The organism is Rahnella sp. BCC 1045, assembly GCF_019049615.1.
Taxonomy (GTDB): domain Bacteria; phylum Pseudomonadota; class Gammaproteobacteria; order Enterobacterales; family Enterobacteriaceae; genus Rahnella; species Rahnella contaminans.
The window spans coordinates 1-115,343 of sequence record NZ_JAFMOZ010000142.1 but is presented as its reverse complement, the minus strand read 5'-3'; the positions used below and the strand labels follow the sequence as shown (position 1 = coordinate 115,343).

General features: G+C 53.7%; 87 protein-coding genes, 2 tRNA genes, 5 pseudogenes and 1 riboswitch (1 of these 95 running past the window's edge). Of the genes and pseudogenes, 45 read left to right on the top strand and 49 right to left on the bottom strand.

Going from position 1 to position 115,343, the window contains the following annotated elements:
- On the bottom strand, positions 1 to 123 hold the 5' portion of the coding sequence (locus J1782_RS22815) for an alpha/beta hydrolase-fold protein (protein ID WP_217153952.1). 882 nt of this gene lie to the left of the window's left edge; the window shows 123 of its 1,005 coding nt (coding positions 1–123); the start codon lies at positions 121 to 123; its stop codon lies beyond the left edge, outside the window.
- A 168-nt stretch (positions 124 to 291) separates the two neighbouring features.
- On the opposite strand from J1782_RS22815, the gene queD reads away from it, so the two are divergent.
- Positions 292 to 651, top strand: coding sequence for a 6-carboxytetrahydropterin synthase QueD (queD, locus tag J1782_RS22810; RefSeq protein WP_120134241.1), 360 nt, complete (start codon positions 292 to 294; stop codon positions 649 to 651).
- An 18-nt stretch (positions 652 to 669) separates the two neighbouring features.
- Here the strand turns inward: queD and queE are convergent, their stop codons facing one another.
- From queE to rlmD, 6 genes are all read right to left on the bottom strand, one after another.
- Positions 670 to 1,341, bottom strand: a complete 672-nt coding sequence (queE, locus tag J1782_RS22805) for a 7-carboxy-7-deazaguanine synthase QueE (RefSeq protein WP_152324075.1) — start codon at positions 1,339 to 1,341, stop codon at positions 670 to 672.
- Between the two features lie 165 nt (positions 1,342 to 1,506).
- Positions 1,507 to 2,811 (bottom strand): phosphopyruvate hydratase, encoded by a 1,305-nt coding sequence (gene eno, locus J1782_RS22800; protein ID WP_101078452.1) that lies wholly within the window; start codon positions 2,809 to 2,811, stop codon positions 1,507 to 1,509.
- A gap of 75 nt (positions 2,812 to 2,886) precedes the next feature.
- Complete coding sequence (gene pyrG / locus J1782_RS22795; protein ID WP_152324024.1) at positions 2,887 to 4,524, bottom strand: glutamine hydrolyzing CTP synthase; 1,638 nt, start codon at positions 4,522 to 4,524, stop codon at positions 2,887 to 2,889.
- A gap of 349 nt (positions 4,525 to 4,873) precedes the next feature.
- Positions 4,874 to 5,677 (bottom strand): nucleoside triphosphate pyrophosphohydrolase, encoded by an 804-nt coding sequence (mazG, locus tag J1782_RS22790; RefSeq protein ID WP_217153951.1) that lies wholly within the window; start codon positions 5,675 to 5,677, stop codon positions 4,874 to 4,876.
- Between the two features lie 80 nt (positions 5,678 to 5,757).
- Positions 5,758 to 7,995, bottom strand: a complete 2,238-nt coding sequence (gene relA, locus J1782_RS22785; RefSeq protein WP_165061511.1) for a GTP diphosphokinase — start codon at positions 7,993 to 7,995, stop codon at positions 5,758 to 5,760.
- Between the two features lie 9 nt (positions 7,996 to 8,004).
- Entirely contained in the window at positions 8,005 to 9,375 is a 1,371-nt protein-coding gene (gene rlmD, locus J1782_RS22780; RefSeq protein ID WP_165061509.1) for a 23S rRNA (uracil(1939)-C(5))-methyltransferase RlmD, read from the bottom strand.
- Between the two features lie 63 nt (positions 9,376 to 9,438).
- Between rlmD and barA the strand changes: the two genes are divergently transcribed.
- Positions 9,439 to 12,189: a two-component sensor histidine kinase BarA gene (gene barA / locus J1782_RS22775; protein ID WP_217153950.1), complete on the top strand. Its 2,751-nt coding sequence runs from the start codon at positions 9,439 to 9,441 to the stop codon at positions 12,187 to 12,189.
- A 58-nt stretch (positions 12,190 to 12,247) separates the two neighbouring features.
- Here the strand turns inward: barA and J1782_RS22770 are convergent, their stop codons facing one another.
- From J1782_RS22770 to garL, 4 genes are all read right to left on the bottom strand, one after another.
- Positions 12,248 to 13,555, bottom strand: a complete 1,308-nt coding sequence (locus J1782_RS22770; protein ID WP_217153949.1) for an amino acid deaminase — start codon at positions 13,553 to 13,555, stop codon at positions 12,248 to 12,250.
- 117 nt (positions 13,556 to 13,672) lie between these two features.
- The gene (locus tag J1782_RS22765; protein ID WP_152324030.1) at positions 13,673 to 14,812 is read right to left on the bottom strand and encodes a glycerate kinase; all 1,140 of its coding nucleotides are present in this window, start codon (positions 14,810 to 14,812) and stop codon (positions 13,673 to 13,675) included.
- Positions 14,813 to 14,932: 120 nt separating this feature from the next.
- Positions 14,933 to 15,871, bottom strand: a complete 939-nt coding sequence (gene garR, locus J1782_RS22760; RefSeq protein ID WP_259231107.1) for a 2-hydroxy-3-oxopropionate reductase — start codon at positions 15,869 to 15,871, stop codon at positions 14,933 to 14,935.
- Positions 15,855 to 16,625 (bottom strand): 2-dehydro-3-deoxyglucarate aldolase, encoded by a 771-nt coding sequence (garL, locus tag J1782_RS22755; RefSeq protein ID WP_217153947.1) that lies wholly within the window; start codon positions 16,623 to 16,625, stop codon positions 15,855 to 15,857. Before garL ends, garR begins: the two co-directional genes overlap by 17 nt.
- 652 nt (positions 16,626 to 17,277) lie before the next feature.
- Between garL and garD the strand changes: the two genes are divergently transcribed.
- The gene (gene garD / locus J1782_RS22750; RefSeq protein WP_152324033.1) at positions 17,278 to 18,849 is read left to right on the top strand and encodes a galactarate dehydratase; all 1,572 of its coding nucleotides are present in this window, start codon (positions 17,278 to 17,280) and stop codon (positions 18,847 to 18,849) included.
- Between the two features lie 76 nt (positions 18,850 to 18,925).
- Here the strand turns inward: garD and exbD are convergent, their stop codons facing one another.
- The gene (gene exbD, locus J1782_RS22745) at positions 18,926 to 19,357 is read right to left on the bottom strand and encodes a TonB system transport protein ExbD (RefSeq protein WP_152324034.1); all 432 of its coding nucleotides are present in this window, start codon (positions 19,355 to 19,357) and stop codon (positions 18,926 to 18,928) included.
- A gap of 9 nt (positions 19,358 to 19,366) precedes the next feature.
- Positions 19,367 to 20,293, bottom strand: coding sequence for a tol-pal system-associated acyl-CoA thioesterase (exbB, locus tag J1782_RS22740; protein WP_206739003.1), 927 nt, complete (start codon positions 20,291 to 20,293; stop codon positions 19,367 to 19,369).
- A 520-nt stretch (positions 20,294 to 20,813) separates the two neighbouring features.
- Between exbB and J1782_RS22735 the strand changes: the two genes are divergently transcribed.
- From J1782_RS22735 to J1782_RS22715, 5 genes are all read left to right on the top strand, one after another.
- Positions 20,814 to 21,791 carry a TRAP transporter substrate-binding protein gene (locus J1782_RS22735; RefSeq protein WP_165061501.1) on the top strand — a complete coding sequence of 326 codons (978 nt, stop codon included), beginning with the start codon at positions 20,814 to 20,816 and terminating at the stop codon, positions 21,789 to 21,791.
- A 57-nt stretch (positions 21,792 to 21,848) separates the two neighbouring features.
- The gene (locus tag J1782_RS22730) at positions 21,849 to 22,361 is read left to right on the top strand and encodes a TRAP transporter small permease (RefSeq protein ID WP_217153946.1); all 513 of its coding nucleotides are present in this window, start codon (positions 21,849 to 21,851) and stop codon (positions 22,359 to 22,361) included.
- 12 nt (positions 22,362 to 22,373) lie between these two features.
- Positions 22,374 to 23,666 carry a TRAP transporter large permease gene (locus J1782_RS22725; RefSeq protein WP_208952049.1) on the top strand — a complete coding sequence of 431 codons (1,293 nt, stop codon included), beginning with the start codon at positions 22,374 to 22,376 and terminating at the stop codon, positions 23,664 to 23,666.
- A gap of 176 nt (positions 23,667 to 23,842) precedes the next feature.
- Positions 23,843 to 25,036: a cystathionine beta-lyase gene (gene metC, locus J1782_RS22720; protein ID WP_217153945.1), complete on the top strand. Its 1,194-nt coding sequence runs from the start codon at positions 23,843 to 23,845 to the stop codon at positions 25,034 to 25,036.
- A 215-nt stretch (positions 25,037 to 25,251) separates the two neighbouring features.
- Entirely contained in the window at positions 25,252 to 25,911 is a 660-nt protein-coding gene (locus J1782_RS22715; protein ID WP_101078434.1) for a DedA family protein, read from the top strand.
- 9 nt (positions 25,912 to 25,920) lie between these two features.
- Here J1782_RS22715 and J1782_RS22710 read toward each other — a convergent pair whose 3' ends face one another.
- Positions 25,921 to 26,856 (bottom strand): AraC family transcriptional regulator, encoded by a 936-nt coding sequence (locus tag J1782_RS22710; RefSeq protein ID WP_152324040.1) that lies wholly within the window; start codon positions 26,854 to 26,856, stop codon positions 25,921 to 25,923.
- 294 nt (positions 26,857 to 27,150) lie between these two features.
- Here J1782_RS22710 and J1782_RS22705 point away from each other — a divergent pair, with 294 nt between their 5' ends.
- The gene (locus tag J1782_RS22705) at positions 27,151 to 28,191 is read left to right on the top strand and encodes an NAD(P)-dependent alcohol dehydrogenase (RefSeq protein ID WP_152324041.1); all 1,041 of its coding nucleotides are present in this window, start codon (positions 27,151 to 27,153) and stop codon (positions 28,189 to 28,191) included.
- Between the two features lie 135 nt (positions 28,192 to 28,326).
- A complete protein-coding gene (gene dkgA, locus J1782_RS22700) occupies positions 28,327 to 29,151 on the top strand; it encodes a 2,5-didehydrogluconate reductase DkgA (protein WP_152324042.1) in 825 nt (274 codons plus the stop codon).
- Positions 29,152 to 29,220: 69 nt separating this feature from the next.
- On the opposite strand, the gene ftsP is transcribed toward dkgA, so the two are convergent.
- From ftsP to parC, 3 genes are all read right to left on the bottom strand, one after another.
- Complete coding sequence (ftsP, locus tag J1782_RS22695) at positions 29,221 to 30,636, bottom strand: cell division protein FtsP (RefSeq protein ID WP_152324043.1); 1,416 nt, start codon at positions 30,634 to 30,636, stop codon at positions 29,221 to 29,223.
- A 145-nt stretch (positions 30,637 to 30,781) separates the two neighbouring features.
- Positions 30,782 to 31,519, bottom strand: coding sequence for a 1-acylglycerol-3-phosphate O-acyltransferase (locus tag J1782_RS22690; RefSeq protein ID WP_165061495.1), 738 nt, complete (start codon positions 31,517 to 31,519; stop codon positions 30,782 to 30,784).
- A gap of 218 nt (positions 31,520 to 31,737) precedes the next feature.
- Positions 31,738 to 34,011, bottom strand: coding sequence for a DNA topoisomerase IV subunit A (gene parC / locus J1782_RS22685; RefSeq protein WP_217153944.1), 2,274 nt, complete (start codon positions 34,009 to 34,011; stop codon positions 31,738 to 31,740).
- Positions 34,012 to 34,335: 324 nt separating this feature from the next.
- Between parC and J1782_RS22680 the strand changes: the two genes are divergently transcribed.
- Both J1782_RS22680 and J1782_RS22675 read left to right on the top strand, forming a co-directional pair.
- Positions 34,336 to 34,923: an NAD(P)H-dependent oxidoreductase gene (locus tag J1782_RS22680; protein ID WP_152324046.1), complete on the top strand. Its 588-nt coding sequence runs from the start codon at positions 34,336 to 34,338 to the stop codon at positions 34,921 to 34,923.
- Between the two features lie 30 nt (positions 34,924 to 34,953).
- Entirely contained in the window at positions 34,954 to 35,259 is a 306-nt protein-coding gene (locus J1782_RS22675; protein WP_152324047.1) for a putative quinol monooxygenase, read from the top strand.
- A 77-nt stretch (positions 35,260 to 35,336) separates the two neighbouring features.
- Here the strand turns inward: J1782_RS22675 and parE are convergent, their stop codons facing one another.
- From parE to nudF, 5 genes are all read right to left on the bottom strand, one after another.
- On the bottom strand, positions 35,337 to 37,232 hold the full coding sequence (gene parE / locus J1782_RS22670; RefSeq protein WP_152324048.1) for a DNA topoisomerase IV subunit B: 1,896 nt from the start codon (positions 37,230 to 37,232) through the stop codon (positions 35,337 to 35,339).
- Between the two features lie 115 nt (positions 37,233 to 37,347).
- Positions 37,348 to 37,929, bottom strand: coding sequence for an esterase YqiA (gene yqiA, locus J1782_RS22665; RefSeq protein WP_152324049.1), 582 nt, complete (start codon positions 37,927 to 37,929; stop codon positions 37,348 to 37,350).
- The gene (gene cpdA / locus J1782_RS22660; RefSeq protein WP_165061493.1) at positions 37,926 to 38,756 is read right to left on the bottom strand and encodes a 3',5'-cyclic-AMP phosphodiesterase; all 831 of its coding nucleotides are present in this window, start codon (positions 38,754 to 38,756) and stop codon (positions 37,926 to 37,928) included. The genes yqiA and cpdA overlap by 4 nt, the downstream gene beginning before the upstream one ends.
- A gap of 27 nt (positions 38,757 to 38,783) precedes the next feature.
- A complete protein-coding gene (locus J1782_RS22655; RefSeq protein ID WP_095923552.1) occupies positions 38,784 to 39,209 on the bottom strand; it encodes a DUF1249 family protein in 426 nt (141 codons plus the stop codon).
- The gene (gene nudF / locus J1782_RS22650) at positions 39,206 to 39,841 is read right to left on the bottom strand and encodes an ADP-ribose diphosphatase (RefSeq protein WP_217153943.1); all 636 of its coding nucleotides are present in this window, start codon (positions 39,839 to 39,841) and stop codon (positions 39,206 to 39,208) included. Before nudF ends, J1782_RS22655 begins: the two co-directional genes overlap by 4 nt.
- A gap of 231 nt (positions 39,842 to 40,072) precedes the next feature.
- On the opposite strand from nudF, the gene tolC reads away from it, so the two are divergent.
- From tolC to J1782_RS22635, 3 genes are all read left to right on the top strand, one after another.
- Complete coding sequence (tolC, locus tag J1782_RS22645) at positions 40,073 to 41,560, top strand: outer membrane channel protein TolC (protein ID WP_165061491.1); 1,488 nt, start codon at positions 40,073 to 40,075, stop codon at positions 41,558 to 41,560.
- Between the two features lie 190 nt (positions 41,561 to 41,750).
- Positions 41,751 to 42,419, top strand: coding sequence for a DUF1190 family protein (locus J1782_RS22640; protein WP_165061489.1), 669 nt, complete (start codon positions 41,751 to 41,753; stop codon positions 42,417 to 42,419).
- 8 nt (positions 42,420 to 42,427) lie between these two features.
- Positions 42,428 to 43,588 (top strand): glutathionylspermidine synthase family protein, encoded by a 1,161-nt coding sequence (locus tag J1782_RS22635; protein WP_165061486.1) that lies wholly within the window; start codon positions 42,428 to 42,430, stop codon positions 43,586 to 43,588.
- A 53-nt stretch (positions 43,589 to 43,641) separates the two neighbouring features.
- Here J1782_RS22635 and ygiD read toward each other — a convergent pair whose 3' ends face one another.
- The gene (gene ygiD, locus J1782_RS22630; RefSeq protein ID WP_165061626.1) at positions 43,642 to 44,430 is read right to left on the bottom strand and encodes a 4,5-DOPA dioxygenase extradiol; all 789 of its coding nucleotides are present in this window, start codon (positions 44,428 to 44,430) and stop codon (positions 43,642 to 43,644) included.
- A gap of 239 nt (positions 44,431 to 44,669) precedes the next feature.
- Positions 44,670 to 45,323, bottom strand: a complete 654-nt coding sequence (gene ribB, locus J1782_RS22625; RefSeq protein WP_152324055.1) for a 3,4-dihydroxy-2-butanone-4-phosphate synthase — start codon at positions 45,321 to 45,323, stop codon at positions 44,670 to 44,672.
- A gap of 134 nt (positions 45,324 to 45,457) precedes the next feature.
- A riboswitch (FMN riboswitch) is annotated at positions 45,458 to 45,635 on the bottom strand.
- Between the two features lie 132 nt (positions 45,636 to 45,767).
- On the opposite strand from ribB, the gene J1782_RS22620 reads away from it, so the two are divergent.
- A complete protein-coding gene (locus J1782_RS22620) occupies positions 45,768 to 46,040 on the top strand; it encodes an accessory factor UbiK family protein (RefSeq protein ID WP_152324056.1) in 273 nt (90 codons plus the stop codon).
- A gap of 76 nt (positions 46,041 to 46,116) precedes the next feature.
- Here the strand turns inward: J1782_RS22620 and yjeH are convergent, their stop codons facing one another.
- The 4 genes from yjeH to J1782_RS22600 all read right to left on the bottom strand — a co-directional run bounded on the left by yjeH (position 46,117) and on the right by J1782_RS22600 (position 53,186).
- Complete coding sequence (gene yjeH / locus J1782_RS22615; RefSeq protein WP_217153942.1) at positions 46,117 to 47,367, bottom strand: L-methionine/branched-chain amino acid transporter; 1,251 nt, start codon at positions 47,365 to 47,367, stop codon at positions 46,117 to 46,119.
- A gap of 103 nt (positions 47,368 to 47,470) precedes the next feature.
- Positions 47,471 to 48,898: a bifunctional D-glycero-beta-D-manno-heptose-7-phosphate kinase/D-glycero-beta-D-manno-heptose 1-phosphate adenylyltransferase HldE gene (hldE, locus tag J1782_RS22610; RefSeq protein ID WP_152324058.1), complete on the bottom strand. Its 1,428-nt coding sequence runs from the start codon at positions 48,896 to 48,898 to the stop codon at positions 47,471 to 47,473.
- 85 nt (positions 48,899 to 48,983) lie between these two features.
- Positions 48,984 to 51,821, bottom strand: a complete 2,838-nt coding sequence (gene glnE / locus J1782_RS22605; RefSeq protein ID WP_217153941.1) for a bifunctional [glutamate--ammonia ligase]-adenylyl-L-tyrosine phosphorylase/[glutamate--ammonia-ligase] adenylyltransferase — start codon at positions 51,819 to 51,821, stop codon at positions 48,984 to 48,986.
- Positions 51,822 to 51,878: 57 nt separating this feature from the next.
- Positions 51,879 to 53,186: an inorganic triphosphatase gene (locus tag J1782_RS22600; protein ID WP_217153940.1), complete on the bottom strand. Its 1,308-nt coding sequence runs from the start codon at positions 53,184 to 53,186 to the stop codon at positions 51,879 to 51,881.
- 307 nt (positions 53,187 to 53,493) lie between these two features.
- Here J1782_RS22600 and J1782_RS22595 point away from each other — a divergent pair, with 307 nt between their 5' ends.
- Complete coding sequence (locus J1782_RS22595) at positions 53,494 to 54,114, top strand: TIGR04211 family SH3 domain-containing protein (RefSeq protein WP_152324061.1); 621 nt, start codon at positions 53,494 to 53,496, stop codon at positions 54,112 to 54,114.
- A 170-nt stretch (positions 54,115 to 54,284) separates the two neighbouring features.
- Positions 54,285 to 55,520, top strand: a complete 1,236-nt coding sequence (locus J1782_RS22590) for a multifunctional CCA addition/repair protein (RefSeq protein WP_217153939.1) — start codon at positions 54,285 to 54,287, stop codon at positions 55,518 to 55,520.
- A gap of 76 nt (positions 55,521 to 55,596) precedes the next feature.
- Here the strand turns inward: J1782_RS22590 and bacA are convergent, their stop codons facing one another.
- On the bottom strand, positions 55,597 to 56,421 hold the full coding sequence (gene bacA, locus J1782_RS22585) for an undecaprenyl-diphosphate phosphatase (RefSeq protein WP_152324077.1): 825 nt from the start codon (positions 56,419 to 56,421) through the stop codon (positions 55,597 to 55,599).
- Between the two features lie 185 nt (positions 56,422 to 56,606).
- Positions 56,607 to 56,963, bottom strand: a complete 357-nt coding sequence (gene folB / locus J1782_RS22580) for a bifunctional dihydroneopterin aldolase/7,8-dihydroneopterin epimerase (protein ID WP_152324063.1) — start codon at positions 56,961 to 56,963, stop codon at positions 56,607 to 56,609.
- Between the two features lie 107 nt (positions 56,964 to 57,070).
- On the opposite strand from folB, the gene plsY reads away from it, so the two are divergent.
- A complete protein-coding gene (plsY, locus tag J1782_RS22575) occupies positions 57,071 to 57,700 on the top strand; it encodes a glycerol-3-phosphate 1-O-acyltransferase PlsY (RefSeq protein ID WP_152324064.1) in 630 nt (209 codons plus the stop codon).
- A 175-nt stretch (positions 57,701 to 57,875) separates the two neighbouring features.
- Here plsY and tsaD read toward each other — a convergent pair whose 3' ends face one another.
- Entirely contained in the window at positions 57,876 to 58,889 is a 1,014-nt protein-coding gene (tsaD, locus tag J1782_RS22570; RefSeq protein WP_217153938.1) for a tRNA (adenosine(37)-N6)-threonylcarbamoyltransferase complex transferase subunit TsaD, read from the bottom strand.
- A 315-nt stretch (positions 58,890 to 59,204) separates the two neighbouring features.
- On the opposite strand from tsaD, the gene rpsU reads away from it, so the two are divergent.
- From rpsU to rpoD, 3 genes are all read left to right on the top strand, one after another.
- The gene (rpsU, locus tag J1782_RS22565; RefSeq protein WP_001144069.1) at positions 59,205 to 59,420 is read left to right on the top strand and encodes a 30S ribosomal protein S21; all 216 of its coding nucleotides are present in this window, start codon (positions 59,205 to 59,207) and stop codon (positions 59,418 to 59,420) included.
- A 135-nt stretch (positions 59,421 to 59,555) separates the two neighbouring features.
- Positions 59,556 to 61,304, top strand: coding sequence for a DNA primase (gene dnaG, locus J1782_RS22560; RefSeq protein ID WP_152324066.1), 1,749 nt, complete (start codon positions 59,556 to 59,558; stop codon positions 61,302 to 61,304).
- A 192-nt stretch (positions 61,305 to 61,496) separates the two neighbouring features.
- Positions 61,497 to 63,335: an RNA polymerase sigma factor RpoD gene (gene rpoD / locus J1782_RS22555; RefSeq protein ID WP_095923569.1), complete on the top strand. Its 1,839-nt coding sequence runs from the start codon at positions 61,497 to 61,499 to the stop codon at positions 63,333 to 63,335.
- A gap of 83 nt (positions 63,336 to 63,418) precedes the next feature.
- Here the strand turns inward: rpoD and mug are convergent, their stop codons facing one another.
- Positions 63,419 to 63,916, bottom strand: a complete 498-nt coding sequence (gene mug, locus J1782_RS22550; protein ID WP_152324067.1) for a G/U mismatch-specific DNA glycosylase — start codon at positions 63,914 to 63,916, stop codon at positions 63,419 to 63,421.
- 142 nt (positions 63,917 to 64,058) lie between these two features.
- On the opposite strand from mug, the gene J1782_RS22545 reads away from it, so the two are divergent.
- Positions 64,059 to 64,135, top strand: a tRNA-Ile gene (locus J1782_RS22545).
- A gap of 148 nt (positions 64,136 to 64,283) precedes the next feature.
- Here the strand turns inward: J1782_RS22545 and J1782_RS22540 are convergent.
- The 3 genes and pseudogenes from J1782_RS22540 to tssD form a co-directional block, all read right to left on the bottom strand.
- Positions 64,284 to 64,802: a hypothetical protein gene (locus J1782_RS22540; protein WP_217153937.1), complete on the bottom strand. Its 519-nt coding sequence runs from the start codon at positions 64,800 to 64,802 to the stop codon at positions 64,284 to 64,286.
- Positions 64,799 to 65,179, bottom strand: coding sequence for a tlde1 domain-containing protein (locus J1782_RS22535; RefSeq protein WP_217153936.1), 381 nt, complete (start codon positions 65,177 to 65,179; stop codon positions 64,799 to 64,801). Before J1782_RS22535 ends, J1782_RS22540 begins: the two co-directional genes overlap by 4 nt.
- Before the next feature lies 1 nt (position 65,180).
- Positions 65,181 to 65,671, bottom strand: a pseudogene (gene tssD, locus J1782_RS22530) (type VI secretion system tube protein TssD).
- 277 nt (positions 65,672 to 65,948) lie between these two features.
- On the opposite strand from tssD, the gene fepB reads away from it, so the two are divergent.
- The 4 genes from fepB to J1782_RS22510 are packed head-to-tail and all read left to right on the top strand — an operon-like array spanning position 65,949 to position 69,794.
- Positions 65,949 to 66,917: a Fe2+-enterobactin ABC transporter substrate-binding protein gene (gene fepB / locus J1782_RS22525; protein ID WP_217153975.1), complete on the top strand. Its 969-nt coding sequence runs from the start codon at positions 65,949 to 65,951 to the stop codon at positions 66,915 to 66,917.
- Between the two features lie 11 nt (positions 66,918 to 66,928).
- On the top strand, positions 66,929 to 67,963 hold the full coding sequence (fepD, locus tag J1782_RS22520; protein WP_256443926.1) for a Fe(3+)-siderophore ABC transporter permease: 1,035 nt from the start codon (positions 66,929 to 66,931) through the stop codon (positions 67,961 to 67,963).
- A 2-nt stretch (positions 67,964 to 67,965) separates the two neighbouring features.
- Positions 67,966 to 68,994: an iron-enterobactin ABC transporter permease gene (gene fepG / locus J1782_RS22515; RefSeq protein WP_217153934.1), complete on the top strand. Its 1,029-nt coding sequence runs from the start codon at positions 67,966 to 67,968 to the stop codon at positions 68,992 to 68,994.
- Positions 68,991 to 69,794, top strand: coding sequence for an ATP-binding cassette domain-containing protein (locus J1782_RS22510; protein WP_217153933.1), 804 nt, complete (start codon positions 68,991 to 68,993; stop codon positions 69,792 to 69,794). Before fepG ends, J1782_RS22510 begins: the two co-directional genes overlap by 4 nt.
- Here the strand turns inward: J1782_RS22510 and fes are convergent.
- Positions 69,783 to 71,114: an enterochelin esterase gene (gene fes, locus J1782_RS22505; RefSeq protein ID WP_371819819.1), complete on the bottom strand. Its 1,332-nt coding sequence runs from the start codon at positions 71,112 to 71,114 to the stop codon at positions 69,783 to 69,785. The genes J1782_RS22510 and fes overlap by 12 nt on opposite strands.
- Before the next feature lie 233 nt (positions 71,115 to 71,347).
- On the opposite strand from fes, the gene J1782_RS22500 reads away from it, so the two are divergent.
- Positions 71,348 to 73,618, top strand: coding sequence for a TonB-dependent siderophore receptor (locus tag J1782_RS22500; protein WP_217153932.1), 2,271 nt, complete (start codon positions 71,348 to 71,350; stop codon positions 73,616 to 73,618).
- Between the two features lie 70 nt (positions 73,619 to 73,688).
- On the opposite strand, the gene gdhA is transcribed toward J1782_RS22500, so the two are convergent.
- From gdhA to malK, 8 genes are all read right to left on the bottom strand, one after another.
- A complete protein-coding gene (gdhA, locus tag J1782_RS22495; RefSeq protein ID WP_217153931.1) occupies positions 73,689 to 75,032 on the bottom strand; it encodes an NADP-specific glutamate dehydrogenase in 1,344 nt (447 codons plus the stop codon).
- Between the two features lie 114 nt (positions 75,033 to 75,146).
- Positions 75,147 to 75,632, bottom strand: coding sequence for a methylated-DNA--[protein]-cysteine S-methyltransferase (locus J1782_RS22490; protein ID WP_152327266.1), 486 nt, complete (start codon positions 75,630 to 75,632; stop codon positions 75,147 to 75,149).
- 175 nt (positions 75,633 to 75,807) lie between these two features.
- The gene (locus J1782_RS22485; RefSeq protein ID WP_217153930.1) at positions 75,808 to 76,506 is read right to left on the bottom strand and encodes a phosphatase PAP2 family protein; all 699 of its coding nucleotides are present in this window, start codon (positions 76,504 to 76,506) and stop codon (positions 75,808 to 75,810) included.
- 68 nt (positions 76,507 to 76,574) lie between these two features.
- On the bottom strand, positions 76,575 to 77,012 hold the full coding sequence (locus J1782_RS22480) for a DUF2000 domain-containing protein (protein WP_152327268.1): 438 nt from the start codon (positions 77,010 to 77,012) through the stop codon (positions 76,575 to 76,577).
- A 51-nt stretch (positions 77,013 to 77,063) separates the two neighbouring features.
- Positions 77,064 to 77,903 carry an AraC family transcriptional regulator gene (locus J1782_RS22475; RefSeq protein ID WP_152327269.1) on the bottom strand — a complete coding sequence of 280 codons (840 nt, stop codon included), beginning with the start codon at positions 77,901 to 77,903 and terminating at the stop codon, positions 77,064 to 77,066.
- A gap of 222 nt (positions 77,904 to 78,125) precedes the next feature.
- Positions 78,126 to 79,022: a maltose operon protein MalM gene (gene malM, locus J1782_RS22470; RefSeq protein ID WP_208950979.1), complete on the bottom strand. Its 897-nt coding sequence runs from the start codon at positions 79,020 to 79,022 to the stop codon at positions 78,126 to 78,128.
- Positions 79,023 to 79,248: 226 nt separating this feature from the next.
- Positions 79,249 to 80,547 carry a maltoporin gene (locus tag J1782_RS22465; RefSeq protein WP_165061444.1) on the bottom strand — a complete coding sequence of 433 codons (1,299 nt, stop codon included), beginning with the start codon at positions 80,545 to 80,547 and terminating at the stop codon, positions 79,249 to 79,251.
- A gap of 26 nt (positions 80,548 to 80,573) precedes the next feature.
- Entirely contained in the window at positions 80,574 to 81,683 is a 1,110-nt protein-coding gene (malK, locus tag J1782_RS22460) for a maltose/maltodextrin ABC transporter ATP-binding protein MalK (RefSeq protein ID WP_120133221.1), read from the bottom strand.
- A 376-nt stretch (positions 81,684 to 82,059) separates the two neighbouring features.
- Here malK and malE point away from each other — a divergent pair, with 376 nt between their 5' ends.
- The 3 genes from malE to malG all read left to right on the top strand — a co-directional run bounded on the left by malE (position 82,060) and on the right by malG (position 85,778).
- A complete protein-coding gene (gene malE / locus J1782_RS22455; protein ID WP_165061442.1) occupies positions 82,060 to 83,259 on the top strand; it encodes a maltose/maltodextrin ABC transporter substrate-binding protein MalE in 1,200 nt (399 codons plus the stop codon).
- 70 nt (positions 83,260 to 83,329) lie between these two features.
- Positions 83,330 to 84,874 carry a maltose ABC transporter permease MalF gene (gene malF, locus J1782_RS22450; RefSeq protein ID WP_165061439.1) on the top strand — a complete coding sequence of 515 codons (1,545 nt, stop codon included), beginning with the start codon at positions 83,330 to 83,332 and terminating at the stop codon, positions 84,872 to 84,874.
- A 13-nt stretch (positions 84,875 to 84,887) separates the two neighbouring features.
- Complete coding sequence (gene malG, locus J1782_RS22445; protein ID WP_165061437.1) at positions 84,888 to 85,778, top strand: maltose ABC transporter permease MalG; 891 nt, start codon at positions 84,888 to 84,890, stop codon at positions 85,776 to 85,778.
- 95 nt (positions 85,779 to 85,873) lie between these two features.
- On the opposite strand, the pseudogene J1782_RS22440 reads toward malG, so the two are convergent.
- Positions 85,874 to 86,146: pseudogene (locus J1782_RS22440) on the bottom strand (alpha/beta hydrolase fold domain-containing protein); the annotation flags it as partial.
- Between the two features lie 351 nt (positions 86,147 to 86,497).
- Between J1782_RS22440 and J1782_RS22435 the strand changes: the two are divergent.
- The 6 genes and pseudogenes from J1782_RS22435 (at position 86,498) to J1782_RS22415 (ending at position 101,213) form a co-directional block, all read left to right on the top strand.
- Positions 86,498 to 88,153, top strand: coding sequence for a ShlB/FhaC/HecB family hemolysin secretion/activation protein (locus J1782_RS22435; protein WP_217153973.1), 1,656 nt, complete (start codon positions 86,498 to 86,500; stop codon positions 88,151 to 88,153).
- 9 nt (positions 88,154 to 88,162) lie between these two features.
- Complete coding sequence (locus J1782_RS22430) at positions 88,163 to 88,708, top strand: toxin-activating lysine-acyltransferase (protein ID WP_217153929.1); 546 nt, start codon at positions 88,163 to 88,165, stop codon at positions 88,706 to 88,708.
- Positions 88,705 to 97,680 carry a hemagglutinin repeat-containing protein gene (locus J1782_RS22425; protein WP_217153928.1) on the top strand — a complete coding sequence of 2,992 codons (8,976 nt, stop codon included), beginning with the start codon at positions 88,705 to 88,707 and terminating at the stop codon, positions 97,678 to 97,680. Before J1782_RS22430 ends, J1782_RS22425 begins: the two co-directional genes overlap by 4 nt.
- Positions 97,681 to 98,058: 378 nt before the next feature.
- Positions 98,059 to 98,760, top strand: a pseudogene (locus J1782_RS26585) (VENN motif pre-toxin domain-containing protein); the annotation flags it as partial.
- A gap of 1,106 nt (positions 98,761 to 99,866) precedes the next feature.
- Positions 99,867 to 100,076 (top strand): annotated as a pseudogene (locus J1782_RS26580) (type VI secretion system baseplate subunit TssG); the annotation flags it as partial.
- Between the two features lie 45 nt (positions 100,077 to 100,121).
- Positions 100,122 to 101,213 (top strand): VENN motif pre-toxin domain-containing protein, encoded by a 1,092-nt coding sequence (locus J1782_RS22415; protein WP_371819818.1) that lies wholly within the window; start codon positions 100,122 to 100,124, stop codon positions 101,211 to 101,213.
- Here J1782_RS22415 and J1782_RS22410 read toward each other — a convergent pair.
- Positions 101,171 to 101,557 (bottom strand): annotated as a pseudogene (locus J1782_RS22410) (Arm DNA-binding domain-containing protein); the annotation flags it as partial. The gene J1782_RS22415 and the pseudogene J1782_RS22410 sit on opposite strands and share 43 nt — an antisense overlap.
- Positions 101,558 to 101,755: 198 nt before the next feature.
- Positions 101,756 to 101,840 (bottom strand) — tRNA-Leu (locus tag J1782_RS22405).
- Between the two features lie 219 nt (positions 101,841 to 102,059).
- Here J1782_RS22405 and ampH point away from each other — a divergent pair.
- On the top strand, positions 102,060 to 103,199 hold the full coding sequence (ampH, locus tag J1782_RS22400; protein WP_152327278.1) for a D-alanyl-D-alanine-carboxypeptidase/endopeptidase AmpH: 1,140 nt from the start codon (positions 102,060 to 102,062) through the stop codon (positions 103,197 to 103,199).
- 78 nt (positions 103,200 to 103,277) lie between these two features.
- Here the strand turns inward: ampH and lptG are convergent, their stop codons facing one another.
- Positions 103,278 to 104,348 (bottom strand): LPS export ABC transporter permease LptG, encoded by a 1,071-nt coding sequence (gene lptG / locus J1782_RS22395; protein WP_152327279.1) that lies wholly within the window; start codon positions 104,346 to 104,348, stop codon positions 103,278 to 103,280.
- On the bottom strand, positions 104,348 to 105,442 hold the full coding sequence (gene lptF, locus J1782_RS22390) for an LPS export ABC transporter permease LptF (RefSeq protein WP_152327280.1): 1,095 nt from the start codon (positions 105,440 to 105,442) through the stop codon (positions 104,348 to 104,350). The genes lptG and lptF overlap by 1 nt, the downstream gene beginning before the upstream one ends.
- 278 nt (positions 105,443 to 105,720) lie before the next feature.
- On the opposite strand from lptF, the gene pepA reads away from it, so the two are divergent.
- The 7 genes from pepA to J1782_RS22355 all read left to right on the top strand — a co-directional run bounded on the left by pepA (position 105,721) and on the right by J1782_RS22355 (position 115,302).
- Entirely contained in the window at positions 105,721 to 107,232 is a 1,512-nt protein-coding gene (gene pepA, locus J1782_RS22385; protein ID WP_101075029.1) for a leucyl aminopeptidase, read from the top strand.
- 119 nt (positions 107,233 to 107,351) lie between these two features.
- On the top strand, positions 107,352 to 107,837 hold the full coding sequence (locus tag J1782_RS22380) for a DNA polymerase III subunit chi (RefSeq protein ID WP_101075028.1): 486 nt from the start codon (positions 107,352 to 107,354) through the stop codon (positions 107,835 to 107,837).
- Positions 107,830 to 110,685, top strand: coding sequence for a valine--tRNA ligase (locus J1782_RS22375; protein ID WP_217153926.1), 2,856 nt, complete (start codon positions 107,830 to 107,832; stop codon positions 110,683 to 110,685). Before J1782_RS22380 ends, J1782_RS22375 begins: the two co-directional genes overlap by 8 nt.
- 162 nt (positions 110,686 to 110,847) lie before the next feature.
- Positions 110,848 to 111,351, top strand: coding sequence for a GNAT family N-acetyltransferase (locus J1782_RS22370; protein ID WP_165061398.1), 504 nt, complete (start codon positions 110,848 to 110,850; stop codon positions 111,349 to 111,351).
- Between the two features lie 36 nt (positions 111,352 to 111,387).
- A complete protein-coding gene (locus tag J1782_RS22365; protein WP_152327284.1) occupies positions 111,388 to 112,128 on the top strand; it encodes a MurR/RpiR family transcriptional regulator in 741 nt (246 codons plus the stop codon).
- Between the two features lie 147 nt (positions 112,129 to 112,275).
- Positions 112,276 to 113,808, top strand: coding sequence for a PTS transporter subunit EIIC (locus J1782_RS22360; protein WP_165061395.1), 1,533 nt, complete (start codon positions 112,276 to 112,278; stop codon positions 113,806 to 113,808).
- Between the two features lie 57 nt (positions 113,809 to 113,865).
- On the top strand, positions 113,866 to 115,302 hold the full coding sequence (locus J1782_RS22355; protein ID WP_217153925.1) for a 6-phospho-beta-glucosidase: 1,437 nt from the start codon (positions 113,866 to 113,868) through the stop codon (positions 115,300 to 115,302).
- The last annotated feature ends 41 nt before the right edge of the window (positions 115,303 to 115,343 follow it).

Here is a 115,343-nt window from a genome sequence, read left to right as displayed (position 1 = left end):
TGCCGCAGGCTGAACGGTTTTAGCCGCGGCGGGCGCGGCTTCCTGTGCGGGAGCCGTGGTTTCTGCCTGCACGCTGGCAGAGAACAACAGCGCCAGAACAGCGCAACGAAGCACAGTAATCATTCACTATCTCAACAGGTTAGTTTCTACCGGCTCACTGTAAGCCAGCAATGCGGGCGGAGTAAAGAGAGTAAAAGTCAGGATTTGGTGAAGAAAAGCGCAGTTAAGTCATGGCACGTAAGCCGGTATTCCGGTACTATGCCGCGTTTTTTCGAGCAACGAGACAGCCTCATGACCACCACATTATTTAAAGATTTTCAGTTCGAAGCCGCACACCATTTACCGCACGTCCCTGCCGGACACAAATGCGGCCGGTTGCATGGCCACTCTTTTACCGTTCGTATAGAAATCACCGGTGAAGTGGATCCGCACACAGGCTGGGTAATGGATTTCGCCGATCTGAAAGCTGCATTCAACCCGACGCTGGACCGCCTCGATCATTATAATCTGAATGATATTCCGGGCCTGGAAAACCCAACCAGCGAAGTGCTGGCGGAATGGATCTGGAATGAGATGAAGCCGAAGCTGCCTTTGCTTTCCGCCGTGCGCGTGAAAGAAACATGCACAGCGGGTTGCGTCTATAAAGGCTGATCCACCCGATATCGCTATTTAGGCGATATTTAAGTATTTATGGGTCTGCATCGACAGCCGCCAGTTCTTTGCAATGCAGGTCGCAATGCACAGTCTGGTGGCTTCTTCTTTTTGGCTGATAGGCTGCAACGCGATAATGCGTGATTTGCTGTCGGTCAGCGTTTCCAGCAATGCTTCCAGTGCGTCGATATCACGCTGACGCGCCACCGGATGTTTCACTTCATCAGCACGTTTCAGCGCCTGCGGCAGAATGTCGTACCCGCCACGCATATTCACTTTAGGTGAAACGGTGACCCAGGTATTCACTGAACAACGCACTTCATGCGTGCCGCTGGTTTCAATCTGACAACTGAAGCCGTTTTTCTCGAGCAAAGAGGTCAGCTCGGTCAGGTCATAAATGCACGGCTCGCCGCCGGTGATCACCACGTGACGGGCGGTGTAACCCTGTTGTGCGATGACGTCCAGCAACTGTTCTGACGTCGCGTTACCCCAGGCATCACTCTCTTCGGTTTTGACCAGAATGCGCTGCATATCGACTTCCCGATCGGCAATTTTATCCCAGGTGTGTTTGGTGTCGCACCAGCTGCAACCCACCGGGCAGCCTTGCAGGCGCACAAAAATCGCCGGCACGCCGGTAAAATAACCTTCCCCTTGCAGGGTTTCGAACATCTCATTAATCGGGTACTGCATCGTTTTCTCAGTCATCTCTAAAAAATCAGCGCGCATTATCACAGATAAGACGGGTGAGGCCAAACTTGTGCTGTAAATGAGTATGGCAGATTTGCCCGACACCATTTTTCAGGCATAAAAAAACCCGCCGGAGCGGGTTTTTAAGAAAGCGTTACAGGGCAGTAATTACTGACCTTTAACTTCTTTCAGACCGTTGAACGGAGCAGGAGTACCCTGTGCCGCCAGCGCTTCTTCGATACGGATCAGCTGGTTGTATTTAGCAACACGGTCAGAACGGCTCATAGAACCGGTTTTGATCTGGCCAGCAGCAGTACCGACCGCCAGGTCAGCGATGGTTGCATCTTCAGTTTCGCCTGAACGGTGAGAGATAACGGCAGTGTAGCCAGCATCTTTAGCCATTTTGATCGCAGCCAGAGTTTCGGTCAGTGAACCGATCTGGTTGAATTTGATCAGGATGGAGTTAACGATACCTTTGTCGATACCTTCTTTCAGGATCTTGGTGTTGGTTACGAACAGATCGTCACCCACCAGCTGGATTTTGTCGCCCAGAACTTTAGTCTGGTAAGCAAAGCCAGCCCAGTCAGATTCGTCCAGACCGTCTTCGATAGAAACGATTGGGTACTGTTTAGTCAGGTCTTCCAGGAAGTGAGTGAACTCTTCAGAAGTGAATGCTTTGTTGCCTTCGCCAGCCAGAACGTATTTGCCATCTTTGTAGAACTCAGATGCCGCACAGTCCATCGCCAGGGTGATGTCTTTGCCCAGTTCGTAGCCTGCTGCTTTAACCGCTTCAGCGATCACAGCCAGAGCTTCTGCGTTAGAACCCAGGTTTGGCGCGTAGCCACCTTCGTCACCAACAGCAGTACCCATGCCTTTAGATTTCAGAACTTTAGCCAGGGTGTGGAAAACTTCAGAACCCATACGGATGGCTTCTTTCAGCGTTTTCGCGCCAACAGGCTGAATCATGAACTCTTGAATATCAACGTTGTTATCAGCGTGTTCGCCGCCGTTGATGATGTTCATCATAGGCAGTGGCATAGAGTATTTGCCTGGGGTACCGTTCAGTTCTGCGATGTGAGCGTACAGTGGCAGACCTTTAGAAGCAGCAGCCGCTTTAGCAGCAGCCAGGGAAACAGCCAGAATCGCGTTAGCACCGAAGTTAGATTTGTTTTCGGTACCGTCCAGGTCGATCATGATTTTATCGATGTTAGCCTGGTCTTTTGCGTCTTTGCCCAATACAGCCTGAGCAATTGGACCGTTAACAGCAGCAACGGCTTTCAGAACGCCTTTGCCCAGGAAACGGGATTTGTCACCGTCACGCAGTTCCAGCGCTTCGCGGGAACCGGTAGAAGCACCTGATGGCGCAGCAGCCAGACCAACAAAACCACCTTCCAGATGAACTTCAGCTTCTACAGTCGGGTTACCACGTGAATCGATGATTTCGCGACCGATGACTTTAACGATTTTGGACATTAGGATTTCCTCAGTACAAGTTAACTAAAGCTTCAGACAAACGACGCATCTGCGACACGTCGTTTCCCCTGTATTTTATTTTACCTGACGCTTCTGATACTCACCGGCAGCCTTCACGAAGCCTGCAAACAACGGATGACCATCACGCGGCGTAGACGTAAATTCTGGATGGAACTGGCAAGCAACAAACCACGGATGGTTTGGCAGCTCGATAATTTCCACCAGTTGCTTATCGCCAGAGCGACCGGCTACGCGTAAACCTGCGGCTTCGATTTGTTTCAGCAGCATATTGTTCACTTCGTAACGGTGACGATGGCGTTCAACTATTGTCGGCTCGCCGTACATCTCGCGAACCAGGCTACCCTCGTTCAGGTGACATTGCTGACCACCTACACGCATGGTTCCGCCTAAATCACTGTCTTCGGAACGTACTTCGACGTTACCTTCTTCATCGCGCCATTCAGTGATGAGGGCGACTACCGGGAACTTACAGTCTGGCACAAATTCCGTTGAGTTGGCGTTATCCATACCCGCAACGTTACGGGCAAACTCAATCAACGCAACCTGCATACCCAGACAAATACCCAGATAAGGAATGTTGTTTTCACGCGCATAACGGGCTGTCGCGACTTTCCCTTCCACACCACGATAACCGAAGCCACCCGGGATTAGGATTGCGTCCAGGCCTTTCAGCACTTCGACGCCACGGGTTTCGACATCCTGTGAATCGATAAGTTTAATGTTCACGGTCAGGCGATTTTTCAGGCCACCGTGTTTGAGCGCTTCAATCACAGACTTATACGCGTCTGGCAGCTCAATGTACTTACCGACCATACCGATGGTGACTTCACCGCCCGGATTAGCTTCTTCGTAAACAACCTGTTCCCACTCGGACAGATTGGCTTCCGGCGCGTTGATGCTGAAACGTTTACAAATATAGTCGTCCAGACCCTGAGATTTCAATAGGGCCGGGATTTTATAAATGGAATCAACATCTTTAAGGGAGATAACCGCTTTTTCCGGCACGTTGCAGAACAGCGCAATTTTTGCACGTTCGTTGGCAGGAACAGCGCGGTCAGAACGGCAGATCAGCACGTCTGGCTGGATACCGATAGACAGCAGTTCTTTCACAGAATGCTGAGTCGGTTTTGTTTTCACTTCACCGGCAGCGGCCATGTACGGCACCAGGGTCAGGTGCATGTACAGCGTATGTTCACGGCCCACTTCAACCGCCATCTGACGAATCGCTTCCAGGAACGGCAGGGATTCGATATCACCGACAGTACCGCCAATTTCAACCAGCACGACATCGTGGCCTTCGCCGCCTTCAATGATGCGTTCTTTGATGTTGTTGGTGATGTGCGGGATAACCTGAATGGTCGCGCCGAGATAATCGCCGCGGCGCTCTTTGCGCAGCACGTCAGAATAGATACGGCCCGTGGTGAAGTTGTTGCGGCGAGTCATCTTGGTGCGGATGAAACGCTCGTAGTGACCCAGATCGAGATCGGTTTCAGCGCCATCTTCGGTAACGAAGACTTCGCCGTGTTGAGTCGGGCTCATCGTACCCGGATCCACGTTGATATACGGGTCCAGTTTCATGATGGTCACGTTGAGGCCACGGGCTTCGAGAATAGCCGCCAGAGAGGCTGCGGCAATGCCTTTACCCAGAGAGGATACGACCCCGCCGGTCACAAAAATATAATTAGTTGTCATGCTGAACCTGAGAGGTTAGGTTTAAAGATGATGGAGTAACCAAGACGGGAAAACAGTATACCGGAACCTTGTGTGCGCCACAAATAATCGTTTTGCTGTCCATCATCGTTTCCTTGCCGTCAGTTCAGAAGGGTTTTGCCTTTCAGCCCTTCCCTCTCAGTCTTTCAAAAACAAACAGTTAGCTGATAAAACATGCATTACTGTTCGCATAACTCACTAAAACATCTTAGATTTCAATTTGTTGGACTTTAATGCTCGCAGATCAGCGTTTTAGCCCCTGAATGACACTGAGCTTAACCGTTTCAGCATTGTCAGATCTTGTCGCCGATCAAAGTCGTATTCGCCGATCTCAGTCTTCCTGCTTTTTCACCTGCTGCCAGGCAGATTCCATCTGTTCTAGCGTGGCGTCTTCCATATTTAACCCTTTGCTGCGAATAATCTCCTCAACCTGCCGGAAACGACGCTCAAACTTGCGGTTAGCGGCCTGCAATGCATCTTCCGCTTTATGGCCGAGATGACGTGAAAGATTAACGGTCGCGAACAGCAGATCGCCAATCTCCTCACCCAGTTTTTCCTCGTCGATCACGGCCTGACGCGCTTCAAACATCACCTCGTCGATTTCTTCGTACACTTTGTCGAGCACCGGCCCGAGCGTCGTCCAGTCGAAGCCGACATTGGAACAGCGCTTCTGAATTTTGTGTGCTTTCATCAGCGCTGGCAGAGCAGACGGAATATCATCGAGCGCGGAATGCAGGGATTTTTCCGCCCGCTCCCGCGCCTTACGCGCTTCCCATTTTACCAGCACGTCTTTGCTGCTGGCCTCTTTCGACCAGGCCGCTTCAGTGCCAAAGATCTGCGGATGGCGGCGCTCTAATTTGTCTGAAATGGCGTTGCAGATATCGTCAAATTCAAACAATCCCTGCTCGCTGCCCATTTGCGCGTAGAACACCACCTGGAACAGCAGATCTCCCAGTTCGTCGCGCACATCGGCGTAATCTTTGCGGGCAATCGCGTCCAGCACTTCGTAGGTTTCTTCCAGCGTATATGGCGCGATAGTCTCGAATGTCTGCTCTTTATCCCAGGGGCAACCGGCTTGGGGGTCACGCAGAGTTTTCATGATGGTGAGCAAACGTTGCAAAGGAGTTTCAGTCATGGCGCCCGTCCGTTTTAAAATTTTTTCTGGCGGAATAAAAATAGAAAAGGCCCGACTGGCGGGCCTTGAGATAAAGATAATCAACTACCGTGCAGTCGCTTCGCTTCAATAACGTCAGGAAGCTGATTCAGTTTGGCAATCACGCGCCCCAGAACCTGAGGGTTGTAGATTTCGATATCCATATCGATGGTTGCCAGTTGCTGCTTGGTATCACTGCGGCTGGCTACGCCGAGCACGTTCACTTTTTCGTTGGCCAGAATAGTCGTGATATCACGCAGCAGCCCGCTGCGGTCGTTCGCGACCACACGCACCACCAGTGAATAGCCGCTGGAATAGCTTTCGCCCCACACGGCGTCTACCACGCGTTCCGGCGCATTCGAGCGCAAATCTTCCAGTTGATCACAATCGGCGCGGTGGATGGAAATCCCGCGCCCCTGCGTGATGTAGCCGACGATTTCATCGCCCGGAATTGGCTGGCAACAACGCGCAATGTGGTGCATCAGATTGCCCACGCCTTCGACCACGACGCGGCCATTATCTTTGGTACGCGTCGGTGGTGGCGTGGTTTTCTGCGTCAGCTGGCGCAGCGCTTCTTTATCCAGTTCTTCCGCGCTCGGCTTTTTCAGCTGCGATTGCAGGAAGTTAACCATCTGGTTGATGCGGATATCGCCGTTACCGATCGCGGCCAGAACCTCGTCGAGCGAGTTCACGTTGTAGCGCGGCAGCAGCAGTTTCTCGGCATCTTTGATGCTGATATCCAGCCGGTCCAGTTCATCGTCGAGGATTTGCTTGCCGGCGATAATGTTCTTATCGCGATCCTGCTTACGGAACCAGTTCTGGATTTTAGAACGCCCGCGGCTGGTAGTGACATAACCGAGGCTCGGATTCAGCCAGTCGCGGCTTGGGTTCGCATGCTTCTGGGTGATGATTTCAATCTGATCGCCCATCTGCAACTGATAGGTAAACGGCACGATACGCCCGCCGATTTTCGCCCCGATACACCGGTGACCGACATCACTGTGGATGTGGTACGCGAAGTCGAGCGGCGTGGAGCCCATCGGCAGATCGATAACATCGCCTTTTGGCGTAAACACGTAAACACGGTCGTCGAAGACCTGACTGCGCACTTCGTCGAGCATTTCGCCCGAATCGGCCATCTCTTCCTGCCACGCGATGAGTTTACGCAGCCAGGCAATTCGGCCTTCGTAGCCACCGCTGCGGCCACCGACCACGGCGGTACCTTCTTTGTATTTCCAGTGCGCGGCGACGCCCAGCTCGGCGTCTTCGTGCATCTGGCGGGTACGGATCTGCACTTCCAGCGTTTTACCGCGCGGCCCCAAAACAACGGTATGTATCGACTGATAACCGTTTGGTTTCGGGTTAGCGACGTAATCGTCAAACTCATCCGGCAGATGGCGGAAATGGGTGTGCACAATCCCTAACGCGGCATAGCAATCCTGCAAACGTTCCACCACGATACGCACGGCGCGCACGTCGAAGAGTTCATCGAAGGACAGGGATTTTTTCTGCATCTTGCGCCAGATGCTGTAGATATGTTTCGGGCGGCCATAAACATCAACTTTGATGCCCTCTTCCGCCATCGCATTTTTAACGGTCGAGACAAAATCGTCGATGTACTGCTCGCGGTCAATACGTCGCTCGTGCAGCAGTTTGGCAATGCGTTTGTATTCGTCGGGATGCAGATAGCGGAAGCAGAAATCTTCCAGCTCCCATTTGAGCTGGCCGATACCCAGGCGGTTCGCCAGCGGCGCATAGATATTGGTACATTCTTTTGCAGCCAGAACGCGCTCTTCTTCCGGCGCGTCTTTGACTTCACGCAGATGCGCAATACGTTCTGCGAGCTTGAGCACCACGCAGCGGAAATCTTCCACCATCGCCAGCAACATGCGGCGGACGTTATCCACCTGCTCGGAGCCCATCGAATCGTTTTGTGTGGCTTTCAGCTGGCGGATGGCGTCCATATCACGGACACCGTGAACCAAATCCGTGATGCCTTTGCCGAATTGCTGCGTGAGGGTTTCTTCGTCGATGATGCCGTCATCGACCAGCGGGAACAGCAGCGCGGCGCGCATACTGTCGTTATCCATGCTGAGGGTCGAGAGGATTTCAACCATTTCCAGACCGCGCCACAGCAGAAGTGACGCGTCAGGATGGCCCTGCGTTTGCTGTTCGCAGTAGCGCCAGGTTTCGGCTAAACGCTCACATGATTGCTGGCTGGACAGCCCTAAACTGTTGATCCAATCGTCGAGCGCAAACTCGCCAGCCGTATTCAGATGTGCACTTCTTACCGCAACCATACCCTCTCCCTACGTTTCTGATACAACGCCTGTATCAGACGGGTTGATAAACAGAGCCATCGATTCAAGGTGCCCGGTGTGCGGGAACATATCCAGCATACGAACCTGAGCTAAGCGATAACCCGCCTCCAACAAAATTTTACTGTCCCGGGCCAAAGTCGTGGGATTGCAGGACACGTACACCACGCGCCTCGGGGCAAGCTTAATAATCTGCGTCATTACGCCAGCAGCGCCGCCCCGGGCCGGATCCAGCAGGACTTTCGTGAAGCCTTGCGCCGCCCAGGGTTGCTTACTGACATCGTCTTCCAGATTTTCGTGAAAGAACGACACATTATCTAGTCCATTATTCCGGGCATTATCTTGCCCATTCGCCACCAGTGTAGCAACACCTTCGACGCCGACAACCTGCTTAGCTCTTTTTGCCAGCGGCAGGGTGAAATTTCCCATCCCGCAGAACAAATCCAGCACGCGATCTTCAGGTGTCAGTTCCAGCCACTGCAAGGCCTGTGCCACCATTTGCTGGTTAACCGCATCATTGACCTGAATAAAATCACGCGGACCAAATTTCAGATTCAAACCCTCAATCTGGTAATAAGGCGTCTCGCCGCATAAACGCTCCAGCGTATCACTGTCGGGCGCCAGGAAAATCGTCAGCTGATGTAGCGCGGCAAATGCTGTCAGACGCGCACGATCGGTTTCACTGAGCGGATCAAGATGACGCAGCACCAGCAGCGGACCATTATCCGCCAGCACCAGTTCCAGATGCCCGAGGCGTTTCGCCGCCGTCAGCGAGGAGAGGCATTTCTGCACCGGCACCAACAGTTGCTCCAGTTCAGGGCGCAGCACCGGGCATTTTGTGATGGCAACCAGATCGTTCGACCCTTCCTGACGAAATCCCATCACCAGCGGACCGTTCACGGTTCCGGCTTTACGTCCCGGTTTAACGCCGGCGATTTGTAATCCCAGACGCGCGCGACGGCGGTAGCCGTATTGCGGACCGGCAATCACCGGCTGTTCCTGCGCCTGCACGCCAGTTTCGCGGGAGATCAGGCGCAACAATGACGCCGCTTTACTGCGCTGTTGCAGCGCCTCGCTGGCGTGCTGCTGCTGACAGCCTCCGCACGTCGAATAATGCGGGCACTGCGGTTTTACGCGCTCGGCACTGGTATTCAGCAAACGTTTCAGACGCCCTTTGGCGTACTTGCTTTTATCTTCTGTTAAAGTGACTTCCGCCTGTTCGTCAGGCAGTAAACCACTGACAAATACCGCTTTGCCGTTGTGACGCGCAACACCCTGCCCGAAAGCATCAAGGTCGGTGGCGGTCACAGTTATCGTTTGCCGGGTCGTCACGCGGCGGTTCGGAGAGTAGAATTGAGCCATTATTGTCGATTGCACGCTGGTTTATTAAGCTTACTTTAGGTAATTCTCCCACATTGGAACCTCATGACCAAATATAGCCTTCGCGCACGGATGATGATCCTGATTCTGGCACCGACGTTAATGATCGGTTTGCTGCTCAGCACTTTCTTTGTGGTGCACCGCTACAACGAGTTGCAGAACCAGCTGACAGACGCCGGAGCTAGCATTATCGAACCTCTGGCGGTCGCGAGCGAATACGGCATGACGTTCCGCGAACGCGAACCGGTGAAGCGCCTGATCAGCCGCCTGCACCGCAATCACTCAGATATTGTCCGCAGCATCAGCGTTTTCGACGGCGACAACAAACTGTTCGCTACCTCCAACTCGCTGCGCGAAGGCAGCCCGTTACAGGTGAAAAGTGTCGACGATATTCCGCGCAGCCTGACCAAAGTTCGCGCCGGCGATATGTTAATCCTGCGCACGCCGATTCAGGCCGAAAACCACACGGAAACGGATGATGAAGCGTTCATGTTGTCTCAGGAACATATGCTAGGCTATATCGCCATTGAGCTGGATTTACGTTCCGTGCGCCTTGCGCAATATCAGGAAGCGTTCGTTTCCACCATGCTGCTGTTGCTGTGTCTGGGGATCGCCACCCTGTTTGCTTACCGCCTGATGCGCGACGTCACCGGCCCCATACGCAATATGGTCAATACGGTTGACCGTATCCGCCGCGGCCAGCTCGACAGCCGCGTGGAAGGCAATATGCCGGGCGAGCTGAGCATGCTGAAAAACGGCATCAACTCGATGGCGATGTCGCTGACGGCGTATCACGAAGAAGTGCAGCAGAACATCGATCAGGCCACGTCAGATTTGCGTGAAACGCTGGAGCAGATGGAAATCCAGAACGTCGAGCTGGATCTCGCGAAAAAACGTGCGCAGGAAGCCGCGCGTATTAAATCTGAATTCCTGGCCAATATGTCCCACGAGTTGCGTACGCCGCTGAACGGCGTGATTGGCTTCACCCGTCAGACGCTGAAAACACCGCTCTCGCCAACGCAGGCGGATTACCTGCAAACCATCGAGCGTTCCGCGAATCACCTGCTGACCATCATTAATGACGTCCTGGACTTCTCGAAGCTGGAAGCCGGCAAGCTGGTGCTCGAACATATTCCCTTCGCCCTGCGTGAAATGCTCGATGAAGTGGTGATCCTGCTCGCCCACACCGCGCATGATAAGGGGCTGGAGCTGACGCTGAACGTCCACAACAACGTGCCGGAAAACGTTCTCGGCGATCCGATGCGCATGCAGCAAGTGGTTACTAACCTGCTGGGAAATGCGATTAAATTCACCGAAAGCGGCAACATTGATATCAATGTTGAATTGCGCTCGCAGAATAATTTGCAAGTAGAACTGGAAGTGCAGATCCACGATACCGGCATCGGGATTTCCGAGCGCCAGCAGTCGCAGCTTTTCCAGGCCTTCCGTCAGGCAGATGCCAGCATTTCACGCCGTCACGGCGGCACCGGTCTGGGGCTGGTCATCACTCAGCGTCTGGTCAAAGAAATGGGCGGCGACATCAGCTTCTACAGCCAGATCAACCGCGGTTCGACGTTCTGGTTCCACGTCACGCTGGAACTCAATGAAAACCGCCACGTGACGCCGGTTTCCATGAGCGGCCTTGAAGGCAAACGTCTGGCCTACGTCGAAGCCAATCCGGCGGCGGCGAAAGCCACGATGGAAATCCTGCAAGCCACACCGCTGGATATCACCCACCGCACCACGCTGGCGGCGCTGCCGGATGCGTATTACGACATGATGCTGTGCAGCATTCCGGTCAAACCGGATCAGACGCTCTCCGATTACGACGGCAAACTGAAAAAAGTGCTGAGCATGACGCGCCACCTTCTGCTGGCGTTGCCGAGCCAGTTCCAGGTCGATGCCGAAGAACTGAAACGGCGCGGCGTGCAGGCTTGCCTGATCAAACCGATGTCCAGCATCCGCCTGCTACCTTTGTTGCTTAAAGAACAACAGACCTCGGTCAGGGTGATTAACAACGAAGAAGGCCGGACTTCGCGCCTGCCGCTGACCGCAATGGCGGTGGACGATAATCCGGCGAACCTCAAACTGATTGGCGCGTTGCTCGAAGAACTGGTGGAAACCACCGTGCTGTGCCACAGCGGTGAGGAAGCGATTGAAGTCGCGCGTCATACCGATCTGGATATTATTTTGATGGATATTCAGATGCCGGATATCGACGGTATCCGCGCCAGCGAAATCATTCACCAGATGGCGCGCCACGCGAATACGCCGGTCGTCGCGGTCACCGCGCACTCGCTGAGCGGCGAGCGCGAGCAACTGCTGAAACTCGGCATGGATGATTATCTGGCGAAACCCATCGACGAAAGCATGCTGAAAAATGTGCTGTCGCGTCATCATTCTCATCAGGCGCAGCTGAATTCGCCGTTACAAACCGAAGAAAAACTCGCGCCAATCAGTACGCTCGACTGGCAGCTGGCGCTGAGCCAGTCCGCCAATAAAGTCGCGCTGGCCCAGGATTTACTGCAAATGCTGGTGGAATTCCTGCCGCAGGTGGCCGAACGGGTGGAAGCCATCACGCGTAACGAGCCGGATAACGATATTCTGGCGCTTATCCATAAACTGCACGGCAGTTGCAGCTACAGCGGCGTGCCGCGCCTGAAACAGCTGTGTTTCTACATCGAACAACAACTACGTCAGGGCGTGAGCGTCGATGCGCTGGAGCCGGAATGGTTCGAGCTGCTCGACGAAATCGAAAATGTGAAACAGGCTGCGGTGGCATATTTGCCGAGGTAAAACCGCAAAATAAAACGCCCGATCATGCCGGGCGTTTTGGTTTCTGCAAATCAGCGCATCAGAACCAGGTTTTCACCGCGCCGGTGACATCCCATTGTTCATTAACCAGCAATAACTGACGCCATTTGTCGAACGTCAGGCACGGATGGCAGATATCAAACACCAGCATATCGCCGACTTTCAGATCCGCATTTTCCGGGATCGACATAAACGCATGTTGATCCATCATCGCGTAAACTTTCCAGTCCTCAGGCGCAGGCACCACCGTGGTGTAACCGGCCTGCGTGGCGCTGCGCGGACGGAAATGCCCGGCGGCTTTCGGATAACCGGCGTCATAACCCGCATCGCGCTTGCCTAAAGCGATAATCGCCCTGCCCGGTTCCGGCAAAGACTGCACTGCCGCCCAGACCTGCAACGCGGGTTGTAAACTGCTGTTCATCTCTCGCGCCACCGGATTGCTGGTTTGCATACGTTCCAGCGCCGCCTGATACGCACCAACGTCATGCGTCACGTAGCAACCCGAACGCAAAATGATATCCAGCGTATAACGCTTTTGCGCATCCAGATGCTGATCTTCCCGCGTCAGTTCTTCCGCCACTACGTCAAACCAGGCCGAACCGGCACCGGTTAAAATCACCGTGGGTTCAGCGAATTCCCCGGCCTGCGCCAGCACTTCGGTGCGTGCCAGAACATGACGCAGAAAAGTGCGGATCACCGCTTCGTCGTTGCTGACTCCTTCATAAAGTTCAACGCCCACCAGCGCCAGCGATTGCGGCCAGCGTTTCACGGCGGCGAGTACGTCGGCTTCCTGCTGATCTGTGCGGATCCCGGTGCGGCCACCCACAATCCCGTATTCAAACATGATCCGCAATCTGAGCTGCTGGCCGGCAAAATAGTGCCCGAGCGTTTCCACGTTTTCGGCTGAATCCACAATGCAGGTGAAATCAAAATCAGGATCTTCGCGCAGCAGTCCGGCGATCATCGCCATATTGCCTTTACCGACCAGCTGATTCGCCATAATCACTTTGCGGACGCCGTGCTGAAATGCCACGTTCACCTGCGGCGCGGTTGCCAGCGTGATGCCCCACGCGCCGTATTGCATTTGCAGCTGATACAGTTCAGGGCTCATGGTCGTTTTGCCGTGCGGTGCCAGTTTCAGCCGGTAGCGCTGGATAAATTCACGCATCCAGGAAAGGTTGTGTTCGATTCTCTCTTCAAGCAGAACGGCGACCGGCAGGCTGACGTCTTCACGGAGAATATTCCAGCCCTGCGCGCGGATATCGCCCGTCAGCGCACCGGCTTTCAGCGTTCCTAATCCTTTGGTTTGAGTTTCTACCGGCTGCTTCGAAAAATCAGTCTCTGACATGCGTGTTTTCTCATTGGCGAATGTCTCTAAAACCTAACGTAAAATCGCCGCAAATAAAATACAAAAACCGGCGCAGGCTGGGCCTGGACACCGGTTTTTTATACTGACCGTTTCAGCTCAGAGTTTTTGCGATAACTTAATGGTGGCGGCAATATTACGTGCCGACTTGCGCAGATTGTCTGCGGCATTTTTCAGAGCATCATCCAGCGTACAAATGCTGTAAAGCACACTGAAAACGGCGTCCAGTCCGTGGCTGTAAACGACATCCACATCTTTGGTCAGGCTGCCTGCGATACCAATGACAGGTTTGTTATAACGCTTGGCGACCCGCGCGACACCAATCGGCACTTTACCGTTGATGCTCTGGCTGTCGATGCGCCCTTCGCCGGTGATAACCAGCGTGGCGTCTTTCACCAGCGCATCAAGACCCAGCGCGTCCGTGACAATTTCAATACCCTGACGAAGTTCAGCATGGCAGAATCCGAACAACGCCGCACCCATTCCGCCTGCCGCGCCGGCACCCGGAACATGCTCAACGTCAATGCCCAGATCCTTTTTGATCACCCGCGCATAATGATGCAGATAGCCATCGAGCTGTTCGATCATTTCCGGCGTCGCGCCTTTTTGCGGCCCGAAGATCGCAGAAGCGCCGTCTTTTCCGGTCAGCGGATTGGTGACATCACAGGCCACTTCAAAGCGGCATTTTTTAATTCTGGGATCCAGTTCGCTGATGTCGATATGGTGCAGTTTCTCCAGCTCGCCACCACCCTGACCAATTTGCTTGCCTTCTTTGGTCAGCAGTTTTGCGCCCAGCGCCTGCATCATGCCTGCCCCGCCGTCATTTGTGGCGCTACCGCCGATGCCAATAATGCAATGTTTAACGCCATGGTCGAGCGCGGAATGGATCAGCTCGCCCGTACCGAAAGAGGTGGTTTTGAGGGGGTTGCGCTGCGCCGCAGGCACACTTTCCAGCCCGCTGGCGGCCGCCATCTCAATGAAAGCGATTTTCTCATCCCCGGAGAGCCCGAAGAAAGCCTCAAGTGGCGTGCCCAGCGGCCCGGTGACGGTCACCTTAACCACGCGGCCTCCGGTCGCCGCCACCATCGCTTCGACGGTGCCTTCACCACCGTCAGCAACCGGCAGTTTGACATACTCCGCCTCGGGGAAAATCTCACGGAAACCACTCTCGATGGCCTTTGCCACATCCAAAGCAGACAAACTTTCTTTGTATGAATCCGGTGCGATCACTATTTTCATAAAGTCATTACCTTCATAAACTGCACGCGCCGAAGTGGAAAAGCGTCCTGTCAGTTTTGCATCCTGCCTGAAGGGAAACGCGGCCTGTTTGACGATTTTAGGCCACGTTGCCACCACAGACTAACGGGTAACTTCAACCTTCGCTAAGGTTTCATAATAGCGTGCAATGGCGCTATGGTCAGATTGCCCGTGACCATCCGCTTTCAGTGCCTGCATCATTTCCATGACCAGCGAGGTCAGAGGCAGTTGCGCGCCGACGCCGTGAGAAGTGTCCAGCGCGTTGGCTAAATCTTTGATATGCAAATCGATACGGAATCCCGGTTTGAAGTTGCGATCCATCACCATCGGCGCTTTTGCTTCCAGAACCGTACTTCCCGCCAGACCGCCGCGAATCGCCTGGAAAACTAAATCAGGATCCACGCCCGCTTTGGTCGCCAGCACCAGCGCTTCGGACATCGCCGCAATGTTCAGCGCCACAATGACCTGATTCGCCAGTTTGGTGACGTTACCTGCGCCGATATCACCGGTATGCACCACGGAACCGGCCATGGATTTCATGATTTCATAGCATTTTTCGAAGACCGTTTTATCTCCGCCGACCATGACGGACATGGTGCCGTCGATGGCTTTCGGTTCGCCGCCGGAAACCGGCGCATCGAGCATCGCGATTTCTTTCGCGGCCAGCGCCTGGCTGATTTCACGGCTGGCCAGCGGCGCGATAGAACTCATGTCGATGAAAATCGTACCCGGACGCGCGCCTTCAATCAGGCCATTTTCGCCCAGCGCCACTTCTTTGACCTGCGGTGAATTCGGTAACATAGTGATGATGACGTCAGAGAGCGCAGCGACCGCTTTCGGTGTTTCCGCGGACGTTGCGCCCAGTTTCACCACTTCGCCGACCGCGTCCTGATTACGATCCATCACGACAACCTCATAACCTGCTTTCAGCAGGTTTTTGCTCATAGGTTTGCCCATGATGCCTAAACCAATAAAGCCAATTTTCATTCGGGTATCCTCTTTATATTGATGTGATGAGACCGGTTCACTGGGTAAAGCGATCGCACAGCGCCTGAGTACCGGCGCGGAAAACGCCTAAATCACTACCGACGGCAACAAAGGTTGCGCCCCAGTCCAGATAGCGACGTGCGTCCGCTTCAACCGGTGCCAGAATGCCGCTGGCCTTGCCGTGTGCTTTTGCACGTTCAAAAATGTGACGGATTGCCGCCTGAACTTCCAGGTGTCCGGCATTACCGAGATGTCCCATGGCCGCTGCCAGATCGCTCGGGCCGACAAAGATGCCGTCGATGCCGTCAACGGCCGCAATCGCATCAAGGTTGTCGACGCCTTGCTGACTTTCGATCTGCACCATAACCGCGATGTTGTCGTTAATGCTGGTGAAATAATCCGGCACGGTGCCGAACATATTGCTGCGATGAGAAACCGAAACGCCGCGGATCCCCGCTGGCGGATAACGGGTAGACGCCACGGCGCGTTCGGCCTGTTCCAGTGTTTCAACAAACGGGATCAGGAAGTTATAGAAACCAATATCCAGCAGGCGTTTGATGACGACCGGATCATTAAATTGCGGGCGCACAACCGGCGCACTGCGGCTGCCTTTCAGCGCCATCAGCTGCGGAACAAACGTCGTGACATCATTCGGCGCGTGTTCGCCATCAAGCAGCAGCCAGTCAAAACCCGCCACACCGAGCACTTCTGTGGAGATCGGATTGCACAGCGCTGACCAGCAGCCAATCAGGGTTTTCCCTTGCAATAAGTCCTGGCGGAACCGGTTTGGAATCATTTGATTACTCATCTCTAACCTCGTTATGGAGCGGGAGCCGGAGTGCCCGGAAAACCCGCCATCGCAATTTACTGTTCTCGAGTTTCAGACGCTTAGGTTCAGCAGCATCGGGCCGGAGCTGAACTCTCATGTTTCACATCACACTATTTATGCAGAATTTTTCGCAGGAAAAAATTCATTTTTGGAATACTGTTTTATTTTTCTATTTTCTATTATTTCCTGCGAAAAAAACTTATATAGAACCCGCGTTTCGTGCATTTATCCTTGCGTTAAATTAACCCACAGGGTGTTCCAAAATGCTTCCTGAGAGCCAATACAGTATAAAAAACAGGGCTCAAAATAACACTGTGCAATCGCACAAGAATGCACGATGTTATTGTGACTATTCTTTTGCATACACACATCAGCGTGGGAGGAGAATCACAGATTGTGAAAACCGGATATCCCTGCAAAACAAAGGGTGATATTCATCACATTTAATCTGTCACCTGCCCCACAGAATAACGCTCTGCGGGCAAAAAGCTGGTCAGTTGCACAATGAGCTTCCGGCATCAGTCCTTTATAATGAACTCCCTCTTCCGTACGGACAGCAAGAGTGTCAGCGTAACGTTCAGAGAATTACCTGAAGCCTTCTTTCAGGATATTTAATAAAGCGGAGACAGTTATGTCACGTAATAAAGATAAAGAACATGCTACCGAAGCGCTTTTTATAAAGGTTCATGAAAGCGATAACGTTGCTATTATTGTTAATGACAATGGTTTAAAAGCCGGCACCCGATTTTCTAACGGTCTGGAATTAATTGAGCATATCCCGCAAGGCCACAAAGTGGCTTTAACCCCTATTGCAAAAGGCGGCGATATAATTCGTTATGGTGAAGTCATTGGTTATGCCGTTCGGGATATCGCGCGAGGCGGCTGGATTGATGAATCCCTGGTAGAGCTGCCCGTTGCGCCGGAACTCAACAGCCTGCCGCTGGCGACACGTGTCCCGCAACCGTTGCCGCCGCTGGAAGGTTATACGTTCGAAGGTTATCGCAATGATGACGGCAGCGTAGGCACGAAGAACCTTCTGGGGATCACCACCAGCGTTCACTGCGTGGCGGGCGTAGTGGATTACGTGGTGAAAATCATCGAGCGTGATTTATTGCCAAAATTCCCCAATGTCGACGGCGTTGTTGCACTCAATCACCTTTACGGTTGTGGCGTGGCAATCAACGCGCCCGCGGCCATTGTGCCGATCCGTACTATCCACAATCTGGCGCTGAACCCGAATTTTGGCGGCGAAGTGATGGTCGTCGGGCTGGGTTGCGAGAAATTGCAGCCGGAACGTTTGCTGGAAGGTACGCCGGACGTGCAGGCGATTTCGCTCGATGACACCCACATCGTGCGTTTGCAGGATGAACAGCACGTCGGCTTCCAGTCGATGGTGGACGATATTCTCACCGTCGCGCAGTTCCATCTTCAGCGCCTGAACAGCCGCCAGCGCGAAACCTGCCCGGCGTCGGATCTGGTCGTCGGCACACAATGTGGCGGCAGTGACGCGTTCTCGGGCGTTACGGCGAACCCGGCAGTCGGCTTTGCATCGGACCTGCTGGTGCGCTGCGGCGCGACCGTGATGTTCTCCGAAGTCACCGAAGTCCGCGACGCCATCCATCTGCTGACACCGCGAGCGGCTGACGTGGATGTCGGGAAACGCCTGCTGGAAGAAATGGCCTGGTACGATAATTACCTGTCGATGGGCCAGACCGATCGCAGCGCCAACCCGTCGCCGGGCAACAAAAAAGGCGGTCTGGCGAACGTGGTCGAAAAAGCGCTCGGCTCGATTGCCAAATCCGGCACCAGTGCTATCTCGGAAGTTCTGTCACCCGGACAGCGTCCGACGAAAAAAGGTTTGATCTACGCCGCCACGCCTGCCAGCGATTTTGTCTGCGGGACGCAGCAACTGGCGTCAGGCATTACCGTGCAGGTGTTCACCACCGGTCGCGGTACGCCTTACGGCCTGCTGGCAGTTCCGGTCATTAAGATGGCGACGCGTACCACGCTGGCAAACCGCTGGCATGACCTGATGGACATCAACGCAGGGACGATCGCAACCGGTGATGCGACTATCGAAGATGTGGGCTGGGAGTTGTTCCGCTTTATTCTGGATATCGCCAGCGGCCGTAAGAAAACCTGGTCAGACACCTGGGGCATCCACAATGCGCTGGCGGTGTTTAACCCGGCGCCGGTGACCTGAGTTTTAGTGTTTCAGGAAAGCAAAAGGCCAGCAAATGCTGGCCTTTTCTGTTTTTGTGCGTCTGGGGCGTCAGGATTTATTTCACCGCAGCACCGGTCTGTTCTGCACCGACCAGACCGACTTTCAGATAACCGGCTTTACGCAAGTTATCCATCACGCTCATCAGCGTTTCGTAATCCACGGTCTTATCCGCACGGAAGAAAATCGTACTCTGCTTGTTGCCCTGCGTGCGCTGGTCGAGCATCGCGGTCAGGTTGTCGCTGTTTACCGGGTTATCACCGAGGAACAGCTGCTTGTCAGATTTCACCGTCAGGAAGATCGGCTTCTCAGGACGCGGCTGCGCTTTTGCCGTCGAGGCCGGTAAGTCTACCCGCACATCGACGGTAGCCAGCGGCGCTGCCACCATGAAGATAATCAGTAACACCAGCATGACGTCGATAAAAGGCGTGACGTTGATGTCATGCATTTCACCGCTTTCGTCGATATCGTCGTTTAACCGAATAGCCATAATCTGTTCTTACCCTACGCGTAACTGACCCGTCTGACCGCGTGGCGCATCGCCTTCGCTGGCAGCCAGGTCCAGATCACGGCCCTGTAACAGGATAATCTGCGCCGCCACATCGCCTACCTGATGGCGGTAAGAGGTAATGGTACGGGCGAAAATGTTGTAGATAACCACGGCCGGGATCGCAGCAATCAGGCCGACAGCCGTTGCCAGCAAGGCTTCAGCGATACCCGGTGCGACGACCGCAAGGTTGGTGGTCTGCGTTTGCGCGATACCAATGAAGCTGTTCATGATGCCCCAGACTGTACCGAACAGGCCGACGAATGGAGAAATTGCCCCGATGGTCGCCAGTATGCCGTTGCCACGCCCCATGTAACGGCCAGCGGCGCTGACGCGGCGCTCAAGGCGGAAACCGGTACGTTCTTTAATACCGTTGTTGTCGGTGGAACCGGCAGACAACTCCAGTTCGTTCTGCGCATCGCGAATCATCTGCGCGCTGATGCTGCTGGCGGCAAAGCTTTCGGCCTGCTCAGCGGCTTCATCCAGCGTACGCACGGAAGACAACGCATCGAATTCGCGACGCATGCGCCGTTTACCGCTGAAGACTTCAGCGCCTTTGCTAAACAGCAGCGCCCAGGTGACGACGGAAGCCAGCAGCAGGCCAATCATCACAGTTTTCACCACCACGTCAGCGTGGTGATACATGCCTAATACAGACAAATCGGTAGGAATGACAGGCGTCGCTTCGGTCGGCGCAGGTTGCATTAACGGAGCAGGGGTCGCATCAGCTGAAGCCGGTGCCGGGGTGTCAGCCGTTGCAGGTTGAGCCGCCGCAGAAGTCACGGCTTGTGCCGCAGGCGTCGCAGGTGCGGCCATCGCGTTGCCGCTTAAGCCAGCAACCAACATTAACGACATCAGTAGTGAAGTCGCCTCTTTCATCTTATTGCGAGCCGTTTTCACGCGTCGCCTCCAGCCAGAATCAGTGTGTAGAAGGAATGAATAACGCCGAATGATATCAAAGAAAAAGCCCTAATTGATAGTCGTTCTCATTATTATTTACATTGTCGCGCCTCGCGGCCCGCGTGTCATTGACAGATGACAAGGTTTATCGGGTTTGCATAAAGGATGAACAATTCCACCTTCATCACATTTCCTGCAAAAATCACATGGTAAATCAATCATCTGACTTTCATTACTAAAGGCAAAACAACGTTTTAAATATTAAGTAACACCTTTTTACATTTGTTATGAGTTTGTGATAACGCTCAAATACCGCACAACACAAAATAGGATAAGGTGCTTGCACAGGCGAAGACCGCACACCGGCACGTCTTGTATCCCTATAATTTAAAAGCTTATTTAGACCTTTTTCATAATGAACAGGCCGGTTCTTCCGTTCGCCCTGATCGACGCTTGCTCTCATTTTCTTTCCCTTACCGAGTACCCTGGAGACAAACTGATGAAAATGCAGAAAGCACTTCTCAGCCTTTGCCTGAGTTCCGCCACCCTGTTATTTCCCCCTGCTCTTGCCGCGCAAACGCTGAAAGCCGCCGATGTGCATCCGCAGGGCTATCCCAATGTGGTCGCCGTTCAGCACATGGGCGAAAAGCTGCAACAACAAACCGACGGACGCCTGGAAATCAAAACGTTCCCCGGCGGTGTGCTCGGCGATGAAAAACAGGAAATCGAGCAGGCACAACTGGGCGCTCTGGATATTATCCGCGTATCCATGACGCCGGTTGCCTCGATTCTCCCTGAAATCAACGTATTCACCCTCCCGTATATTTTCCGCGATGAAGACCACATGCATAAGGTGCTGGACGGCCAGATTGGGAAATCAATCGGCGACAAGATCACCAGCAATCCCAACTCGCGTCTGGTATTTCTCGGCTGGATGGACGGCGGAACACGTAACCTGATCACTAAAGAACCGGTGGTGAAACCGGAAGATTTGCACGGCATGAAAATCCGCGTTCAGGGCAGCCCGATTGCGCTGGCGACGCTGAAAGCCATGGGCGCAAACCCGGTGGCGATGGGCGTCAGTGAGGTGTTCAGCGGGATGCAAACCGGGGTTATCGATGGCACGGAAAATAACCCGCCAACATTTGTCGCGCACAACTACCTGCCGGTGGTGAAAAACTACACCTACAGCCGCCACTTCATCATTCCGGAGCTGTTCCTGTATTCAAAAGTGAAGTGGGACAAGCTGAAACCCGAAGACCAGCAGTTGATCCTCAAACTGGCCAAAGAGGCGCAGGACGAGCAGCGCGAGCTGTGGAAAGCCTATAACGAGAAAGCGCTGGCGACGATGAAAGCGGGCGGCGTGAAATTCCAGGATATCGATCCGGCGACCTACGTGAAAGCCACGCAATCCGTGCGCGATGAATTCGGTAAAGACCATCAGGAACTGATGCAGCAAATCGCTGACGTTCAGTAATTCGTTGAACCGGGCAGCGTCCGCTGCCTCTTTCCCGACACTTCAGCGGAGGAACTTATGGTTTCCGGTTATCACACCCTGATGGACATCTTTTATCGTGGCGCAATGTGGCTGGCCGGGCTGGCTTTATTGCTGATGGTGGCGGTCATTCCCATCGGTATTTTCGCCCGCTACGTCCTGAACAGCGCCCTCTCCTGGCCTGAACCCATCGCGATTATGTGCATGGTGACATTCACCTTTATCGGTGCCGCCGTCAGCTACCGCGCGAGTTCGCACATTGTCGTCGCCATGGTCACCGACCGTCTGCCGCCTGCGATGAAAAAATTCTCTGCCTTGCTGGCTGACCTGATGATGCTGGCGATCAGCGTGTTTATTTTCTGGTACAGCCTGCAATTGTGCAGTGAACTCTGGCAGCAGCCGGTCGCGGAGTTCCCGCTGCTGACTGCCGGACAAACCTATCTGCCGTTGCCGGTAGGTTCTGCGCTGACGCTGTTATTCATCATTGAGCAGATCATTGCCGGACCGCAGCACCAGCGGCCTGTCGTGATGCTGGGCAATTCTGACGCCTGACCGGAGTCTGATATGGATGCATTAATCTTGTTGTTAACGCTGGCGGCGATGCTGGCGATTGGCGTACCGGTCGCCTATGCCGTCGGGCTTAGCGCGCTGGCCGGCGCGTGGTGGATTGATCTGCCGTTTGAAGCGCTGATGATTCAGCTGACTAACGGCGTGAACAAGTTTTCGCTGCTGGCGATCCCGTTCTTTATTCTGGCGGGTGCGATTATGGCCGAAGGCGGCATTGCCCGCAGGCTGGTGAGTTTTGCATATATTTTTGTCGGATTTATCCGCGGCGGTCTGTCGCTGGTGAACATCGTGGCATCGACATTTTTCGGGGCGATTTCCGGCTCTTCGGTGGCGGATACTGCATCAATTGGTTCGGTGATGATCCCGGAGATGGAGAAAAAAGGGTATCCGCGCGATTTCGCCGCTGCCGTCACAGCCAGTGGTTCGGTGCAGGCGATTCTGACACCGCCCAGCCATAACTCGGTGATTTACTCACTGGCCACCGGCGGCACCGTTTCAATTGCCGCGCTGTTTATCGCCGGTATTCTGCCCGGTTTGCTGCTCAGCCTGACGCTGATGGTGATGTGCGTATTGTTCGCGCACAAACGCGGTTATCCGAAAGGTGAACGGGTGCCGTTCCGTCAGGCACTGAAGATTTTTATCGACACACTGTGGGGGCTGATGACGGTGGTCATCATCATGGGCGGTATTCTCAGCGGGATATTTACCGCAACGGAATCCGCAGCCATCGCCTGTTTATGGTCGTTCTTCGTCACTATGTTTATCTACCGCGATTATAAATGGAGCGAACTGCCGAAACTGATGTACCGCACGGTCAAAACCGTCAGCATCGTGATGATTCTGATTGGCTTTGCCGCCAGCTTTGGCGCAGTCATGACCTACATGCAGCTGCCGATGCGCATCACTGAATTCTTCACCTCCATTTCCGACAATAAATACGTGATCCTCATGTGGATCAACATCATGCTTCTGCTGATCGGCACACTCATGGACATGGCACCGATCATTCTGATCCTCACACCTGTCCTGTTGCCCGTGGTCTTATCACTCGGCATTGATCCGGTGCATTTCGGCATGATCATGCTGGTGAATCTGGGGATCGGGCTGATCACTCCGCCGGTCGGTTCGGTGCTCTTTGTCGCCAGTGCAGTGAGTAAACAGAGCATCGAAAAAGTGGTGAAAGCCATGTTGCCGTTCTACTGCGTGCTGTTTGTGGTGCTGATGCTGGTGACGTATATCCCGACCATTTCGCTGTTCCTGCCCAAACTTTTCGGCGTTTATACCGGCTGACGCCAGCCCGCGTTTCTCCCTTGCCCGTCGTGAAGACGGGCTTTTTTTGACCGTGTTGCTGAAATTTTCTCATCCACCCGCCAAAAGCCTGATCCCTGAAATTCATCATGTTAAGTTAATTGCATATCAGCGGATGCCACAGTGTGCCGCGCTACAAACAGGGTGAAATACGGATTATGTCGTCTAAAAAAATTGAAACCGCGCTGGTCAGCGCCGGAAGGGACAAGAAGTTTACGCAAGGCTCAGTGAATGCGGTTATCCAGCGTGCGTCATCACTGGTATTTGAAACCGTGGCCGACAAAAAACACGCCACCGCCAACCGCGCCAACGGCGAGCTGTTTTACGGACGCCGCGGCACCCTGACGCACTTCTCCCTGCAACAGGCGATGGTTGAGCTGGAAGGCGGCGCGGGTTGCGCGCTTTATCCGTGCGGCGCGGCGGCGGTCAGCAATGCGGTGTTGTCGTTTGTGGGCACCGGCGACCATATTCTGGTGGCGGGTTCCGCTTACGAACCCACACAAGATTTCTGCGAAAAAGTGCTGAAAAAACTCGGCGTCTCCACCACCTATTTCCGTGCTGACATTGGCGCGGAGTTAGGTTCGCTGATGCAGCCCAACACCAAAGTCGTTTTCCTCGAATCACCGGGCTCGATCACCATGGAAGTGCCGGATATCCCGGCAATGGTGAAAGCCGTGCGCGCCGTATCTCCGGACGTGGTGATTATGATCGACAACACCTGGGCGGCGGGCATTCTGTTCAAGGCGCTGGAATTTGATATCGATATTTCCATTCAGGCCGGGACCAAATATATCGTCGGCCATTCCGACGCCATGATTGGTACGGCGGTATCCAACGAACGTTGCTGGGAACAGTTGCGCGAGCACTCTTATCTGATGGGGCAAATGGTTGACGCCGACACCGCGTACGTTGCCAGCCGCGGACTGCGGACGATGGGCGTGCGGCTGAAACAGCATGAAGAAAGCAGCATTCGTATCGCGCAATGGCTGGCGGAACGCCCGGAAGTGGAAACCGTAAACCATCCGGCGTTACCGGGCAGCAAAGGCCACGAATTCTGGAAGCGCGATTTCACCGGCAGCTGTGGTTTGTTCTCGTTCATCCTCAAGCAGCGCCTGAGCAAACAGCAGCTTTCCGACTATCTCGATCACTTCGAACATTTCAGCATGGCGTATTCCTGGGGCGGTTTTGAATCGCTGGTTCTGGCCAATCAGCCGGAAGAAATTCAGGCGATCCGTCCGGCAGAAACCGTTGATTTTACCGGTACGCTGGTGCGTCTTCACATCGGGCTGGAAAATAGCGATGACCTGATTGCCGACCTTTCTTCCGCATTTGAAAGAATTGCGGCGGCCTGAGCGGGAGAGATTGCGACATACCGCGCAGATCGGTAAGGTATCTGTCGGATTTTCATTCGCAAAATGAGAATAATCTGTAAGCTCTACCTATAGCTCCGGTGAACTATCGCCGGAGTGTTCTGTCTTTTTACAGCCGCCTCAGATCAACATACGGACAAGGGATCCTTGGTACACTGGCAAGTGACAGTTTTTAATGATTAGCAACAGGACAGACTATGGCAGTTATTTGCGACATTTTTCATGCACTCTGGCGGCATGATTTCAGTATGCTCGCCGACCCGAATCTTCTCTGGGTTATCTACGCTGTACTGTTCACGACGCTGTTTCTTGAAAACGGACTTCTTCCCGCTTCTTTCCTGCCGGGCGACAGCCTTCTGCTGCTGACCGGTGCGCTCATCGCCAAAGGTGTGATGAGCTTCATTCCAACGATGATTATTCTGGTGACCGCCGCCAGTCTCGGCTGCTGGCTGAGCTATATTCAGGGGCGCTGGCTCGGACACACGAAGATGGTCAAAGGCTGGCTGCTACAGCTTCCCGCACATTATCATCAGCGCGCGCACCAGATGTTCACCCGTCACGGGCTGACGGCGCTGCTGGTTGGCCGTTTTCTGGCGTTTGTCCGCACGCTGTTACCGACCATTGCCGGTATTTCCGGCCTGAACAATGCGCGCTTCCAGTTCTTTAACTGGCTGAGCGCGATTTTGTGGGTAGGGGTGGTGATTTCGCTGGGCTTCGCGCTGAGCCACATTCCGGTAGTGAAGCGCCATGAGGATCAGGTCATGGCGGGTCTGATGATTTTACCGGTTCTGCTGCTGGTTATCGGGCTTGCCGGTGGATTGCTGGTGGTGTGGAAAAAACGTAAATGCCGTTTCTGAGCACGCATATCACGCTTTAAAGGCCACATCCGCCAGTGCTAAAACGCCCGAACTGCCTTCGCGCAGGCGGGCCATTTCATCGCTCGGCGTCACCCCAAAATAGCGCTTAAACTCGCGGCTGAACTGCGATGCGCTTTCATATCCCACCTGCAACGCCGCCACGCTGGCTTTCACGCCGTCATAAATCATCAGCATTCGCGCTTTGTGCAGCCGGTAGGTTTTCAGATACTGCAAAGGCGACGTGCTCGTTACCGCTTTGAAGTTGTGGTGAAATGCCGAAATACTCATGTTCACCTCGCTCGCCAGCGCTTCCACACTGAGGTTATCCGCATATTGCGCTTCGATGCGACGCAGGGATTTGGCAATCTGGCTAAAGTGCGTGTGGCGGTTAACCAGCGCCTGAAGTGCGCCGCCGTTTTCACTGGTCAGGATAAAGAACAGGATTTCGCGGATGATCTTCGGCCCCAGCACGCGGGCGTGAAGCGGTTTATCCAGAACGCTCAGCAGGCGTTCGGTCGCGCATAAAATATCATCGTCCAGAACGCCTGAATTGATACCGGTTGAAGAATCTTTCTGACGTGCCACGGTTTCATCCCCCATGTCCATCAGCAAATCCTGCAACATCAGCGTATCAATGCTGATCTGGATCCCGGCCATCGGTTCTTCGGGGCTGCTGAACGTTTCACATTCGAACGGCAGGGGAACGGTCAGCATCAGATAATTATGCGGATCGTAGGAGAAGGTTTTCTTGCCCAGATAACCGACTTTACGGCCCTGAAAGAGGATCACTACGCCAGGATTGTACAAAACCGGCTGGCGCGGATGGTAACGTGTGGTGTGCATTAGCGTAACCTGTGGCACCGCCGACGGACTGAGGTTTTTATTCCCGCTAAGATGCGCCACTCGCGCCGCCAGACGGGCGCACAAGCTGTCCACATTTTCCATTATTCCTGCTCCGGATAGACGATAAACTGGCATCGATTTTGCCACAGGCTTTTCATTTTCTACAGAGACTTGCAGGATCAGGCAAGACTCTGGCAGAAATGTGCATCTTCCTTGCGGCGATTTTCTCTTACAGTTAATCCCTCTTTCCGCAGTCGCATCTTCCTGCACAAATGCAGTGAACTGCTAGTCTGTATGAACGTACCTTTCATACGCTGTTCGTGACTAACGTTTTGTCACCGGCCCGATTTCTCAATAACTCCCTAATTTTCAAAAATTCAATGTCAGGAGAGAATTATGTCTGCACCTACCGCTGCCGAAAATACGTTTAACGCCTGGGCCGCTGCCGGTCCGAATCAGCCTCTTGAAGCTTTCCAATTCGACGCCGGCCCAATCGGTGACGAAGAAATTGAAGTCGCCATTGATTACTGCGGCGTCTGCCACTCCGATCTCTCAATGCTCAATAACGACTGGGGCATCACACAATATCCGTTCGTGCCGGGCCATGAAGTGGTCGGTAAAATTGTCAAAATCGGCGACCATGCGCGCAACAAAGGGCTTAAAGTTGGCCAGATTGTGGGCGTGGGCTGGAACCGTGGCAGCTGTATGCACTGCCACCCTTGTATGTCCGGCGATCAGCATCTTTGCCACGATGTTGAAGCCACGATTATCGGTCATCACGGCGGCTTCGCGGATCGCATACGCAGTCACTGGGCGTGGGCGATCCCGCTTCCGGAAGGCGTAGACGTTACCAGCGCGGGCCCGCTGTTCTGCGGCGGCATCACTGTGTTTAACCCGCTGTTGCAGTTTGGCGTTCTGCCAACGCACCGCGTGGGCGTCGTCGGTATCGGCGGTTTAGGCCACATGGCGCTGCGCTTCCTGAATGCGTGGGGCTGCGAAGTCACGGCGTTTACCTCGTCTCTGGCAAAACGTGATGAAGCTCTGTCACTCGGCGCACACCGCGTGGTCGCCACCCGCGACAGCGATGAACTGAAGAAAATCGCCGGTGAACTGGATTTCATCATGGTGACGGCCAACGCCTCACTGGACTGGGATGCCTTTATCGGCACGCTGGCACCGAAAGGCCGGTTGCACTTTGTGGGCGTCGTACCGGAAGCCGTTCCTTTGCATGTGATGGCGCTTATCAGCAAACAGGCTGAGGTTTCTGGTTCACCGACCGGTTCACCTTCGCGTCTGGCCGACATGCTGGCGTTCTGTGCCCGTCACGAAATCACCCCGCAGGTTGAGCACTTCCCGCTGAGCAAAATTAACGATGCGGTTGAACATCTGCACGAAGGAAAAGCGCGTTACCGCGTCGTTCTGGATATGAACGCGTAACAAGCGTTCGCAATAAAATAAGTAGCCTGCTCAGCAAGATGACGTTTCGTTAACTAGACTTAACGTCAGGCTGAAGCCTTCACTACTCTGTGCCCGTGCTTTGCGGCGGGCACTCTGCCCTGAAAGGAGAACCTCATGGCAACGCAACCCATCATTAAACTTCACGATGGCAACCTGATGCCTCAGTTAGGACTTGGCGTATGGAAAGCCAGTAATCAGGAAGCCACCAGCGCGGTGAAAACGGCCATTGAAACCGGCTATCGTCATATCGATACGGCCGCTATCTACAAAAATGAGGAAGGCGTCGGCGAAGCGATTGCCGCCAATCTCGTTCCCCGCGAAGAGCTGTTTATTACCACCAAACTGTGGAATGACGATCAGTTAAACGCCCCACAGGCGCTGGAAACCAGCCTTAAAAAGCTGAGAACTGATTACGTCGATTTGTATCTGATCCACTGGCCGCAGCCAGCGCAGGGCCATTATGTCGATGCGTGGAAAGCGCTGCTGAAACTGAAAGAACAAGGGCTGGCGAAAAGCGTCGGCGTCTGTAATTTCCCGCTGGAGCATTTGCAGAAACTGAAAGATGAAACCGGTATTTTCCCGGTGGTGAACCAGATTGAGCTGCACCCGCTGATGCAACAGCGTCAGCTGCACGCCTGGAACGCCACGCACACTATCGCCACCGAATCCTGGAGCCCGCTGGCACAGGGCGGCGAAGGTGTGTTTGATCAGCCTCTGATTCAGAAACTGGCTGAGAAATACAACAAAACGCCGGCGCAGATTGTCATCCGCTGGCATCTGGACAACGGGCTGATTGTTATCCCGAAATCCGTGACGCCAAAACGTATCCGCGAAAACTTCGACGTATTTGATTTCAAGCTGGAGAAAGAAGAACTGGCGGAAGTCACCAAGCTGGATAAAGAACAGCGTCTGGGGCCGGATCCGGCGAAAGACCTGTAATTTCCCCGCAGCAGTAAACAAAAAACCCGCCACTGGCGGGTTTTCTTTTGATGCGTAGGCGCTCTGCCATTACATCGACGGCTGAACCAGCATGTTGCCTGCGGAACCGCGATCGGCCAGTTCCAGCGTTCCGCTGCGGTAGGTGAACGGGAAATGGTCATACGAAGGCTGATTGAAAAACACCAGCAATTCCACGTCGCCATCAACCCAGACGGTGTCTTTGAATCCGGCATCTTCCACCAGCGGTGCCGCACCGTTCACGCTTTTCACCAGGAAAGACACGCCTTCGACATGGAAGGTCTGCGGCATATCCGCATGCACGGTCCAGCGTTCCCACGTCCCTTGCTGTGCGGTCAGGTCGAGGCGGTTGATGTCCCACATCGCGCCGTTAATACCCGGCTGGCTGTCGCCAAGACGCAGGTCGCGGCTGCGAACCACATTGCCGGTCATGATTTGATCGGCCAGTAAACGCATCGGCAGATTGTCGGTGACCAGCGGTAAAAGGCCGGTAGGTTTGAGCGTCAGGACGATGGTAGAAACCAGAATGCTCGAGGGCTCAAACAGACCACGCAGTCTGTCCATAACACCCGCCGCATCGCCCGCAGTAATCGAGACTTCTTCGCCCTGCGACATATCCACCAGCACTTCGCGGCGCTCACCCGGCCCAAGCGACAGACGTTTCACCGTCAGCGGCGCAGGCAGAAAACCGAGATCGGAAGCCACAACGTGGAACGCACGGTTGTCGGTCATGCTCAGTTCATAACGGCGCGCATTCGACGCATTTAGCAAACGCAAACGTACCCACCCGCGGGACACTTCGACATACGGGCTTTGTACGCCGTTGACCAGCATGGTATCGCCAAAGAATCCACCGGAAGCCGGAGTATCATATTGTGGCACGCCAAAACCATCCAGCCGTTTGTCCTGAATGATCAGCGGGAAATCATCAACGCCGTAATGGTTGGGCAACGGCAGATTTTTACTGACTTCATCCTCAACAATCCACATCCCCGCCAGCCCGTTATAGACGTGCGGCGCCATGCGGTTGGGCGTATTCGCGTGATACCAGCAGGTGGCGGCTGCCTGACGAATGGGCAATACCGGCGACCAGTCAACGCCAGGCTGCATCATGCGCGCCGCGCCGCCGGTCAGCGTTCCCGGCTCCATCAATCCGCTGATGGTCATCGAAACAGGCTCAGCCAGGCGGTTGCTGTAGATAAGTTTTACGTCATCACCGTTATGCACTTTGACCGTCGGGCCAAGATACATGCCATTGATGCCCCACACCGGCGCTTTAGCGCCACCCAGGAATGACCAGTGGGCCGCCTGTAACGTCAGAAACAGCGGTTGCCCGCGGCGGGATTCCAGCAGCGGGGGAACGGGTAATGCCGGTTGCGAACCACTCGCTTCTGCTTTAAATGGCAGAGCACCTGCGGCAAGAGCCACGCCGGAGGCTTGCAGGAACGAGCGACGACTGAGTGACATATCTTCTCCATGAAAACAAAATCAAGAGCTGTGTTAATAACCATCGCCATCAATGGCAACAGAATTTCTGCTCTGACGCCGCCGGGCCGCAGGGATATTAAAAACCTGCAACCCGTCGTCATCAGGGCGTAAATAAAAAACGCTATTATTTTTTTGCTGCGGCTTCACGCTGTGCGACTTCGGCGTCCAGCTCGGCGATTTTATCCGCCATGATCTGACGGCAGTGTTCGGACAGTTCGCGCAGACGATCTTTGGTGTAACCGGTGGTATCGATAGGTGGCAGCATTTCCACAATTACCAGTCCGTTAGACCAGCGGTTGAGCTTCACCTTGTTGCTGGTGTTCGACACGCAAATCGGCACGATCGGCACACCGGCGGCGATAGCGGCGTGGAATGCCCCTGTTTTAAACGGCATCAGGCCACGACCCCGGCTGCGGGTACCTTCCGGGAACATCCAGATCGACAGATTTTTTTTCTTAATCTGGGTCACCACCTGAGAAATGGTGCCGTGCGCTTTGGCGCGGTTATCACGGTCAATCAGCAGGTTGCCTGTCAGCCAGTAAAGCTGACCAAAGAACGGGATCCAGGCCAGGCTTTTCTTGCCCACAGTCACCGTTCTTGGCATGACAACGGCTGAGGCCGTCACCATGTCGTAATTATTCTGATGGTTGGCAATGTAAATACAGTTGCCGTTATTCACTGCTTCTGCAGGAATACGTTTTTCAACGCGAAGGCCAAATACCGGTGCCAGGCGGCCAAACAGCTTACCGAAAGTCGACACATGTTTCGGGTTACGCGGGCTGAAAAGACAATAAATACAACCAAAAACAGAGACCAGAATCGAGTAAACCACCACGATAATCAGACGCAAAATAAATAACATAACATCCTCTTAAAACTACAGCCGAAGCCGGTAAGAAACCTGTGCAGTTTCGCTCCCTGTGAGGTGAACTATTCTCAAGCCTCCTTCAGCAGGGCACAACGGTTTTATTGATACAAATGTAAAATCTTTGCACTGCACAACAGTCTCAGGCCACTGCATTCCCTTAAAAAGAGTTCAGGGCACAAATGTGCCCTGACTGGATAAGGTCAACAGCCGTTCTATTCTTCGCTGTCACCGCCGGAAGCACGGACAGGCGCGTCGACTTCAACGCGATCAACCCGTTGCAGGCCGCGTGGCAGAAGTGTTCCTTTGCGGCCACGTTCTGCACGGAATTTCTGTAACTCTTCCGGACGGATCACCAGTTTGCGTTTACCAACGTGCAGCGTGATGGACGTTTGCGGTGGCAGAACCAGCAGCCAAGCCAGTTTGTCTTCACCACTCGCCGCCTGCGCCGAAGGAATGGAAACAATTTTGTTACCTTTACCTTTCGACAATTGCGGCAAATCAGCCACCGGGAACAGCAGCATACGGCCTGCGGCGGTGAGCGACAGCAGCATGTCATCGTTACCGTTGATTTCAATTGGCGCGAACGCTTTGGCGTTATCCGGCAAAGTAATCATGGCCTTGCCGGCACGGTTACGCGCCACTAAATCACTGAAGGTACAGACGAAACCGTAACCGGCATCGGAGGCCATCAGCAGTTTCTGATCGTCGGACGCCATCAGAACGTGTTCGATAGTCGCACCCGGCGGTGGCGTGAGTTTACCGGTCAGCGGCTCGCCCTGCCCGCGTGCCGAAGGCAGCGTAGTAGGGTCAAGCGCGTAACTGCGTCCGGTGGAATCCATAAACACCACCGGCTGATTGCTCTTACCTTTCGCTGCGGCGCGGAAGCTGTCACCCGCTTTGTAGCTCAGGCCGGACGCGTCAATATCGTGGCCTTTAGCGCTGCGCACCCAGCCAGATTCGGAAAGTACAATGGTCACCGGCTCAGACGGCACAAAGTCGTGCTCGCTCATGGCTTTCGCTTCTTCACGCTCGGTGATTGGCGAACGACGTTCGTCACCAAAGGCTTCGGCATCGGCCTGAATTTCTTTGCGGATCAGCGTGCTAAGTTTGCGTTCTGACGCCAGAAGCGCCTGAAGCTGATCGCGCTCTTTCGCCAGTTCATCCTGCTCGCCGCGAATTTTGGTTTCTTCGAGTTTTGCCAAATGGCGTAATTTCAACTCAAGAATAGCTTCTGCCTGAGTATCCGACAGCTCGAAACGCTGCATCAGCACCGGTTTCGGCTCGTCTTCAGTACGGATGATGTGAATAACTTCATCGATATTGAGGAACGCCGTCAGCAAACCTTCGAGGATATGCAGACGTTTCAGCACTTTATCGAGACGGTAATTCAGACGACGGCGTACGGTGTCGCGACGATAAACCAGCCATTCGGTCAGAATTTCCAGCAGACCTTTCACCTGCGGACGGTGATCAAGGCCGATCATATTCATGTTGATTCGGTAGCTGCGTTCCAGATCGGTGGTCGCAAAAAGGTGATTCATCACCTGATCCAGGTCGATACGGTTAGAACGCGGAACCACCACCAGACGGGTCGGGTTCTCGTGATCGGATTCGTCACGCAGATCTTCGACCATCGGCAGCTTTTTGGCGCGCATCTGGTTAGCGATTTGCTCCAGCACTTTCGCGCCCGAAACCTGATGCGGTAACGCGGTGATCACCGCGCTGCCGTCTTCTTTGTGCCAGACCGCGCGCATGCGCACCGAGCCTTTGCCCGATTCGTACATTTTGCGGATTTCATTGCGTGGCGTAATGATTTCGGCTTCGGTCGGGAAATCGGGTCCCTGAACGAATTCCAGCAAATCTTCCAGCGAACTGTTCGGTTTTTCCAGCAGCGCAACCGCAGCAGCAGCGATTTCACGGATGTTATGCGGCGGAATATCCGTCGCCATCCCGACCGCAATGCCGGTGGTGCCATTGAGCAGGATATTCGGCAGACGCGCAGGCAGCATTTTCGGCTCCTGCATGGTGCCGTCAAAGTTCGGCACGTAATCGACCGTTGCCTGCCCTAACTCGCGTAACAGAACGTCGGCGTATTTCGACAGCCGCGATTCGGTATAACGCATCGCCGCGAAGGATTTCGGATCATCCGGCGCGCCCCAGTTCCCTTGCCCGTCAACCAGCGGATAACGGTAAGAGAATGGCTGCGCCATCAGCACCATGGCTTCGTAGCAGGCACTGTCGCCGTGAGGATGGTATTTACCCAGCACGTCACCGACGGTACGTGCAGATTTTTTGAATTTGGCGTTATTGCTCAGGCCCAGCTCGGACATCGCATAAATAATACGGCGCTGTACCGGCTTCAGCCCGTCGCCGATAAACGGCAGCGCGCGGTCCATGATGACGTACATGGAATAGTTGAGATAGGCGTTCTCGGTAAACGTGTGCAGTGCTAAACGCTCTGTTCCGTCATGAGTCATTTCGCTCATTGATGTTTAATCCTCAGACCCGTGGCGTTATCGTTTTGGAAATTTAGGAAGCTTGCACCCGCTGGCGCACCAAGGCGGCTGCCGCAGGGCAATGATGTTCGCGATAGTACATCATCTGCCGCATGGCTGTCACAGTTGCTGTGTTTGTGCGGGGTTTTTAAGCGATTTTCAGAACGCCAGATGGCAAAATCCAACGTCTTTTCTTGTCATTATTGCATCTGAGTCAATAGTCTTGTGCGCAATATCACATTTTTCCTCCCTGCGGAGTTGGGTACACTACGTGATAACAGCCTGAGAGCCAGAATTCAATTTAAGGAAAAGACCATGAGCAACATCCTGATTATCAATGCAGGCAAGACTTTTGCCCACTCTAAAGGTGCCCTGAACAACAGCCTGACTGACGTCGCCAGCAGTTTCCTGCGTGACGCGGGCCACGACGTGCGCGTGACGGTTCTTGAGGAGGGTTATGACGTACAGACCGAAATCGAAAGTTATCTGTGGGCCGATGCCATCATTTATCAGCAGCCAGGCTGGTGGATGGGTATGCCGTGGACGCTGAAAAAATACGTCGATGAAGTCTTCACCGAAGGTCACGGCAAACTGTACGCCAGCGATGGCCGTACCCGTTCTGATGATTCCAAAAAATACGGTTCCGGTGGCCTGTTGCAGGGCAAAAGCTACATGCTTTCTGTCACCTGGAATGCCCCGCTGGAAGCGTTCGAAGATAAAGAGCAGTTCTTCCACGGCGTTGGCGTTGACGGCGTTTATCTCGCACAGCACAAAGCTAACCAGTTTATTGGCCTCGACACGCTGCCGACCTTTATGTGTAACGACGTGATTAAACAGCCTGACGTGGAAGGGGATTTCGCCCGCTACCGCGCTCACCTTGAAAATGTATTCGGTCAGGCCTAAGGTTGAAGGTCACCCGGGAAAGAGGTTTTTATGATCACTGTTATTGCTGAAATCAAAGTAAAACCAGGCCGTCGCGATTCGGTTATGGAAAAAATTACCGCCCTGCTGCCGGACGTTCTGGCAGAAAAAGGTTGTCACCGTTACGAGCCTTACGTTGATTTCAACGGTCAGATCCCGTGGCGCAAAACGGTCCCTGATTCCATCTTTATGCTGGAAGACTGGGAAAGCCTGGCGCATCTCGAGGCGCATCAGCAGGCTGAACATATGGACAAGCACCGCGAAAACATCAAAGCCGACGTGCTGGATGTGGTGATCCATATTATTGAGAAAGCCTGATTGTCTGACGGGCTTTACTAAAAAAAAATGCCGGAGCTGCAAAGCGCCCGGCATTTTTTATGCGGCAATCTGAAGGGTCAGACGTCCAGTTCGGCGGTGTCGCCTTTTTCCTGCAACCAGTTACGGCGATCTTCAGAACGCTTCTTCGCCAGTAACATATCCATCATACGCAGCGTCTGATCGATATCGTCTTCATCGATAGTCAGCTGCACCAGACGGCGGGTGTTCGGATCCAGCGTGGTTTCGCGTAACTGCAACGGGTTCATTTCACCCAATCCTTTGAATCGCTGAACGTTAGGCTTGCCTTTCTTACGTTTCAGCTGATCCAGCACGCCTTCTTTTTCCTGCTCATCCAGCGCATAGAACACTTCTTTGCCCAGATCGATTCGGTATAAAGGCGGCATCGCCACATACACATGACCGCCGCGCACCAGCGAACGGAAGTGACGGACAAACAGCGCACACAGCAAGGTAGCGATGTGCAAACCGTCGGAGTCCGCATCCGCAAGGATACAGATTTTGCCGTACCGCAATTGGGTCAGATCTTCGCTGTCCGGATCGATACCGATCGCCACGGAAATATCGTGCACTTCCTGAGAGGCCAGCACTTCATCAGAAGAGACTTCCCATGTGTTCAGGATCTTCCCTTTCAGCGGCATGATCGCCTGATATTCGCGGTCACGCGCTTGCTTGGCAGAACCGCCTGCGGAATCCCCTTCCACCAGGAACAGTTCGGTCATGTTCAGATCTTGCGACGTACAGTCCGCCAGTTTGCCCGGCAGCGCCGGGCCGCTGGTCAGTTTCTTACGCACCACTTTTTTGGCGGCACGCAGACGTCGCTGAGCGCTGGAAATACACAACTCGGCCAACTGTTCTGCGGCCTGTACGTTCTGATTCAGCCACAGGCTGAATGCATCTTTCACCACGCCGGAAACAAAAGCGGCGCACTGACGTGAAGACAGGCGTTCTTTGGTCTGGCCGGCGAATTGCGGATCCTGCATTTTCACCGAAAGCACATACGCGCAGCGCTCCCAGATATCTTCCGCCGACAATTTCACACCACGCGGCAGGATATTGCGGAATTCGCAGAATTCACGCATGGCATCCAGCAGCCCCTGACGCAGACCGTTAACGTGCGTACCGCCCTGCATGGTCGGGATCAGGTTGACGTAGCTTTCCGTCAGCAGTTCACCACCTTCCGGCAGCCACAGCAGCGCCCAGTCAACCGCTTCGGTGTCACCGGCGAACGTGCCGACGAATGCTTTTTCAGGCAGCGTAATCAGGCCGTTCACCGCTTCCATCAGGTAGTCGGTCAGACCGTCTTCATAACACCAGCGTTGTTCGGTGTTATTCACTTTGTCTTTGAAAATGATTTCAGCGCCAGGGCACAGGACGGCTTTTGCTTTCAGCAAATGGCTGAGGCGGCTGACCGAAAAACGCGGGCTGTCGAAGAAACTGCCGTCAGGCCAGAAATGTACGCTGGTACCCGTAGTGCGTTTACCGCAGGTGCCGGTGACATGTAAATCTTCAACTTTGTCGCCGTTTTCAAACGCCATTTCATACACTTCGCCGCCGCGTTTTACCGCCACCTCGACACGTTTGGATAAGGCATTCACCACCGAAATCCCCACGCCGTGCAGGCCGCCGGAGAACTGGTAGTTTTTATTGGAGAATTTACCGCCTGCGTGCAGACGGCAGAAAATCAGCTCAACGGCAGGCACGCCTTCTTCCGGGTGGATATCTACCGGCATGCCGCGGCCATCATCAATGACTTCGAGAGACTGATCTTCGTGGAGGATCACTTCGATACGCTTTGCGTGACCGGCTAATGCCTCATCGACGCTGTTATCTATGACTTCCTGGCCGAGATGGTTTGGCCGGGTGGTATCGGTATACATGCCCGGACGGCGGCGCACCGGTTCAAGTCCGCTGAGGACCTCTATGGAATCCGCGTTATAAGTTGACTGGCTCATCGTTGATTATTCGTGGCTCATAGGTTTGTGGGCTAACGATACAGTATTTGGGCGGGCGGAAGCACTGGCAGAAAGCAGACGCGAAACATCCGGGGAAAACGTCACCCTGACGATGTTAGTCTGCCGTCAGCTCAAGAAAATCTACAATCGGCGAAAAATAGCGTTCAAAGCCGACAAATGCATGATTTCCTTCAGGTTCGACCGTCTGACGACAAGCAGTGTAATACGCCACAGCCTGACGGTAATCGAGGATTTCATCGCCCGTTTGTTGCAGTAACCAGAGTAAATCCGGCGACTCCAGCGGTTCAATCTGCATGACTTTCAGATCGTAAACGTGGCGTGACTCTAACACATATTGCTGGCCGGTGTAGGGGTTCTCGTTTTGCCCGAGGAAGTCGATCAGCAGTTCATACGGTTTCACGGCGGGGTTAACCACCACCGCGGGCACGGCGAAACATTGCGACAACCAGGTGGCGTAATACCCGCCCAGCGAGGAACCGACAATGCCCAGCTTTTTACCGGCATGACGGATCACTAAGTTTTCTAACTGCTCAGCCGCATCGACCGGATACGGCGGTAATTGCGGAATCACCATATCGATTTCAGGATGGTTCTTCGCCAGCCAGTTTTTGAGCGACGTGGCTTTGGCCGAGTTCGGTGAGCTGTTGAAACCGTGCAGGTAAAGTAAGGTATTCATTCGTACCCGTCCGACTCGGTGTCAGGATGAAACTCGCTGGTTTCCAGACGGAAAACCTGGGTTTCGACACGGCCATCAGGATACAAATCGAGATAACGCCATCCCGGTGCGACGGTATCAATCGTGAAATTAGTGCAATGCGGTTTGAACTGAACGCAGGTAGACGGCGTGGCGTACAGACGACGTCCGTACCAGTCGAGATCCAGCTCCTGATGAATGTGGCCGCACAAAAGCGTGTTCACTTTCGGGTAATTGACCAGAACATTCGCCAGCATGTGCGCGTTACGCAGGCTGTGCTGATCGAGCCAGGTACAGCCAGAAGGCAGCGGATGGTGATGAAGCATCAGCAGGGTAAAGCGATCGGGATACGCATTCAGGCAACGTTCCATCCATTCCAGCTGATACTCGCTCAACTCTCCGTGCGGCACGCCGAAAACCTGCGTATCGAGCAGGATTATCTGCCAGTCGTCACCGAGGAGGACATGTTTGGAGGGGCTGATCCCGGCTTCCTGCAAGGCATTCACCATTGCAGGCTGGAAATCATGGTTACCGGGCAACCAGACACAGGGTGCCGCCAGTTCGCTGATACCACGGGCAAACTGATGGTAGGCTTCCACCGACTGATCCTGAGCCAGATCACCGGTTGCCGCGATGATATCGACTTCGCGCTGCTGTGCTTTTATAGCGTCCAGCACCGCGCGATAGCTGTTAAACGTATTCACGCCCAGCAATGTCTCATCTTCACCGGCAAAAAGATGGGTATCTGTAATCTGTAGAATTCTGACTTTGGCCCCATTCACCAAAGGCAGTTTAAACAGGCTTTCCAAATCGTTTCCTTTGTTGTTGAAGTCTGTCTAACACACCGGAATTGCCATCGCTCCGTGCGCAAGGCAATAACGCAGCCAGTCCGCCAGGAACTGGTTAATTTGATGCTTTTCATCACGCTGATGCAACTTTTTATTAGGGTAATCATAGCGTGCTTTGAAGCGAAAGATCTGCTGACTCGCACACACTTCGGCCACCATGGCGTCGTGATACAGGCGAACCGTCAGTGAAGGCAGGCTCCAGTAACTGACGGCCGGTGCGGTCTGTTTGATTTCCACCAGCGACGTATAGCGCGTCGATTCGAGGATCGTCAGGCAATATGTGGCGCTACTCACCTGATATGTCACTGTTTCACCGGGCTCATCGGTGCGCGGCATCAAACGGCGCAATTGTGCGAAATTGGTTTCGCACAATCTCATCATTTCAGGGAAATCAGGGGTATAGCGCTTAATCATTCGATGGCCCACTCTTTTCTCAGGGATTCATGGTGTAGCTGCAGCCATTGCAGAGCAATCACTGACGCCGCATTATCTATCGCTCCCTCTTCCACCCAGCGGTAAGCCTGTTCGCGGCTGACCACATGCACCCGGATGTCTTCATTCTCTGCTTCCAGACCGTGAATTCCTTCTGCCGTTGTCGCATCAACTTCGCCGACCATAATAGAAAGACGCTCGCTGGTTCCGCCCGGGCTGGCCAGGTAATTCACAGCCGGTTTACAGCGTTTTACCACAATGTTCGCTTCTTCGAGTGCTTCACGGCGGGCGACGTCTTCGACTGTCTCGCCCTCTTCAATGATACCGGCGACCATCTCCAGAAGCCATGGGGTATCACTGGAATCAATACATGGGATGCGGATCTGTTCAATCAGCACGACTTCATCGCGCTGCGGATCATAAGGCAGCAGCACCGCTGCATGGCCCCTTTCGAAAACTTCACGCACAACTTCGCCGCTCATTTCCCCATTAAACAGCCGGTGACGAAACCGATATGCAATAATAGAAAAAAAACCTTTATATCGCGTCTCACGTGCAATAATTTCTACATCATCTTTACCGAAACTAACCGGTGAACTTTTGAATGCACACATGGATTGTTTTCCTCTTCCCTCATAAAGGCAATTTATCGTCCTTTGAGGTCAGTTTGATGAAAATGCGTTAATAATAATCAAGGTTGTTTGTGATAGATTTAGGCACATCCAGCGGGGAAGGCACGTTAAGCCAACCTCCCCGCTAGCCTGACTCTGCTAGAATCCGCGTCTATTGGTTTATTTGACTGCGCCACCATACATAACAACATTGCTGCACAACAAGGAATGCAAATGAAGAAACTGCTCCCCCTTCTCATCGGACTCAGCCTGGGCGGCTTCAGTACGATAAGCCAGGCCGAAAACCTGATGCAGGTCTATCAGCAAGCCAGGACGAGTAACCCGGACCTGCGCAAATCCGCTGCTGACCGGGATGCTGCATTCGAAAAAATCAACGAAAGCCGCAGTCCTTTATTACCGCAACTCGGTTTGGGTGCGGATTATGGTTATACCAATGGCTACCGCGATGCGAATGGCGTTAATAGTGATGTTGGCAGCGCCAGCCTGCAATTAACGCAGACCCTTTTTGATATGTCAAAATGGCGCGCACTGACCTTGCAGGAAAAAACTGCCGGTATTCAGGATGTGTCTTACCAGACTGACCAGCAATCTTTAATCCTGAATTCTGCGACGGCTTATTTCAACGTATTGAGTGCGATCGATTCACTCTCTTATACCGAAGCGCAGAAACAGGCTATTTATCGTCAGCTGGATCAAACCACGCAGCGTTTTAATGTTGGCCTGGTGGCTATCACTGACGTGCAAAACGCCCGTTCACAATACGACACCGTATTGGCTAACGAAGTGACTGCCCGCAATAACCTGGATAACGCACTGGAATCTCTGCGTCAGGTGACCGGCATGTACTATCCGCAACTCTCTTCCCTGAACGTGGATAACTTCAACACCACGCGTCCGCAGCCGGTAGCCACCCTGTTGAAAGAAGCAGAAAGCCGCAACCTGAGCTTGCTGTCTGCACGTCTGTCACAGGATCTGGCTCGTGAGCAAATCCGTTATGCGGAAACCGGCCACATGCCTACGGTTGATCTGACCGCGTCTACCGGTATCAGCAATACCAAATACCACGGCGACAAAACTGGCGGTTCTTCCAGCTACCAGGATGCCGATGCAGGCCAGAACAAAATTGGTCTGAGCTTCTCTCTGCCACTGTACAGCGGCGGTTCTGTAACCTCTCAGGTCAAACAAGCTCAGTACAATTTTGTTGGCGCCAGCGAACAACTGGAAAGCGCGCACCGCAGCGTTGTTCAGACCGTACGTTCTTCCTTCAACAACATCTCTGCCTCTATCAGCAGCATCAACGCCTATAAACAAGCCGTTGTTTCTGCTCAGAGTTCTTTAGATGCGATGGAAGCCGGCTATCAGGTGGGTACACGTACTATCGTTGATGTGCTGGATGCGACCACCACGCTGTATAACGCCAAACAACAGCTTTCCAGCGCCCGTTACACGTATCTGATCAACCAGCTGAACATCAAGTCAGCACTGGGTACGCTAAACGAAAGCGATCTGCTGGCACTGAACGGTGCTCTGGGTAAACCTGTGCCAACGGCACCGGATCAGGTTGCACCTGAAACCCCGCAGCAGGACGCCACGGCGGACGGTTATGGCAACAGCACGGCGGCTGCACCGCGTACTGAAAAAGCCAGCGCAACCACCCAAACCCGCACGACGAAGAAAAGCGGCAACCCTTTCCAGAACTAAATCTGGCAGGTTTCTTTTTTCATCGTAAAGACCAGGGCAGCCTGAAAAGGCTGCTTTTTTTTGCCTCCGTCACGCCCCTCTGTAAAGTCTCGTAACAATTGCCTTCGCTGCTTTAACAATCACCCACTTTCCCCTATTCTTAGGCCCTACTGGGAAAGGGCAAAAAAGCCCTACACATGGGATAAGAACGATGAAACGGACACAACACGTTAACCTGGCTACCTTCCGTAAATCATGGCGTAGCTCTCGGATCACACCTGTCGCACTGGCGGTAAGCGCCGTCTTTATGTTGTCTGCCTGTGAGAAAACCGACGAAACGGTTTCCTTGTATCAGAATGCTGACGACTGTACGAAAGCCAATCCGTCCGGCAGCACGCAGTGCGTCGATGCCTACAACGCAGCCAAAACAGAAGCGGCAAAAACGGCACCTAAATACGCCAGCCGTGAAGACTGTATTGCTGAGTTCGGCGAAGGCCAGTGTACTCAGGCTCCCGCGCAGGCTGGTGTCGCTTCAGCCGAAGGCCAGAGCAGTGGCAGCATGTGGATGCCTTTGATGGCAGGTTATATGATGGGCCGGATGATGAGCGGCGGCGCTTACGCGCAGCAGCCTCTTTTCAGCTCTAAAAACCCGGCCAGCCCGGCAAACGGCAAATTCGTCGATGCCACCGGCAAAAACTATGGCCCGGCAACCGCAGGTGGCCGCACCATGAATGTGCCGAAAACCGCCATGGCACCGAAACCGGCAGTCACAAACACTATTACACGCGGTGGCTTCGGCGACAGCGTAGCCAAACAAACCTCAATGCAACGCAGCTCCTCTGCGGCACCTCGCAGCCCTGGCCGCAGCATGGGTGGCTAAGAGATAAAATGAAACGTTTAGCGATTAATGAGCGCCCGGACTGGCGCGAAAAAGCCACGGAGTTTGGCTTCAATTTTCACACCATGTATGGCGAACCCTACTGGTGTGAAGATGCTTATTATCAGTTCACGCTGGCGCAGATTGAAGAGATTGAAGACGCCACTGCCGACATCCATCAGATGTGCTTAAAAGTGGTTGAGCGTGTGGTGAATGACGACAAACTGATGGCGAAATTCCAGATCCCAAAACACGTCTGGGAATTTGTCCGCAGTTCATGGCGCACGCAACAACCTTCGCTGTATTCGCGCCTGGATCTGGCCTATGACGGTGTGAATCCACCCAAGCTGCTGGAAAATAACGCCGATACACCGACCTCTCTCTATGAAGCGGCTTTCTTCCAGTGGCTGTGGCTCGAAGATCAAATCGCTGCGGGTAACTTGCCGCCAGATGCCGATCAGTACAACAGTTTGCAGGAAAAGCTGATCGAGCGTTTCAGCGAACTGAAGAACGAGCACGGTTTTTCGTTACTGCACATCGCCTGCTGTCAGGACACCGAAGAAGATCGCGGCACCGTTCAGTATTTACAGGACTGCGCGCTGGAGGCTGAACTGGCCAGCGAATTCCTGTTTATCGAAGAAATCGGTCTGGGCGAGCGCGGGCAGTTTACCGATACGCAGGATCAGGTGATTTCCAACCTGTTCAAGCTGTATCCGTGGGAATTTATGTTCCGCGAAGTGTTCGCCACCAAGCTGGAAGACGCCGGTGTTCGCTGGCTTGAACCTGCCTGGAAGGCCATTTTGTCGAACAAAGCCCTGCTGCCGTTGCTGTGGGAAATGTTCCCGGATCACCCGAATCTGTTACCGGCGTATTTTGCTGAAGATGCTCACCCGGAACTGGATCACTACGTCGTGAAGCCACTGTTTTCACGCGAAGGCGCTAACATCAAAGTCATCGAGAAAGGCCATGAAGTGGCCAGTGTTGACGGCCCGTATGGTGCAGAAGGCATGATCGTGCAACAGTTCCATCCGTTGCCGGTATTCGAAGGCAGTTACACGCTGATCGGCAGCTGGCTGGTCAACGATCAGCCTTGCGGGATTGGCATCCGCGAAGATAAAGCGCTGATCACGCAGGATCTGTCACGTTTCTATCCACATACCATTGTCGGATAAAACGCGTAAAAAAGGATAATGAAGGAATTCATTATCCTTTTTGTTTTTGAGCGTTATCCCACCTGAACAGAAAGCATGGAAAGCGATCCCATCACGATCCCGTCAGTTGGCAGTGTGATCGGCTCCGAACCCTCCCACGCACCTAAAACATACAGCAATGGCAGATAGTGATCCGGAGACGGATTCGATAACGCGCCGCCTTCATGTTCCATAAACTTCACCAGAGGATGATCTTTCGCCTCGCCCTTCCAGCTCAGGTTATCTTTCACATACTTTTCGAACGCAATCGCCCACGGATACGGCTCGCCGTTGCCGTCCCATTTCACCATTCGCAGGTTATGTACCACGTTACCGCTGGCGACAATCATCACGCCTTCGTCACGCAGCGCGGCCAGCTTTTTGCCCAGTTCATAGTGATATTCCGGCGGCTGCGTGCCATCGATGCTCAGCTGGATCACCGGAATATCGGCGTCCGGATACATCTTGATCAATACGCCCCAGGTGCCGTGGTCAAACCCCCACTCGCTGGTATCGGCCATCACATTTACCGGGCTGAGCAATTCCTGAACCCGTTTCGCCAGCGCCGGTGAACCCGGTGCCGGATAACGTTTATCAAACAGCGCCTGCGGGAAACCACCAAAATCATGGATGGTGCGCGGGTTTTCCATCGCCGTCACCGCCGTGCCGCGGGTAAACCAGTGGGCAGATACGGCCAGGATCGCTTTTGGACGTGGCAAAGATTCGCCCAGCGCATGCCAGGCACGGGTATAAACGTTATCTTCCAGCACATTCATCGGGCTGCCGTGGCCTAAGAAGAGTGCGGGCATACGTTGAGTCGTCATCATTAATTCCTTACCGCAGACTGAAAAAGAGCGGAGCGGCGGAGCGCCTTCCGCGTGATGAAAATACGGTACTCTTTTTCAGTGGCGGTTACAGCCGGATAACCATGAAGGAGATGTTCAATAAATTTGAAGAGGCAAATCAAAGGCAATGAGCGGGAATTTTCGGTTCAGACAAAATGCAGGAATACATAGCAAAAAGGCCGCATAAGCGGCCTTTCTTAATGCGCACAACCGGTTATTCAGCTTGCCTGACGGGTTTGCGCCTGGCGGTAAGCCACCAGATCGGCAATCGTCACCACGGGCATATTGTGCGCGCGGGCAAAGACGATGACTTCCGGCGCATGTGCCATGCTGCCGTCATCGTTGGTCAGTTCACACAGCACGCCGAACGGCTTAAGCCCGGCAAGTGTGGCCAGATCCACTGACGCTTCGGTGTGACCACCGCGGGTCAGCACGCCGCCTGCCTGTGCGCGCAGCGGGAAGATATGCCCCGGGCGGTTCAGGTCAGAAGGTTTCGCTCCGTCTTTGATGGCCGCACGAATGGTGGTAATGCGGTCAGCCGCAGAAACACCGGTCGTCACGCCTTCAACCGCTTCAATTGTCACGGTGAAAGGTGTCTGGAACGGGCTGGAGTTGTTCTCAACCATCATCGGCAAATCGAGCTTTTTACGGCTGTCTTCGTTCATGGTCAGGCAGACGATGCCGCTGCCGTGGCGAATAGTCAGCGCCATTTGTTCAACGGTCATGTTTTCGGCGGCAAAGATTAAATCGCCTTCGTTTTCACGATCTTCGTCATCCAGTACCAACACACCCACGCCATTACGCATCGCGTCGAGAGCACGTTCAACACGTTCAGTGGATGTACCGAATTCGGAAAGTAGGGTCTGATTCATGGTAAAAATAACCTCATGTTCTGTATGTGGATTACCAGAATCAGGGCGTCTTGAGGAGGCTAGCTGAAGCAGCCAGAAGGCGTGCTACAGTTATAAAAAATAACGCAGCGGGCAAAAATTTGCCCGGCTTGAATCGTTACTCTCTCCCATCCGGACTTTAACCGTCGGCCCCGGAATTACACCGGATCTGCTGACCTCTAACCCCGAAGGATTGAGCGCTCGCGGGCTTCCACTTGGAAGGGATTATGATCACCTTCCGGTATTCTGTGGTTTACCGCCGGTGGGGACTTTCACCCCGCCCTGAGAATAAGCAAGGCAACTATAACGCCAATAAATGAGCAGAGCAATCCTGTGGTTTGGCCATTTAGTGCCTCTGAAGGTTTATAGAAACAGCTTCAGCGATTACACTAAAGAAAAGCACCGCCTTCGAGAAAAGGAAATAACATGATTGACCCGAAAAAAATTGAACAAATTGCCCGCCAGGTTCACGAATCGATGCCGAAAGGGATCCGTGAGTTTGGTGAAGATGCCGAGAAGAAAATCCGTCAGGTATTGCAGGCGCAGTTCAGCCGTATGGATTTAGTCAATCGCGAAGAGTTTGACGTGCAGACCCAGGTTTTGCTGCGTACCCGCGAAAAACTGGCCGTGCTGGAACAACGTCTGGCCGCGCTGGAAGGCAAACTGAACGAAGCGGAAAAACCGCAAAATCCTGCCTGAATTTCCGCAACCATAAGTCCGCCGGAAACAGAAAAGGCCTGCTGCGCAGGCCTTTTTCATCTATTTTGCTCAGGCTTTATTGCGGACGAAGCACCGTTTTTACCCGTGGCAGAAATCCCCATAGCGCCGCGAACACCACCAGCGCATACAGCGATTTCCAGCCAACCATCGCCAGCAGCCCGCAGCACAAAATCGCCCCGAGCGTTGCCATCCATTTTGACCGGCCCGTCAGGATTTTTGCTCCGGAAATCATGCACAACAGATAGATCAGAATGAAAATCCCGTTGGCGTAGGTAATCAGCGCCCCGAGCGGCAAATGCAGCCAGTAAATCAGTAACGTGAACAACATACAGCAGCCCACCACCAGATTAAGCGCCGCTACCGGCACCTGCTGGGCAGAAAGTTGTGCCAGTTTGCTTTCAGGTTTCAGCTGAGCCTGCGACCACACCAGCCGGGCGAAGCTTTGCGTGTAAATATTCACGCTGGCAAAGCAGGCCAGATAACCAATAATGCAGGCCACCCAAAGCGCTTTTTGCCCGAAAAGCTGTACCACAATCCCCGGTAATGACGCGCCCGCTTCCCGCCCTTCGCCCCACGCATGGAATTTCAATACCGCGACCGTACAGCCCCAGTACACGGCGCCGGCTACCAGCATGCCGATCAGCAGCGCGCGCGGAAAATCACGTTCCGGATGACGAAATTCTGTCGCCAGATGCGCAAACGCCTCCAGCCCGACAAAGCACCAGAACATCACGGCCAGCGCATCAAAAAGACTGGAGGGCGAAACATCACGTACCGCAGGCAGCGGGATTTCCGGCAACGTGATATCTCCTTTCCACCAGATTGCCACGACCAGGGCGACGACCAAAAGCGCGATCAGCGTCTGGATATTCGCACTGGATCCTGCGCTGCGTGTGCCCAAAAACCAGATCACGAGCAGCGTTCCCAGCTGAACCAGCAGCAGATTTTCGCTGCTCCAGCCAAAAGCCGCCTGCCAGAAACCGGCAGCAATATGCAGCGCGGCGGGCAATCCGACCGGAATAACGGACAAAAACAGCCAGCCTGTCACGCGCGCCATGTGCGGCCCGAACGCTTTTCCCACGAAATGCGCGGCACCGCCTGCACTCGGGAAATGCCGGCCCAGCGCGGCAAAGCCAATCGCAATCGGGAACACCAGCAGGATCAGCACCGGCCATGCCCACAGACTGTCGTTTTGCGCCAGCTGTGCGGCAAGCGCAGGCACCGCGAAAACGCCGGTTCCCAATAATGAAGTGGAGAGCAGTCCGACGCCCTGCGCCAGACTTAATTCCTGTTTTAATCCGCTCACAACAGAGTCACTTCCGTTTGTTTTTTTGAGTGAAAAATCAAAAAGAAAAGGGCTTATCAGATAAGCCCTTCGGTGCGAACATCAGAAATTCAACCGCAGAAAATCAGTCCTGCGCTTTGATCTGATTGATGATTTTGGTGGTAGATAAACCATCTTCAAAATTCAGCACGCGCACTTCGCCGCCGTTCGCCCAGACTTCTACACTACCGGCAATTTGCTCCGGTTTGTAGTCGCCGCCTTTCACCAGCAGATCCGGTAAGATCCCGGCAATCAGACGCTGTGGCGTATCTTCTTCAAACGACACAACCCAGTCAACCGCGCCGAGCGCACCCAGCACGATCATACGGTTTTGCAACGTATTCACCGGACGGGTTTCGCCTTTCAAACGTTTTGTAGAAGCATCGCTGTTCACCGCGACAATCAGACGATCGCCAAGCTTACGGGCATTCGCCAGATAAGACACATGACCTGCATGGAGGATGTCAAAAATGCCGTTGGTCATGACGACTTTCTCGCCACGCTGACGCGCCATTGCGACCGCGGCTTTCAGCTGTTCTTCAGTCATCACGCCGAAGCCCACGTCTGAACGCCCGCCGATGGCATTTTCCAGCTCGACCGGAGAAACGGTCGATGTCCCGAGTTTCCCGACCACAACACCCGCCGCAGCGTTTGCCAGGAAGCACGATTCTTCCAGCGTATTCCCGGCCGCCAGCGCCGCAGCCAGCGTACCGATCACCGTGTCACCGGCACCGGTCACGTCATACACTTCCTGCGCCTGCGTTGGCATATGGAAAGGGGCTTTGCCCGGCTGCAACAAGGTCATACCGTTTTCTGAACGGGTCACCAGCAGCGCAGAAAGCTCGAAGTTTTCAATCAGCTGCATGCCACGAACCACGATTTCGTCTTCGTTTTTACAACAGCCCACCACCGCTTCAAACTCGGAAAGATTCGGTGTCAGCAACGTCGCGCCACGGTAGCGTTCAAAGTCAGAACCTTTAGGATCCACCAGCACCGGCACACCGGCTTTTCTCGCCAGCTGTATCATCTTCTGCACTTCGGTCAGCGCACCTTTAGCGTAATCCGACAGCACCAGCGCACCGCTTTGCGGCAACGCCTGTTCAATTTTGGTCAGCATCGGTTGCAGATCAACGCCTTCAAAACCCTCTTCAAAGTCGAGTCGAATCAGCTGCTGGTTTCGGGAAAGAATACGCAGTTTGGTGATGGTCGGGTGAGAAGGCAGCGCCACGAAATCGCAGTTTACCTTCACTTCCGCCAGACGCTCGCTCAGCGCGCGCGCCGCATCGTCCACACCGGTCAGGCCGATCAAACGGGAAGAGGCACCGAGGGACGAAATGTTCATCGCCACGTTAGCCGCGCCGCCAGGGCGTTCTTCGATGGTATTCACCTTCACGACCGGTACCGGAGCTTCCGGTGAAATACGGTTGGTCGGGCCATACCAGTAGCGGTCTAACATTACGTCACCGACCACCAGCACACCCGCGCGGTGAAAATCAGGCAAAGTCACTTTCATCCCAAGACTCCAAAACAGGCAAAACTCAACATAGAAATAGTGCGCCGGATAATATCACAAGCGCCTGTCCCTCGAATAAAAACCCTCAGCCCAGCCATTTTTCCCAGCTGATGCGGATTTGCGCACGTTCACCGGCAAAACTGTCAGCGGCAACTTTTCCGCTGTGCTCCTGTAACGCCAGATGATGAATTTCATCGCGCAGCGTCACGTAAGCATGGGTCAGATTACGGGCCTCGTCTTCCGGCATGATGTCGTATTGCGCCATCAGCTCAAAAATCCTGACGTTATCAGACCAGCGCGTCAGCTTTGGCTGATCGTGGGCGAAACGTAAGACCAGATATTGTGCAATGAATTCAATATCCGTGATGCCGCCGGGATCGGCTTTCAGATCAAACTCACCGGCTTTTTTACTGCCGAGATGCTGGTACATTTTCTCACGCATTTCGCGGACTTCTTTGCGCAGCTCCGCATCGTCGCGCTGACGGCAGAGTATTCCACGCCGTGTGGCATCAAACTGCTGCGTGAGAATCGGGTCGCCGTAAACGACGCGCGCGCGCACCAGCGCCTGATGTTCCCACGTCCAGGCTTCGTTGGCCTGATAATCGGCAAACGCTTCGATGGTGCTGACCAGCATGCCGGAAGCGCCGGAAGGCCGCAGACGCGGATCCACTTCATACAAAATGCCCGACGATGTGCGCGTGCTGAAGAGGTGCATAATTCGCTGTGCCAGACGCAGATAGAACTGACGCCCGTCGATCACGCGTTCGCCGTCAGTCATCACCTCCGGCGCGCAATCAAGCAGGAAAACCAGATCCAGATCTGAACTGTAACCCAGTTCCCACCCGCCTAATTTCCCATAACCGATAACTGCAAAACCCCGCCCTTCACGGTGCTGAAGGTGCGCTGGCTGACCGTATTTTACGACCATCTGATCCCACGCCTGCTGCACAACGACTTCAAGAATCGCTTCGGCCAGATAGGTTAAATGGTCGCTGACTTTCATGACCGGCAGCGCACCGGAAATATCTCCGGCGGCAATGCGCAGATGCTGCGCCTGCTTGAACTGGCGCACGGCTTCCAGCTGCTGCTCTTCATCTTCCGTCGGCACGCGCATCAGATACTGGCGCAGTTCATCACGGTAAGCGCCCAGCTCAATCGGCTGATAAAGGGTGCGCGGGTCGAGCAGTTCGTCGAGCAACAAAGGATGACGTGCCAACTGATTCGCGACCATCGGCGAGGCCGCGCACAGGCGAATCAGTTGCCTGAGCGCACCGGGATATTCGACCAGCAGCTCAATGTAGGTCGTGCGGGTGACGATGTTGAGCAGCAACTGCATCAGGCGTTGCAACGTGACGTCCGCATTTTTATAGGTGCAAACCTGCGCAAGCAAACGCGGCATCAGCAAATCCAGCTGATCGCGACCACGCGGCCCAATGGTGCGTTTATCCACATCACGGCGGAATTCCGCAATCTGTTGCAGAATATGGCGCAGGGCGTTTTCCTCAAGCTGAGGCACCAGCGGCGCAAGTTCGGAAGGCTCAAGCGCATCAATCCATAAACTGCTGAACTGCGCCTGCTGCTGGTCATCTTCCGCGTCCGGCGTGTCATCACCAATCAGATCGTTAAACACCACACGCACGGCCTGCATGTGAGCATTTACTGCATCCAGAAGCTGCGGCCAGTCGGCGTAATCCATGCCCCACGCCAGACGTGCCTGATTGAGTTCATCGGAAGGTAAGGTCTGTGTTTGTTCATCGGCTATCGCCTGCAAGAGATTTTCCAGACGACGCAGGAACAGATAACTGGTGCGCAGTTGCAAAACCTGTTCAACCGGCAATAAGCCCAGATTTTCCAGCGCCTGCAACGTCGGTAAAAGTGCCCGTTGCTGCAATGCCGGTTCACGGCCACCGCGGATCAGCTGGAAGACCTGCACGATAAATTCAATTTCGCGGATACCGCCTGCGCCAAGTTTGATGTTGTCTTTCAGACCCCGGCGGCGGACTTCGCGGGCGATCATTCCTTTCATATTACGTAATGACTGGATCACGCTGAAATCGATGTAACGGCGGAACACAAATGGCATCAGCATTTTGCGCAGTTCCTGACTGCTGGCGTCATCCGCACCGCCCATCAGGCGCGCTTTCACCATCGCGTAGCGTTCCCAGTCACGCCCCTGCTCCTGATAATAATCTTCGAGCGCCGGGAAGCTCATCACCAGCGGCCCGCTGTCGCCAAACGGACGCAGACGCATATCGACACGGTAAACAAAACCGTCGATGGTCGGCTGATCCAGCGCTTTGATCAGCCGCTGTCCCAGGCGGGTGAAGAATTGGGCATTATCCAGTTCGCGGCGTCCGCCCCGGGTCTGACCGTTTTCCGGATAGGCAAAAATCAGGTCGATATCGGATGAAAAATTCAGTTCGCCGCCGCCGAGTTTTCCCATCCCCAGGATTAGCATTCTTTGCGGATCGCCCGCCGCGTTGACCGGCGTACCAAACTCACGACAGCAGGCGTCGTACAGCCAGTCGCGGGCGCTGACGATCAGCAATTCCGCCAGTTCACTCAGCTGATGCAGCGTATCTTTTGTTTCGCTTGTTTGTGCCGCTTGCGACCAGGCGATGCGGGTCAGAATACGGCGGCGGAACAGACGCAGCGCTTTCATCAACCCGTTTTCGTCCGTCACACCGGTCAGTGTTCCTTCCAGCCACGGACGATAAAGCTGCCACTCCTGAGACTGAGGGGGGTTCTCATTGATTTCATGCCACCACTGTGGAAACGCCAGCAAACTGTCCGTGACGAATTCACTGCTGGTTAACACGGCCAGCTGTTGATCATCGGGGAGCGGGAGGTTTTCAGGATGTTCACGCCAGCGCTCTAGCAGACTCTGCGCATGGCTTTGCAAAACAGATGAAAGTGGCAACATGAAGTCAGATTCCTTGCAAAAAAAAGCCCGGGCAATTAGCCCAGGCTTATCAGTCAATTAACGAGGTTGTCCGTTTAACCAGAACGCATCCATCATCACTGCATGAGAACGGGCTGAATCTTCCCAGGCATGCTGCTGCTGAACGATGGCCTGCTGCAGGTCCGCCCAGCCGGCAATGTAGGCAGCGACATCTTTTTCAGGATAAGCCCCGCCCAGCAAATGGAAGGTAATAATCTGACGTTTCAGACGCGCCAGCTGATCGCGATACCCTTCTTCGGTCAGCGGCTGCGCGAACGCCTCTTTCAGATCTGCGGCGGTACGGCCCAGCATAATATCTGCGAAACGCTTGAAGGAGCCTTCCAGTTTTTTCGCTGATTTATCATCGATGAATGGTGTCCAGCCTGAAGTGGCCAGCCAGGAAGTGAGCACTAACTTGCATTTCAGGTAGCTGGCGCTGTAGCAAATTTCCTGCGCATCAGCAGATTTCTGTTCCAGAACAGGCACCAGATCGGTCAGCAACGTACGCAATTCCGATGACGCTTTACGCGGCACCAGTCCGCCAAACAGCACCAGAATCTGACGCACGGTTTCGACGGCCTGCAGAACGGTCAGACGCGCGGTTTTGTCGCCACGAACCCACAATTCTTCATGATATTGCCAGTGATCCAGCGCCAGTTCGAACATGGCGGACATTGCCTGTTCCACCGTCGCTTTCGGCTGAGCTTTAAACACCGGCAACGGTTTGATCTCACGCGCAGGATTGCCCTTCGCCAGATGATAACCGCGAGCCGCTTTGCTGAAACCGCCCTGACGTAAACCGCCGTGCGCCCCTATTTCTGCCGCCAGTTTCAGTAAATCCCCGGTATTACCTTTTTTCAGCTCAAGCTCAATTTCGGCCAGCGCCTCAGACAACTCACCGGCGATCACTACACCCTGATCCAGGCCCAGCTCAATCTCACTTTCGCCGTAAGTGATCACCCACTTCTCGCGGGTGAAATCGGTGCGGAACAGCGGTGTCAGTTCTTTTTGCAGCGCAGCAGGCTTACACCCTTCCGGCCAGATATCTTTCGGAAACGCGCTGAGTTTCAGCACCGGCTTTTTAAGCTCAACATTATATTCCGGGCGCTGATGCAGGCCGCCCACCACTTTTCCGCCGGTTTTGATGGTCATTTCATACTGATCGTCAAAGCCACGGATACGCAGACCAATATCATGCGAACGTAAATAGTTATCCGCGGTCTCAAAATAGATGTTGGTCAGTTTCGATGGCGCGGTGTGCTCAGCGTTGAAAACCGCGAGCTGCGAAGGAAGTTCGGCGATTGCGGCCGGGGTGGCGATAAATTTTAATTCTATTTCTACGGTCATAGGAGTCTTCACACCGATTCTTTGCTGCCAATAAGGGATTAACGCGTCGCTCCAATTCTACCATAAGCACAGCGCGCAAGCCGCATGTTGCGGGATTGTAAGATAGTTCTCATTCCGGTTTATACATTGCGTCGTCACACTGTTGCCCTTAATATCGGTTTCCAAAGTTTCGCAATAACCAAACTTTTATTGCACTGACCGGATAATTTGCCGCAATGGCCTGAAAATGGCGGTTGCCAGAAGACGTATCCCGATAAAACGGATCCGCACTTCACGTTCCCTAAATTCACAAAGAAACGATGAAATAATGCAGAAATTACGCCTAATTGGTTTCGCTTTGCTTGGTTTGAGCATCACATGGACTGCCCACGCCGACGAGAAGCGCTATATCTCCGACGATTTGATCACCTATATCCACAGCGGTCCGGGTAATCAGTATCGCATTGTTGGCACGCTGAATGCCGGTGATGAAGTCACCCTGCGCAGCGTCAACGACAGCACTAAATACGGCGAAATCGTTGACTCGAAAGGGAAAACCGCGTGGATCCCTCTCGACCAGTTAAGTAATGTCCCAAGCCTGCGAACCCGCGTTCCGGATCTGGAACAACAGGTTAAAACGCTAACCGATAAGCTGACGAATATTGATTCCAGCTGGAACCAGCGTACCGCGGAAATGCAGACGAAAGTCGGCTCCAGCGACAGCATCATCAACAACCTCAAGAAAGAAAATCAGGATCTGAAAAATCAGCTGATCGTTGCGCAGAAGAAAGTAGACGCGGTGAATGTTCAGCTAGACGACAAGCAACGTACCATTATTTTACAATGGTTTATGTACGGCGGTGGTGTTGCCGGTGTCGGTCTGGTGCTGGGTCTGGTATTGCCGCACCTGGTTCCACGTCGCAGGAAAAAAGATCGCTGGATGAGCTGATCGCTTAACCCGCTCCAACTTTCGTTCAACGTGAAGGCACTCCGGTGCCTTTTCGTGTTTGCATCAATCTGCAAATCAACCACACAACTTTGCTATGATAAAGGCAGAGCGCCCTGCTCGGCTTTCAGCAGCATAATGCGTTGGAATTGACTTATTTCAGGAGTTATTGCGTGGAGATTTACCTGGTCGGCGGCGCAGTCCGAGACAGTTTATTAAACCTGCCTGTGTCTGAACACGATTGGGTGGTGGTCGGCGCAACGCCTGAATACATGCTGGAAAATGGCTACCAGCAGGTCGGCAAAGACTTCCCGGTGTTCCTGCATCCCAAAACTCATGATGAATACGCGCTGGCGCGGACGGAAAGAAAATCGGGTTCAGGCTACAACGGTTTTACCTGTTATGCCGCACCGGATGTCACGCTCGAGCAGGATCTGATGCGGCGTGACCTGACTATTAACGCTATCGCCAAAAGTGACAGCGGTGAACTTTTCGACCCTTATCACGGCCAGCGTGATATCGAATTGCGCCTGCTGCGCCACGTTTCAGATGCGTTTGGAGAAGATCCGTTACGCGTTCTGCGCGTAGCCCGTTTCGCGGCGCGATTTGCTCATTTAGGTTTTACCGTTGCCCCTGAAACGCAGACGCTGATGCAGCAGATGGCCCAAAGCGGTGAGCTGGAAGCCCTGACTGCAGAACGCGTTTGGAAAGAAACCGAAAAGGCGCTGCAAACGCAGGATCCGCAGGTGTATTTCCAGGTGCTTCGGGATTGCGGCGCGCTGAAAGTGTTATTCCCTGAAATCGATGCGTTGTTTGGCGTGCCCGCGCCGGAGAAATGGCATCCGGAAATTGATACCGGCATTCATACGCTGATGACACTGAAAATCGCCAGCACACTGACGCCGGAAGTGGATGTACGTTTTTCAGCGCTTTGCCATGATGTGGGCAAAGCGCTGACCCCGCCGCAATTCTGGCCGGCTCATCATGGCCACGGTCCGGCGGGTGTGAAACTGGTGGAGAATATCTGTCAGCGCCTGAAAGTGCCGACACATATCCGCGATCTGGCAAAACTGGTGGCCGAGTTCCATGACCTCATCCACACCGTGAATAAGCTGCGCCCGGAAACCTTGCTGAAACTGTTCGATACCATCGACGTTTGGCGTAAACCGCAGCGTCTGGAACAGATGATCATGACCAGCGAAGCTGACGCGCGGGGGCGTACAACGTTCGAAAATAACCCTTATCCGCAGGGGGATTACCTGCGCGAAGCCTTCAAAGTGGCGAGCAGCATTAGCAATAAAGAGGTGCTGGATGCCGGTTTTCAGGGAATAGAAATCCGCGATGAGCTTAAAAAGCGCCGGACACAAGCACTGGCAGACTGGAAACAAAAGCAGGAAGTGGCGAGTTAACCCGTATCATCTGTCAAAAAAAGCCCCGCAGGGTGAATATCCTGCGGGGCTTTTTTATGGTTGCGCTAAGCAATTATCAGGCGATAAAGACATAGTACACGGCGATAGCAACAAAGAAGCGATAGATAGCAAACGGGATAAACGAAATACGCTTAATCACTGCCAGGAAGGTTTTAATGGCAATCAGCGCGATGATAAATGCGCTGATAAAACCGGTCGCGAACATCGGCAAATCGGCCATGGTCAGGAAGCTGTAGCTCTTATACAAATCCAGCGCTGTCGCGCCCATCATCATTGGCACCGCCAACAGGAAGGAGAACTCAGACGCCGCAAAACGACTGATGCCCATTAACATCCCGCCGCTGATGGTTGCACCCGAACGGGAAAATCCCGGCCAGAGCGCCAGACACTGGAAAACGCCAATCATAAACGCCTGCACGTAGGTAATGTCATCGAGCCCTTCCGCGCGCGGTTTTTTGGGTTTTAGCAATTCAGCGGCAATCAGTAAAACACCGCCGACAACCAGCGAGTACATGACGTATTTAGGCTCGAAAAGAGATTTAATTTGTGAATGCAAAAGCAAACCTAGTACGGTCGCCGGGATCATCCCCAAAATAATATGCCCGAGATTCAGACGGCGCGTCCCCGTGCCTTCATGAGCTGGTGGCTTGCCAAAATGCAGGCCAATCATGCCAAACAATCGACGCCAGAACATCACAACCACAGCCAGAATCGATCCCAGCTGAATAACCACCTCAAAGGACTTCGACGTATCTCCCGTAAAGCCCAGGAGATTACCCACAATAATCAGGTGACCAGTCGAGGAGACAGGCAGGAACTCCGTCAGCCCTTCAACAACACCCAAAATAGCCGCTACAAGCAATGAATGACTTTCAGCAATCATTATCGACCCAACCCTATTAAGTATCCGCTAATCGGAAAAAACAGCTAAAACAACAAACAATAAAAAAGCGGCTCATCTGCGCCGCTTCTGCAAAGGGTGCCCCGTAGCCCCGAGTGCTCTTTTAACGCTTTTTTATGACAATTAAAATACGACCGGATTCTGAATTTTATTCAGGGCAGGATTTAACTGCGTTTTCCGCGCTCAATCACCACGCCAACGTTCGCCGCCTGCGCGACCGCGCCGGGTTTGCTGAGCTTAATGCGTACCCACGGCGAGTTAAAACGCGCCAGCAGCAGCGCCGCCACTTCTTCGGCAACACGTTCAACCAGCGCAAAATTCTGTGAGGAGACATGTTCTATGACTGCGTCACTGACATCGGCGTAGCTTAAACAGTCATTAACATCGTCACTGACGGCGGATTTTCGGTTGTCCCACGCCATTTCGATATCGAACACCAGTTTCTGTTTAATGGTCTGTTCCCAGTCGTAAGCGCCAATAGTGGTGATTACATTTAGTTGCTCAATAAATACGATATCCATCACGCGATTCTCTGTTTTTGGCCCAGCCGGATACCACTTCCAGCAGAAAATGCGTATTATCCATGGATGTTGCGATTAAAACGACCCTTATTAGACGGAACGGCTTTATGAGTGCTACCGCGCTTGGAATGATTATTTTCGCCTACCTTTGCGGCTCAATTTCGAGTGCGATTCTGGTCTGCCGGGTCGCCCGCTTACCGGATCCGCGCACGGCAGGTTCTGGCAATCCCGGTGCTACGAACGTTTTGCGCCTGGGTGGACGTGTGGCCGCAGCGGCCGTTCTGATTTTCGATGTCCTCAAAGGCATGCTGCCCGTCTGGCTGGCGTACCGTCTGAACATTCCTCCGATGTATCTCGGTCTGACCGCCATTGCGGCGTGCGTCGGCCATATCTACCCGGTTTTCTTCCGTTTTAAAGGCGGCAAAGGCGTGGCCACCGCTTTCGGTGCCATTGCACCTATCGGCTGGGACTTAACCGGCCTGATGACCGGCACATGGCTTCTGACCGTACTGCTCAGCGGATACTCTTCGCTGGGTGCGATTGTCAGTGCGCTCATCGCACCTTTCTACGTCTGGTGGTTTAAACCTGAATTCACATTCCCGGTCGCCATGCTTTCCTGCCTGATTTTATTGCGTCATCACGACAATATTCAGCGTTTGTGGCGCGGTCAGGAAGGGAAAATCTGGGATAAGCTGAAGAAAAAGCGTAAAGCCGCGAAAGAAGATAAGTCCGAATAACCGCTACATTCCAGACATAAAAAACGACCTCATGAGGGTCGTTTTTTTATTATTTTTTTAGCTCATCCAGCCTGACAGAGCGGGAGCGAGACAAGGCGTCAGGAGACCTGAAAGCGCAACATACTCAAGTATGTGAGCATTTCGGGTCGACGCAGCAACGCAGTCGCAGCCCCGCTCAGACTGGCGGCAACTCAGCCAGCGGCCAGCGCGGGCGTACGGTCACCCCTAAGTCCGGCGTTGCACCCGTTTTCAGGCGCACCATACCCGCATAAGCGATCATCGCACCGTTATCGGTACAAAATTCAGGGCGAGCATAGAATACTTCGCCTCCACGCTTAGACATCATTTCGGCTAATTTCGCGCGCAACGTACGGTTTGCGCTGACACCACCGGCCATGACCAGGCGTTTAAAACCGGTCTGATCCAGTGCGCGTTTGCACTTAATGGCCAGCGTATCCACCACGGCATCTTCAAATGCGCGGGCAATATCGGCATGGGTTTGGGCATCGCCGTCATTACCGCGGATCGTATTGGCGGCAAATGTTTTCAGGCCGGAAAAACTGAAATCCAGCCCCGGACGGTCGGTCATCGGACGCGGGAACGTAAATCGCCCGGCAACACCTTGCGCCGCCATTTTCGACAGCAACGGGCCCCCAGGATAATCCAGCCCTAATAATTTGGCTGTTTTATCAAATGCTTCGCCTGCGGCGTCGTCGATGGACTCACCCAGCAGGATATATTCACCGATGCCTGTCACGCTGATTAACTGCGTGTGACCACCAGAAACCAGCAAGGCGACAAACGGAAAATCAGGCGGATTATCTTCCAGCATTGGGGCCAGCAAATGGCCTTCCATATGATGAACAGGCACCGCCGGCACATTCCAGGCAAACGCCAGAGAACGCCCGATGGTTGCGCCGACCAGCAACGCACCGACAAGCCCCGGACCGGCGGTATACGCCACGCCATCGATATCCTGAGCGGTCAGCCCGGCCTCTTTCAGCGCAGCCTGAATAAGCGGTACTGTTTTACGTACATGGTCACGCGAGGCCAGTTCAGGCACAACACCGCCGTAATCTGCATGCAGTTTTACCTGACTATACAGTTGGTTGGCTAACAGACCGGCTTCGCTGTCATAAACTGCAATTCCGGTTTCATCGCAGGACGTTTCTATACCCAGTACTCGCATCACTCTTTCCGTCATAGTTTCGCGCTAACTCGCGGCGCGCAGTTTAGCACACAAGCCCCGACCAGTGCTGCACTGGTGTAGGAATTCCTCACGCGGCCGGCAATTAATGTCGAGCAATTTGGATTGATTGGTATATAATCGCCGCCCGACGCAAAAGCGAGCGCACTATGTTGCAGAAGGGTTGCAAAAGGCGCCCGCTTCAATTTGCCGTTGTGCTTTACAAGACGACGCGAATTGGAGTAAAATTCCGCACCATTTTGAAATGTGCTGGTACAACATCAGCAAACAAACCGATTTTATCGAGGTGAGAGGCACATGCCTGTAATTAAAGTACGTGAAAACGAGCCGTTCGACGTAGCTCTGCGTCGCTTCAAGCGTTCCTGCGAAAAAGCAGGTGTTCTGGCAGAAGTTCGTCGTCGTGAATTCTATGAAAAACCGACTACCGAACGTAAACGCGCTAAAGCATCTGCAGTAAAACGCCACGCCAAGAAACTGGCTCGCGAAAACGCACGCCGCACTCGTCTGTATTAATCTTCGGGGGCAACCCCAAATCGCGTGATTTGCAATATTAAGAACGCGCAGACTGCGTAGTAGCATACGAAGGCCGTGCTTTCCGAAAGGAATGCGCGGCTTGTTCTCGTTTATAGGCTAGTGAGTAAGGGGCTTATGGCTGGGAGAATTCCGCGCGTATTTATCAATGACTTGCTGGCTCGTATCGATATCGTCGATTTGATCGACGCTCGTGTAAAGCTCAAGAAACAGGGTAAAAATTATCACGCGTGCTGCCCTTTCCACCATGAGAAAACACCCTCATTTACCGTAAATGGCGATAAGCAGTTTTATCACTGTTTCGGCTGTGGTGCCCACGGCAATGCCGTCGATTTCCTGATGAACTATGACAGACTTGAGTTTGTCGAAAGCATTGAGGAACTGGCGACAATGCAAGGTTTGGAAGTGCCGTATGAAGCAGGCACTGGCCCGACTCAGATGGAGCGTCATCAGCGTCAAAGCCTCTACCAGCTGATGGCACCGCTTAGCGAGTTCTATCAGCAATCACTTAAACAACCGGCGGGTGCACCGGCCAGAGACTATCTTGCCCGGCGCGGTTTAAGTGAAGACGTCATCAATCATTTTGCCATCGGTTTCGCCCCACCGGGCTGGGACAACGTGTTAAAGCGTTTCGGTAAGAATGCCGATGATAAAGCGTCTCTGATCGACGCCGGTATGTTGGTCACCAATGACAACGGACGCAGCTATGATCGTTTTCGTGAACGGGTGATGTTCCCGATACGCGACAAACGTGGCCGTGTGATTGCATTTGGTGGCAGGGTTTTGGGCAACGATACGCCGAAATACCTGAACTCACCGGAAACCGAGATTTTCCATAAAGGCCGCCAGTTGTACGGCCTGTATGAAGCACAGCTAAAAGCCCCTTCTCCGGCACGTTTGCTGGTCGTTGAAGGGTATATGGACGTCGTCGCACTGGCGCAGTTCGGCATCGATTATGCCGTTGCGTCTCTGGGAACCTCCACGACGGCGGACCACATTCAGCTGATGTTCCGCAGCACGGATAACATCGTTTGTTGTTATGACGGTGACCGCGCGGGGCGTGAAGCCGCGTGGCGCGCACTGGAAACGGCATTGCCGTATCTCAACGATGGCCGTCAGCTGCGTTTTATGTTTTTACCCGACGGCGAAGATCCGGACACGCTGGTGCGTAAAGAAGGCAAAGATGCGTTTGAACAAAGGATGGAACAGGCAATGCCGCTTTCCACTTTCCTGTTTGATTCGCTGATGCCGCAGGTTGATTTGAGCAGCCCTGACGGGCGGACCAAATTGAGCATGCTGGCATTGCCGCTGATCCGCCAGGTTCCCGGTGAAACGTTACGGATGTATTTGCGTCAGCAGTTAGGGAATAAGCTCGGCATTTTAGATGACAGCCAGTTAGAAAAGCTGATGCCTAAACAGGCAGAAGGGAGCAATGTCTACCAGGCGCCCCAGCTAAAACGCACAACCATGCGTATACTTATAGGGTTACTGGTACAAAACCCACAACTGGCTACACTTATACCCTCGCTGCAAGGTTTGGAGCAAGCGAAGCAACCAGGATTAGATCTGTTCAGCGAGTTAGTGACTACTTGCTTAGCCCAGCCAGGGCTCACAACAGGCCAATTACTGGAACTGTATCGTGACAATAAGTTCTACCAGCAACTTGAAACTCTGGCGACATGGAACCACATGATCGTAGAGGAGATGGTCGAAGAAGAATTTCGTGCCACGCTGGCCAGCCTGTATGACTCTATTTTAGAGCAGCGGCTTGAAACCCTGATAGCAAAAGCCAGGACGCATGGCCTGAGTCCAGAGGAACGTACAGAAGTCAGTTCCCTGAATCAGGTGTTAGCGAGAAAGAGTTAACAAAAACATATAAAGGTAAGGCTTCAGGCGTTACCACAGAAAACACGGCTTAAGTGCCGATATATAGCGGGGCATGGCCCTGCGCAGAGCCGCCCTGGTGGGCCGCGGCACAATAAACGCCCCTAACGTTATTGTTGGCGATGTTACCCGACCGACACCAACCCAAATACTCTGAAGTGTGGATACCGTCTTATGGAGCAAAACCCGCAGTCACAGCTTAAGCTACTTGTCACCCGTGGTAAGGAGCAAGGCTATCTGACCTATGCTGAGGTCAATGACCATCTGCCGGAAGATATCGTCGATTCCGACCAGATCGAAGACATCATCCAGATGATTAACGACATGGGCATCCAGGTACTTGAAGAAGCACCGGACGCCGATGATTTGATGCTGGCCGAAAACCGCCCTGATACCGACGAAGACGCTGCAGAAGCGGCGGCGCAGGTACTTTCCAGCGTTGAATCTGAAATTGGCCGTACCACCGACCCTGTGCGTATGTATATGCGCGAGATGGGTACCGTTGAACTTCTGACCCGTGAAGGCGAAATCGACATCGCCAAACGTATCGAAGACGGTATCAATCAGGTCCAGTGCTCCGTTGCTGAATATCCTGAAGCTATCACTTATTTGTTAGAGCAATATGACCGTGTTGAAGCAGGTGAAGTTCGTCTGTCTGACCTGATCACGGGTTTTGTTGACCCTAACGCCGAAGAAGAAATCGCGCCAACTGCAACTCACGTGGGTTCTGAACTGACCACTGAAGAGCAGAATGATGACGACGAAGACGAAGATGAAGACGACGATGCTGAAGACGACAACAGCATCGACCCGGAACTGGCTCGCCAGAAGTTTACCGAACTGCGTGAACAGCATGAAGCGACGCGTCTGGTCATCAAGAAAAATGGCCGTAGTCACAAGAGCGCAGCAGAAGAAATCCTGAAACTTTCTGATGTGTTCAAGCAGTTCCGTCTGGTGCCAAAACAGTTCGATTTCCTGGTCAACAGCATGCGTTCCATGATGGATCGCGTTCGTGCTCAGGAACGTCTGATCATGAAAGTGTGCGTTGAACAGTGCAAAATGCCGAAGAAAAACTTCGTCAATCTGTTCGCCGGTAACGAAACCAGCGATACCTGGTTCGATGCAGCTCTGGCGATGGGTAAACCGTGGTCTGAGAAGCTGAAAGAAGTCACCGAAGATGTACAGCGCGGCCTGATGAAACTGCGTCAGATCGAAGAAGAAACTGGCCTGACTATCGAGCAGGTTAAAGATATCAACCGTCGCATGTCGATCGGCGAAGCGAAAGCCCGTCGCGCGAAGAAAGAGATGGTTGAAGCAAACTTACGTCTGGTTATTTCTATCGCCAAGAAATACACCAACCGTGGTCTGCAGTTCCTCGACCTGATCCAGGAAGGTAACATCGGCCTGATGAAAGCCGTTGATAAGTTTGAATATCGCCGTGGTTATAAGTTCTCAACTTATGCGACCTGGTGGATACGTCAGGCTATCACCCGCTCCATCGCCGACCAGGCGCGTACCATCCGTATCCCGGTACATATGATTGAGACGATTAACAAACTCAACCGTATATCCCGTCAGATGCTGCAAGAGATGGGCCGCGAACCTACGCCGGAAGAGCTGGCTGAGCGTATGCTGATGCCGGAAGACAAAATCCGTAAAGTGCTGAAAATCGCGAAAGAGCCAATCTCCATGGAAACGCCAATCGGCGACGATGAAGATTCGCATCTGGGTGATTTCATCGAGGATACTACCCTCGAGCTGCCACTGGATTCTGCAACGTCTGAAAGCTTGCGTTCTGCGACGCATGACGTTCTGGCTGGCCTGACCGCACGTGAAGCGAAAGTTCTGCGTATGCGTTTCGGTATCGACATGAACACTGACCACACTCTGGAAGAAGTGGGCAAACAGTTCGACGTTACCCGTGAACGTATCCGTCAGATCGAAGCGAAAGCGTTGCGTAAACTGCGCCACCCAAGCCGCTCCGAAGTGCTGCGCAGCTTCCTGGACGATTAATCGTCCTCAGGCTGTCAGCCATTAAAAAGCCCCGCCTTTCTCTGGAAATGGCGGGGCTTTTTTTATCCGGATTCACCAGAAATTCAGGGATTCAGCGACGTATACAGCTCACGATATGAAGCGACCAGCTCATCGAGCGTCGCACGGTTCAGCCCGCTGGGATTTGGCAAAACCCAGACCTCTGTCCGGCCAATTTTCAGCGCCTGATGCCCCCAGTTCACTTTGCTGATGCCAAACGCCTTGCTGAAGGCCTGCTTACCCAGAATGGCTAATGCACGCGGCTGATAGCGCAAGATTTTCTCTTTTAGCATCTCACCGCCATCACGCAGTTCATCACGATTTAGCTCGCTGGCTTCAACCGTCGGACGCGCTACAAGCGCCGTGATACCACAACCGAAATCCTGCAACTGCTGCCACTCTTCCGGCGCTAACTGACGCCCGGTAAATCCCGCCTGATGAATGACTTTCCAGAAACGGTTACTGCCATTCGCAAAAGGATAACCCTTGTGGGCGGACGAAAGACCGGGATTAATGCCGCAGAACACAACCTGAAGATCCTCCACGAGGATATCTGTAAGCATATTGTTTTCCTGAGACGTATTTGCTCGAGTTATGGGTAAAAAAGTCTGCGAACACAACATACTAGAACTGTGCACAAAACGCGCATACAAACCGAACACATATAGACCTGTAACCAGAGTTTACCGTATAATCCCGCACCTCGGCCCTTTAGCTCAGTTGGTTAGAGCACGCGACTCATAATCGCTTGGTCGCTGGTTCAAGTCCAGCAAGGGCCACCAAATTAAACAAGGACTTGCGTCAAAAACGTGAGTCCTTTGTTTTTTTAAAGTTTAAACCGGAGATTTTTGCACGGATAATCAGAGTGCTTACCGGTTGTTGACTGCAATAAAACCTATCCACTCTTCTGACCAATTACCGTGAGAGTGATCAGTACTCATCTTCTCCCCATTCCATTTTTCCAGCTTTATCCGCTGCTTTGATATCTTTCATCTGACCTTCGAGAATATCGAGACACGCTGCTCCGCTCTTTCCTGTTCCTGCTAACTGCGCGTGTGCGCTGGTGTAATAGCGCTCAATCATTTTTTCCGTGGGTTCTATAAATGGCATTCCACAGACAATGTTAATATTATGCGGCGTAACCTGCTTTAAAGTTGCTGGCGTATTAAGTGTCAGCGCCAGCGCCAATGCTGTATCGATGCCTTCCTGAAATGCAGCGGCACCTAAAAACGGTTCCTGAGTTAATTCAGGATAAAGAGATATGTATTCGGTGTCTCCGCGTGTAATTTTATTCTGAATCTCCTCATAGTCACGACTCGTTAAGGCGGCAGCGTCATTATGAGCAATAGCAAATATGACTCGTTCATGCAGACTATCCGACGACGTCTGGCAATATCCAATCTGTGGCAAAAGACTGGCAATTAACGTTAGCGTTATTTTCCTCATCATTTAACCTTCAACGTACGATCACCACTTGCCCAGATTTCTCGACGGACGGATGGCGCGATCACAACACAGCCTTCCGATGCCTCGCCCGGATGTTGACGACTATCTCCGTGTATTTCAAAGTCACCCCGCCCGAACATGGAATTCGAACTATTTGGATTCAGGCGCATAGCATAAGCGCCGGTGACATGTGAATTAAACGGCGCCGAGATGGTGTAACTGCCGGAGGGAAGTGGAGCGGCATCAGGACTTCCATGCGGGGCGTGTATAGCTTCCGTTTCAGGATGATTTTTGTAGCGCCCCTTGCCAGAATAACCGGTCGTTTTCACCGTGCCGTTATGCGTTAACGTTCCGCTTGCGCGGTCATATTCCCATGCCATCTTAAGCTCCTTTCCTTTCATTCCACGAATCAGAGTGAATGATATTACCGTCAACGTACCGCCACGTTATTCTTTCATATACGAATTCTACACACTCATATGGCCTTTTTTTTCAAAGAGAGGGGCTTTGATATCCAACATTACTGGCATAATGGAAGTCACGCGCACACCTTCTAAAAGCGTATTAAAATATTCGACTTCCTGACCGGAATCGTTAATCGAATAGAACCTGAATTCGGCATTTTTCAATCGCTGCCCGGTGGTTAATGCCTTATATAAATACGGGCTGGAATCGTCAATTTCCTTCTCAAAATAATAACTAGTATGAATTCGTGTACCGGTTATTTTTCCTGTTTGGCGATCCGTCGGTAACACAACATTATGCTGAATTTCCGTTACTTCAATACTCCCTTCCCGCCCCCTGACGTCTACGCCACCACGAATCACAGCACCACCATCATCTTTGAGCCATAAATAAATGGGTATAGCCATTCTTAACATCTGCTGTAAGTTATTGAATTGTGCAAACATACGCCTGCTGAAATGTTCATCAGCATGCAAGTTCAAAAAATTGAAATTTTCAGATGTTTGTTAGCGAATTAAGCATCTTGCATAGGAACAAAAATCAGATTCAAAGAAGCTAAGCGAGAAACCATAACTCCCTTCTTAACCAGACCTTTACCCTCATTCTCCCCTCCCGCGATTGACCCGGCCTCGCTCAAATATAATAATGAGAACCATTAACATTAAAGATTAGGGAATGGATCCAATGATTAGCGCTGGTTTTCGCATTTTTGCAGGGATTGCCGGGCTGTTTTTATCACTGATTTTCACCACTCACGCCTTTGCGGAAGGCTGGCCTCGCGAGATAAAAACTTCTCATGGCATCCTCACATTGCAGCAACCTCCGCAGCGAATTGTGTCCACCAGCGTGACGGTCACAGGGACATTGCTGGCCATCAACGCGCCCGTGATTGCCAGCGGGGCTTCCGAGCCAAACAGCCGATTTGCCGATCAGCAGGGCTTCTTCCGCCAGTGGGGAGATATCGCGAAACAGCGCGGAGTTGAACGTCTGTACATCGGCGAACCGAATGCCGAAGCCATTGCCGGTCAGGCTCCGGACTTAATTATTATTGCGGCCACCGGCGGTGATTCCGCCCTGAAGCTTTATGCTCAGCTCTCCGCGATTGCGCCGGTCATGGTGGTTAATTATGACGACAAAAGCTGGCAGGATTTGGCGAAGGAATTAGGTCAGGCAACCGGCAAGGAAGCCGATGCTGCTACCGTTATTGCCCGGTTTGAGGCGCGCGAAGCTGCATTAAAAAAAGCCATAAAACTGCCACCGCAGCCTGTTTCTGCGCTGGTTTACAGCGCCGATGGCAAAACAGCAAATCTCTGGACCCCCGCCTCGCCGCAGGGACAGTTGCTGCATGAGTTAGGGTTTAAATTGGCCTTGGTGCCTTTGAACATTGCCGCCAGCCTGAGTCAGGGCAAACGTCATGACATCATTCAGCTTTCCGGCGAGAAAATGCCTGACGCGCTAAACGGCCAGACCCTGCTGCTGTTCTCTGCCAGTCAAACCGACGCTGAGCGTCTGCTGACCAATCCGTTCCTCGCGAAATTACCCGCAGTAGAAGGTAAGCGCGTTTATGCGATGGGCGATGATACTTTCAGGCTGGATTATTACAGCGCCAGCAATATGCTGACGCAGCTTGAAACCCTGTTCACCGCCCGCTGATGACTCGTCGTATGCACGCAATTCCTGCGCCTCGCGTTTCATCGCCGGGGCAATTTCCGCGACAGGCCACCGGAATACTGTTTGCCGTGCTGCTGCTTGTTCTGATGATGGCGCTGAGTCTGTTGCTGGGCGGGAAATCCCTTTCTTTCAGCACCGTGATTTCAGCACTCAACGGGCACTGCACCGGTGCTGACTGCGTGATCGTGACCGACGCCCGGCTGCCGAGAACGCTGGCAGGTTTACTGGCGGGAATGGCGCTCGGATTATCAGGCGCGCTGATGCAAATCCTGACCCGCAATCCGCTGGCCGACCCCGGTATTCTTGGCGTTAACGCCGGTGCCGGGTTTGCGGTCGTTCTCGGAATTGCCTTCTTTGGTGTCACCGATGTCAGCGGTTATCTGTGGTTCTCGTTTGCCGGAGCTTTATCAGCGACGTTGCTGGTCGCCATGATTGGTGCACTCGGGCGCGGAAGGCTTGACCCTGTTCGTCTCACACTGGCAGGCGTTGCGCTGGCGGCCGTTCTGGAAGGATTCTCGTCGGGGATTTCCCTGCTGAATCCGCAGGTTTACGATCAGCTTCGCTTCTGGCAGGCCGGTTCGCTGGATATCCGCAACATGGCGGTGATCCGCACCGTCACACCGCCGATCCTTTTCGCCATTTTCCTCAGCTTGCTGATGACCCGTTCCCTGAATAATCTGACAATGGGCAGTGAACTGGCGACCGCGCTGGGCACTAAAATCATCACGACCCAGCTGCTGGGATTACTGGCCATCACGCTGTTATGCGGTAGCGCGACAGCAGCCGTCGGCCCTGTCGCATTTGTGGGGCTGATGGTGCCGCATATGGCGCGCTGGATTTGCCGTGCGGATCCCCGCTGGCTGTTGCCGTGGACGCTGGTCCTCACGCCGACGCTGTTGCTTGCGGCAGATATCGCCGGACGGCTACTGGTCGCCGGTGAGTTGCGGGTTTCAGTCGTCGTCGCCTTTATCGGCGCGCCGGTGCTTATTTTTCTGGTTCGCCGCCCCGGCGGATTGCGCAGAGGTTAGCCATGAGCCAGATATTATCTGAATCCCGCACGCTGAAAAAAAACACGCTAATTTCGCGGCCATTTCTGACAGCGCTGGCGTTAGCTTTATGCACACTCTTACTGGCGATATTTGCGCTGGGCAGCGGCACGCTGGCGCTGAAACCGGCTCAGGTCGTCAGCGCCCTTCTCGGCGATGGCCCAAAAAATCTGCACATCATTGTAACCCAGTGGCGTCTGCCGCGCGTGGTGATGGCACTGATCACCGGCGCGGCACTGGGCGTCAGCGGCGCGATTTTCCAGTCTCTGCTGCGCAATCCGCTGGGCAGCCCGGACGTCATCGGTTTTAACACCGGCGCCTACAGCGGCGTTCTGCTGGCCATCGTGCTATTCAACGCCAGCGCGGCTGAAACCATGATCGGCGCCATGGCCGGAGGCATCGTCAGTGCGCTGCTGGTTTATGCGCTGGCATGGCGTCAGGGCGTCGAAACCTTCCGCCTGATTATCGTCGGTATCGGTGTGCGTGCACTGCTGATTGCGGGCAATACCTGGCTGATTATCAACGCCTCACTTGAGTCTGCGCTCACCGCCGGGTTATGGCATGCGGGTTCGCTCAACGGAATTACATGGGAAAAAAGCCTGCCGGTGATCGCCCTGATTGTCTTGGCTCTGTTCCTCGCCCGGCTGCTTTCCTCGCGAATGCGTTTGCTGGAAATGGGTGACGATACCGCGTGCGCGCTGGGTGTCCCGGTGGAACGTTCACGCCTGCTGCTGATGCTGGCGGGTGTGGCATTAACCGCCGCCGCGACGGCGCTGGCCGGACCCATTTCCTTTATCGCGCTGGTGGCACCACAGATTTCCCGACGCCTGTGCGCCAGCCAGCAGCACGCGTTATTTTTTGCCGCGCTGACCGGCGCACTGCTGCTGCTCGCCGCAGACGTCGCGGCGCAACGTCTCTTCCTCCCTTATCAACTGCCCGTCGGCGTGCTCACCGTCAGTCTCGGCGGTATTTATCTGATTGGTTTGCTCATCCGGGAGTCCCGCCGCTCATGAAGACTGAATATTTTTCACCGCTGTATGCGCAGAACCTGACGCTCGGTTACGACAAAAAAGTCATTGCGCGGGATTTATCGGTGTCGATCCCGGAAGGAAAACTAACGGTGATTATCGGGCCTAACGCCTGCGGAAAATCGACGTTATTACGTACGCTGAGCCGCCTGATGCAGCCGCAGTCCGGCACGGTTTTTCTCGACGGAAAACTGATTGGCGATTACGGCACGAAAGACGTGGCAAAAAGGCTGGGCTTATTACCGCAAAGTTCGACCGCGCCGGGTGATATCACGGTGGCCGATCTGGTCGGTCGCGGGCGCTATCCGCACCAGAATCTGTTCAGCCGCTGGAATGCGCAGGACACGCAGGCAGTCGATGACGCGATGCGGGCAACCGGAGTTTATGAACTGGCGGAAAGCACGGTAAATTCACTGTCCGGCGGGCAGCGGCAGCGGGTGTGGATTGCCATGGTGCTGGCGCAGCAAACGCCGTTGCTGCTTTTGGACGAGCCGACGACCTGGCTGGATATCGCCCATCAGATTGATTTGATGGAGTTGATGTGTCGCCTGAATCAGGAAAATGGCCGGACGCTGGTCGTCGTGCTGCACGATCTGAATCAGGCCTGCCGCTACGCCGGGCATCTTATCGCCATGCGCGACGGAAAAATCCTCGCAGAAGGCGCGCCTGCCGATATCGTGACGCCGGAACTGATTGAGCAGGTTTTCGGATTGCGTTGCTCAATCATCGACTGCCCGGTGTCACATACGCCGTTAATTATTCCACTCGGCAATTTAGCCGTTTGACGGAGGATCTCCGGCGGCCCACTGCGTCTCATCCCACAGACTGCACAGGCCGTCGAGCAAACCGCCGCGCCACCACAGCGCGTCGTGTCCGCCTTCCAGCACCCGGTAACGCACCTGATTGGTGGTCGGTTTCAGCAGCGCCTCCATCTGATTATTCACGTCATAAATCAGCTTTTCGTTTCTGCCGGCTTCCATAAAGATTTTCAAATGGCTGCGTTCCCCCAGCCCTTTTTCAACCTGCGACAGGATGCTTTCCGCTTCTTGCTGATCATCACTGGCTTGCTGACGATGGCGGCGCGGCCACCAGAAAGACCCCGACTGACTCAGCACGCACCCGAAACGTTCAGGCCAGTGCAAACCGGCATACAGCGACGAAAGGCCACCAAAACTCTGCCCCGCGACCACCGTTTTTTGCGCGTTATCGCTGTGCGCGGCCCGTTTTTTCACCTGCGGCAATAACTCGTCCTGCACCGCCAGCCAGAACTCCGGATTGCAGGTCAGCTCGCGGCTGCGGGTTTGAATATCAATAACATCGATCAGCACATACACCGCGTCGGGCAGCGCCCCTTCGCGCGTGAGCTGCGTCAGTGGCTGCCAGACGGGCATCTGTTTCGCCCAAAACTGGCCGTCGAGCAGGATCGCCAGCGGGCGCAAGGCAGGCTCCTGGCTTTCGCCGGTGGTAAACACCCAGACGTTTCGCATATTCCCCAGACGCGCACTTTTCCAGCGGAATGTTTGTAACGCCGCCGGAGCTTGCGGCGCTTTCGGGCCATCAAGATCAAACTTTTCCCAGGCGGGCTGTGGCAACGCTTCCGGCATATGCAGGCCGGACAACGCATGGGATTTTGCACCGGGCCACGGGCGATGCGGATTCAGCGGATCGTGCGTCGCGTGGCGGAAGAGGTTTTTCCACCATTCACGCGCGGCAAGCATGCTCTGATAATCATCGTTATTTTGCGGAAATTCAGCGCCGGATTCGGTACGTGGGATCAGGCTGTAGCTTCCGCGCCAGTCCGCACGCAATTCGGTCTGCCAGTGCCAGACATCCGTTCCGGCCAGCCGCTGCAAACTCTGCGGCGGCGACGACTGATGGTGATCGGTGATGCCGTTGATGTTGATCCAGACACGCTGGGTCTCCGACGTCGTTTCGTTGCCCTGCGGATCCCGCCAGAAGAACGTCACACGATAAAAACCTTCGCGCGAAGGTTCCGTCCACGGCGTTCCCCGCGCAGCAATTTCATTCCACCACGCGGCACTTCCAGCCAGAGGTTCCAACAACATGGCCTGAGCCGCAGGTTTTTGCGGATGCTGATATTTCATCATTTTTTACGCTTTACAGCCTTCTGGCAGACAAGAAAAAACATTCCCGGTATGGCGCTTTACACTTTCCCTACAAATTAGGAATGGGAATCTAATTGATAATTGTTTTTATTTGCAATAGTGTGTTACCGCCCGTAACGCGGGTCAACAAAAACTACACACACAACAGGCCATCCTCCTGTTCAATCTCGCTATTTTTCAGGAAAGGATGGAATTTCAGGGCAGAATCCGACATGAAAAGCAGGCTACCACACTATTCGCTGGCAACCTTAATCGGGCTGGGATCAGCGCTTACTTTCCCCGTCAGCGCAGCAGAAACCTCCGCAACAACCGCAACAGAAACCGGGACTACGGCCGCTGAAACGCCGAAAAAAACCGAAGACACGCTGGTCGTCACCGCCGCACAGCAAAATCTTCAGGCTCCGGGTGTTTCCACCATTACGTCTGATGAAATCCAAAAACGCCCACCGGCACGCGACATCAACGAACTGATCCGCACCATGCCCGGCGTAAACCTGACCGGTAACTCCACCAGCGGACAGCGCGGGAACAACCGCCAGATTGATATCCGCGGCATGGGCCCGGAAAACACCCTAATCCTGATCGACGGTTTACCGGTGAACAGCCGTAATTCCGTGCGTCAGGGCTGGCGCGGCGAGCGTGATACCCGCGGCGATACCAGCTGGGTTCCGCCAGATATGATTGATCGCATCGAAGTGATCCGCGGCCCGGCGGCCGCGCGTTATGGCAACGGTGCGGCGGGCGGCGTGGTGAATATCATCACCAAAAAAGACACCAGCGAATGGCACGGCTCATGGAATACCTACATGAACGCGCCACAGCATAAAGAAGAAGGTTCAACGAAACGCACCGATTTCAGCCTGTCCGGCCCGCTCAGCGACCAGTTCAGTTTCCGTCTGTTTGGCGGCTACAGCAAAACACAGGCTGATTCGCAGTATATCAACGACGGCCATCAGTCCGAACGCACCGGCACCTATGCCGACACCGTTCCGGCCGGTCGCGAAGGCGTCATCAATAAAAATATCGACGCCATGCTGCACTGGGATTTCGCCCGCATGCAGTCACTTGAGTTTGAGGTGTCCAACAGCCGTCAGGGCAACCTGTACGCCGGTGACACGCAAAACACCAATACCAGTGCGCTGGTTAAAAGTATGTACGGCAAAGAGACCAACCGTATTTACCGCCAGTCCTACGCCCTGACGTACAAAGGCGCATGGGACAACGGCGTTTCCACCACCAACTATGTGCAGTACGAAAAAACCCGTAACTCACGCATGGATGAAGGTCTGGCGGGCGGCACGGAGGGGATCTTCTCTGACGACAGCTTCAACACCATCGCGCTGGGCGACATTCTTGCGCACAGCGAAGTCAGCATTCCGTTTGATTTAGGCGTGCCGCAAACCGCCACGTTGGGCACTGAATGGAACCAGCAAAAGATGAAAGACCCGTCTTCCAACGTTCAGTCTATGCTCGGCGGTGCCATTGACGGTATCGACAGCACCGGTCGCAGCCCGTATTCGCAGGCGGAAATCTTCTCGCTGTTTGCAGAAGATAACATCGAACTGACCGACAGCACGATGCTGGTTCCGGGCCTTCGTTTCGATCATCATTCTATTGTCGGCAATAACTGGAGTCCTTCCCTGAACCTGTCTCAGGAACTGGGCGATGATTTCACACTGAAAATGGGGATCGCGCGTGCCTACAAAGCGCCAAGCCTGTATCAGACCAACCCGAACTACGTGCTTTACAGTAAAGGCCAGGGTTGTGCCGCCAGCGGCGGTGGCTGTTATCTGGTAGGGAATAAAGATCTCGATGCAGAAACCAGCATCAACAAAGAGATCGGTCTTGAGTTCCACCGCAACGGCTATCAGGCAGGCATGACGTACTTCCGTAACGATTACCGCAACAAAATCGAGGCGGGTTATCTGCCAACCGGCACATCAACGACGGGCACCACTGACGTTTATAAATGGCAAAACGTTCCTAAAGCCGTCGTTCAGGGTCTGGAAGGGACGTTGAATATTCCGGTCACCAGTACCATTTCCTGGAATAACAACGGGACTTACATGATTGAAAGTAAAAACAAAGAGACCGGCGATTATCTGTCGATCATCCCTGAATTTACGATCAACTCTACGCTGAGCTGGCAGGCAACGGAAGATTTCTCCGTGCAGTCCACCCTGACCTGGTATGGCCGTCAGAAGCCGAAAAAATACAACTACAAAGGTGAAGCCGTAACCGGAAGTGAGAAGAATGAAGTCAGCCCGTATTCAGTGGTCGGCCTGAGCGGCACCTACGTTGCGACTAAAAATGTCAGCGTAACCGCCGGTATTGATAACGTGTTCGACAAGCGTCAGTTCCGCGCGGGTAATGCCCAGACCGTGGGTAACGCTACCACTAACGCCTATATGTACGGCGCGGGTGCAGCAACCTACAACGAACCGGGCCGGACTTTCTACATGAGCCTGAACACACACTTCTAAGCTCAGCCTCTGACCTGTAAAAAAGCCACCTGCAAAGGTGGCTATATTGTTTCTGCAACGGACTTTCAGGTTACAGCACGCCCTGCGCCTGCATGGCATCCGCGACTTTCACGAAACCGGCGATATTGGCGCCGCGCACATACTGCGTCTGCCTGCCTTCACCGCCGTACTCCACGCATGAATGATGAATATCGAGCATGATGTGACGTAAGCGTGCGTCCACTTCTTCAGCTTTCCAGCTCAGACGCGCGGCGTTTTGTGCCATCTCCAGCCCGGACGTCGCCACGCCACCAGCATTGGCCGCTTTACCCGGCGCGAACAACACGCCCGCTTCAACGAACAGGTCAGTGGCTTCAATGGTCGTCGGCATATTTGCGCCTTCCGCCACGGCTTTTACGCCGTTGGCGATCAGCACCCGGGCCGCTTCCACGCCCAGCTCATTTTGGGTAGCGCACGGCAGCGCGATGTCTACCGGCACATTCCACGGCTGCTGGCCTTCGAGATACGTCAACCCCAGTTTTTGCGCATAATCTGATACGCGGCCATCGCGGCTGGCTTTGATTTCTGTCAGCAGCGCCAGTTTTTCCCGCGTGAAACCGGCTTCATCGACCACGGTGCCGTTTGAATCTGACGCCGTAATCACGCGCGCGCCCAGCGACATGGCTTTTTCAATTGCATATTGCGCCACGTTACCCGAGCCGGACACCGCCACGCGCATGCCTTCAAAATCCAGACCGTGACGTTTAAGCATGGATTCGGTGAAATAAATCAGGCCATAACCGGTGGCTTCCGGGCGGATCAGACTGCCGCCAAACGACAGGCCTTTACCGGTGAACACGCTCGCAGTGTTGTTGGAGAGTTTTTTCATCATCCCCGCCATATAACCGACTTCACGCCCACCGACGCCGATATCGCCCGCCGGTACGTCAGTGTCCGGGCCCAGATGGCGATAAAGTTCCAGCATCAGCGCCTGACAAAAACGCATGATTTCGCCTTCGCTTTTGCCTTTCGGATTGAAATCACTGCCGCCCTTCCCGCCGCCCATTGGCAGCGTGGTCAGCGCATTTTTAAACGTCTGTTCAAAACCGAGGAATTTCAGAATTGATAAATTGACCGACGGGTGGAAACGCATGCCACCTTTATACGGGCCGATGGCCGAGCTGAACTGCACGCGCCAGCCGCGATTTACCTGTACCTGATTTTTGTCATCAACCCACGCAATGCGGAACTGAATCACGCGCTCCGGTTCCACCAGACGTTCTAATAAAGAAGAACGCCGGTATTGCGGATTTTGTTCGAGGAACGGCCAGAGCGTGGTCATGACTTCACGAACGGCCTGAGAAAACTCGACCTGATGCGGGTCGCGTTGCTGAACTGAGGATAAGAACTGTTCGAGGGAATGAATTTGATCCATGAGGGTAAAACTCCGTTTCGTAAGTGATGTTGTCTTTGTTATTTGCTGCTTATTTTTTGACTATGCATCGACTGACAAGCGGACATCAAGTGATTTATTTACCCGATAAAAACCCTAGGATTTACGGCCTTCCAGCTTAAGTAATAATGCTTTGTTATCCAGACCACCCGCAAAACCGGTGAGTTTTCCGGACGCACCAATTACCCGATGGCACGGCGCGACAATGGAAATCGGGTTGCGGCCATTGGCGGCACCCACGGCACGGACGGCTTTCGGGCGGCCAATACGTCGGGCGATATCGCTGTAGCTACGCGTTTCACCAAAGGGAATTTCCAGCAATGCGGCCCAGACTTCTTTCTGAAACTCGGTGCCGGTGAAATCAAGATCCAGCTCAAAGCGCGTGCGCTTGCCCGCAAAATATTCATTCAGCTGTTGTTCGGTTTTCAGCAAAATGGGAAACGTCGGGTCTTCCATCATTTCGCCCAGTTTCACCCGGCCATCGATTTCGCATTCCCACAAGATAGCTGTCAGCTTGTCGCCTTTTGCCGCCAGTGTGAGTAATCCGACCGGTGATTCTACCCGCTTAAATCTGTATTCCATTTGTGCTTTCCTCAGCCTGTTATACGCTGTCCACTTTACCGGAAAGCCGCGAAACAGACCAAGAGGCAAAACAGGGATTTGCGGGATGTCTTCCAGAGAATCTTCGAAAAATGAAAGCGTTACATTGTTGAATGTAACGCTTCAGGGGTAGGGATATTGCCGGAGAGAAATGCGGTTATTTCAGGCCCATTTGTGCGCGCAGCTCGGCTTCTGCGGCGTCAAATTCAGCTTTGAATTCAGGCTCTTCAGAAATTCTCTGCGCAATCAGCGCGGCACCGGTACGGCTCATCACGGTATCAGAACGGTAGTGGAAACCTGCCACCAGGCGATTTTCGGCATAACCGGCGGCGCGGGTGAACAGCGCATTACGTTTTTCCGGCACCATTTCGCCCAGCACGGTCGCCATCAGGTAACCAATAGTGGAGTGCCCGGACGGCCATGAACCGGATTTGGATTTTTTAAGCAGCGGATGAATCTGCTCATCCAGCATATACGGGCGCGGGCGGTTAAACGCTTTCTTGGCGTGATCGTCCACCACGTCTTCCGTCGCGACGACGCGGTCAAACAGCGCGGCGGTTTTCGGCAGTTTTTCGGCTGTAAAATCAGGGCCCATCACATCGGCATAACGCCAGACGTTTTCTTCTGCATCGGCAATCGCCGCTTTTTCCTGTTCCGGCGTACGGGTCGCCTGAATTTCCAGTAATTCTTTCAGCTCGGCTTTGGTCTGAGCGGAATCATCAGCTGGTGGCGCAGGCAAATACTTCGTCAGATCAAGCTGTTCGGAAGTGATGAACGGCTTTGCTTCGTCAGCAGCCTGAACAACAAACGTCGAACCCAGAGTGAAAAGCAGTAAAGCGACAAGTGACTTACGCACGGTGAAACTCCTGATATTTTTTGAATATCAGGAGAATAGAGAAGGAATATGACGGTTAAATGACAAATTCAGCCCAGCAGGCCGAGTTTTCCGGTCAGCTTTCTGACGACTTTCTTTTTCCCCGCCAGCGCGATCCCCAGCAGCACTAAATCACCGGTTGGCACGATGGCGACCGCCTCACGAAACGCCGCATAGTCAGTGGTCTGCTGACCTTCGACCGGGAAAATAATGCCGTCCATATCATCGTCATTAAGCAGATGCTGATGCAGTTGCGTCAGTTGCTCCGCATCGGCCACTAACACGCTGATACCGATCGGGATCAGCCCCGGATGTTCACGGTTATCGGCATCAATCAGCGGCGCGCCCACCAGCGCCGGATGGCGTTGTCCGAGCGTCAGCGCCAGTACAGCGGCGGCATTGGCGGCATGTCCGGCGGTGAGTTGCTGGTTGATGACAATCACGCAGCGCTCTGGCGGCAAAGGTAAAATAGTGGCAGGCGTATTCATTATGACAGGCTCCGTTTCAGTTGAAATCTGAGCTTAACCCGTCACTTTTTCTCAATCTGGAAGATTTGTGCACAGACGCCGGTAATGTGCTGGCGTGAGCTGATAAGCACGGCGGAACCAGCGCCCGAGGTGGCTCTGATCGGCAAACCCTAAATCTGCTGCGACGGTGGCCGGCGTGTGTCCGAGCGCCAGCCCCTCCCGCGCACGGGTGAGTTTCAGCTGAATAAGATACGCATGCGGCGGCAATCCGAATTCGGCTTTAAACGCACGGCTGACCACAAAACGGCTTTCACCGGTCGCCGCCGCCAGTTGCTCAAGGCCGATATCCTCGTGCAAATGCGCGTGCAGATATTCCCGCGCCCGATGCGCCACACGTGACCACGGCGCTTCGCCCTCCGGACGTGGTGGTTGCCAGGTGAGATGCCCGCCCAACGCACTGAGCAATCCGTCGAGCGCAGTCTGGCGGACGATACGCAAGTCTTTGCCATGCAGCGCCTGAAACGCCAGTGACGTCGCCTGCGCCAGCTGCGGATCCTGCGCTAAGGTATTTTCGAAACTCGGGTCACCGGCAGAAGAAAGGGAATCGCGTCGTGCTGCCAGTTCGCGGCCCAGCCATTGCGGGTCGAGATACAACATGTGGTACGTAAAACCACCGGGCTGCACCGCATCGCCGTCGTGAATTTCGCCCGGCTCGAGCATAAACACTTTACCCGGCAGGCTCTGATGTTTCTGACGACGGCAGCTGAATTGCTGCAATCCGTATTGGGTAACGCCGACTAAATAGCTGTCGTGCCAGTGAGGATCGTACGCATGGCCTTCGAAATGGGCGTGGATCGTCTCGATCCCGCTGTCTTTATCTTTCGATAAATCGACCCAGTTTGCAGACGCCATAGATCCCCCGCCGAATGAATTAACAACAGGGTAACAAATAGAAGGGAGAAAAAGAAATGAGGATAGTGTGGTATGGCACGGTGTGCTCCCTCCCCTGCGAAGGGGAGGGTTGGGGTGGGGTATTAAGTTCAAAACCAAGAACTTAAAATGTCTTTAAACAAAGTGTTAGCCCTTAAAACCCCTCCCAACCTCCCCCTTCGCAGGAGGAGGAGCTAAGAAAACTTAGTGTTTCACGCTTTCGATAAAGGTTTTACGGGCAGTTTTCGAACCCAGACGTTCGGCTTCATCGAGCAGTTTCAGGGCTTTATCAACGTCTCCGGCTTTCACTGCTTTCTTAATCGCGTCGTTGAAATAGGTTTCGGAATCGCTGAGCATCGGCTCAGTGGGTTTTGCCGGAGCAGCCGCAGGTGCCGGAGCTTGTGTGCTGCCGACCACAACCGGCGCAGCCGCGGCTGGTGCGGATGACGGGAGGAACTGACCAATCATCACGTTACCGGTTTTCTGTTCAGCGGTGACTTTCAGGCTCAGCGTACCGGTTGGGGTGTGACGGGCAATCGGATCCGGGATATCCGGCACGGCGTTACCTACGCCAGCGGCGAAGGCTTTCGCCGGGTTCACCATCTGCGTAGTTTCAGCCAGATCCTGACGGGTGGTGTAAACCAGCAGATAAATTTGTTTCTGGCCCAGTGCAGGCGTCAGTTTCAGCGTGCCTTCCAGACGGTCGCTGGAGACGATGCCTGGTTTCTGATACGGGAAATAGCTGGAAGGATAAAAAGCTGCCGGACGCATCTGCTCATCCAGCACCAGAACATTTGGCGCATACACGGTTTTACCGGTCGCGATACTGGTCAGCGTAATTTCAAGTGAACCCCGGTCGGCAGGCAATGCGAATGCCCCGACGGCACCCTGAATTTGCCCCTGATTAATCTGTGCGCTGGAGGTTCCAAGCGTCACATCCTGCGTCACTGGCGGAACCAGCGGCGTCCATGAAAGGTTGCGTAAGGTCTGGCTGGAAATCGCCGGAGCGGTATTCGCATCATTCTGCGCAGCATTCACGACCGCAGGTGCAGCAGCCAGCAGGCTCAGCGACAGACACAGTGACAGCAGATTCTTTTTCATTATTGTTTCCTTTGAAATCACCATGAAGGCTGGCGGTCATCAGCGGACAACTGCCAGCCAGCACATCTTCTTTACTGCTTGTACTTTTGAAAACTGGCAAAGATTCTCGACGTCATTTGAGTTGCAGGAAGGCGGCAACTGAACTCATCCCCGGGAGCATACACAAGTATGTGACCGGGGTGAGTGAGGGCAGCTAACGCACCTGCGGCTCATAGGACAAAGAGAATTACCACCAGATTTCCATCTGGGCACCAAATGTCACTTCATCGTCATTACCACGGCTGAAGGTTCTTGTGCTGGTGTCGTTCATCGCTAAACCATTGTTTGCGCCGCTGTCAGTGTCGTAGCCCCACTTTTCATCCCAGTTTGCGTAGGTTGCAAACACGCGGATGGCCGGACGTGACCAGATGCTGTCGCCAGCCTGCCATTGCTGCGCCAGGGTGACTTTGTACTGACCGTTGCGATCGCCGGTACGCTGCGATTTCACGTTGTCGTAACCGACTTCCAGCAAGGTGCTCATGATCGGGGTCCATTTGTACATTGGACGGACACCGACGGTATACCAGGTTGTCCCGTTATTGTTATCGCGGTCAACGTCCTGATACATCGCCACGTACATCAGGCTCCAGGTATCGTTGAAGTCGATGGCACCGTGGTCGAGAACGCGGATCATGCTGCCGTTGTTATCGATAGCGGCACCGTTGGAGTGGCCGTTTGCCGCGCCCTGACCCGGATCGGTCATGGAGTCAGAGGCGTATTGCAGTACGAATTTGTTATAGCCGTTGTAGATGCTTTGCGTGTGTTCCGCAGTTACCAGGAAACCGTCTTTGGTCGCATTGTCTGCGAAGGAATACCCGTCACGCGCATTGGCACGACCGTAATCCACGCCTAACTCCAGCACGCCGCCCGGGTTAGTTTGCAGGCCTGCCAGACGAACGTCGAACACGTCGTTGGACGTTGGCACTTCGTTACGCTGGTCGGCGATATACCCGTAGGAACCGCCGCTTTCGGTGTTACGGGTCGCTGCCAGAGACAATTTACCAAAGCCCAGATCCACATCTTCCAGACCGGCACCCGGACCTGAAATATCCCAGTAGTAGAAGTCGATCATGTGAACGTCATGACGTTGGTAGAAACGCTTACCGGCCCAGATGGTGGAGCCCGGCAGCCATTCGATCAGGTTCTTACCCTTCACGTTTGCTTCGCGGAAAGCCGGATCGGTTGACTCCCAGTCGTTCTGCTGTGATACGGAATACGCTACGTTGGTGTCGAAGTAGAAGCTCTTATCCCCTTCTTTCCACACTTCCTGACCGAGTTTTAACTCCGCATAGGTTTCACACTCGTTACCCAGACGGTATTTACTGTCAGCGCCTGTCGCTTTGAAACATTGCTGCTCGCCGCCGCTGCCCGTCCAGCCGATGCCCGAACGGGCATAACCGGTAAAATCTACTGCCATTGCTTGTGTAGAAAGGATTCCGGCAGCCACTGCCAGCGCCAGGGAAGAACTACGCATTGTAATCATCATTTTCTCCTGTAGGGGATCGCGTGCTTTCAAACACCAGATTCGGGATGTAACCGGCGACATGCAGTTCCGTCCTCGCGGAACAGATGGCAGCGGTGTGGTGGCAACCCGATGGCGAATGTTGCACCTTCTTCTACCAGCACCACGTCGTTCTGGCGGTACACCAGGTTCTGACGAATTGCCGGAATTTGGATGTGGATCTGTGTTTCATTACCCAGTTGCTCGACGACCTGGACTTCACCGGAAAGCGTCACTTCCGCGACGTCGCTTGGCAGAAGATGTTCAGGACGGATACCCAGTGAAAGGTTGCTGCCGACTTTCACGTCGGTGCCTTCGACAGGCAGCCAGACCTGCTGACGGTTTGGCAACTCGACCTGCACGCGTGCAGGTTCAGCGCCGGTGACTTTCACCGGCAGGAAATTCATTTTCGGAGAGCCGATAAAACCGGCGACAAAACGGTTGGCGGGATAGTGATAGAGTTCGAGCGGCTTACCGACCTGCGCGATATGTCCGGCGTCGAGCACCACGATTTTATCGGCCAGCGTCATCGCCTCGACCTGATCGTGCGTCACGTAAATCATGGTGCGTTTCAGGCGTTTATGAAGACGGGAAATCTCAATACGCATCTGCACACGCAGCGCGGCATCGAGGTTGGAAAGCGGCTCATCGAGCAGGAATACCGTCGGTTCAGCGACCAGCGTACGGCCAATCGCCACGCGCTGACGTTGTCCGCCGGAAAGCGCTTTCGGGCGACGGTCGAGCAGATGCGCCAGCTGCAATACTTCGGAGACCTGATTCACCCGCTGGTTGATTTCAGCTTTTTTCGCGCCCGCCAGTTTCAGGCCGAAAGACATGTTTTCAGCGACGGACAAATGCGGATACAACGCATAAGACTGGAACACCATGCCGATCCCACGTTCCGCAGGTGGCACTTCGTTCATACGTTTATCACCAATCTTTAACTCACCTGAAGTGATGTCTTCCAGGCCGGCAATCATGCGCAGCAACGTCGATTTGCCGCAGCCCGATGGCCCGACAAACACTACAAATTCGCCCTCTTCGATTTCCAGATTGATGTCGCTGGAAATCACGGTTTCGCCAAAGGCTTTGTACACGCTGTTAAGGGAAACGCTCGCCATCCTGAACTCCTGTACTTGCTGCCAGCGGGAAATCTCAATGCAACGAAGAGTGAAGGATTAGCGGTTAAGCGTAATCATCCGTAACAAAGTTTTTCATGGGGGAGGAGCAGGGAGGATGACCAATTCATGCAACCGGATGAAAGTTCACGTCAAAAATCAAATTCGTGATCTGAATGGCAAAAAACGAACCATTTTTTTGAGTGATAAGCCACATAACGCCTGAGAGTGTCGGCGGGATCACATTCTGAGGGACGGGGGCGTAGAGGGGGGGATGATGAAGCCCTGACGGGTTAAATCCACACTGGCGTCGTACCTTGCCTTTTCCGTCTAAGACGGGAAGAAAACCGACTCCTAACAGGAATAAAAGGACTGGATTATGAGCCTCAGCATTAAGAAGATCATGAAAAATACACTGGCACTTTCGGCGCTGGCTACCCTGGTGCTGTCATCTTCCGCGTTTGCCAAAATAGAAGAAGGAAAGCTGGTCATCTGGATCAACGGTGACAAGGGCTATAACGGTCTGGCGGAAGTCGGTAAGAAGTTTGAGAAAGACACCGGCATTAAAGTCACGGTAGAACATCCGGACAAACTGGAAGAAAAATATCCGCAAGTGGCAGCCACCGGCGACGGCCCTGACATTATCTTCTGGGCGCACGACCGTTTTGGCGGTTACGCACAATCCGGCCTGCTGGCTGAAATCAGCCCGGATCAGGCCTTCAAAGACAAACTGTTCCCGTTCACCTGGGACGCCGTGACCTTTAACGGCAAGCTGATCGGCTACCCGGTTGCGGTCGAAGCGCTGTCGCTGATTTACAACAAAGACATCATTAAAGAAGCGCCAAAAACCTGGGAAGAAATCCCTGCGCTGGACAAAGAGCTGCGCGCCAAAGGCAAGAGCGCCATCATGTGGAACTTGCAGGAACCGTATTTCACCTGGCCAATCATTGCCGCTGACGGGGGTTACGCGTTCAAGTATGAAAACGGCAAATACAACATCAAAGACACCGGCGTAAATAACGCAGGTTCTCAGGCTGGCCTGCAATTCATCATCGATCTGGTGAAAAACAAACACATCAACGCCGACACCGACTATTCCATTGCCGAAGCCGCGTTCAACAAAGGCCAGACCGCGATGACCATCGACGGCCCGTGGGCATGGTCAAACCTCGACAAGAGTAAAATCAACTACGGCGTGACGCTGCTGCCGAGCTTCCACGGCAAACCGTCTAAACCGTTCGTCGGTGTACTGACTGCCGGGATCAACGCCGCCAGCCCGAACAAAGAACTCGCGAAAGAGTTCCTGGAAAACTATCTGATCACCGACGACGGTCTGGCTCTGGTCAACAAAGACAAACCACTGGGCGCCGTGGCGCTGAAAACGTATCAGGAACAGCTGGAAAAAGATCCGCGCATCGCCGCTACGATGGCTAACTCCAAGAATGGCGAAATCATGCCAAACATTCCGCAGATGAGCGCCTTCTGGTACGCAGAACGCAGCGCCATCATCAACGCAGTAAATGGCCGTCAGACTGTTCCTCAAGCCCTGAAAGACGTCGAAACACGCATTACCAAGTAATGCCGAAGCATTAGCTCAATGAACGGTGCGGGACTCACGGGTTCCGCGCCGTGAATAAAAGGATTTCCCTATGAATGCTCGAAAAAAACGGCCGTTCAGCACTGCGTTAAAATGGCTGGTGATCAGCCTGCTCGCCTGCTTTACCGGTTATCTGATCGTGCTGATGTATGCGCAGGGTGAAACCCTTTTTGCCGTTCTGACGCTGATACTGTCCAGCCTCGGCCTATACATTTACGGTAACCGTCACGCGTATTCATGGCGCTACGTTTACCCTGGACTTGCAGGAATGGGGCTGTTTGTCCTGTTCCCGCTGATTTGTACCATCGCGATCGCCTTCACCAACTACAGCAGCACCAACCAGCTGACGTTCGAACGTACGCAATCCGTTCTGATGGGACGTGAGTTTCAGGGCGGAAAAGCGCTGAACTTTGCCCTCTATCCGGCAGGTGATAAATGGCAGCTGGCGCTGACGTCAGCGGATAACAGCGAGACGCTGGTTTCTCCACCTTTCGCCTTTAACGCTTCTGCGCCACAAACGCTGGAGATGCTTCCGCAAACTGCCCCTTCTGCTGAAAAAGCCGGGCTGCGCGTAGTAACTCAAAACCGGGCGGCGCTGGGCCAGCTTTCGGCTCACTTACCCGACGGCGAAACGCTGCGCATGAGTTCCCTGCGCCAGTTCTCCGGCACGCAGCCGCTGTACAAGCTGGGCGAAGACCATAAGCAGCTGACCAACGTACAGACTGGCACGATTTATCGCCCGAACATGAAAACCGGTTTCTATCAGGCAGTGAATTCGCAGGGTGAATGGCAGGCCGAACAACTCAGCCCCGGTTTTACCGTCGGGATCGGCTGGGGAAATTTCCTGCGTGTACTGCATGACGAAGGGATCCAAAAACCCTTCCTGTCTATTTTCGTCTGGACGATTGTTTTCGCGCTGCTGACCGTGGTGCTGACCGTCGCCGTCGGCATGGTGCTGGCCTGCGTCGTGCAGTGGGAAGAGCTTAAAGGCAAAGCAGCGTACCGCATCCTGCTGATCCTGCCCTATGCGGTTCCGGCTTTTATTTCGATACTGATTTTCAAAGGGTTATTCAACCAGAGCTTCGGGGAAATCAACCTGATGCTCAGCGCGTTGTTTGGTATCAAACCGGCGTGGTTCAGCGATCCGATGACCGCCAAAAGCATGATCATTATCGTCAACACCTGGCTCGGTTATCCGTACATGATGATCCTGTGCATGGGCCTGCTGAAAGCCATTCCTGACGACCTTTATGAGGCGTCGGCAATGGACGGTGCCACGCCGATGCAGAATTTTTTCCGCATCACGCTGCCGCTGTTAATCAAGCCGCTGACGCCGCTGATGATCGCCAGTTTTGCCTTTAACTTTAATAACTTCGTGCTGATCCAGCTGCTGACCAACGGCGGCCCGGACATGCTCGGCACCACCACACCGGCCGGACACACCGATTTGCTGGTCAGTTATACCTACCGCATCGCCTTCGAAGGTGGCGGCGGGCAGGACTTCGGGCTGGCGGCGGCGATTGCCACGCTGATCTTCCTGCTGGTAGGCGCGCTGGCTATCGTGAACCTGAAAGCTTCACGCATGAAATTCGACTGAGGAGAAACAGAAAATGCCAATGGTTAAGCCTAAGTCGCAAAAAGTCAGATTACTGGTGACGCATCTTTTGCTGCTGTGCTTTCTGGCGCTGATCCTGTTCCCGCTGCTGATGGTGTTCGCCATCTCGCTGCGGCCGGGTAACTTCGCCACCGGCAGCCTGATCCCCGATCAGGTCTCGTGGGATCACTGGAAACTGGCGCTGGGAATTGCAGTGACCAACAGTGACGGCAGCATTACGCCGCCGCCCTTCCCTGTGATGCTGTGGTTGTGGAACTCGATCAAGATCGCCGGGATCACCGCCGTCGGGATCGTGGCGCTTTCCACTACCTGCGCCTACGCCTTTGCCCGTATGAAATTCCGCGGTAAAAGCTCGCTGCTTAAAGGGATGCTGATCTTCCAGATGTTCCCGGCGGTCCTTTCTCTGGTGGCGTTATACGCCCTTTTCGACCGCCTCGGCATGTACGTGCCGTTCCTCGGGCTGAACACCCACGGCGGCGTGATCTTCGCGTATATGGGCGGCATCGCATTGCACGTCTGGACCATCAAAGGGTATTTCGAAACCATCGACGGCTCGCTGGAAGAAGCCGCCTCACTCGACGGTGCCACTCCGTGGCAGGCCTTCCGCCTGGTGCTGCTGCCGCTGTCGGTGCCGATTCTGGCAGTGGTCTTTATTCTGTCATTCATCGCAGCGATTACCGAAGTGCCGGTAGCATCGCTGTTACTGCGCGACGTGAACAGCTACACCCTGGCGGTGGGTATGCAGCAGTATCTCAACCCGCAAAACTACCTGTGGGGCGACTTCGCGGCTGCCGCAATTCTGTCTGCCATCCCGATTACGGCAGTGTTCCTGATAGCCCAACGCTGGCTGGTCGGCGGCCTGACGGCAGGCGGGGTGAAAGGTTAACTGTTTTAAAATCTAATGCGCTTGTTCCATTTGTTTGATTCCCTGTGTCTTCAGCGGCCTGACAGGCCGCTTTTTTTTGTCTGAAAATTCATGGCTTACAGAGTGCTGAGGCGGGCTGCGATATCGCGCATGGCATTTCGCGCCGTCTGGCTGATTCCGCCAAGCTGGAAAAAACCGTGGATAACGCCCGGATAACGCTGCGCTGTGCAGCTGACGCCCTGTTCCGTCAGTCGGGTAAACAACATTTCACCTTCATCGCATAACGGATCGTATTCGGCTGTAATGATATACACCGGCGGCAGCCCGGAGAAATCATCACGCCATAACGGACTGACTTCGGGATGCATAAAATCCGTGTCAGGAAAATATCATATTCCGGTTTAAATTCTCCGACTTCACGGCGGCTCCTTTTCATAACCCTTAGCGCTCAAATAGTTAAGGATCGTTGTGGTGTCATGTATTCGCAAAAAGGGATACAGGGTGACTAATCTTAATTTTGAATTTTTTTGTATAGTCCCTGACCATTTAATTGATATTTTGTACGTAAAGTGTAAATTTATGAAAATAAGTAAGACATAAAAAGGGATGTTTTTGCGTTCCATACATAAGGATATGTTGTGATTTACCCCGCTCATCTGGCGCGTTGCCGCCCCTGTTTTGCCCTGCTGGCGCTATGGTCATTGCCTTTGTTTGCCGCCCCTGAGGGTCCTACACCTCTGATGAATTCAGCGGTGCCAAATGCTGCGGGAAATAACCCTGAACGCGCCCTCACCGCCGGTGACCGGCAGCTTATTCATCAGCAGGAACAGCAGCGGGCATTAGAGCAACGCCTGACCCCCAACGCGCCTGACGTTCGCCTTTCTCCGCCTTCGGGGAGTTTTGGTCGCATCATTTTCCCGCAGGAAACTCCGTGCTTTACAATTTCGCAGGTCACCCTTTCGGGCACAGACGCCCTGCCGCACTGGTTGCCGTTACAACACATCAGTAATCAGGCGCTGGGCCACTGTCTGGGCGGGAAAGGCATCAACCTGCTGATGAGCACGTTGCAAAACCTCCTGGTGGATCACGGCTACATCACGACCCGCGTGCTGGCTCCGCAGCAGGATCTCAACAGTGGCGAACTCAAACTGACCGTGGTGCCGGGTAAAGTCCGCCAGGTAAAACTGACGCCGGACAGCGGTCACTACATTACGTTGTACAGTGCGTTTCCCGCCCATGAAGGCCAGCTTTTAGATCTGCGCGATATCGAACAGGGGCTGGAGAATTTACAACGGCTGCCTACGGTGCAAGCCAACATGGAAATTTTACCCGGCAGTCAGCCGGGGGAGAGTGATATTGCCTTGCACTGGCAACAGCAGCGCATGTGGAGGGTGGGTGCTTCACTGGATGATTCCGGTACCCGCAGCACCGGGCGTTATCAGGGCGGTCTGACGCTGTCGCTGGATAACCCTTTTTCACTCAGCGATTTGTTCTATCTCTCCGGCAGCAGCAGTCTGGAAAGTAAAGGCGGAAAAGGCTCGGATAACATCACAGGTCACTATTCCGTACCTTTCGGATACTGGATGTTTGGCCTCACAGCCAACAGCTATGACTACCACCAGACGGTGGCCGGTCTGAACAGTGATTACCGCTACAGCGGTAAAAGCAACAACGTCGATTTTCAGGTCAGCCGTGTTCTGCATCGTAACGGTAGCCAGAAAACCACCCTGACTTACGATGTGCTGGCCCGCGAATCAAAAAATTACATTGATGATACGGAAGTTGAAGTGCAGCGCCGCCGCACTGCCGGATGGCGCGTCGGCCTGCAACATCGTCACTATATTGCTCAGGCCACCCTGGATGCGGGCATCAGCTATCAGCGGGGCACCCGCTGGTTCGGTGCAATGCCTGCGCCGGAGGAGAGTTTCGGCGACGCCACGGCACTGAGCAAAATCGTACAGATTTCGTCTCAGCTCGACATTCCTTTCGCGCTGGCTAACCAAAAATTCCATTACAACGTGCAGTACCAGCGCCAGTTCAGCAATACGCCGCTGACGCCGCAGGATCAGTTTGCTATCGGTAACCGCTGGACAGTGCGCGGTTTTGACGGCGAACGCACGCTGAACGCCGACCGCGGCTGGTTTGTTCGCAATGATATCGCCTGGGCTACGCCGGTTCCGGCACAGGAGCTTTATCTGGGCGTTGACTACGGCGAAGTGGGCGGAAACGGCACGCAATATCTGGTGGGCAACCACCTGGCCGGGGGCGCTATCGGTATTCACGGTTCAGCATTTAAAACAGGCTATGACCTGTTTGCCGCCGTGCCGTTCTCCAAACCTGACGGCTTTAGCACCGATCCGGTTTCGCTGGGCTTTAACCTCAACTGGCAGTATTGAGAGGCAGGGATGCAAATTGGGTCTTATGAAGTTCATTCACCCATGATCGTTGGTGGGGATATGAGTGAAGCTGAAGTTTTGGGTGCCGCCGTCTGGTTATGGATGCACTCGGCTCAGCATCGTGACTTGCCTCTGCATGCGCTGCCAACAGTGCTTCTGCCCATTATTAAAAGGCAGCAATATGCCTTAGTCAGCCGCGACGCGACGCCGCTGTTTTTCCTCAGCTGGATGTGGCTGGACGACATCGCCGAACAGCGCTACCTGACACAACCGGCGATCAGCGTGCAGGATCGTGACTGGGCCAGCGGCGAACGAATGTGGATCCGTGACTGGATCGCGCCTTTTGGCGACACGATGGCTATGCGTCGCCTGGTCTGCAATACCCTTTTTCCCGAATGCTGCTTCCGGGCGCTCTATCACCGCGGGGCTGAAAAAGGCCAGCGGGTCATCAATTTCAAAGGCGACCGTGTCAGTCATCAGCAGGCCAGAGCCTGGCGTGATGTACATCCGCTGTCTGTCCCTGTTATCGAAATGCCAGTAAGGACGCTGTCATGAATAAGAATCTCTACCGTATTGTTTTCAACAAAGCGCGTGGCCTGCTGATGGTCGTGGCGGATATTGCCGGCGCAGGCCGGGCGGGCGCATCGTCGTCCTCATCCGGGACCGGTCATACCCTCAGCCAGCTGGTGGGTAAAGTTCATGGCGTGAGTTTTGCCTTGCTGCTGGCGCTGGGGGCTGTCCAGCCGGTGCAGGCGGGAATCGTCGCTGATGGCAGTGCGCCGGGCGGCCAGCAACCGACCATTATTAACAGCGCCAACGGCACCCCGCAGGTGAATATCCAGACCCCCAGCGCAGCCGGTGTTTCGCGCAACGTTTACAGCCAGTTCGATGTGGATAAAAAAGGCGTGGTGCTCAATAACTCACACGGCAACACCCAAACACAAATTGCCGGAATGGTTAACGGCAACCCGTGGCTGGCAAAGGACGAAGCGAAGGTCATTCTCAATGAAGTGAATGCACGCGACCCCAGCCAGCTCAACGGTTTTATTGAAGTCGCCGGGCGAAAGGCGCAGGTGGTGATTGCCAACCCGTCGGGTATCACCTGTAACGGCTGCGGTTTTATTAACGCCAACCGTGCCACGCTGACTACCGGTCAGGCACAGATGAATAATGGTCAGTTGACAGGCTACAACGTTGACCGGGGCGAAATTGTTATTCAGGGCAACGGGCTGGACAGCAGCCAGCAGGACAGCACCGATCTAATTTCACGCGCCGTCAAAGTGAACGCCGGTATCTGGGCGAAGGAACTGAACGTGACGACCGGGCGTAATCAGGTCGATGCTGCGCACCAGCGCATTGATAAAAAAGCGGATGACGGCAGCGTCCGCCCATCGCTTGCGGTTGATGTCTCGCAGCTTGGCGGCATGTACGCCAACAAAATTCGCCTGATGGGGACGGAATCCGGCGTCGGCGTTCACAATGCCGGAGCGCTGGGCGCGTCGGCCGGTGATGTGGTGGTCAATGCCGACGGCACGCTGACCAACAGCGGCACCATCAATGCGTCGCAAAATATACAGCTGGCCGCAACGGCGGCGGTGGATAACCAGGGCAAAGTTTATGCAGCGGGCAATACGGATATCACAAGCCAGGCAAGCCTCAGTAACACCGGCCTTATTGCCGCAGGCGCAGACACCCGCATTTCGGCAGGCAATATTAACAGCGGCGCACAGAGCGTGCTCGCGGCCGGTGTTGCCAGCGACGGCAAACTGGCATCGTCCGGGAATGTAACGCTGACCAGCCGTGGTGAATTAAAGGCCGGCGGGCAAAATATGGCCGGTGGACAGCTGAACGCCAGTGCCACGTCTGTTGATCTCAGCGGTAGCCAGACCTATGGCGACACGATTGCATTGCAGGCCAGCACCGGTGATATCAGCACAGCAAACGCCAATCTTTCCGCCACACATCAGCTGACAGCCAGCACGCGGGGAACGCTCAACAATGACGGCGGGAAAATTGCCGCCGACCAGCTTAGCCTGACTGCGAACCGCCTTTCGAACCAGAAAGGCACGGTGCAGCAGCTGGGGCAACAGGACCTGCAACTCTCTCATGCCGGGGGGATTAACAACCGTGAAGGCACACTCGCCAGTAACAGCAAAAATCTGACCTTAACCAGCGCCACGCTGGAAAACCAGCAGGGGACAATTTTACATGCCGGAGACGGCCAGCTTACGGTGAATACCGGCCAGATGGACGGCGCACAGGGCACGTTGGTCAGCAACGGTGCATTAGGCCTGAACGGTTCGGCCCTGAACCTTGATAATGCGGTGACGCAGGCAGCAGGAATTACACTGAATGCCGGTACGGTTTCACACCACTCAGGTCAGATGACGCAAAGCGGCAGCGGGCCGATGAATCTGAACGTCACCGGACTGTTCGATAACCCGGGTGGTGCTGTCACCTCAAAAGGCGCATTGTCGCTTAGCGCCGCGCAACTGAATAACCAGCAGGGACAGCTGATTGCAGCTGACCAAAATAACCTGCAACTGATGCTCAGAGACACACTCAACAACCGCGCTGGCATTATTGCCGCCGGAGGGGATTTAACCTCACTGAGCGGCGCAGTGGATAACCGCGGCGGCCTGATCCAGTCAGGGGCTGAGTTAAATCTCAATAGCCGGGGCGCAGCCTTACTTAATGCTGACAGCGGTGCTCAGGGTGGCATCATCAGCGCGGGCAGCATGAACCTCGTGACGGGTGATATCGATAACCACAACGGACAAATTGCGGCGCAATCGCTGACGGCCTCCACCGGCAATCTGAATAATCAGGCGGGCAAATGGCTGGCCGATAAGACCATTTCCCTGAGCAGCGGCGCGCTGAACAATCAGGGCGGTCTGGTGCAATCCGGCGAAGCATTAACGCTGAATACCCACGGCCAGCGCATCGATAACACATCATCGGGGCAAATTGTCGCCAAGGGGCCGCTGTCGGCAGACAGCGACGAATTCGACAATCAGAGTGGCAAAGTTGTGGCTGGCGGCGATATCTCGCTGCAAACGTCGTTGCTCAATAATGATGGCGGTCAAATCTCCGCACTGGGCGATCTTTCACTGACCAACCGCGGCCTGCAAAACAACGATGGCGGGCTTATTCAGAGCGCTAAAAATCTGCTGATGGATACGCAGGGGGCAACCCTGAGTAACAACCGCAGCGGCAGCACGGGCGGCATCACCAGTCAGGGCAATCTGACCGTAAAAGCCGGTGCGCTGGACAACCAGCAAGGCGCGATGATTGGCAACGGGCAAATGACCCTCAGTGCGGAAAAAGTAAATAATCAGCAGGGGCAGATTGTGGCGCTGGGCGATATCGTTGCCATGAGCCACGCGCTGGACAATCAATGGGGCACATTACAGTCCGGGCAAAAATTACAGTGGAATACACAGGGTTTTGCGCTGACCAATCTTGGCGGCACGCTGAGCGCGCAGGACACACTGAGTCTCGATAGTGCCAGCCTGAATAACCAACAGGGATTGCTGGCATCCGGCGGTGCAATGTCACTCACCACTGCCGCATTCGATAACAGCCAGCAGGGGCAAGTTGCCAGCAAACGTGCGCTGAGTCTTACGGCAGGCAACATTAATAACCAGCAGGGGCAAATCCAGTCACTGGGGGATATGGTCCTCAGCGCGGCGCAATCGGTGATTGATAACGGTGCAGGCCTCATCCACGGTGCAGCCAATGTCACCCTCAACGCAGTACAGGCGCTCAATCAAAATACCCGCGCCGCCGGTCTGGGGATCCAGGGCAACACGCTGACTCTCAATGGCACCGATCTGGACAACAGTAACGGGCAAATGCTGGCCGACGACGGCCTTAATCTGAACCTCGGCGGCGTATTCAATAACAGCACCGGCCTGCTCAGTTCGCAAAACAATCTGGACGGACAGGCTCAGCAAATTATTAACAGCGCCGGGAATATTGAGGCGGGCAAACTTATCCGCCTGTCCGGCGACGCAATGACCGGAGACGGTAAACTTTTATCGCTGGGCGACCTGACGCTCAATCTGGCGCAGGACTTTCTCAACACCGGCAGCCTCCAGGCCAACAACAATCTGAGTCTGACGACACAAGGCAATCTGACCAACCAGTCATTAATCCAGGCTGGCAGCACCCTCACCTTGTCGGCAAACAACATCTTCAATGGCGCGGCAGCAGAAATCAACGCAGGCACCACGCAGGTGAATGCGGCGCAAACGGTCACCAATTACGGGCTTATTGACGGTTTTTACACCCGCATCAACGGGCAGACCGTCAGTAATATTGGCAGCGGGCGCATCTACGGTGACGCGCTGGCCATTGGCACCGGCACGCTGAACAACCTGGCGGAGAATGGGCAGGCAGCGACTATTGCGGCACGGCAGCGGCTGGATATCGGCGCGACGACCATCAATAACCGCGATCACGCACTGATCTACAGCGACGGTCTGATGGCCGTCGGCGGCGCGCTCAATGGTGACTGGCAGGCCACCGGTCAGGCCACGACGCTGAACAACCACAGCGCGACCCTCGAATCTGCGGGGGATATGGCGCTGAACATTGCCAGCATTAACAATATCAATGACCACTTCTCACTGGAGAATGTACGGGTTTCTCAGGAAGACATTTCTGAGTATGAGGTCTCTCGTCTGAAAAATGGCGTGCGCTATAACGACAAAGATTACACCATCTACATCTATCAGGATGAGGTCAATATTCTTTGTATTGAAGGCGTTATCTGTCACACCACCGACGGTGACCGCTTCACTCATTACGCTTACACCCGCACCATCACGGAAGACCGGGTCAAAGAAACAGACCCGGCGAAGATTATTGCGGGTGGCAACCTCAGCATCAATGCCAATGATGTACTCAACGACAAGAGCCAGATTGTGGCCGGTGGTGCACTGGCACTTCAGGGAACCACCGTCAATAACGTGGAGGTCGAAGCCAACCGGCAGACCAACGATGTGGGTAAAGCCGTTTTCTATTCCCGTCATCAAAGCAAAGGCGGCGATTCTTCAAACGTTGACACGAGAGATTACGTGCCGCCGACGGTGATCCAGGCCATCACCCTTAAACCCAGCACGGTGCAGGAATATACTCAGGGGCAAGGCAGTGGTTTGAGCATTGCAGATCACCAGAACGGTGATATTAACGGTAATATTCAACGCGCAGACAGCCTGAATATTCTGCCCAATTCGGGGCCTAATGCGGGCAGTTTAATCACGGTCATACCAGGCGCGATTACCCTGCCCGCCGGTAAAACATTCGAAGTGAAAACCGGGAGTTCGGAAAGCGTTGTTCGCGCCATCGGGCCAAACACCCGCCTGCCGGATAACAGCCTGTTCCGGACGCATCCGGAAAGTACCAGCCCTTACCTGGTGGAAACCGATCCGCGCTTTACTGACCAGAAAAAATGGCTGGGCTCCGACTACATGATGGACGCCTTTAGCCGCAATACCGACAATGTACTTAAACGTCTGGGCGACGGGTATTACGAGCAGCGGCTTATCCGCGAACAGGTTATTGCCCTGACGGGACAGCGCTATCTTAATGGCGCGCAGAGTGATGAAGAACAGTACAAAGCGTTGATGAATGAAGGCATCGTCTTTGGTCAGAAATATAACCTGACGCTGGGCGTGGCGCTGACCGCCGAACAGATGAGTCATATGACCGGCGATATGGTCTGGCTGGTCGCGCAAACCGTCCGTCTTGCCGATGGCAGCATGCAACAGGTGCTGGTACCGCAGGTGTACGCCATGGTTCATGCCGGTGATGTGGATGGCAGCGGCGCACTGCTGGCCGGTAAAAATGTCAGTCTGAATCTGAGCGGCGACCTGACCAACAGCGGGCGTATCACCGGGCAGCAAAACACCCAAATCCTGGCCGACAATATCAATAATCTGGGTGGGCTTATCCAGGGGAATGATGTCGCCGTGCAGGCGCGTACGGACATCAACAACGTGGGCGGCATGTTCTCGGGCAACGAGAGTCTGTCCGTTCTTGCCGGTCGGGACATTAACGCCCTCACCACCACGCGCAGCGCAGAGAGTGCCGGTGGCGACTTTGCCCGCAACACCATTGACCGCGTAGCCGGTTTCTACGTTCAGCAACCGGATGGCACCCTCGCTTTGCAGGCCGGTCGCGATATCAATCTGACGGGTGCGCAGGTTATCAATAGTGGCGATGGCGGCATGACGTCCGTTGTGGCAGGCCGTGACCTCAATCTGAACACGGTGACCACCGGCAGCACGGATAACCTCAACTGGGGAGATAACTGGCTGCACCAGTCCAGCAGCCAGCAGGTTGGCAGTGACGTGATTGGCGCGGGTGATGTACAAATGGTCGCCGGAAATAATGTGAATGTGAGGGCAGGTAATATCTCCGCCGGCCAGCAGCTCAGCGTGGCCGCAGGCAATGACATCAGCATTCAGCACGGCACCGATACTGAGACCTTCGATCAGCATTATAAAGCGACCGGCAGCAGCAGCCTGGGCTCGAAAACCACCACCGAAGTGCGGGACAGCTTCAATAACCAGACCGCCAGCGGTAGCCAGCTGAGCAGTGACAGCGTAAATGTGAAGGCCGGGCATGACCTGACCGTCACCGGCAGCAACGTGGTCGGTACGCAGGATGTCAGTCTTACTGCCGGAAACAACCTCAACATTCTGTCCGCCACCACTGAGCAGCAAGAATCACACCTTTACAGCGAGAAAAAATCGGGCCTTTCCGGCACCGGTGGCATTGGCTTCAGTATCGGAACCAATAGCCTGAAAACCACCGACGATGGCAAAACCCTGAGCAGCACGGGCAGCACCGTCGGCAGCACGCAGGGCAATGTTAATCTGACGGCGGGCAACGGCCTGACCGTGAAAGGCTCAGACGTGCTGGCAGGAAAAGACCTGAACCTGACCGGTAAAGACGTGAACATTCTGGCGGCAGATAACCAAAGTTCGCAGACGCATACGGTGGAACAAAAACAGAGCGGCCTGACGCTGGCCCTGTCCGGTACGGTGGGCAGCGCGATTAATACGGCGGTGTCGAGCGCCAACGATGCCAGTACGGAAAGCAGCGGTCGTCTGGCCGCCCTGCGGGGAATGAAATCGGCACTCAGCGGCGTGCAGGCCGCACAGGCGGCGTCTCTGGCCGAAGCGGGCGGCAGTGAAGGCAGCATGATAGGCGTCAACCTTTCGTACGGCAGCCAGTCGTCTAAATCAACGCAGACCAGCACGCAGAATCAGAGTCAGGGCAGCCAGCTTACGGCAGGCAATAACCTTAACATTCACGCGACCGGAACCGATATTAACGTTCAGGGCAGCCAGTTACAGGCCGGTAAAGATGTCGGCCTGAGTGCAGCGCGGGACGTGAACCTTTACTCCGGGCTGAACAGCCAGACGCTTGAAGGCAAAAATGAAAGCCACGGGGCATCAGTGGGCGTGGGCATCAACTTCGGTCAGGGGGCGAATGGATTATCCCTGAACGCCAGCGCCAATAAAGGCAAAGGATCTGAGACCGGCAACGGCACCAGTCATAATGAAACCACCGTCAATGCAGGGAATAACCTGACCATCAGCAGCGGCCGCGACACGACGCTGACCGGCGCACAGGTCAGTGGCGAAAAAGTCACGATGGACGTGGGGCGTAACCTGACCCTGACCAGCGAGCAGGATACCGACAACTACGATTCGAAGCAGCAGAACGCCAGCGCGGGCGGCAGTGTGAGCATGAGCGGCGGCAGCGGTTCAGTGAACCTGAGCCGGGACAAAATGCACAGCACATACGAGAGTGTGCAGGAGCAGACAGGTATCTTCGCCGGCAAGGGCGGCTTTGATATCACCGTCGGTGAACATACGCAGCTCAACGGTGCGGTTATTGGCTCGACGGCGGATACCAGCCTGAACAAACTCGACACCGGCACGTTAGGATTCAGCGATATCCACAACAGCGCCGAATATGAAGTCGAACACCAAAGCGTGGGGATTAGCTCGGGTGGCAACATCGGCGGACAGTTCGTGGGGAATATGGCCAACGGCCTGCTGGTGGGCGTTAACGGCAGCGGAAGCGATAGCTCAACAACGAAATCGGCGATGAGTGAAGGCACGATAACAATCCGCGATAAGGACAATCAGAAGCAGGACGTGGGTAACCTGAGCCGTGACGTCGAGCACGCCAACCAGACTCTCTCCCCTATCTTTGATAAAGAGAAGGAGCAGAACCGGCTGAAAGAGGCGCAGCTGATTGGGGAAATTGGTGTTCAGGCGATGGACATTGCGCGGACGCAGGGTGACCTGAACGGGCTGAGCGAGGCGAAGAAAGCGCACCCTGATATGACAGCTGAGGAGCTGCGCAAGACAGACGTTTATAAAACAGAGATGGCGAAATACGGGACGGGCAGCGCGCTGCAGCAGGGTCTGTCAGCGGCGACGGCGGCAATACAGGGGCTGGCGGGCGGTGATATCAAAGCGGCCCTTGCCGGAGGTGCCGCACCGTATCTGGCGGAGGTGATTAAGAAAGTGGCGCCGGATGAAGAAAGTCGAGTGATGGCACATATAGTACTAGGGGCTGTATCTGCTGAGTTACAAGGTGGCAATGCACTAGCAGGGGCATCTGGCGCTGGAATATCAGCAGCGGGAGCTGAGTACATTAGAACTCAGCTTTATGGCGACCGTAGCGTTGATCAATTGACGGAGCAGGAAAAACAAACTGTGACCGCATTGGCTACGCTTGCAGGCGGATTGGCCGGCGGGATCGTTGGTGGTGACACGAGTTCAGCGATGGATGGTGGAAAAGCTGCTCAAAATGAAGCGAACTTTAACTGGGCTGACAATCCGTCGACAGACCAACAGGTACGGGTACTTTCTGAGCAGTATGGGAAGGCTCTTAATGGTTGCAGCGCCGGTGATCCTAGTGCATGTCGTCAAAAAGATGAACTTGAGAAATCCTATACTTTCCTTGCGGTCACAGCAGGAACATCAATGATGGGTGGTGCTGCGAGTATGGCGACTAAAGTTATCAGTACAGGGCTCAGTGGGGCGGCGAATGCAACTAGTCAGTTACTATCAGATGATCCGTTTAGCTATCAGAACTTCTTAATTGCCAGTATTGGTGGATGGAAGTCTGCGGGTGCAAGCTTAGTGCCGACGGTAGGAATAAGCGCCGGGACGGCCTATATATCCAGTACGCTGGATGGTAAAGATCCTACGGGCTCAATTACAGGGGCCGTTTTGGGGTCAACATTCGGGTATGGGGTCAGTGCAGGCATTACCAGTCAACTGATGAAGAAAGAGATCGAGAGAAAGATCGGTATGTCAGTGAGTCAGAACGCTCTGAAATACATGGATGAACCGATTTATGCGGGGGCGTTTATCAACTCAGATGTGAAATTGAGTCCATATCCTGGGATTTGGGGTGGGATGTGGGGTACTGGAGTGTCTGAAGCAACTTCTAATATCATTCAAAAACTTGATGAGAAAAAGGCGGGCAAATGAAAAGCTTAATGACCTTAAGCATGCTCCTGTTGCTTATCTGCGTTGCATCATTATCGATGTTTATTTTAGTCACCATCATTCAGATAACGGCGGCATATATCTATCAACTGAAGGAAGGCTTAGCCTTCAGCTATAGCTTTAGCGATTTTTTGTATGCCTTAAAGATAGGTTTAGTAATAGGAACTATATCGGGTGGCTCGATGTGGTGCATGCGTAGGTTCGGTATTCTATAGAGCAAAAAATCCCGCCCTCAGCAGCGGGATTTTGTTTTACAGCCTCAGACGTTCACCGCAACCCTGATAAACAAACACCCGTTCTCAGCCGTAATACTCAAGTCTTGTCCGGTGCTAACTCTATCTCTTCCAGCCACTTACCTTTTTTGATAAAGAGAAGGAGCAGAACCGGCTGAAAGAGGCGCAGCTGATTGGGGAAATCGGCAATCAGACAATGGATATTGCGCGGACACAGGGGCAGATAATAGCGACGAAAGCCGCAAATGAGAAAATGAAGGATGTCTCACCGGACCAGCTGAAAACGGCGGAAGCAGAGTGGCGGAAAGCAAACCGGGGCAAAGAGCCCACCACCGACGATATCAGCAGTCAGGCTTACCAGAATTCCTACAATCAGGCCTTCACCGACAGCGGATTCGGAACGGGCGGTAAGGTTCAGCAGGCGCTCCAGGCGGCTACCGCTGTGGTACAGGGGCTGGCGGGCGGTGATATCGCCAAGGCGGCAGCAGGTGGAGCTGCACCTTACATTGCGAACATTATCGGCAGCAGCGGCCTTGACGATACAGGTAAAGTTCTGGCACATGCTGCCGTGAACGCCGCACTCGCTGCCGCTCAAGGGAATAACGAATTGGTGGGTGCTGCGGGGGCTGCCACGGCTGAAATGGCGGGCATGCTCGCCAGCCAGATTTACAACAAAAATGTCAAAGATCTGAGCGAAACCGAAAAACAAACGGTTAGCGCGCTGGCGACACTGGCAGCGGGCCTTGCGGGTGGCTTGGTTGGCGACAGCAGTGCTGATACTGTCGCTGCGGCTCAGGCGGGTAAGATGACAGTTGAGAATAATTATCTGAGCGAAAAAGAGTCTCGTCAGCTTGATCAAGAAATGCAAGATTGTAAAGCCTCTGGTAGTAACTGCAATAAGGTTGTCGAGAAATACATCAACATCAGTAATAAAAATAGTAAGGAATTGGTTGAAGCCTGCACCGGTGGCGGTGTTGCTTGTATAACCTGGGAAGAACTGATCCAAGCAGACACTAACGTGGCCTTGGATGCTAATGAGCATCAGGTAAGGTTGAATGAGAAATTGAAAGATCCTGATGCGGCTGCGATTGTGAAATATCTTAACGGCTCGGATCTAAAATTCCTTAAGGATAATATCACGACAGGTGATCGGGTTATGGATGTGGTAATGACCCCAACTTCTTGGCCGATAGCGGTAATGGGCGGGAAAGCAATTATTACTAATGCTGTGAATAACACTAAAGAGCAACTTTTCGCTGTAGGTGTTGGATTGGGGGCTGGCATTCAATATGGTACAACTGGAAAAGTAAACCTGTCAGACTTGATTGGTTCTGGTGTTATTGGGGCTATTACCGCTGGTAAAGGTTATAATCCGGTAATGACATGGAACACTGCCGGTGGCTATTATCAGGCTGAAATTAAAGGTGATGATCCATTCATGGCGGCGTTAGTGAGTAAGGCTGGTACCGGGGCTGGCTATGCTGCCGGTAATATAATCAAGGTTCCAGCGGATAAGATTTTGAATCCAGTGTCAAAACAATATGAGTGGGTGCCAACTGGCGTATGGACAATTACCAAACCCGCACCTCAGAGTTCTATTCCATCGATAATCGGTAATGCGGGTGATTCATTTACTTCCGGTGTGGTTGGTGATGGATTAAACAAAATTCCTCAAGGAGGAAATGATGCCTCTAAATAATCTTAATAGACAACTTTGGAGGTTATTTATAGTGTGTTTAATAACCAGCATCACCTTGATTATTTTAGGTTTATTCTCTTACTTACTTAAAGGTTGGTTAATTTGGGATTTCGAGAAACCTTTCCCTTTTGGTCGTACAGAAATAGTTACAATATTGAAAATTAGCCTGTTAGGCATCCCTACTGGTTTAATCTTTTGGTTTTTTGATATTAATTAAAAAATGGACCAGGAACGAGGTGCGCACCTCTTTTATGGGGTTTTACGGCATCGATTCACCACTGCCGACCAGCTAGATCGATGACATCACTCAACGACGTGATAGCCATGACGCCATGGAAGCGTTTCTGGATATCTTCAACCACCGGATGATGGCGCAGTTTTACCGCATCTGTCGTAAATACAGCTATCCAGCCACCTTTGAAGACAGTGGCGCCGACAATATTTCGCACGACTCGAAGCAGCAGAACGCCAGCGCGGGCGGCAGTGTGAGCATGAGCGGCGGCAGCGGTTCGCTTAACCTGAGCCGGGACAAAATGCACAGCACGTACGAGAGTGTGCAGGAGCAGACAGGTATCTTCGCCGGTAAGGGTGGCTTTGATATCACCGTCGGTGAGCATACGCAGCTCAACGGTGCGGTTATCGGCTCGACGGCGGATACCAGCCTGAACAAACTCGACACCGGCACGTTAGGATTCAGCGATATCCACAACAGCGCCGAATATGAAGTCGAACATCATAGCGTTGGGATTAGCTCGGGTGGAAACATCGGCGGGCAGTTCGTGGGGAATATGGCCAACGGCCTGCTGGTGGGCGTTAACGGCAGCGGAAGCGATAGCTCAACAACGAAATCAGCGGTGAGTGAAGGCACGATAACAATCCGCGATAAGGACAGCCAGAAGCAGGACGTGGGTGAGCTGAGCCGCGACGTCGAGCACGCCAACCAGACCCTCTCCCCTATCTTTGATAAAGAGAAGGAGCAGAACCGGCTAAAAGAGGCGCAGCTGATTGGGGAAATTGGTGTTCAGGCGATGGACATTGCGCGGACGCAGGGTGACCTGAACGGGCTGAGCGAGGCGAAGAAAGCGCCCCCTGATATGACAGCTGAGGAGCTGCGCAAGACAGACGTCTATAAAACAGAGATGGCGAAATACGGGACGGGCAGCGCGCTGCAGCAGGGTCTGTCAGCGGCGACGGCGGCAATACAGGGGCTGGCGGGCGGTGATATCAAAGCGGCCCTTGCCGGAGGTGCCGCACCGTATCTGGCGGAGGTGATTAAGAAAGTGGCGCCGGATGAAGAAAGTCGAGTGATGGCACATATAGTACTAGGGGCTGTATCTGCTGAGTTACAAGGTGGCAATGCACTAGCAGGGGCATCTGGCGCTGGAATATCAGCAGCGGGAGCTGAGTACATTAAAACTCAACTTTATGGCGACCGTAGCGTGGAGCAATTGACGGAGCAGGAAAAACAAACTGTGACCGCATTGGCTACGCTTGCAGGCGGATTGGCCGGCGGGATCGTTGGTGGTGACACGAGTTCAGTAAACCACTTCACTTCCAGTGTTTTCAAAACTCGAGCGCTATGATCCTTCGACCACTTCTTATTCGTAGCATGCCATTCAATCGCAACTTCTTTGAATGTTCGAGTTTCAGCTTGCTCGATCTTATCTGTTTTCTTTTTATCACTAGGGTCAATGCCGTTAGCTAATTGCTTACGGGCTTCATCACGTCGCGCCCTGGCATCAGCAAGCGTTACTTCTGGGTATATTCCCAGCGCCAGCATCTTCTCCTTACCATTAAACCGATAACGTAAGCGCCAGTACTTTGAACCGTTAGGATGAACCAGCAATACCATGCCGTCGCCATCTGTGAGCTTATAAGCTTTAGCTTCAGGCTTGGCTGTACGAACCTTCACATCACTCAGAGCCATGTTGAATATCCTTTCAAAGGTTCTGTGTGGGTACAAATATTATCGAAGCGGGATATACCCACAATTGTACCCACATCAGTAAGTTGATGTAGATTGAATCAGGTTGACTTATGTTGACTGAAAAAGCGAGAGGAGCCTTGCGGGGACTGGATTTTAGACATAAAAAAAGACCTCAGTTGAGGTCTATTTACATACTAATGGTGCCGAAGGCCGGAATCGAACCGGCACATCTTTCGATGGTTGATTTTGAATCAACTGCGTCTACCGATTTCGCCACTTCGGCACTGAAAGTAGTATGCGGAAAACGTGGGCATTATACCCAGCCCAGCCGGTCACGCAATAGTTATCCCGTGTTGTCCGGTTTAAGTGTTGAAAAAACAGACACGAACCGCAATCCGGAGGGGTTTTGCTGACAAAAAACTACGATTTGTCTTCGTTTTTCCGATGCCGTTTATCAAACTTCGCATTAGTATACAAATCACGAATAGATTATGCCCTGTTGATGGATACCAGCTTGTTGAAAAAACTCTCACTTTCGCTCCTCGCGCTGGCCCTCGCCAGTACGCCTTTATGGAGCCACGCGCAGGCCAATGCGCGTCTGGCGTCGCAGGTCGTGGATGACCATGCAGAACACATCTTTTACGGCAGCGGCGCAATGGGAATGGCGCTGGTAGTCGTTGATAATAATCAGCAGGTTTTCCGCAGTTTCGGGGAAACAAAACCGGGTTCCGATATCCGTCCGCGTGAAGACTCCGTGGTACGTATCGCGTCGCTGACCAAACTCATTACCAGCGAAGTGCTGGTGAAAATGGCGCAGCAAGGCAAAGTCAGCATTAACGATCCGCTACGTAAATACGCTCCGGCCGGTGCCCGCGTGCCCTCTTACAGCGGCACTAATCCGATTACGCTGCTGAATCTGGCCACGCACACCAGCGGACTGCCACGCGAGCAGCCCGGCGGTGTCGCGCATCGTGCCGTGTTCACCTGGCCGACGAAAAGCGATCGCTGGACCTGGCTGAGTGTCGCGAAACTCACTGTGCCGCCGGGTGCCCGCGCGTCATACTCCAATCTGGCGTTTGACCTGCTTTCTGATGCGTTATCGAAAGCAGCTAACCAGCCTTACACACAGTTGCTGCGTGACCAGATTACTCAGCCACTAGGCATGATCGATACAACGCTGACGCCAAACGCCAGCCAGTGTTCGCGCCTGATGGAAGGTCTGCGTCCAAGTCCTTGCATTAACACCATTGCAGCCGCGGGCAGCGGTGGGATTTATTCCACACCAGCCGATATGGGCCGCTGGATGCGTCAGTTCCTCGGGCAGCGCACCACCACGGCTGAAATGGCGCAAAAGATGTATTACAAGCGTACCGATCTGGTCTCGCTGAAAGGGATGGATGTCCCGGGCATGGCGGATTCACTGGGAATGGGCTGGGTAACGATGGCGCCAACGCCGTTGCTGCCGCGCATCATTCAGAAAACCGGCGGCGGTGGCGGCTTTATCACGTATGTTGCAATGGTACCCCAACGCGGTGTCGGCGTGTTCGTGGTGGTCACCCGCAGTGAACTGACCAAGTTTAAGAATATGAGTGATGGTGTGAACGATCTGGTGGCGGATCTGGTGCGTAATAACGAGATTTAACGCCCGGCTCACAATCTTCAGACGTAAAAAAAGCAGGCTCATGAAAGGCCTGCTTTTTGTTTATCCGCACGGGCAAGTTTATCTTTTTTTCAGCAGCAAAAACATACTGATGACGAAGAACAATCCGCTTGGTAACAGTGCGCCAAGGATCGGCGGAATGTTATAAACCAGGCTTAACGGGCCGAAGATCTGGTCAAGTACGTAGAACAGGAAACCGAAGCAAATACCGGTAACCACACGCACGCCCATCGGCACACTGCGCAGAGGTCCGAAGATGAACGAGAGCGCCATCAGCATCATCACCGCGACAGACAGTGGCGAGAAGATTTTACTCCACATATTCAGCTGATAACGTTTAGCTTCCTGCCCGCTCTGCTTGAGATATTTCACATAGTTGTGCAGACCGCTGATCGACAATGCGTCAGGATCCAGCGCAACAACGCCCAGTTTGTCCGGCGTCAGGTTCGTTTTCCACACGCCGGTCAGCGTCTGAGAACCGGTGATTTGCAGGTTATCTGTCAGGTCAGACTCATCCACCTGAGAGAGTTTCCACTCACCGCCGTCAAAGGTTGCCGAAGAGGCATAACGGACGGACTGCAATTTGTTCTGATCATTGAAGTGATAGATGTTGACGCCTGTCAGCTCTTTTTCACCAGCCACACGCTCAATGTAGATAAAGTCGTGACCGTCTTTCGCCCATAAACCGTTCTGAGTGGATAGCAACGAACCGCCGTACATCGCCTGCGCACGGTAATTACGGGCCATTTGTTCGCCCTGCGGCGCCACCCATTCACCAATCGCCATGGTCAGAAGCACCAGAGGGATCGCCGTTTTCATCACGGAAGCGGCTATCTGCATACGGGTGAAACCGGAAGCCTGCATAACCACCAGTTCGCTGCGTGTTGCCAGCGTACCTAAGCCAAGCAATGCACCCAGTAACGCCGCCATCGGGAAGAAAATCTCGATATCTTTTGGCACGCTAAGCAAGGTGTACAACCCGGCACCGGCGGCGGAATAGCCTCCCTGCCCGACTTTACGCAGCTGATCGACAAACTTGATGATGCCGGAAAGTGACACCAGCATGAACAACGTCATCATGATGGTGTTGAAGATAGTGCGACCAATGTAACGGTCTAATACGCCAAACATCAGGCAACTCCTCTCAGACGCGCCCGGATCTTGCGAACCGGCAAGGTATCCCACGCATTAAGCACCAGTGCCAGTGCCAGGTAGAGCAGGTTCGTTCCCCACATCCAGAGGAACGGATCCAGCTTGCCCTTCGCGCCGTTAGACCGCAGGGAGGTTTGCAGCAGGAAGAAAATCAGATAGAGCAGGATAGCCGGCAGCATACTCAGAACGCGGCCCTGACGCGGGTTGACCACGCTGAGCGGAACCACCAGCAACGCCATAATAAACACGGAAACGATCAGCGTTAAACGCCAGTTCAGCTCTGCACTGGCTTCCGGTTCATTGGAATTCCAGAGCTGCGTCATGGTCATCTGATCAGACTGATTCGGGTCAAGTTGCACGGTCTGATGGCCGATAACCGCCAGATAATCGGTGAAGTCCGTAACACGGAAATCACGCAACAATGCGGTGCCTTCGTAACGCGTGCCTTTATCCAGCATCACCTGTTGTGAACCGTCAGCACGCTGCAACATGTGCCCTTTATCTGCCACCACGACGGAAGGTCGCTGGTTGCCGTTCGGGCGTAACTGCGCGAGGAAAACGTTGTGGAATTCTTTCCCTTTTACACTGCCGACAAACAGAACCGCATTGCCGTTCTGCGCCTGCTGGAACTGGCCTTCAACCATCGCCGCCATGCTCGGGTTAGCTTTCGCTTCCGCCAGAACCGCGTCCTGATGTTTTGACGACCAGGGACTCAGCCAGATGGCATTAATCCCGGCGAAAAATGACGTAAACAGCGCCAAAACCAGCGCCGCGATAACCAGTGAGCGTTTTCCAAGGCCACACGCATGCATGACGGTAATTTCGCTATCGGTATATAACCGGCCGAACGTCATCAGCAGACCAAGGAACAGGCTGAGTGGAAGAATAAGCTGCGCCATTTCCGGAATACCTAACCCCAGAAGTGACAGAACTAAATTTGTTGGGATATCGCCATCGACCGCTGCTCCAAGCACTCTGACCAGCTTCTGACAGAAGAAGATAAGAAGTAAAATGAACAGAATGGCAAATTGGCTCTTGAAGGTTTCCCTAACCAGATATCTAATGATGATCACGCTTAATACGCCTGTGAAAACTTGTCTTTTTGAAGGAAAATCGCTAGTTTCATCGCTAATCCGTCATTTATTCTCATCATATGGCAACCTTCGCAGCTAAAATAGTATTACAACACCGAGATTTGGGGTGTCCTATAGGAACTTGCTTATAGCCGCCAAAATAAAAACTAACGCCGTTTAAGGTTAACACAGGTCGTTAACACAATGACGGGAGAGTGTCTCCGGCGACTCATTCTAGCCGTACCTCCCGCCCTTGTCTTTAAGATTCAGGAGAGTGCATGGAGTTCAGCGTAAAAAGCGGTAGCCCGGAAAAACAACGCAGTGCCTGTATTGTAGTCGGCGTTTTCGAACCTCGCCGCCTGTCACCGATTGCCGAACAGCTCGATAAAATCAGTGATGGCTACATCAGCGCCCTGCTCCGCCGTGGCGAACTTGAAGGCAAAGTGGGCCAGACCCTGTTACTGCATCATGTACCGAATATCCTTTCCGAACGTATCTTGCTGATTGGTTGCGGCAAAGAGCGTGAGCTGGATGAGCGCCAGTACAAACAGGTGATCCAGAAAACGATCAACACCCTGAACGACACCGGTTCTATGGAGGCCGTTTGCTTCCTCACCGAGCTGCACGTTAAAGGGCGCAATACTTACTGGAAAGTGCGTCAGGCGGTCGAGACCTCCAAAGAATCGCTTTACACCTTCGATCAGCTTAAAAGCAATAAAACCGAACCTCGCCGTCCGCTGCGTAAAATGGTCTTCAACGTGCCGACACGCCGTGAACTGACCAGCGGTGAGCGCGCAATTTCCCATGGTCTGGCGGTTTCTGCCGGTATCAAAGCCGCAAAAGATCTCGGCAATATGCCACCGAACATCTGTAACGCCGCGTATCTGGCGTCGCAGGCCCGTCAGCTGGCAGATGCGTTCAGCACCAACATCACCACTCGCGTAATCGGCGAACAGCAGATGAAAGAGCTGGGGATGAATGCGTATCTGGCGGTAGGTCAGGGTTCGAAAAACGAATCACTGATGTCGGTGATGGAATATAAAGGAAATCCTAATCCTGACGCTAAGCCTATCGTGCTCGTCGGTAAAGGTCTGACCTTCGATTCCGGCGGTATTTCCATTAAGCCAGCGGCTGATATGGATGAAATGAAGTACGACATGTGCGGTGCCGCAGCGGTTTACGGCGCAATGCGCGTGGTGGCTGAACTGAATCTGCCGCTCAACGTGATTGGCGTGCTCGCAGGCTGTGAAAACATGCCAGGCGGTCAGGCGTTCCGTCCGGGCGATATTCTGACGACCATGTCCGGCCAGACCGTTGAAGTGCTCAATACCGACGCAGAAGGCCGTCTGGTGCTGTGCGATGCACTGACTTACGTTGAACGCTTTGATCCTGAGCTGGTGATTGACGTCGCCACGCTGACCGGCGCCTGCGTGATTGCCCTTGGCCATCACATCACCGGTCTGCTGTCGAACCACAATCCGCTGGCACACGAACTGATCGGCGCGTCCGAACAGGCCGGTGACCGCGCGTGGCGTCTGCCGCTGGCGGATGAATATCAGGAACAGCTGGATTCCAATTTTGCTGATATGGCGAACATCGGTGGCCGTCCGGGTGGTGCAATCACCGCGGGTTGCTTCCTGTCGCGCTTCACCCGTAAATACAGCTGGGCGCATCTGGACATCGCCGGTACCGCATGGCGTTCAGGTAAAAACAAAGGCGCAACCGGTCGTCCGGTCGCACTTCTGGCGCAGTTCCTGCTGAACCGCGCTGGCCTTGATGGCGATGAATGATTCATTCGCTAAATAAGGTATAATTCTCCAGTCAGGGTCTGGAAATATCCTCAGACCCTTCACAGGCGGGCGCACCCAGTTGCGCCCCTGTTTTTTCTCAGCAGCACAGTGAACTCATCATGAAACAGGCAACCTTCTTTCTTCTCGATGCGCCGGATGCAAGTGGCGAGCTCAGCTCACACGAAGCGCTGGCCTGTCAGGTCGCCGCCGAACGTTACCGGATGGGCAAACGTGTTCTGCTGGCCTGTGAAGATCAAAAACAGGCCGAGCGTCTGGATGAAGCGCTGTGGAAGCGTGATCCAAACCATTTTGTGCCACACAATCTGGCGGGTGAAGGCCCGAGATTTGGTGCACCGGTGGAGCTTTGCTGGCCGGGTAAGCGCGGCAATGCGCCACGCGACCTGCTGATAAGCCTCCTGCCTGAATTTGCAGATTTTGCTACTGCTTTCCATGAAGTGGTAGACTTCGTTCCTTACGAAGATTCCCTTAAACAGCTTGCGCGCGAACGCTACAAAGCCTATCGCAGCGTGGGTTTCTCTTTGACGACGGCCACGCCGCCCTCAGTCACCACATCGACCGACGAAAATACGAAGCGAAATGGATAAGACATATAACCCGCAAGACATCGAGCAGCCGCTTTACGAGCACTGGGAACAACAGGGCTATTTCAAGCCACATGGTGATACCAGTAAAGAAAGCTTTGCCATCATGATCCCGCCGCCGAACGTTACCGGCAGCTTGCACATGGGTCATGCTTTCCAGCAAACCATCATGGACGCCATGATCCGCTATCAGCGCATGCAGGGTAAAAATACTCTGTGGCAGGCGGGCACCGACCATGCGGGCATCGCAACGCAGATGGTGGTTGAGCGTAAAATCGCAGCCGAAGAAGGCAAAACCCGTCACGACTACGGCCGTGAAGCGTTTATCGACAAAATCTGGGATTGGAAAGCAGAATCCGGCGGCACCATTACCCGTCAGATGCGCCGTCTCGGCGATTCCGTGGACTGGGAGCGTGAGCGCTTCACCATGGACGAAGGCCTGTCCAACGCCGTGCGAGAAGTGTTCGTACGCTTGTATAAAGAAGATCTGATTTACCGTGGCAAACGCCTGGTGAACTGGGATCCAAAGCTGCGCACCGCGATTTCCGACCTCGAAGTTGAAAACCGCGAATCCAAAGGTTCCATGTGGCACCTGCGCTATCCGCTGGCTGACGGCGCGAAAACCGCTGAAGGCAAAGATTATCTGGTTGTCGCGACCACCCGTCCGGAAACCGTCCTCGGTGATACCGGCGTGGCCGTTAACCCGGAAGATCCGCGTTATAAAGATCTCATCGGCAAAGAAATCATTTTGCCGCTGGTAGGCCGCCGTATTCCCATCGTGGGCGACGAACATGCCGACATGGAAAAGGGCACCGGTTGTGTGAAGATCACGCCTGCGCATGACTTTAATGACTATGAAGTCGGTAAACGTCACGGTCTGCCGATGATCAACATACTGACTTTCGATGGCGATATCCGCCAGACTGCTGAAGTGTTCGACACTAACGGCGAAGAAAGCGATGCCTGTGCTAACGATATCCCTGAACAGTTCCGTGGCCTGGAGCGCTTTGCCGCGCGTAAAGCGGTCGTCGCTGCATTTGACGAAGCCGGTCTGCTCGAAGAAATCAAACCTCACGACCTGACCGTACCTTACGGTGACCGTGGCGGCGTGGTTATCGAACCCATGCTGACTGACCAGTGGTACGTCCGCACTGCGCCACTGGCGAAAGTCGCGGTGGAGGCCGTTGAGCAAGGTGAAATCCAGTTCGTACCTAAACAGTACGAAAATATGTATTTCAGCTGGATGCGTGACATTCAGGACTGGTGTATTTCCCGTCAGCTGTGGTGGGGACACCGTATTCCTGCGTGGTATGACGCCGAAGGCAACGTATTCGTTGGCCGTGACGAAGCGGAAGTCCGCAGTGAAAACAATCTGGGCGCAGACGTTGTGCTGACTCAGGACGAAGACGTGCTCGACACCTGGTTCTCTTCCGGCCTGTGGACATTCTCTACACTGGGCTGGCCAGAACAGACGCCTGATCTCAAAGCTTTCCACCCTTCAAGCGTTGTTGTGAGCGGCTTCGACATCATCTTCTTCTGGATTGCGCGCATGATCATGATGACCATGCATTTCGTGAAAGACGAGAATGGCAAGCCACAGGTTCCGTTTAACACCGTTTACATGACCGGTCTTATCCGCGACGACGAAGGGCAGAAAATGTCCAAGTCCAAAGGTAACGTCATCGATCCGCTGGATATGATTGACGGTATTTCGCTGGAAGATCTGCTGGAAAAACGTACCGGCAACATGATGCAGCCGCAGCTGGCGGAAAAAATCCGCAAGCGCACCGAGAAGCAATTCCCGAACGGCATCGAACCGCACGGCACCGATGCCCTGCGCTTCACGCTGGCGGCACTGGCTTCTACCGGCCGTGACATCAACTGGGACATGAAGCGTCTTGAAGGTTACCGCAACTTCTGTAACAAACTGTGGAACGCCAGCCGCTTCGTACTGATGAACACCGAAGATCAGGATTGTGGTCTGAATGGTGGCGAACTTGAGCTGTCACTGGCTGACCGCTGGATCCTCGCGGAATATAACCGCACCGTGAAATCTTACCGTGAAGCGATGGATAACTACCGCTTTGATCTGGCCGCCAGCATTCTCTATGAATTCACCTGGAACCAGTTCTGCGACTGGTATCTGGAGCTGACTAAACCGGTCATGAACGGTGGCAGCGAAGCACAACTACGCGGCACCCGTCATACGCTGGTTGAAGTGCTGGAAGGTCTGCTACGTCTTGCGCACCCGATCATTCCTTTCATCACAGAAACCATCTGGCAGCGCGTGAAAACGCTGAAAGGCATCACAGCAGAAACCATCATGCTGCAGCCTTTCCCGGAATTTGACGCGGCGAAAGCAGACGAACTGGCGCTGGCCGATCTTGAGTGGATCAAGCAGGCGATCATCGCTATCCGTAACGTGCGTGCCGAGATGAATCTGTCTCCGGCCAAGCCGCTGGAACTGCTGCTGCGCGGTGCGAGTGCCGATGCACAGCGTCGTGTTGAACAGAACCTGAGCTTCATTAAGTCTCTGGCGCGTCTGGAATCCATTACCATTCTGCCTGCAGGTGACAAAGGCCCTGTGTCTGTCACCAAACTGGTTGAAGGCGCTGAGTTGCTGATCCCAATGGCCGGTCTGATCGACAAAGATGCCGAGCTGGCGCGTCTGGACAAAGAGATGGCGAAGCTGGATGGCGAGATTGCGTCTATCGAAGGCAAACTGTCTAACGAAGGTTTTGTGGCGCGTGCGCCGGAAGCCGTAGTCGCAAAAGAGCGCGAACGTCTGGCAGACTGCGGTGAAGCCAAAATCAAGATTGCAGAACAGAAAGCAACAATCGCTGCTCTGTAATTTTGGTGCCGGTTATCCGGGTAAATACATGAGATGACAAAGGCCGCGAAAGCGGCCTTTTTTATTCTGCGATAACAGCCGGTAACGTTGCACCCACCTGCCCTTAGATGGTATTAAAACGGTCTGTTTATTTATCTTATTATTTGAAACTGAGTGAGCAATATGACGACCTCCCTTCCTGTCAGCGTGTTGGTGCGCCCGATTCGCCCTGAAGATAACGCGGCTATCGCACACGTGATCCGCCATGTATCTGCTGAATTTGGCCTGACTGCCGATAAAGGCTATACCGTAGCAGACCCGAATTTGGATCATCTGTATGAAAGCTACAGTCAGCCACGTTGCGCTTACTGGGTGGTGGAAGTCGACGGTAAAGTCGCCGGCGGCGGCGGTGTTGCACCGCTTTCTGGCGGCGAAGATGATTTGTGCGAACTGCAAAAAATGTATTTCCTGCCTTCGCTGCGCGGCCAGGGTCTGGCGAAACGACTGGCGTTACAGGCAATGGAACATGCCCGCCAGAACGGATTCGCGCGCTGCTATCTGGAAACAACTGCCAGTCTGACGCAGGCGATCGCGCTGTATGAGCGTCTGGGTTTTCAACATATTAATGGCTCACTGGGCAATACGGGGCATGTCGATTGTGAAGTGACGATGTTAAAATACCTCTGATATCCTTTTCGCAATCCATAAAAAAACAGGCATCTCATGTTCACACATAAAGCCATTTCAGCGTTAAACGAACTGGAACTGACGGTCTATAACTACATCGTCAAAAATGGCGATAAAGTGATGTACATGACTATCCGTGAGCTGGCAGATGCCGCCGGGGTATCCACCACCACGGTTCTGCGTTTTTGCAAAAAAATGGATTGTGAAGGATATTCTGAGTTTCGTATCCGTTTTAAATTGTTTTTAGAACATGAAGAAAAACCGCCGGTCTCCTTTGGCATCAGTGAAATAATCAGCTATTTCAAAAGTATTAATAACAGCGAATTTGATGAATTATTAGATCAGGCGGCCAAAAGAATTTCCGACGCGCAGCGAATTATATTTGTCGGCGTAGGAACATCAGGCTCATTAGGGAAATACAGCGCACGTTTTTTCTCAAACGTCGGGAAATTCAGTACCTTTATTGACGATCCTTATTTTCCGATTAACAGCGATATGTATAAAGATGCCATCGCTATTATTCTTTCTGTCTCAGGGGAGACGGAGGAAGTATTACGGTTCGCTACACAGTTCAGCCAGCACAACTGCCAGATCATCAGCCTGACGAACAGCGAAAACTCAACGCTGGCGCGTATGGCAGACCTCAACATCTCCTACCACATGCCGCAAATTGTATTAGAAGGCCAGTACAATATTACAACGCAGATCCCCGTACTTTATATTATCGAAACGATTGGAAAGAAATTACCTTTAATAAAACGTGACTCAGCGCAATGAAAAAACAGGGTGTTTTTAAGGTGTAACAAATCACCTGAGTTGTTTTTTGTTATATCGTGACAATACCCTTTCTTTTGCTACACTCCTGCCAACGAGTAAAAAAACAAAAAAGCTCACCTCTGTTTACCCGCTGGAGAATAATAAATAATGGCCATTGATTACGCTCAGACAGCTCAGGAAATTGTTAAATATATTGGCGGCGATAATAATGTGATTAGCATCACACATTGCGCCACCCGTTTACGTTTTGTTCTGAAAGATAATAAAGCCGTCGATAAAGAAGAATTAAAACGCGTCAAGGGCGTGATCACGGTGATTGAGGCCGGCGGCCAGATGCAAGTGGTGATTGGTAACCACGTCAGCGACGCTTATAAACAGGTTCTGAAACTGATCCACGTCGACGAAAACGCGCCGGTCTCTGCGCCGAACGTCGGCATCGTCAGCCGCGTGATGGATGTCATTTCCAGTATCTTCACGCCATTCCTTTATCAGCTCGCCGCCTGCGGTATTTTACAGGGGATCATTTCTTTCCTCGCAGCCGTCGGGATTATGGACTCAGGCAGCGGCACCTACCGTATTCTCAATTTCGTTTCCTGGACGGCGTTTACCTTCCTGCCGGTCATGATCGCGTTTACGGCGGCAAAAAAATTCAACGTCCATCCGTTTACCGCTGTCATTACGGCCTGTGCGCTGATCAGCCCTGATTATATGAACATGCTGACCGCGTTCAAAATCACCTCGATCAACTCCGCCGACCCGGCCATGCAGCAACTGATGCGTGAAGCCGTGAACAATCCGGAAATCGCCAGCATCCTGACTAACATTGTCGGCATTCCGCTGGCTTCGCCAACGCTCGATTTCCTCGGGATACCGGTGAAATATCTCAGCTATACCGCGTCAGTTATTCCGATCATCCTGATGGTTTGGGCGATGTCTTACGTCGAACGCTTCTTCAATAAAGTGTTGCCAGTCGTCATCCGCAACCTGTTCACCCCGATGTTTTGTATCGCCATTATGGTACCGATGACGCTTCTGGTATTCGGCCCGATCGGCAACCTGATCGGCGGCGCGATTGGCGGCGTTTACAACTATCTCTATCACCTCAGCCCGACCATTGCCGGTTTTGTTGTCGGTGCTTTCTGGCAACCGCTGGTCACACTCGGTGTTCACTGGGGCATTACGCCAGTTACTGTCGGCAACTACGCAACGCTGGGTTATGACACCTTTACCGGCCTGCAGGCATCCGCCGTCTTTGCAATGACCGGCAGTATGTTTGGCGTATATCTGAAAACCCGCAGCCGTGAAATGAAAGGGATTTCCCTCTCCGCGGGCGTTACCGGCCTGTTTGGGATTACCGAACCTGCGATTTACGGTGTGGCCCTGCGCCTGAAAAAACCTTTCCTGTGCAGTTGCGTGGCGGGTGGTATCGGCGGTGCGATTGCCGGGTCCTTCAACGCCGTGTCATGGAGCTACTGTTTGCCGGGCATTGCGGTATTGCCGGTATTCTTCAAAGAAGGCCACATGCCGCAGTTCCTCGGTTTCCTGCTCTCGATTACCGTCGCCTTTGTGCTCGGCGCCCTGTTTACCTGGCTGGTCGGTTTCAAAGATGAGCCCGATGTCGCGGCCACGAAAAAGATCCAGGCTGAAAGTCAGCGCGCCGCACAGGCAGAAATGAATTAAACCGGATATTACATTTACCACGCGGGCTGCTACAGCCCGCCTCAAGGGAGAACGAAAATGAGTCAACAGTTACCGAAAGATTTCTTATGGGGCGGCGCAGTTGCGGCACATCAGGTTGAAGGAGGCTGGAACAAAGGCGGCAAAGGCGTGAGCATTTGCGACGTGCTTTCCGGCGGCGCACACGGCGTCGATCGCGTGATGACAGACGGTGTGCTGGAGAAGGGTTACAGCTACCCTAACCACGAAGCTGTCGATTTTTATTCGCACTACAAAGAAGACATCGCGCTGTTTGCCGAAATGGGCTTCAAATGTTTCCGTACTTCGATTGCCTGGACGCGAATCTTCCCGAACGGTGACGAATTACAGCCAAACGAAGCGGGTCTGCAATTCTACGACGACATGTTTGATGAGCTGCTCAAACATAATATTGAGCCGGTGATCACCCTTTCTCACTTCGAAATGCCATGGCATCTGGTGAAGGAATACGGCGGCTGGAAAAACCGTCAGGTGGTGGATTTCTTTGTGCGTTTCAGCCAGGTCGTGATGGAGCGTTACAAAGGCAAAGTGAAATACTGGATGACATTCAATGAGATCAATAACCAGCGCAACTGGAAATATCCGCTGTTCGGTTATTGCTGCTCCGGTGTGGTATTCACCGAACAGGAAAAACCCGAAGAAACCCTGTATCAGGTGTTGCATCACCAGTTCGTGGCCAGCGCCAAAGTGGTCAAACTCGGCCATCAGATCAACCCTGATTTCCAGATTGGCTGCATGATCGCCATGGTGCCGTTGTACCCGTTCTCCTGCCACCCGGATGACGTGATGTATTCGGTCGAAGCGATGCATGAACGCTTCCTGTTCAGCGATGTGCATATGCGCGGTTATTACCCTGCGTATGCACTGAAAGAATGGGAACGTCGCGGCTTCAACATCAAAATGGAAGACGGAGATTTGCAGGCACTGAGAGAAGGCTGCGCGGACTACATCGGCCTGAGCTATTACATGAGCAACGCGATTTCAGCGCACAACCCAAGTGATGATAACGGGTTATCCGGCTTTGCAGGCAGCGTCCCGAATCCGCACGTGAAGGCATCCGACTGGGGATGGCAGATTGATCCTGTTGGCCTGCGTTATACCCTGAACATTCTGTACGAGCGCTACCAGAAACCGCTGTTTATTGTCGAAAATGGTTTTGGCGCTATCGATAAAGCGGGCGACGATGGTGTCATTCACGACGATTACCGCATCGCTTATCTGAAAGCGCATATCGAGCAGATGAAAAAAGCCGTGCTGGAAGATGGTGTGGATCTGATGGGCTACACGCCGTGGGGCTGTATTGACTGCGTGTCCTTCACCACCGGCCAGTACAGCAAACGCTATGGCTTTATCCACGTCGATAAAAATGACGATGGCACCGGCACGATGGCACGTTCGAAAAAAGAGAGTTTTGGCTGGTATCAGAAAGTGATTGAGAGCAACGGGGAAGTACTTTAATTCTTCTGAACTGGCGGAAATAAAAAAACCGGGCATTGCCC

Excerpts from the sequence above, each read along its gene's own strand:
- J1782_RS22425 (WP_217153928.1), top strand. The coding sequence starts at position 88,705 with ATGAATAAGAATCTCTACCGTATTGTTTTCAACAAAGCGCGTGGCCTG.
- J1782_RS22715 (WP_101078434.1), top strand. The coding sequence starts at position 25,252 with ATGGCAGTTATTTGCGACATTTTTCATGCACTCTGGCGGCATGATTTC.
- J1782_RS22675 (WP_152324047.1), top strand. The coding sequence starts at position 34,954 with ATGATCACTGTTATTGCTGAAATCAAAGTAAAACCAGGCCGTCGCGAT.
- J1782_RS22600 (WP_217153940.1), bottom strand. The coding sequence starts at position 53,186 with ATGACCGTAGAAATAGAATTAAAATTTATCGCCACCCCGGCCGCAATC.
- queE (WP_152324075.1), bottom strand. The coding sequence starts at position 1,341 with ATGCAGTACCCGATTAATGAGATGTTCGAAACCCTGCAAGGGGAAGGT.
- J1782_RS22535 (WP_217153936.1), bottom strand. The coding sequence starts at position 65,179 with ATGGCATGGGAATATGACCGCGCAAGCGGAACGTTAACGCATAACGGC.
- gdhA (WP_217153931.1), bottom strand. The coding sequence starts at position 75,032 with ATGGATCAAATTCATTCCCTCGAACAGTTCTTATCCTCAGTTCAGCAA.
- J1782_RS22490 (WP_152327266.1), bottom strand. The coding sequence starts at position 75,632 with ATGGAATACAGATTTAAGCGGGTAGAATCACCGGTCGGATTACTCACA.
- barA (WP_217153950.1), top strand. The coding sequence starts at position 9,439 with ATGACCAAATATAGCCTTCGCGCACGGATGATGATCCTGATTCTGGCA.
- ygiD (WP_165061626.1), bottom strand. The coding sequence starts at position 44,430 with ATGACGACTCAACGTATGCCCGCACTCTTCTTAGGCCACGGCAGCCCG.
- lptG (WP_152327279.1), bottom strand. The coding sequence starts at position 104,348 with ATGTTTGGCGTATTAGACCGTTACATTGGTCGCACTATCTTCAACACC.
- queD (WP_120134241.1), top strand. The coding sequence starts at position 292 with ATGACCACCACATTATTTAAAGATTTTCAGTTCGAAGCCGCACACCAT.
- J1782_RS22770 (WP_217153949.1), bottom strand. The coding sequence starts at position 13,555 with ATGTCAGAGACTGATTTTTCGAAGCAGCCGGTAGAAACTCAAACCAAA.
- malF (WP_165061439.1), top strand. The coding sequence starts at position 83,330 with ATGAATGCTCGAAAAAAACGGCCGTTCAGCACTGCGTTAAAATGGCTG.
- J1782_RS22510 (WP_217153933.1), top strand. The coding sequence starts at position 68,991 with ATGAAGACTGAATATTTTTCACCGCTGTATGCGCAGAACCTGACGCTC.
- hldE (WP_152324058.1), bottom strand. The coding sequence starts at position 48,898 with ATGAAAGTGACTTTGCCTGATTTTCACCGCGCGGGTGTGCTGGTGGTC.
- J1782_RS22480 (WP_152327268.1), bottom strand. The coding sequence starts at position 77,012 with ATGAATACGCCTGCCACTATTTTACCTTTGCCGCCAGAGCGCTGCGTG.
- J1782_RS22735 (WP_165061501.1), top strand. The coding sequence starts at position 20,814 with ATGAAAATGCAGAAAGCACTTCTCAGCCTTTGCCTGAGTTCCGCCACC.
- J1782_RS22710 (WP_152324040.1), bottom strand. The coding sequence starts at position 26,856 with ATGGAAAATGTGGACAGCTTGTGCGCCCGTCTGGCGGCGCGAGTGGCG.
- garD (WP_152324033.1), top strand. The coding sequence starts at position 17,278 with ATGTCACGTAATAAAGATAAAGAACATGCTACCGAAGCGCTTTTTATA.
- J1782_RS22765 (WP_152324030.1), bottom strand. The coding sequence starts at position 14,812 with ATGAAAATAGTGATCGCACCGGATTCATACAAAGAAAGTTTGTCTGCT.
- garL (WP_217153947.1), bottom strand. The coding sequence starts at position 16,625 with ATGAGTAATCAAATGATTCCAAACCGGTTCCGCCAGGACTTATTGCAA.
- mazG (WP_217153951.1), bottom strand. The coding sequence starts at position 5,677 with ATGACTGAAACTCCTTTGCAACGTTTGCTCACCATCATGAAAACTCTG.
- relA (WP_165061511.1), bottom strand. The coding sequence starts at position 7,995 with ATGGTTGCGGTAAGAAGTGCACATCTGAATACGGCTGGCGAGTTTGCG.
- J1782_RS22620 (WP_152324056.1), top strand. The coding sequence starts at position 45,768 with ATGATTGACCCGAAAAAAATTGAACAAATTGCCCGCCAGGTTCACGAA.
- dkgA (WP_152324042.1), top strand. The coding sequence starts at position 28,327 with ATGGCAACGCAACCCATCATTAAACTTCACGATGGCAACCTGATGCCT.
- J1782_RS22730 (WP_217153946.1), top strand. The coding sequence starts at position 21,849 with ATGGTTTCCGGTTATCACACCCTGATGGACATCTTTTATCGTGGCGCA.
- fepD (WP_256443926.1), top strand. The coding sequence starts at position 66,929 with ATGCACGCAATTCCTGCGCCTCGCGTTTCATCGCCGGGGCAATTTCCG.
- J1782_RS22640 (WP_165061489.1), top strand. The coding sequence starts at position 41,751 with ATGAAACGGACACAACACGTTAACCTGGCTACCTTCCGTAAATCATGG.
- metC (WP_217153945.1), top strand. The coding sequence starts at position 23,843 with ATGTCGTCTAAAAAAATTGAAACCGCGCTGGTCAGCGCCGGAAGGGAC.
- fes (WP_371819819.1), bottom strand. The coding sequence starts at position 71,114 with ATGAAATATCAGCATCCGCAAAAACCTGCGGCTCAGGCCATGTTGTTG.
- malE (WP_165061442.1), top strand. The coding sequence starts at position 82,060 with ATGAGCCTCAGCATTAAGAAGATCATGAAAAATACACTGGCACTTTCG.
- J1782_RS22415 (WP_371819818.1), top strand. The coding sequence starts at position 100,122 with ATGAGCGGCGGCAGCGGTTCGCTTAACCTGAGCCGGGACAAAATGCAC.
- J1782_RS22380 (WP_101075028.1), top strand. The coding sequence starts at position 107,352 with ATGAAACAGGCAACCTTCTTTCTTCTCGATGCGCCGGATGCAAGTGGC.
- J1782_RS22435 (WP_217153973.1), top strand. The coding sequence starts at position 86,498 with ATGAATTCAGCGGTGCCAAATGCTGCGGGAAATAACCCTGAACGCGCC.
- exbD (WP_152324034.1), bottom strand. The coding sequence starts at position 19,357 with ATGGCTATTCGGTTAAACGACGATATCGACGAAAGCGGTGAAATGCAT.
- J1782_RS22370 (WP_165061398.1), top strand. The coding sequence starts at position 110,848 with ATGACGACCTCCCTTCCTGTCAGCGTGTTGGTGCGCCCGATTCGCCCT.
- mug (WP_152324067.1), bottom strand. The coding sequence starts at position 63,916 with ATGCTTACAGATATCCTCGTGGAGGATCTTCAGGTTGTGTTCTGCGGC.
- J1782_RS22465 (WP_165061444.1), bottom strand. The coding sequence starts at position 80,547 with ATGATGATTACAATGCGTAGTTCTTCCCTGGCGCTGGCAGTGGCTGCC.
- J1782_RS22375 (WP_217153926.1), top strand. The coding sequence starts at position 107,830 with ATGGATAAGACATATAACCCGCAAGACATCGAGCAGCCGCTTTACGAG.
- J1782_RS22500 (WP_217153932.1), top strand. The coding sequence starts at position 71,348 with ATGAAAAGCAGGCTACCACACTATTCGCTGGCAACCTTAATCGGGCTG.
- fepG (WP_217153934.1), top strand. The coding sequence starts at position 67,966 with ATGAGCCAGATATTATCTGAATCCCGCACGCTGAAAAAAAACACGCTA.
- J1782_RS22355 (WP_217153925.1), top strand. The coding sequence starts at position 113,866 with ATGAGTCAACAGTTACCGAAAGATTTCTTATGGGGCGGCGCAGTTGCG.
- J1782_RS22475 (WP_152327269.1), bottom strand. The coding sequence starts at position 77,903 with ATGGCGTCTGCAAACTGGGTCGATTTATCGAAAGATAAAGACAGCGGG.
- pyrG (WP_152324024.1), bottom strand. The coding sequence starts at position 4,524 with ATGACAACTAATTATATTTTTGTGACCGGCGGGGTCGTATCCTCTCTG.
- J1782_RS22725 (WP_208952049.1), top strand. The coding sequence starts at position 22,374 with ATGGATGCATTAATCTTGTTGTTAACGCTGGCGGCGATGCTGGCGATT.
- J1782_RS22680 (WP_152324046.1), top strand. The coding sequence starts at position 34,336 with ATGAGCAACATCCTGATTATCAATGCAGGCAAGACTTTTGCCCACTCT.
- J1782_RS22360 (WP_165061395.1), top strand. The coding sequence starts at position 112,276 with ATGGCCATTGATTACGCTCAGACAGCTCAGGAAATTGTTAAATATATT.
- exbB (WP_206739003.1), bottom strand. The coding sequence starts at position 20,293 with ATGAAAGAGGCGACTTCACTACTGATGTCGTTAATGTTGGTTGCTGGC.
- J1782_RS22430 (WP_217153929.1), top strand. The coding sequence starts at position 88,163 with ATGCAAATTGGGTCTTATGAAGTTCATTCACCCATGATCGTTGGTGGG.
- J1782_RS22540 (WP_217153937.1), bottom strand. The coding sequence starts at position 64,802 with ATGATGAGGAAAATAACGCTAACGTTAATTGCCAGTCTTTTGCCACAG.
- tsaD (WP_217153938.1), bottom strand. The coding sequence starts at position 58,889 with ATGCGAGTACTGGGTATAGAAACGTCCTGCGATGAAACCGGAATTGCA.
- plsY (WP_152324064.1), top strand. The coding sequence starts at position 57,071 with ATGAGTGCTACCGCGCTTGGAATGATTATTTTCGCCTACCTTTGCGGC.
- fepB (WP_217153975.1), top strand. The coding sequence starts at position 65,949 with ATGATTAGCGCTGGTTTTCGCATTTTTGCAGGGATTGCCGGGCTGTTT.
- folB (WP_152324063.1), bottom strand. The coding sequence starts at position 56,963 with ATGGATATCGTATTTATTGAGCAACTAAATGTAATCACCACTATTGGC.
- ftsP (WP_152324043.1), bottom strand. The coding sequence starts at position 30,636 with ATGTCACTCAGTCGTCGCTCGTTCCTGCAAGCCTCCGGCGTGGCTCTT.
- rpoD (WP_095923569.1), top strand. The coding sequence starts at position 61,497 with ATGGAGCAAAACCCGCAGTCACAGCTTAAGCTACTTGTCACCCGTGGT.
- J1782_RS22655 (WP_095923552.1), bottom strand. The coding sequence starts at position 39,209 with ATGATTAAGCGCTATACCCCTGATTTCCCTGAAATGATGAGATTGTGC.
- J1782_RS22365 (WP_152327284.1), top strand. The coding sequence starts at position 111,388 with ATGTTCACACATAAAGCCATTTCAGCGTTAAACGAACTGGAACTGACG.
- malG (WP_165061437.1), top strand. The coding sequence starts at position 84,888 with ATGCCAATGGTTAAGCCTAAGTCGCAAAAAGTCAGATTACTGGTGACG.
- ampH (WP_152327278.1), top strand. The coding sequence starts at position 102,060 with ATGGATACCAGCTTGTTGAAAAAACTCTCACTTTCGCTCCTCGCGCTG.
- malM (WP_208950979.1), bottom strand. The coding sequence starts at position 79,022 with ATGAAAAAGAATCTGCTGTCACTGTGTCTGTCGCTGAGCCTGCTGGCT.
- glnE (WP_217153941.1), bottom strand. The coding sequence starts at position 51,821 with ATGTTGCCACTTTCATCTGTTTTGCAAAGCCATGCGCAGAGTCTGCTA.
- nudF (WP_217153943.1), bottom strand. The coding sequence starts at position 39,841 with ATGTGTGCATTCAAAAGTTCACCGGTTAGTTTCGGTAAAGATGATGTA.
- pepA (WP_101075029.1), top strand. The coding sequence starts at position 105,721 with ATGGAGTTCAGCGTAAAAAGCGGTAGCCCGGAAAAACAACGCAGTGCC.
- J1782_RS22635 (WP_165061486.1), top strand. The coding sequence starts at position 42,428 with ATGAAACGTTTAGCGATTAATGAGCGCCCGGACTGGCGCGAAAAAGCC.
- dnaG (WP_152324066.1), top strand. The coding sequence starts at position 59,556 with ATGGCTGGGAGAATTCCGCGCGTATTTATCAATGACTTGCTGGCTCGT.
- rpsU (WP_001144069.1), top strand. The coding sequence starts at position 59,205 with ATGCCTGTAATTAAAGTACGTGAAAACGAGCCGTTCGACGTAGCTCTG.
- parE (WP_152324048.1), bottom strand. The coding sequence starts at position 37,232 with ATGAGCCAGTCAACTTATAACGCGGATTCCATAGAGGTCCTCAGCGGA.
- eno (WP_101078452.1), bottom strand. The coding sequence starts at position 2,811 with ATGTCCAAAATCGTTAAAGTCATCGGTCGCGAAATCATCGATTCACGT.
- J1782_RS22705 (WP_152324041.1), top strand. The coding sequence starts at position 27,151 with ATGTCTGCACCTACCGCTGCCGAAAATACGTTTAACGCCTGGGCCGCT.
- yqiA (WP_152324049.1), bottom strand. The coding sequence starts at position 37,929 with ATGAATACCTTACTTTACCTGCACGGTTTCAACAGCTCACCGAACTCG.
- rlmD (WP_165061509.1), bottom strand. The coding sequence starts at position 9,375 with ATGGCTCAATTCTACTCTCCGAACCGCCGCGTGACGACCCGGCAAACG.
- J1782_RS22595 (WP_152324061.1), top strand. The coding sequence starts at position 53,494 with ATGCAGAAATTACGCCTAATTGGTTTCGCTTTGCTTGGTTTGAGCATC.
- ribB (WP_152324055.1), bottom strand. The coding sequence starts at position 45,323 with ATGAATCAGACCCTACTTTCCGAATTCGGTACATCCACTGAACGTGTT.
- parC (WP_217153944.1), bottom strand. The coding sequence starts at position 34,011 with ATGAGCGAAATGACTCATGACGGAACAGAGCGTTTAGCACTGCACACG.
- tolC (WP_165061491.1), top strand. The coding sequence starts at position 40,073 with ATGAAGAAACTGCTCCCCCTTCTCATCGGACTCAGCCTGGGCGGCTTC.
- malK (WP_120133221.1), bottom strand. The coding sequence starts at position 81,683 with ATGGCGAGCGTTTCCCTTAACAGCGTGTACAAAGCCTTTGGCGAAACC.
- J1782_RS22690 (WP_165061495.1), bottom strand. The coding sequence starts at position 31,519 with ATGTTATTTATTTTGCGTCTGATTATCGTGGTGGTTTACTCGATTCTG.